This is a genomic window from Burkholderia sp. ABCPW 14, from assembly GCF_001523835.1.
Classification (GTDB): domain Bacteria; phylum Pseudomonadota; class Gammaproteobacteria; order Burkholderiales; family Burkholderiaceae; genus Burkholderia; species Burkholderia mayonis.
On the sequence record NZ_LOVS01000021.1, the window covers coordinates 1 to 115,343 of the forward strand.

Genomic DNA, 115,343 nt, shown 5'->3' on the forward strand with positions numbered 1-115,343 from the left:
TCCGCCAGACAGCCGCGGGGGCGGCAAGCCGGCTTCGGGCTACGCCCTACGCCGGCTTGCCGCCCCCGCCAACATGCGGACATTTCATTTGCTACAAAACCGGACATTTCTATTTGTCCGCGACAGCCCTTTTGTGAAAATTCCTCGGCCGATCGCGACTCGCAACGCCCGCCGTGTGCGCGTGCGCCACACAACCGCATCGCGCCCCGCCGAGCCCGGTGGACCCCACGAAGCCCCTTGTTTTATCGACATCGATTATGGGCCGGTCCAATTTCGGTGGATTTGACCTGCCCGCGGCGCACATCAACACTAGAACGCGCAGCGTGTCGCGCTCAGACGGCACCGCCTTTCCCCCAATTGGAGTCTTCATGCCGTCCATCGAAAACGCTCGCGCGTCCGGCGCCGCGAGTGCGCCGCCGCGCACGAACCCGAGTTTCAGGAAGATCGTCGTCGCATCCGTGACGGGCAACGCGATGGAGTGGTACGACTTCTTCGTCTACGGCACCGCCGCCGCGCTCGTGTTCGGCAAACTGTTCTTCCCCCCGGATGCGCCGCCGCTCGTCGCGACGCTCGCCGCATTCGCGGCGTTCGCGCTCGGCTTCGTCGCGCGGCCGTTCGGCGGCGCCGTGTTCGGACACGTCGGCGACCGCTACGGCCGCAAGACATCGCTCGTCTGGACGCTGATGCTGATGGGTGCGTCGACGTTCGCGATCGGCCTGCTGCCCACCTATGCGCAGGCAGGCTTCTGGTCGCCTGCCGCGCTCGTCGCGCTGCGGCTGCTGCAGGGCATCGCGTCCGGCGGCGAATGGGGCGGCGGTGTGCTGATGATCAGCGAAAGCGCGCCCGCCGATCGCCGAGGCTATTACGCGGCATGGAGCCAACTGGGCGTCGGCGCCGGCTTCGTGCTGTCGTCGGCCGCGTTTCTCGCCGCGCAGGCGCTGCCGCACGATGCGTTCGCGCGCTGGGGCTGGCGCCTGCCGTTCCTCGCGAGCGTCGCGATCTTCGCGTTCGGCCTCTACGTGCGCCGCAGCCTGCCCGAGACGAAGGACTTCGAACGCGCGAGCGAACGGCGCGCGCCGCCGCACATGCCCGTCGTCGAGGTGCTGAAGCGCCATCCGAAGGAAGTGCTGCTCGCGATGGGGCTGCGCGTCGCCGAAAACGGCAGCGCATATGTGTTCCTCGCGTTCTCGCTCGTCTACGGCAAATTCATCGGCATCCCGAACCAGGTGATGCTGACGGGCGTGATGTGCGCAATGGTCGTCGAAATGGCCGCGATGCTCGGCTGGGGCCGTCTGTCCGACCGCATCGGCCGCAAGCCCGTCTATCTGATCGGCGCGGCGGGCCTCGTCGCGGCCGCTTTTCCGTTCTTCTGGCTGATCGACACGCGCGAGCCGCGCTTCGTCTATCTCGCGCTCACGATCGGCGCGGCCGTCAGCCACGGCGCGATGATCGGCACGCTGCCCGCGCTCGTCGGCGAGCTGTTCAGCACCGAAGTCCGCTATTCGGGCGTCGCGCTCGGCCACGAGGTCGCTTCGATCTTCGCGGGCGGGCTGTCGCCCGTCGTCGCGACCGCACTGCTCGCCCGCTATCACGCCGCATGGCCGGTCTCGCTGCTGCTCGTCGTGATGGGCGGCATCACGCTCGTCACGCTCGTTTTCATCCGCGAGACGCGCCATGTGCCGCGACGCGCGGCCGACGCGAAGCCGGAAACCGCATGACGGCCACCCGGCGCGCGCGCAGCATGCCGCGTCCGGCCGATGCGTGGTCGGACAACCGGCGCGCGCATCCGCGCGGGCGGTGCGGGTGTGCGTCGCTCGCGCCTTCGATGTTCGTGCCTTCGATGTTCGCGCCTTCGATGTTCGCGCCTTCGATGTTCGCGCCTTCGATGTTCGCGCCTTCGATGTTCGCGCCTTCGATGTTCGCGCCTTCGATGTTCGCGCCTTCGATGTTCGTGCCTTCGATGTTCGTGCCTTCGATGTTCGTGCCTTCGTTACTCGTGCCTTCGTCGTTCGAGCCTTCGTCATGCGCGCGTTCGTCACTCGCGCTTCACACCGAGCGCGCCGTCGAACACCGGCGCGAGCCCGAGATGCACGAGCAGCGCACCGAACTCGCTCAAGCGCCGCCGGACATAAGCGGGCACGTCGACCGCCGCGTAATCGTAGAAGCCCGCGCCCGAGCGGATGCCGTCGCGCCCGGTCTCCATGTGGCGGCTCACGACGCCGGCCGGCTCGAAGCGCGGACCGATCTCGCGCGCGAGGTAATGCAACGCGTAATAGAGAATGTCGCAGCCGCCCCAGTCGATGAACTCGAGCAGCCCCAGCACCGCGAACCGCAGGCCGAAGCCGGTCCGGATCGCCTGATCGATCGCGTCCGCACTCGCCACGCCCTCTTCGACCATCCGCGCCGCCTCGTTCATCGCGAGCGCCTGGATGCGCGGCACGATGTAGCCGGCCGACGGCCCGCAGACGACCGGCCGCTTGCCGATCCGTTCGAGCAGCGCGCTCAGCAACGCGACGGCCGCGGGGTCGGTCGCGTCGCTGCGGCTAATCTCGACGAGCGGCATCAAATGCGCCGGATTCAGCCAGTGCGCGTTCAAGAGGCGCGCCGGATGCGCAACGCATTGCTGCAAGTCGGTGACGAGAAACGTCGACGTCGTGGATGCGATCGCCGCGTCCGCGCGCAGATGCGCCTCGGCCCATTCCAATGCGGCGGACTTCGCGTCGAGCATTTCGGGCACCGCTTCGAACAGCACATTGCAGGTCGAGAGTCCCGCGCTCGCGCCGACGCGATCGGCGACGTCGATGCGCGCGAGCACCTGCGCCGTCTGTTGCGACGTGAGCCCGCACAGCGCGGTCAACGCATCCAGTTGGCGGCCGATGGCGGCGCGCGCGGCAGCGGCGAACGCCGCCCGCGCCGCCGCATCCCGCGTCTTGAAGTCGATCAGCGTCACATGCAGGCCGGCGAACGCGAACGCAAGCGCGATGCCCTGCCCCATGCGCCCGGCGCCCAGCACGTGCACGCGCGACACGTCGGCGGCGTTCATGCCGACCACCCGTCGCGCAGCCGCGCGACTAGCGCGTCGCGCGTCGCATCCGCGAGCCCGAGTCGCTCGAACGTGCGGCCCTCGCGATACAGGTCGCGTTCCGCCACCACGCTCGCGATGCTCAGAAGGCCCTGCGCGACAGGCGTCGGCACGCCGGCCCAGCGCCCGCACGACACGATCAGCGACAAGCCGAGCCGCGTGTCTTCGAGCATATAGCGATGCGTCCTCAGATCGATCGCCTCCCGCCAGTCGCCGCTGTCCGTCAGCTTGCCGTGCGCGCCACGCCCGTACATCCATTCGTCGCCGTCGGCCGCGTAGTGGTCCGCGAGCGGGAAATGCGGCGCGCGATAGCCGAGCGCCTCGCGCACGGCGATACGCTCGGCGTCGAGCGCGTTCGTCACGCGCCGGATCGACGGCTGCGTGCCTTCGTTATGGATGTCCCACGCGTCGAAGTGTTCGAGCGGCCCCGCGTTCATCATGATGAGCGGCGGATGAATCACCGGCCCCGCGTTCATCAGCGCGGCCGACAGCGCGTCCTCGACGGGCTCGATCGACGGATAGCCGGCCTTCAGCACGTCGAACGCCCAGTCGGCCGCGCGCGCCGGGAACACGCCCGTCGGCAGGCGCGTCGCGTAGGCGCTGATCACGACGTCGCGCTCGCCGTGCTTGCGCACGAGGTAAGGAAGCGTGCCCGTCTCCGCGAACGCGACGCGGCTGCGATTGCCCGCCGACGCGAGCGCCCGCGCGAACACGTAGCTGCCGAACGTGCCGGGCGGCAGATAGACGACCTGACCGTCGGCGAGCAGCGGCGCGATCTGCGCGGACAGCGCATCGTGCGTCGTCGCGGGCAGCGGAATCACGATCAGGCGCGCATCGCGCAGCGCATCGGCAAGCGCGTCGACGACGCGGATCGCGCCGCGCGCGTCGCCGAGCGCGATCGTGCGCTCGCCGCGCCAGTCGCGCACATTCAGCCCACCGAGCGCGCGCAGCCTCGCGGCCGCCTCGGCGTCGCGGCGCCACCACGTCACGTCGTGTCCCTTTTCGAGCAGATCGATCGCCGCTGCATGGCAGCCGTGACCGCCGCCCAGTACGGATACCTTCATGTCCACCTCCGGATGTGCAATGCAGCCGAAGTTACGCGCAACGCCGCACGCCGTCGCTTCGAGGCGCGCAACGGCAATACGATTCCGGCAAGCGCGTGCCGCGCGCGGCGTCGCGCCGGTTGCCACGGCGAATTGGCTCGCCGATCATCGTTTCCTGCTTGACGTCCTTCATCACGAGGCCCGCCATGGATATCGCGATCCCCCGCAGCAACGGCAACCGGCTCCGCGCATTGCGTGCGCGCGAGGACGTCGAGCGCGAAGTGTCGCGGCTGCTCGGGCCGCATCGGATGCAAGTGGCCGCGCGCGATCTGTCGCGCGCGGAGCTGTTCGACATCGCGCTCGATCGCGGCGGCCTGCTCGAGCTCTGCTACGGCGATGCAGCGCGCATCGACATCGACGGCGACGCCGCCCAGTTCCTGTTCCGGCTGACGCTCGCGGGGCACTGCGAGCTGCGGGCAGGCCGCGAACGCATGGCCGTCACGCGCGGCGGGTTGAGCGTCTCGTCGCCCGCGCGGGCGAGCCGCATCGAGACGAGCCGCGATTGCCGCAGCCTGCTGCTGCGGCTCGATCGCGCGGCGCTGGAACTCAAGCTCGCCGACCTGCTTCAGGCGACGCCGCGCGCGCCGCTGTTGTTCGAGCTGTCGGTCGACGCCGCGCACCGCGGCGCGGGCGTCGTGCGCGACATGCTCGGCCAATTGTGCCGATGGTGCGCGGAGCCCGATGCGGCCGCCGCGCAACCGATGCTCGGGCCCGATCTCACGCAATGGCTGATGACGATGCTGCTGACCCGGCTGCCGCATTCGTATAGCGACGCGCTCGCGCGCGGCGTCCGCCGTCCGCTGCCCGTGCACGTGCGCCGCGCGCGCGACCATGTCGATGCGCATCTCGGCGAGCCGCTGCCGCTCGCGGCGCTCGCGCGTGCGGCCGGCGTGTCGCCGCGCACGCTGCAAAACGGCTTCGCGCAGTTCCTGCAGACATCGCCCGCCGCCTATGTGCGCGAGCAGCGATTGTCGGCGGTCCGCGACGCGTTGCTGCGCGCGCCCGGACGCTCCGTCGCGGACGTGCTGATCGAGCACGGCGTGCATAGCTTCGGGCACTTCGCGAAGGCGTATGCGCGTCGCTTCGGGCATCCGCCGTCGGAGACCGGTGTGGGCGCGGATGGCGCGCCCATGGCCCACGCCGCCGCAACCGGCCCGTCAAAGGCCGCGACCGCCGAGCCCGGCCGCCACGCATCCCGCAGGCGGCAGCCATGAACCGCCCCACCGCCAACGCGGCGCTCGAACCGATCCCGTCCGCCGCGCCCGCCGCCGACGCCACCGATTCGCTGCGCGTACAGGACCTCGATCTCAATCTGCTGAAGACGTTCCGCGCGGTGTACGTCGAGCGGCATGTCGGCCGCGCGGCGCTGCGGCTCGGCGTCACGCAGCCGTCGGTCAGCTACGGGCTCGGCCGGTTGCGCCTGATGTTCCGCGACGCGCTGTTCGTGCGCACCGGCACCGGCGTCGAGCCGACGCCGCGCGCGCGCCGCCTCGCCGCATCGGTCGACAAGGCGCTTGCGATCCTGCAGGACGTGCTCGACGAAGGCGCGCGCTTCTTGCCCGACACCACCCAGCGCGTATTCCGGCTGCACATGAGCGACTTCGCCGTAAGCGCGTTCCTGCCGACGCTCCTGCAGGTGCTCGATGCGCGCGCGCCGGGCGCGGTCGTCGAGACGCTGCACGTCGACGAATCGCAGCTCAACGTCGCGCTCGAATCGGGCCGGATCGATTTTGCGCTCGGCCACTACAGCGACGCGTCGAGCCACTTCCAGCGCACCGCGCTGCTACAGGAACGCTGCGTGCTGCTGATGTCGAGCCGCGCGGCCGCGCGCCTCGCGCTCGGCGACGATTTCGTGCTCGATGCCGATGCGCCGCCGCCGCTGCGGCTCGTCGCCGTCACGTCGCATCCGCAATCGATGCAGCTCCTCGACCGGCACGGGCTGATGCCGCGCGTACGCGCCGCGCTGCCCGACTTCATGGTGATTCCCGCGATCCTGCACGACTGCGACTACGCGGTGATCGTGCCGCGCACGATCGCGCGCACGTTCGCGGCGCGCGACGCGTGCGCGATCTATCCGATCGCCGGCGCGCAGGCATGGACCGTCAACGCGTACTGGCATCGTCGCTTCGACGCCGACCCCGGCCATCGGTGGCTGCGCGCGCTGCTGTCCGAGCTGTTCGACATCGGCGCGCGCGAGCCTTTTGACGCGTGGCTCGCGCCCGTTGCGTCGTCCGCATCGCGCGCGCCGCACGCCGATTGCGATTAGAACGACGTCATCACACCCGCGACGATCGAGCTCGCGGTCGCGCCCGGCTTCGCAACGGGCACACTGCCGCCCCCCACGCCGTTGACGGCGAACGCCGCGTGCGCGCCGTTGCGCACCATCGCCGCGCCCGTATAGAGCACGGTCCGCTTCGACAACGGATAGTCGAGTCGGACTCCGTACGAATCGGCGTTGCCCCCACTGTCGGCGACCTTCCGGTAATGGCCGTAGCTGACGAGCAGCGACGCGCGGCCGAGCGGGATCGTCGCGTCGAGCTCGTAAAGGTCGTGGTGCGGATACGCGCTCGCGCTGTCGACGACGGCGGCCACGTTCGGCCCGCCGCGATGCCGCATGTAGAGGAACGCGAGCTTCATGAACGCGAAGTCGTACGAGAACGCGCCGAGCGCATAGTTGCCCGCCGCGACGGGACTCGTCGCGGACAGCGACGCCGCGCTCGCCGGGCTGAAGCGCTGCACCATGTAGTCGACGTCGATCGACAACGGTCCTCGCGCGTAATTGAGCCCGGCGCCGTACGTATCGCCGAGCGACGACGGTTGGCCCGACGCGCCGTTCGCTCCGCGCGATGCGGTCGCGCGCAGCAGGAAGTCGCCGATGCGCGGCGACGTGTAGCGCAGTCCGTTGTGCGTGCGCAGGAACGCCGGCCCGACGAAATTGTTCGACGCATTGCCCCACGCGAGCCCCGCCGCATATCCGGGCAGGCTGTACGTGACGAACGTCGTGTGCAGGACCGTGTAGAGCTCGCCCGCCTGCAGCCCGCCGAACGGACCGATGATGCCGACCCACGCTTCGCGGCCGAACAGCGCGCCGCCGTTGCCGAGCGTGCCGTTCGCCGAGTTGAAGCCGTTCTCGAGCTTGAAGATCGCCGAGTAGCCGCCGCCGAGATCCTCGACGCCCTTGAGGCCCCATTGCGACGCGAACAGATTGCCGCTGCCCATGCGCGTCACGTGTTGCGGCCCCATGTTCGCGAATTCGATCGCGGTATCGATGCGGCCGTACAGCACCACGCTCGATTGCGCGAATGCGGGCATCGCGGCTGCCGCGCCCAACAGCGACGCAAACCATTTCCAGTTGTTCATTCGTGCCGTCCCGTAGAGGTTGTCCGAAGCGCGCGCCGCGCGCCGAGCGTTCGCCGCGAGTGCGTGCGAACGGGGAATGCCAAACCGGGGGCGAGTCTAGGAAGGCCAATATCCGGCGTCGACCGAACGGGCTTTATAAGCTTTATAGAGGCGGCTCATGACGCGGCGCCCGGCCCGCCGCGCGGGGCGCGGACGTGCGACCGGCGGGGCGTGGCCTGGGATTTTCTTTAGGCGGATCGGTAAATGTCCGTGTCGCGCGGCTGTCACTGCGGCTATGTGCGCGGAATTTGGTTGACTACGCTGCCCTCCGATCGCGCGAAGCAACGCGCGGAATTCCGTCTATCGTCTCAGGAGAAACCGCATGACCGCTCCCCCCGCCGCCCCTTCGATCGCGCGACGCTACACGTACGAGTGGTACGTCGTCGTGATCTGCATGCTCGCGTACGTGTTCTCGTTCGTCGACCGCCAGGTGCTCGTGCTGATGATCGAACCGATCAAGCGCGACCTGCAGCTCACCGACACGCAGTTCAGCCTGCTGAACGGCTTCGCGTTTTCGCTGTTCTACGCGTTCATGGGGATGCCGATCGCGTACCTCGCGGATCGCTACGCGCGACCGCGCATCATCGCGGTCGGCATCGCGCTATGGAGCCTGGCGACCGCCGCGTGTGGCCTCAGCCGGCACTTCCTGCACATGTTCGTCGCGCGGATGGGCGTCGGTGTCGGCGAGGCGGCGCTGTCGCCCGGCACGTACTCGATGCTTGCCGACTATTTCCCGAAAGAGAAGCTCGGCCGCGCGGTGGCCGTCTACTCGCTCGGCTCGTTCATCGGCGGCGGCGTCGCGTTTCTCGTCGGCGGTTACGTGATCGCGCTCCTCAAGCATGCGTCGGCGTTCACGCTGCCGCTCGTCGGCGACGTGCACGCGTGGCAGGTCACGTTCCTGATCGTCGGCCTGCCCGGGCTCGCCGTCGCGCTCTTGTTCGCGCTCACCGTCCGCGACCCGCAGCGCAAGGAGCTTGCGCGCGATCGCTCGGGCGGCGTGATGCGGCTGTCGACCGCGGATGCGCTGCGCTTCGTCGGCAAGCACCGCGCGACCTTCTTCTGCCATTACGCCGGGTTTTCGTTCTATGCGATGACGCTCTACTGCCTGTTGAGCTGGACGCCCGCGTTCTACATTCGCCATTTCGGCCTCACGCCGGTCGAGGCGGGCTACACGCTCGGCACGGTGCTGCTCGTCGCGAACACGACGGGCGTGTTCTGCGGCGGCTGGCTGAACGACTGGCTGCTGCGGCGCGGCTATGCCGATGCGCCGATGCGGGCGGGCTGCATCGGCGCGCTGTGCATGCTGGCGCCCGCCGCCGCGTTCACGCAGGTCAGCCATCTCGGCGCGTCGCTCACGCTGCTCGTCATCGCGATGTTCTTCGCGTCGTTTCCAATGCCGACGTCGACGGCCGCGATGCAGACGCTCGCGCCGAATCAGCTTCGCGCGCAGATCTCCGCGCTGTTCCTGCTCGTGTCGAATCTGATCGCGCTCGGGATCGGCACGACGATCGTCGCGCTGATCACCGACAGGGTGTATCGCACGCCGCTCGCGGTCGGCGATTCGATGGCGATCGTCAATCTCGCGGCCGCGACGCTCGCGGCGGGCCTGCTCGGGATCGGCTGCCGGCGCTATCGCGCGAGTCTCGAGCGCGAGCACGCGACGCGGCTCGCGGCGATGCACGAGGCGCCGAGCAAAGCCGCCGCGATGACGACGATGCCGGGCTCGTCGGCGGGTTGACGCGTTCGTGCCGCATTAGGCGGATCGGCAGATCAACAGGATGCGGCGTTAAATCAATTTCATTTATCCATCGATACGATTTTTATCAATTTGTCTGATCGACGTGCGCCTCGTATCCTGTTTTTGCTGCTCGCGCGACATGCCCATGTGCGCAATGCGAGTCTCATTCGATCAACGGATTCCCCATGCAAGCGAGTACCTACCAAGCCCGGGTCGATGCGCTCCAGGACGAGGCGCAGGACATCCGCTCCTTTCGTATCTCGCGCGTCGACGGCCAGCCGTTCGACGCCTACGAGCCCGGCGCGCACATCGACGTGACGAGCCCGTCCGGCGTCACCCGCCAGTACTCGCTGTGCGGCGACCCCGCGCATCTTGGCGCGTATCAGTTCGCGGTGAAGAAGGAAGTGCGCTCGCGCGGCGGCTCGCGCTCGCTGCACGACGACGTTCGCGTCGGCACCGAGCTCGCGGTCGGCGCGCCGCGCAATCTGTTTCGGATCGCCGACGATGCGCGCGCGCACCTCCTGATCGCCGCCGGCATCGGCGTGACGCCGCTGTTGTCGATGGCGTATCGGCTCGTCGAGCGGCGCGCGCCGTTCCGGCTGCATTACTTCGTGCGCAGCCGTGCGCATGCGGCGTTTTTCGAGCGGCTGGCGAGCGAGCCGTTCGCGCCGCACGTCGCGTTGCACGTCGGCATCGAGCCGCCCGATCTCGCCGCGGCGCTCGACGCATGCGTCGCCGACGCCGCCCCCGGCACGCATGTCTACACGTGCGGCCCCGCGCCGTTCATGGATCAGGTCGTCGCGCGCGCGGCCATGCGCATCGACGAAGCCGCGATTCACCTCGAACGCTTCGCGGCCGATCCGCCGCCGCCAATCGTTGAAGGCGACGCATTCGAAGTGCGTCTGCAACGCAGCGGACGATCGATTCGTGTCGACGACAGGACGTCGATCGTCGATGCGCTCGCGTCGATCGGCGTCGAGGTCGACACGTCGTGCGGCGAAGGCGTGTGCGGCACCTGCATGGTGCCCGTCGTGAGCGGCGAGCCCGATCATCGCGATCACTGTCTGAGCAACGCGGAGCGCGCGAGCAACAAGGTGATTTGCTGCTGCGTGTCGCGCTCGCGCTCGCCGGTGCTCGTGCTCGATCTTTGACGCCGACCACCCGGGGGGGGTTTTCGTGTTTCGCCCCGTTCGCCCCGTTCGCCCCGTTCGCGTCATTCGCATCATTCGCATCATTCGCACCGTTCGCGTCGCATCGGCCGCCCGGATCGCGCGCCGCCGCGTGCCATCACACGACATCGAGCAACATCGGACTGCCGGCCTGCGCACGCCCGACATCCCGAGCGCGCGCGCCTGCGCCGCACGTCCCGTCGACGCTCACGCACCCGCCATCGCGCATTGGCGATCGAATACGAACGGTTCGGTCTGCTGAATCGAGACGCGCCGCCGGTCAAGCACCGCTCGACAAGCGCCACGCACGCCGATCGCTCGGCCGCGCCCAGCCGGCGCGCGATCGCATGCGGCCGGGACCGGCCAGCCGCTCGAGCGCGCACCCGCCCGGCACCGCCGCCGCCCGTCAAGCCTCGTCGAAATGCTCGACGATCCCTGCCATCAGATCGCGCATCCACGCGATGCCGGCGTCATCGTCGAAATGCTCGTGCCAGTGCATCGTCACCGGTACGGCGGGCAGCGGCACCGGCAACGCATAGATCCGGAACGCGTCATCGCGACCGAGGATCTGCGCGAGTCGCTTCGGCAGCGTCGCGTACAGATCGGTGACGCTCAGGATGCCCGGCAGCGCGACGAAGTGCGGCACTTCGAGCGCGATGTTGCGGCCGACGCCTTGCGCGCGCAGCGCGTCGTCGAGCGCGTGATGGCTGTGCTCGACCGACATCACCTGCACGTGCGACGCCTGCAGGAACTGATCGAGGCTGAGCACAGCGGCCTTCGGCAGGCCGCGCCGCCGCCCCGTCATGCACACGTAGGTTTCTTCGAACAGCAGCCGGTGCCGGGTGCGCGGCATCAGCGCCGGCAGATTGCCGATCGCGAAGTCGAGCCGGCTCGACCGCAGCGCGTCCTCGATCTCGTCGACGGGCATCGGCCGCACGGCGAGCTTCACGCGCGGCGCGCGCTCGCGCAGCGCGCGGCAGATCGCGGGCAGATACGCCATCTCGCCCGCGTCGGACAGCGACACCCGGAACGTGCGCGTGCTGACGGCGGGATCGAAGGTCTCCGCATAGCGCAGCGCCTCGCGCACCGTGTCGAGCGCACGCCCGACGATGGTCGCGAGCTCGAGCGCGATCGGCGTCGGCTGCATGCCCGCGCGCGTGCGGATGAAGAGCGGATCGTCGAACAGCGTGCGCAGGCGGCCGAGCGAATAGCTGACGGCCGGCTGCGACAGCGCGAGCCGCTCGCCCGCCTTCGTCAGGCTGCGCTCCTCGACGATCGCCTGAAACACGCGCAGCAGGTTCAGATCGAGATGATCGATGGACGTCACGGCCGCCTCCTGAAAATTCATCGCATTTATGAATAGATAGATTTTAGATCAATTTGACGGATATCAAGCGCGCCACGACACTGGCCGGACGACATGGCAGACATGCCAGGCCCCGCAACCTCGCGACGATGTCGCGAATTTCCTTCCGACCATGATGAGCGAATCTCCTTATCAGACCATCGACACGCGCGCGCTCGCCCGGCGCGCCGAGTCCGATCGCATCGCCCCGTCGATGTACTACGACCCCGAGCTGTTCGAGGCCGAGCTCGAGCGCATCTTCCATCGCACCTGGATCTGGGTCGCGCACGACAGCGAGCTGCCGAATCCCGGCGACTTCGTGACGACGACAATCGGCCGCCAGCCGGTCATCGTCGTGCGCGACAGGAACGGCGACGTGAACGTGCTGCAGAACCGCTGCCGCCATCGCGGCGCGACCGTCTGCGAAGCGCACCGCGGAAACGCGAAAGGCTTCACGTGCCCATACCACAGCTGGTCGTATGCGCTCGACGGCACGCTGCGCGCACTGCCGTACGGCGACGGCTACGAAGGCGTATGCGACAAGACCGAGCTGCCGCTCGTGAAGCTGCGCGCCGGCATCTACCAGGGCCTCGTGTTCGCGAGCTTCAATCAGGATATCGAACCGCTCGACGACTTCCTCGGCGGGGCGAAGCCGTGGATCGACCTGTTCATGAAGCAAGGCGCGGGCTATCCGATCAAGGCGAACGGCGAGCACAAGTTCAAGTTCAAGGGCAACTGGAAGATCCAGCTCGAGAACACGACCGACCTTTACCACTTCCCGGTCGTCCACAAGTCGTGGATGAAATCGATCGACGACGAGACAGCCGCCGCGATCACGCGCTTCATGACGAGCGACGCCGCGTTCTGCCGTGCGCTCGGCAACGGCCACAGCCTCGCCGTGCTGATGCCCGAGCTGATCGATCTCGACCAAGACGACGGCGCGCCGCTGCCGCAGCGCTTCGGCGCGCTCGCGGCCCAGCTCGCCGAGCGGCATGCGCCCGACGAAGTGCGGCGCATCGTGCGCTCGCTGATGGGCGTCGGCTTCAACCTCAATCTGTTTCCGAACCTCGCGCTGTCGATGGCGTTCTTCCGCGTGCTGCGGCCGATTTCGGCGGAGGAAACCGAGATCCGCCACGTCGCGCTCGCGATGGACGGCGGCCCGGACGAGGCCAATCAGGTCCGGCTGCGGATTCACGAGCATTTCCAGGGGCCGTTCGGCTTCGGCAGCCCGGACGACGCGGAAGCCTGGGAGCGCGTGCAGCGCGGCGCGCACGCGGGGCCCGACGTGCCGATTCTCGTGAACCGCGGGCTGAACCGCGAAACGACCGCGCCGAACGGCGAGAAGACCGCGCACGCGACCGACGAGACCGGCATGCGCGAAGCGTACCGGCAATGGCGCAAGCTGATGGAGCAAGCATGATGGACGACCGCAACGCCCTTTTTTCCACGCGCACGTTCGCGCGCGCCGTCGAGTTCATCTGGCGCGAGGCCGAATTGCTCGATCGCCGCGACTATCGCGGCTGGCTCGATCTGTGGCATCCGGCCGGTCGTTACGTCGTCCCGATCGATCCCGCCGCAACCGACTTCGAAGCCACGCTCAACTACGTGTACGACGATCACGAGATGCGCGAGAAACGCACGCAGCGCATGCTGTCCGGCCATTCGGCGTCGGCGTCCGACGCGGCGCGCACGGTGCGCACCGTGTCGCGCTTCACGCTCGAGCGCGAAAGCGCGGACACGATCGAAGTGAAGTCCGCGCAGGTCGTCGTCGCTTACAAGCGCGGCGTCGCGACGCTGTTCGCGGCGGACGTGACGCACAAGCTCGACATGCGCGACAGCGACGTGCGTCTGGCCGGGAAGGTGATCCGCCTGATCGACTCGACCGAGGCGCTGAGCGCGATCGGCTTCCTGCTGTGATGCCGCGGCGCGCTCGTCGCGACGCGCATGCAGGCGCGTGCGCGTACGCGGCGAGCGCGCCTTTTCGTCGATGTCTTCTCTTTCATTTCATCATGCCGACACTCGAAGTGTATTTGCCGGCCGGCCATCCGGACGCACGGAAGGCCGAGCTGATCGACCGGTTGACTGCGGCGACCGTCGCCGCGATCGGCGCGCCCGTCGAGTCGGTGCGAATCCTGTTGAACGCGCTGCCCGCGGCGCACATCGGGCTCGGCGGCCGCAGCGCGGCCGACGGCGCGCCGCCCGCGCTGCCCGTGATCGTCGCGATCCTGATCGCCGGGCGCACCGATGAGCAGAAGCGCGCGCTGATCGCCGCGCTGTCCGACGCGAGCGCGGCCGTGCTCGATGCGCCGTTGCAGGCGATTCGCGTGATCGTCAAGGACATCCCGACGACCGATTTCGGGATCGGCGGCAACACGGCGCGCGCGCTCGGCCGCTGACGATGCACGCGCTCGGCCCGCGCGTCGGACGCCGTCCCGCCGCGCTATGCGAGCGGCAGCGAGAAGCGGCATTCGAGCCCGCCGCCCGGCGCGGGCTGCGCCCAGATCCGGCCGCCGTGCCGCGTGACGATGTTCTTGCACAGCGACAGCCCGATCCCGTTGCCGCTGACTTTCGACGACGAGAAGCCGTCGAACAGTTGCGCGTGCACGCCGTCGGGCACGCCGGGCCCGTTGTCGACGACGCGCAGCACCGCGCGCCCCGCGTGCTCGCCGACGCCGAGCATCAGCGCGCGCGCCGGCCGGTCGACATCGGCCAGCGCCTCGACCGCGTTGAACGCGAGATTCAGGATCACTTGCCCGATCAGCACGCGCTCGCAGCGCACCGGCAGCGGCGCGTCCGACTGCGTGATCGTCACCGCGACGCCGGCTTCCTTCGCGCGCAGATCGATGAAATACGACACGTCCGCCAGAATGTCGCGCAGATCGACGACCGCCTCGAAGGACTCGCGCCGCACGACGTATTCGCGCACGCTCTTGATGATGAGCGCCGCGTGCTCCGCCTGCCGGTCGGCGCTGCGCAGCCCCCAGACGACGTCGTCCGTCGAGCCCGGCTGGCCGAGCCGCTGGATCGCGCCTTCGATGAAGTTGCGCACCGCCGCGAGCGGCTGGCTCAGCTCGTGCGCGATCGCGGCCGCCATCTCGCCCATCGCGTTGTAGCGCCCCGCGTGTTCGAGCATCCGCGCCTCGATGCGCCGCGTCTCCTCGATCGCCACCTCGTCGGTCACGTCGCGGAAGTGGATCAGCAAGCCGCTCAGGTCGCCTTCGATGTCGACGTGCCGGCACGTGATCCGCACCCAGCGCGGCGTGCCGTCGCGGCGCGCGATCCGGTAGCGCTGCGGCTCGGACGGACGGCACGCGGGCGCGTCGCGCAATTGCGCGATCAGCCGGTCCCGATCCGCGACCGTGCAATAGTCGAGCACGTCGCCGAGCGGCTCGCCCGCCGCGATGCCGAGCACGCGCCGCCCCGATTCGCTGATGAACTGCACGCCGCCGTGCGGCGTCAGCACCGCGACGCCTTCGTCGAGGTCCTGCATGAACTCGCGCAGCCTCGCCTCGTAGCGCCGCAGCGCCTGGCGCGTCGCCTCCTCCGCGCTGATGTCGCGAAACTGCACCATCACGACGTCGCGCTCGCGCAGCCGCACGTGCGTCGCGGTGGCCTCCGACAGCATGTCCACGCCCGTGCGCGACCGGTAGCACCATTCGTACACCTGCGGGCCGTCGGTGATCGAGCGGTCCATCGCGCCGACGCCGATCTCGCGCTGGTACTTCGGCTCGGGCCGCGTCATGTCCGGCGCTTTCAGCGGCAGCAGCTCTTCGACGGTAAAGCCGAGCACGTCGCACGCCGCGCGGTTCGCCCAGACGATCGCCTTCGTCTTCGCGTCGTGCAGCAGCACGCACAGCGACAGCGCATCGAGCAAGCGGCGGAAATCGTCTTCGGCGGGAAAGGTCATGGCTCGGTTCTGCGGGGGCGACACGGCGCAGCGCGCGTGGACGTTCACATTAACACCCGCACCGACACGCCGCATCTGAAGAATTCTTTACGGCGACACGGCTCGTCCCCGGGTCGCGCGTCCATCGTCCCAATTGAAGCGGCCTTATTGCATTCCTAGACTGGATTCCAGCGATGTTCGTCCGCGCCGATGCGCCTACGCGCCCTTTTTCTTCTTCAGCCGATTCCGTATTCAGGAGACCCGTCATGTCAGAAACTGCCGCCGCCATCGGCGCCGCCCGCCCCGCTCAGCCGCGCGTCACGCCGGCATGCGAGCCCGATGCGATGCCGCTCGACGACGTGATCGCCGTGGTGGCCGCGCGCCGCGACGAATTCGACCGGCTGTCGCACGTGCCGCGCGACGTCGTCGAGCTGTTCAAGCGCGCCGGCATCTACCGCGCCGGCACGCCGACCCGCTTCGGCGGCGACGCGCGCCCGCCCGCCGAGTTTCTCGCGATGATCGAGCGCATCGCAATCGCCGACGGCTCGGCCGCGTGGATCGCGAGCTTCGGCTCCGCGAACGTCTATCTCGCCGCGCTGCCGCTCGCGACGCAGGAAGCCCTCTACGCGACGGGTCCCGATCAGGTGTTCGCGGGCGGCCTCTTCCCCGTGCAGCCCGCGCGGCAAGCGCCGGGCGGCTGGCGCGTCGACGGCACGTGGAAGTTCGCGAGCGGCTGCAAGGGCGCGGACTGGCTCGGCGTCGGCATCGCGATTCCGGGCGCCGAAGGCGAAGCGCCCGGCAAGCCGCGCACCGCGGTGTTCCGGCCCGAGCAGGTCGAGATCGTCGACAACTGGGACGTGGTCGGCATGCAGGGCACCGGCAGCCACGATCTGCGCGTCGTCGACCAGTTCGTCGCCGAGCCGTGGACGTTCGTGCGCGGCGGCGCGCCGACCGTCGACGAGCCGCTCTATCGCTATCCGACCGTCGCGTACGCGGCGCAGGTGCTTGCGGTCGTCAATCTCGGCCTCGCGCGCGCGGCGCTCGACACGGTGAACCGGATGTCGGGCGGCCGCAAGACGACGACGGGCGCGCCGCGCCTCGCCGACCGCGCGTACTTCCGGATCGAGCTCGCGAAGGCCGAGGTGCAGTTGCGCGCGGCGCGCGCGTTCTTCTACGAAGCGACCGACGAAGTGTGGCAAGCGATCGTCGCCGGCCGCGACGTGACGCCCGAGCACGTGAGCCTGCTGCGGCTCGCGGCGACGCACACCGCGCGCGAAGGCGCGAGCGTCGTCGAGCGCGCGTATCGCCTCGGCGGCACGCCGGCGATCTATCGCGCGCATCCGCTACAGCGGCTGCTGCGCGATGCGATGGTCGTCACGCAGCACGCGTTTCTCGGCGAAGGCAATCTCGACGGCGCCGGAGCGGTATTCACCGGCGTCGCGCCGTTTCCCGGCTATTTGTGATCTGACGCGTTCGCGCGACGGCGCCCGATGCGCCGCCGCGCGAATCTCATGCGCCGAGCGCCCGCCGCGCGCGGCGCGATCAACCATCTTGCACTCAACCCGAACCGACAGGAGTCCCTACATGTCCGACCAACGCCCATTGCCGCTGCGCGTGCTGTTCTGCTGCGGCGTCACGCAGAATTTCTTCGACCTCCCGCGCGCGCGCATCGGCGAAGTCTGGCAGGCGTACGGCACGATGCTCGCCGCCGTCGAAGCGATGGACGGCGTGCGCGTGCTCGGCGTGATGGACGACGACCGGCTCGTCGTCGGACAGGCCGACGGCGCGCCGTGGACGTTCTACATCATGGCCGACGTCGTCGATTTCGACACCGTCACCGCCGTCTGCAATCTGTATCGCACGACGCCCGTCGGCGATTACAACCTGTGGCGGTACGGCAAGATCGAAGCACGCGTCGGCCGGCCGCTCGCCGTGCCGCCGGCCGCTGCGCAGGCCGCCGCGTCGTGAGCGCCGCGACGAGCCGGCGAGGCCGGCGCGCGAACGGCGACGCGGGCGAGCCGCGCACGCCGGATGCGGCGAGCGCAACGCGCGCGACGAGGCAGCGCCGCGAGGCCGGCATCGACGCCGATGCCGACGCGGCGCGAACGGATCGCGCAAGCGCCTTGCGCGGCGCAACCCTCGCGCGCGACATGTACGATGCGCATGCTGAGCGCGACGCATCCGCGCCGGCGACGCTCGCCGCGCTCGCGCGCCGCGTCGCGATGCTCGAAGCCGAGCGCGCGATCCGCGCGACGATGACGCGCTACATGTCGCTCTGCGACGTGCCGGCGAAGGCCGCGGATCGCGCGTCGCTCGCGGCGCTCTTCACCGCCGACGCGATCTGGGAAGGCATCGGCCCGCAGTACGCGCACCAGTTCGGCCGCCTGCGCGGCCCCGACGAGATCGTCGCGATGCTGCTTCGCTATCTGCCGCCGACACCGCATTTCGCGACGAACGTCCACTTCCTGACGTCGGAGGCGATCGCCGTCGATGGCGCGGCCGGCCGAGGCGGCTGGATCATGCTGCAAGCGTCCGACTACGTCGACGCGCCGGCCGAGCTGATCGCCGCGCGCCTGACGGTGGACTTCGCGCCGAACGCGGCCGGCGACGCGTGGCTGATCCGCCATTTCCGCACCGAACGGCTGTTCGACGCGCCATGGCGCGTCAATCGCCGTCCTCCGACCTGAACGATCCCGCAACGAACGCACCATGACCGGATTCATCGAAACGTTTTCTCTGGGCGGCCCCGGGCCGACGATCGCGATCAAAGACACGATCGACATCGCGGGCCACCGCACGACGGGCGCGAGCCGCGCGCTCGCCGACGCGCCGCCCGCCAAGCGCCACGCGGAAGTCGTCGAGCGCGTGCTCGACGCGGGTTGGCGGATCGCCGGCAAGGCGAACATGCACGAGCTCGCATTCGGCATGACGGGCATCAACGACTACACGGGCACGCCCGTCAACCCGCAGGACCCGACGCGGATACCGGGCGGCTCGTCGAGCGGCTCGGCGTCGCTGGTCGGTCTCGGATGCGTCGACGCCGCGCTCGGCACCGACACCGGCGGCTCGATCCGCGGCCCCGCCGCGTGCTGCGGCGTGATCGGCATCAAGCCCACTTTCGGCCGCGTGTCGCGACGCGGCGTCGCGCCCGTCGACACGACGCTCGATTGCGTCGGTCCGTTCGCACGCGAAGTCGCGACGCTCATCGCGGTGATGGCCGCGATCGCGCCGGACTTCGACGCGTCCGCCGCATCGCGGCCGCTCGCCGCGTGTCGCGTCGCGATCGTCGAAACCGAGGCGGACGCGGCGATTCGCGCGGCCGTCGAGCGCGCGGCCACGCAAGCCGATTGCGCGGCCGCGCCGTTGCGCATCGACGATCTCGCGGCGGCGTTCGATGCGGGCCTCGCCGTGATCAACGCGGAAACGTCGCGCGCGTTCGGCCGCTTCGTCGGCGGCGGCAAGCTCGGCGCGGACCTCGAGGCGCGGCTGCGCGCCGCCGCGACGACGACGGCCGACCAGCTCGACGCCGCGGAACGCGTGCGCGCGCGCTTCACCGCGCAGGTCGACCGCGCGCTCGACACCGCCGACGTGATCGTGCTGCCGACGCTGCCCGCGCTGCCGATCGCGCTCGACGAAGCGCGCGGCGGCGCGTCGGTGATCGCGGTGTCGTCGCTGATCCGGCCATTCAATCTGAGCGGCCATCCGGCGCTCAGCCTGCCGCTGCCGCTCGCCGGCTCGCCGCTGAAGGCGGGCTTGCAGATTGTCGGACGCAAAGGCGCCGATGAGCAGGTCTGCGCGGTCGCCGCGCGTTTCGAGGCCGCGCTCGCCGCACGCTGACGCAGCGGCCGCGACGCGACGATCGCGCACGCATCACGCGCACCGATTCATTTACGCATTCAAGGAAAAAATTTCATGTCGAATCGAGTGGTTCTGATTACCGGCGCGGCGCGCGGCCTCGGCGCCGTCGTCGCGAAGACGTTTCATGCGGCGGGCTACCGCGTCGCGCTCGCCGACGTCGCGATCGATGCGGCGACGGCGCTCGCGCGCGAGCTCGGCGCCGATGCGGACACCGCATGCGCGCTGAAGCTCGACGTGACCGTCAAGGCGGATTTCGAGGCCGCGCGCGATGCGCTGGTCGCGCGCTGGGGACACGTCGACGCGCTCGTCAACAACGCGGGCGCGTCGAAGGTCGTGCCGGCGATGGAAATCACCGCCGAGCAATTCGATCAGGTGATCGAAGTGAATCTGCGCAGCGTGCTGTTCGGCTGCCAGATCTTCGGCCAATACTTCGCGACGCGCGGCGCGGGCCGGATCGTCAACATCGCATCGCTCGCGGGCCAGAACGGCGGCTCCGCGACGGGCGCGCATTACGCGGCCGCGAAGGGCGGCGCGATCACGCTGACGAAGGTGTTCGCGCGCGATCTCGCCGCGCACGGCGTGACGGTCAACGCGATCTCGCCGGGGCCGCTCGATCTGCCGATCGTCCATGAGAGCGTCGCGCCGGACAAGCTCGCGCAGATCCTGTCGACGCTGCCGGGCGGCAAGCTCGGCTCCGCCGCGTTCGTCGCGGACGCGGCCGTGCTGCTCGCGTCGGGCGATGCGTATTTCGCGAACGGCGCGTGCTGGGATATCAACGGCGGGCTGTATATGCGCTGACGGCGGGCGGGGGGGTCGAAGATCGGGCACGCGCGTGCTTGGGGCGCGCTTTCATGCGTCGCGCTTTCATGCGTCGCGCTTTCATGCGTCGCGCTTTCATGCGTCGCGCTTTCGCCGCCGGCCGCTCGGCCGGCGGCGTATCGCGGCCCGTTCGCGTTCGGGATCGGCAGTCGTCGCCGGACGAAAAACCGCCTGAGCCCCCGCTCGCAAACGCTGAAACAAATCGCGCGACACGCACGGCGCGCGGCGATCTTCTTCGCCCGCGCCGGCGCGGACGTCAACACGCACGCCGGCCGTCGACGAATCCGGAAAGCCGTCACCGGACAGCCATTTCACCGACGCATATCGACGCCTTCGTCCCACACGCCGATCACATCGCGCACGAGCGCCGCGATCGACGTCGCGCCGAGCTTTTCCTTGATGCTCGCGCGATGCACGTCGACCGTCTTCACGCTGATCGACAGATCGGACGCGATCTGCTTGCTGCCCTTGCCGTCGATGACGCCGCGCAGCACCTCCTTCTCGCGCGCAGTCAGCGCATCGATGCGCCGGCGCAGCTCGCGCCGCCTGCGGTCCGCCGCATGACGCTGCATCGCGAGCTTCATCGCGCGCTGCACGCGCTCGAGCATCTGCTGCGAGTTGTACGGCTTCTCGACGAAATCGATCGCGCCGTTCTGCAGCGCACGCACCGACATCGGAATGTCGCCGTGCCCGCTGACGAAAATGATCGGCAGCGTCGCGCCACGCGCGTTGAGCTCGGCCTGCACGTCGAAGCCGCTGCTTTCGGGCATGCGCACGTCGAGCACGAGGCACGCGGGAACGTCGGGATCGAAGTGCGCGAGGAAATCGGCTGCGTTCGCGAAGCCCTCCGACTTCGCGCCCACCGATTCGAGCAGCCACGACAACGACGTGCGCATCCCGCTGTCGTCATCGACGATATATACGATCGGAGCGGGTGACGTCATGACTGCCTCCGTGCGCGGAAAGGGGACGGGTATCGACTGCGCGCGGTGCAGCGTCTTCCGTGTGTTTCGTGTGTTTCGTGACGACCGTCGACGATCTCGACGGAACACATCATAACCAGCGCAATTCTTGATGGAAACCCCTTGTTTCACCGATGTGAACGTGCTTGCCGACAATGCCCGCGCAACTAGGTGAAAACTTTAGCGCACGTGGCGGCAACGCCAGCGCGCGTGTCAATCGCGCGAATTTTCTTCCGATGCGGCGTGCCGTACGCTTCGTTCATCGGGCCGGCGAACGATCGCAACGATATCCGCGCTTCGACGTTTTCCGCTTCGCCCATCCATCGCAGGAGACATCATGTCAGGCCTTTCAAACGCATCGGCAGCAAGCGCCGACGCCGCGCGCCGGCAATTCCGTCAGGCGATGGCGCATCTCGGCGCGGCGGTGAACGTCGTGACCAGCGCGGGGCCGCACGGCCGTTGCGGCATCACCGCGAGCGCCGTGTGCTCGGTGACGGACGCGCCGCCGACGGTTCTCGTCTGCGTCAACCGGTCGAGTGCGATGCACGCGGCGTTCGCGCGCAACCGCAACGTGTGCATCAACGTGCTGCCGAGCGAGCACGAACTGCTCGCGCGCCATTTCGCGGGTTTCACCGGCCTGCCGATGGACGCGCGCTTCAGCCTGCCTTTATGGGACGAAGGCGCGCACGGCGTGCCGGTGCTGCGCGACGCGCTCGCGAGCCTGCAAGGCGTGATCGTCGAATCGAAGGAGGTCGGCTCGCATGCGGTGATGTTCGTCGAAGCAACCGCTATGCGCGTGCGCGACGACGGCGACGGCCTCATCTACTTCGGCCGCTCGTTTCATCGCGTCGCGCGGCCGGCGGGCTGACGCCGCGCCGCCGGCGAGCGCGCGCGGCTCAGCCCCGGTCCGCTGCGGCCAGCACCTGCGCGACGAGCGGATGCTGCTGCCCGCGATGCGACCGGATCGCATGAATCTCCTCGGTCACGCCTTCCGCGCGCCCGAGCCGCCGCAGCCCGCGCAGCAGCGCGACGTCGCCCGCGCCCGGCTCGCTCAGCGGAAACACGCCGAGGCCGCGCGCGGCGAACACGGCCATCAGCGCGCTGTCCTCGAACTCGCCGACGATCCGCGGCCGAATGCCGTGCGCGTCGAACCAGCGGTCGAGCCGCGAGCGCAGCGCCGCGTGCGCGGTCGGCAGCAGCACCGGCAAGTCGGCCAGGCACCGCGGAAAGCGGCCGCGCGCCGACGACGACACGATCGCCGTCGGCCCGTACCAGTCGACGGGCGATGCAACGATCCGCTCGCTCGTCAGCCGCAGGTTCGCGCGGCGCGGCGCCGGCTCGCCCGCGAGCACGAGATCGAGGCGATGCAGCGCGAGCTCGGCGAGCAGTGCCTCGTATTCGCCGTCGTGACAGAGCAGCCGCAGTGACGGCGCCGCGAGCGCGGGCTCGAGCACAGCGTGCGCGGTGAGCTTCGAGATGCCGTCGGTGAGCCCGACCGCGAGCCGCGCGCTCTCGCCGCGCGCCGCTTCGCGCACCTCGTCCTCGATGCGCTGCCCGATCCGGAAGATCTCCTCGGCGCGCGCGAACGCGGCCTGCCCCGCGTCCGTCATCGTCACGCCGCGCCCCGCCGGCTTCAGCAACGGGTGCCCGATCGATTTTTCCAGCTCGCGCACCTGCGCGCTGATCGTCTGCACCGCCATGTCGAGCCGCTCGGCCGCGCGGGCGAAGCCGCCTTCCTTCACGACGACCCAGAAGTAATACAGATGGCGAAAGTTCAGCATCGCGCCCTCTTGCGTTGTCATCGAAGTTTCGTAAAAACCGAACTATAAATCAGATTTCTACTGGTTTTTTCGAAACACGAAAGCGCCGATCATCACGGCTTCGACATTCGATTGGCGACCCGATCCGTTCCCCTCATGGACTACCTGCTGACCCTCGCCGCCGATCCCGCCGTCTGGGCCGCGCTCGTGACGCTCGTCGCGATGGAAATCGTGCTCGGCATCGACAACCTGATCTTCATCTCGATCCTGAGCAACAAGCTGCCGGAAGCGCAGCGCGCACGCGCGCAGCGTCTCGGCATCGGCCTCGCGCTGATTCTCCGTCTCGCGCTGCTCGGCACGCTCGCGTGGATCGCGCGGCTCACCGAACCGATGTTCACGCTGCTCGACCATGCGTTCTCGTGGCGCGATCTGATCCTGATTTCGGGCGGCCTGTTCCTCGTCTGGAAGGCGACGAAGGAGATGCACCACCACGTGTCGAATGACGGCGCGGACGAAGCCGGCTCGACGAACGCCGCCGGCCTGACGATGTGGGCCGCCGTCAGCCAGATCCTCGTGCTCGACATCGTGTTCTCGATCGACAGCATCGTCACCGCGGTCGGCATGACGACGCACATCCCGATCATGTTCGTCGCGGTGATCGCGGCCGTCACGGCGATGCTGTTCGCGGCCGGCCCGCTGTCGCGCTTCATCGACCGCAATCCGACGATCGTGATGCTCGCGCTGAGCTTCCTGATGGTGATCGGCATGACGCTGATCGCGGAAGGCTTCGGCTCGCACGTGCCGAAGGGCTACATCTACGCGGCGATGGCGTTCTCCGCGTTCGTCGAAGGGATGAACATGCTGGCGCGGCGCGCGAAGGCGAAGCGTGCGAAACGAATCGCCGCGAAGTGACGCGGCGCGGCGCGATGCGAAACGTTGCGCGGTCCGGCTCGTTCGCGCCGCGCGATGCGAAACGTTGCGCGGTCCGGCTCGTTCGCGCCGCGCGATGCGAAACGTCGCGCGGTCCGGTTCGGCCGGGCCGCGCAACGGGAAACGAAGCGCGGCTCGTCCGCGCGCCCTCGAAAGGAGCGGGACGATGAAATGCCCTGTTTGCGTGACGCCCGATCTGCTGACGACCGAACGGCAACCGATCGAGATCGACGACTGCCCGACGTGCCGCGGCGCATGGCTCGATCGCGGCGAACTCGACAAGCTGATCGCCCGGGCCGACGACGATGCGACCGAGCGTCGGCGCGCCGCGCTGCCCGCGCGCGACGAGCCGCCGAAATATCTCGACGGCCGGGACGGGCCGACCGACGACGCGTGACGCGCGGCGCGACCTGATCTAGAACGGGCAATCGGTAAACAGATCGAGCACCTGCGTGAAGAACGCCCTTGCCTGAGCGTCGTCGCGCAAATCGAGCCCGGCCGAATCGCCGCCATACACGCCGCTCGACTTCGGACGCGCATTCGCGTGGCGTCTCGCATATTCAACCGCTTCGCCGAGATCCGCCCGAAACCGCTCGACGACGCCCGGCTGCGTCTGCGGCCCGGTCACGCACATGTGCAGCGCGTCCGGATGCTGGAGCCCGTTGAAGCGCCAGCCGTGCTGCCGCATGCAGTCGTTCACGTGATAGATATCGAACGCATCCGACGTGAATGCGAAGCAGAACGTCGGCCTGCCGAGCACGCGCAGCTCCGGAATCGCATGAACGGCGGCCTGCATGTCGAACGCCGTGTCGAAAATCGGCAGCGCGCGGGCCAGATACCCTTCGCGCCCGAGGCTGCGCAACGCCGCCCACGTCGCGGCGATCAGGCCGCCCGAGCGGCTGCCGGCCAAACCGGGCGAGCCGTACACGCCGCCCACCCAGTCGGTCATCAGGTAGTACTGGTAGCGCCGAAAGCTCGCGTCGCGCCACGCGAGCACCGAGCCGCCCTTCGGTCCGTAGCCGTATTTGTGCGTGTCGGCCGAGATCGACGTGACGCCCGGCAAGCGGAAATCGAAAGCCGGAATGTCAGGATAACCAAGCGCCTCGCCCCAAGGCAGGATCCAGCCGCCGAGGCAGCCGTCGACGTGCAGCCACACGCGCTTGTCGACCGCGATGTCCGACAGCGCGGCGATCGGATCGATCGTTCCGTACGGGTAATTGCACGCCGAGCCGATGATCATCACAGTGTCGGCGTCGATCGCATCGCGTACGAAATCCACGTCGACCCGCATCGTCTGCGGATCGATCGGCGCAACGACCACGTCGAAGCCGAACAGATGCGCGGCCTTGCGAAACGCCGGATGCGCGGACGCCGGCCAGATCATCCGCGGCCGCACGATCCCGCGCTCGGCGCGCGCTTTCTCGCGATAGGCGAGCGTCGCATTCAAAATGCTCTCCGTGCCGCCGAGGCTCAGCACGCCGCATGCGCGACGCGCGCCGTCGTGCGCGGTCACCGCCTCGCCGTGCAACAGCGAGAGCGTCATCACGACGATCTCGCTTTCCATCCGGTTCATGCTCGGACACAGGTCGCGCTGCAGCGCGTTGACGTGACTGAATAGTCCGTACGCTTCGTTCAGGAACGCATAATGCTCGTGATCGCCGCAATACATCGTGCCCGAGCAGCGGCCGTGCTCCCATTTGCGGTCTTCGCGCGCGGCCATCGATCGAAGTTGCTCGAGCAGCCGCTCGCGCGGCATCCCGTGCTCCGGAAATCCATGCATTTCGCCGAATTCGGCAGCGTACGGATAAAGCTGCTTGATGCCTTCTTCGAGATCCATGACGTCCTCCTGTGCGATGCCGTTATCGACACGTGAAAACTCGCCGATGTCGATCGCATTTTCCATACTCGCGCATTGCCGTTCGAATTAAGGCTGCCTAATTAATCGCTTAAAAATTCTCTGGACGCGCCATTCAATCACGCTATGCTTCGATCTACATCCTAATAACAATCGGAACATGTCATGAAAAAATACGCATTGGCTTTCTTGTTGATGCTGTTTTCATCGATATCGGCAATGGCGGGCGCAATCATTCCGCCGGGCGGCACATTGGTCGCCGGGCAATACGTGATGTCGAACAACGGCAATTTCGCATTCGGCATCGACGCGGCCACCGGCAAACTCTATTTCCACTACAAGTTCCCGACGCGGGCGTGGGGCGCGAGCTCGGCGTCGCAACTCTTCGGCACGCAGCCGGAAGGCGCGCTCTACGTGGGCAAAGGCGATCGGCTCGTCATGCAGACCGACGGCAGGCTCGTGTTCTATTCCGGGAACGACGTCGTCTGGAGCAACTGGTATTTCGGTCCCGCGCCGACCCCGGGCTCCTATGCGGTCGTCGAGGATTTCGGCGTCGTCGCGATCTATCCGCCGCAAGGCGGCTACCCGTCGTTCGTCTGGCCGTTCGCACACATCACGCCGAACGACGGCGCGGTCAACACGGTCGTCGGCTATCCGTTCGGGATGAATTTCCCGGTGCTCAACGGGCGTCAGTCGCTGCAGATCTTCAACAACGTCACCTATTACCTGTGGAACAAGAGCTTCACGTCGGACAGCGTCGCGATGCAGCCCGACGGCAATCTCGTCGTCTACAACAAGGGGCAGGCCGTCTGGTCGACGGGAACGTCGGGCAATCCGGGCACCTACATGCTGTTGACGCCGGTCGGATTCGTGCTCGGCAAGCAATACAGCGGCATGCTCGCGAACGTGCCGTATCCGGTGTCCGTCGATCAATCGAGCCGCGCCAGCGGCCCGAACGATCCGAAGCCGAAGCCGGGCACGCCGCCGCCTCCATCGCTCAATCTGCCGATCAACGCGAGCTGGAAGTGCTATTACGTCAAGGACTGGCTCGTGTGCTTCGCACCCGGCTGAAGCACGTCCGATTGCGCATCGGCGGCCGCGCGCCGCCGGCGGAGCGGACATGCGCGCCGCAAGCGACGGGCGACGCCGGCCGCCGATCCGTTCGTTCGCCTAAGCGCGCTGCAATGCGCGGAAAATCGGCCGGTTGCGCTTGAACGCCTCGACGAATTGCGCCGACATCTCCGCGTAGACCGCCGCGTTCGCGCGATTCGGCTCATGGATGCTGCGAATCCGCACGCGCGCGCCGAACGCGTCGAAATCGAGCAAGCCGAGCCGCTGGAACGCGAGCAGCGCGGTTCCGACACACGTCGTGTATTGCGGCTGCTCGACCCGATGAACCGGCGCGTTCAACACGTCCGCGACGATCTGCGACCACGCGTCCGATTCCGCACCGCCGCCGTAGAACACGAAGTGCGAGAAGCGCCGTTTCGCGAACGCCTCGACGGGGCTGCGCAGCCAGCGCAGATTCATCGCGACGCCTTCGAGCACCGCGCGCGCGAGATGGCTGCGTGTCGCGTCGAGCCCGAGGTTGACGAAGCCGCCGCGCATCGATGCATCCGCGCACGGCGCGAGCGATCCGGCGAGCCACGGCATGAACATCACCCCGCCGCTGCCGGGCGGCGTCGCGTCGATCGCCATTTGCAGGCGTGCGAAGCAATCTTCGCGCGGCAGCGCGCCGAACGGATCGTCCGCATAGACCTGCTGCTCGATGAAGTGCTTCAATGCCGCGCCGCCGACGCCGTTTTCCGCCATCACGAAATACGTGTCCGGCACCGGGCTCGGCATGCTGAGAATCGCGTGACGGATATCGGTTCGCTTGAAGCGTACGTGCGCGATCATCACGCTCGAACTGCCGATCGACAGCGCCGCGTGCTCGCCCGCGAACGCGCGCGTGCCCATGCCGCCCGCTTGCGTGTCGTTCAGCCCCGCGACCACCAGCGTATCGCGCGACAAGCCGAGCTCGTCCGCCACGTCGGGCAGCACGCGGCCGACGATCGCGTCGACCGGCAGCAGTTCGGGGAGCTTGCCGGCGTCGATGCGCGAGTAATGGACGAGCCGCGGATCGTAGCGCGTCGCGTTCAGGCTGCGGTTGTCGATCGCGAGCGACATGAACGCCGTGCACTGATTCGCGCACGCGCGCCCCGTGAAGCGCAGATTCAGATAGTCCATCGGCTCGAGAAACGTCGCGGTGCGCGCATAGACGTCGGGCTTCGCGTACTTCAGATAACGCATGTGCGTAAGCGAAATCCCGCCTTCGACAGGCGGCAGCCCATGCACGCGCAGCCAGCGCCACTGCCGAAGCAGCGAATCGGCCCGCTTCGGATAATTCGCCAGGTCGCGCATCGCGCGCGGCGCGCCGCGCCGGTCGAGCCAGAGCATCATGTTCGCGACGGGCGCGCCGTCGGCGCCGATCGGCACGATCGACGAATACTGGCTGCTGCATGCGATCGCGAGCACGTCGCGCGGCGCCACGCCCGACGCATGCAGCGCGAGGCTGCACGCATGCTTGACCGCGCGCCAGACTTCGAGCGGGTCCTGTTCCGCGCCGCCGCCCGGCGCGGGCAGCGTCGCGACGGCCGCGCGCGCCGCCGCGACGACTCGCCCGTCGAGCGACACGACGGCGGCCTTGGGGCCGCTCGTCCCGAGATCGATTGCCAGCACGCAAGGCACGGTTTCCGTCATCGCACCTCCTTTCGTCGAGACGTCACGCCTCACGTCTGAAGAATAGTCGGCGATTCGCGTCGCGGCATGCAAGAGCGCCGCAGACAGTCCGCAAGCGCCGTTTGCGCATTCGAACTGAGCGGGACGACGGGCAGTCGCCCGTCGCGGCCGTGCGCGGCGCGCCCGAACGGCTGGTGCCGATCCTGATGACCGCGCTCGCGCTGCTGCCGCTCGCGGTCACGAGCGGCGCGGCCGGCAACGAGATCGAAGGGCCGATGGCAATCGTGATCCTCGGCGGGCTCGTCACGTCGACCGCGCTGAACCTGATCGTGCCGCCGACGCTCGCGCTGCGCCACGGGCGCTTCGACCGCGACGCGCGCGACGCGGCGCGGCGAGCCCGACGCGCCGCGCGAATGAGCGACGACGCGGATGATCCGATCCGCCTTCTGGCTTACGATGAATGCGTCGCCGGCCGCAGCGGCCGTTTTTGTTGTTTGTCATCGATGGACACGCACATGCACGCATGGCTTGCATCGATCAGCGCGCATCCGCACGTCGTTCTCGCCGTGGTATTCGCCGCCGCGTGCGCGGAGTCGGTCGCCGTCGTGGGCACGATCGTGCCCGCCGGCGCGATCATGTTCGTCGCGGGCGCGCTGATCGGCGCGGGCGCGCTCGACGGCTGGGTCACGCTCGGCATCGCCGCGCTCGGTGCGATCGCGGGCGACGGCCTCAGCTACGAGCTCGGACGGCGCTATCGCGCCGAAGTGCGCGCGTGGTCGCACGCGAAGGGACACCAAGCCGCGTGGACGCGCGGCGAACAGTTCGTGCAGCGGCACGGCGGCAAGAGCATCGCGCTCGCCCGCTTCTTCGCGCCGGTTCGCGCGATCGTGCCGCTCGTCGCCGGCGCCGCACGCATGGAGCGACGCCGGTTCTATCCGATCAACGTCGCGTCGGCGCTCGCGTGGGCGCCCGCGCACATCGCGCCCGGCATCGTGTTCGGCGCGTCCGCCGCGTTGGCCGAAGCGGTCAGCGCGCGCGCCGCCGTCATGCTGATCGTCGTCGCGGCGCTCGCCTGGGCGGTCGTCGCGCTCGTCCGGCTGACGATCCGGCGCGGCCTGCCGCTCGCCGGGAAGTTCGCCGAACGCCTCGCGCAACGCGTCGCCGCCCGCGCGACGCGCCGGTTTCCGCGCGCGGCGCAACGCATGCGGCGCGCGATCGGTTCAAGCGATCGCGAACTGCCGATGCTCGCCGCACTCGCGCTGCTTTTCGTCGGCAGCATATGGCTGTTCGCCGGCGTGCTGCAAGACATCGTCGCCAACGATCCGTTGATGCGCGCCGATACCGCGCTCTTCGCGTTCCTGCAGTCGCTGCGCACGGCGCCCGTCGATACGGTCATGGCCGCCGTCGCCGCGCTGAACGGCCGCGCCGCCGGCATCGCGGTCGCCGCCACAGTGCTGGCCTGGCTCGTCGCGCGACGCTGCTGGCGCACGGCCGTGTGGTGGGTCATCGTGATCGGCGTCGCGGTGGTGCTGACGCCCGCGCCCGGCACGATGTCGGGCGCCGCCGCGCCGCTCGCCTGGCGGCCGGGCCTTCCGCACGCGCCGCTGCCGGACGGGCAGGCGGCATTCGCCGCGCTGGCTTACTGCGGCCTCGGCTGGATGCTGGCGCGGCGGCAATCGTCCGCGTGGAGCAGCGGCGTCGCGGCGACGATCGCGTTGTGGATCGCGCTCGGCGGATTTGCCGATCTGTACCTCGGCCGGGCATGGCTCAGCGGGCTGCTCGGCGGCTGGAGCCTCGGGCTCGCCTGGTTCGCGGTGCTGGCCGGCACACATGCGTACCGGCGCATCGACGACGCCGTCTGGCCGACGACGCTCGCACCGCTCGTCGCCGGCGCGCTAGCGGTTGCCGGATGGTGGGCCGTTCCGGCGAACCTGCCGCCGCCCGACGCCGGCTGGGCCGATGCCCGTCCCGTCGCTTCGTTTACGCCGCAGCAATGGCTCGACGCCGGCTGGCGGCGGCTACCGGCGCGGCGCGCGGACCTTGGCGGCGAGCGCAACGAGCCGCTGCCGCTGCAATGGCCGGCGCAAGGGGCGCAGATCGCGCGCGATCTCGAGGAGGCGGGCTGGCGGGCGGCGCCCGCATGGTCGATGGACTCGGCGATGCGCCCGCTGCTGCCGCAGGTGCGGGCCGATCAGTTGCCGGTCCTGCCGAAATTCTCGGAAGGGGAAAGTTCGCGGCTCGCGTTCGTGCGCGTCGACCCGCAACACACGGCAAACCGGCTGGTGCTGCGCCTATGGCGCTCGCACTACGCCGTGCGCGACGCGGGGATCGACACGCCGCTCTGGTTCGGCGCGCTGTACGGCGAGACGCTGTACCGGCCGGTGCATCTGATGACGCTCGCCGCATCGCGCAATGTCGACGACACCGCGGACATCGCCGCGGCGCTGTCCGCCGCCGCGCGGACCGTGACGCATTCGGCGCGCGGCGATGACGGCAGCGTCCGGCGTGCGGTGCTGATTCTTCCCGCCGGGCTTGCCGCGCCGCTCGATGCGACGCCGGGCAGCGCTTCCGGCACGGCTTCCGGTGCGTCCGGCCCGCCATCGCACCGCGAATGAACCGCGCTTCGTCCCGCGCCGGATCGATCCGGATGACGAATAAACCGGCGCAGCGGCGTCAGCCTGCTTTCTTGACGGGCTTCTTGCTTGCCGCGGGCGCATGCGCGGGCTCCGCACGCAACAGGAACTGCACCGCATGATCGGCGAGCGCGTCGAAGCCGAGCGGCCCGTCCGGCTTGTACCATTGCGCGACCCAGTTCAGCGCGCCGAACATCAGCAGCCGATCGATCGGCGTCGGCGCGAGCCACTCGCCGGCGGCCCGCAAGCGCTCGATCACGCCATCCCACACCGCCTCGTAGCGGTCCTTCAGCTTCAGCACCTTCGCCTGCATCGATTCGTCGAGCGACTTCCACTCGTAGAGCAGCACCGGAATGAAATCGTGATCCGGCGACACCAGCGTCTTCAGGTGCGTGTGCACGAGCGCGCGGAACGCGTCGCGCGCGGGTAGGTTCTCGACGTCGAGCGCCTCGATCCGCGCAAGCGCGTTCGACATCCCCTGCTCCATCACCGCGACGAGAATGTCCTGTTTCGTCTTGAAATAGTAGAACCAGCTTCCCGCCTGCACGCCCGCCGCCGCGGCGATGTCGCGGACCGTCGTTCGCTCGTATCCCTGCGTGCGGAACAGCTTCGCGGACTTGATGATCAATTCGTCGCGCAGCGTCGCGCTCTCGCCCTTCACGGGACGCCCGCGTTTGCGCGTGGCCTGAGGTATGGCGCTCATAGAATCACAATGCGATGTTTCGAACCGGCATTCGCCGCCGCGAAACCGCGACGAAGCCGGAAATTCGAACGATTATCGGCGAGTTTCAAACGCTTGGAAAGTCGATCCGCCCGCATGCGCCGCCCGTTCGCCGAGCGCCCCGCCCTAATATTCGAGCTGCCGCGCCGCGAGATCCTTCATGATTTCCTCCGCGCCGCCGCCGATCATGTTGACCTTCACTTCGCGATAAATGCGCTCGGGCCGCGTGCCGCGCATGTAGCCCATGCCGCCCAGGATCTGCACGGCGGCGTCCGCGCAGAACTGCATCGTCTGCGTCGCGAAGTTCTTCAGCATGCAGATCGTCGCGACGAGCGTCGGCGCGCGCTTGTCGAGATGATCGATCTGCCACGCGCATTGTTCGAGCCACGCGCGCGTCGCGTCGATGCGCATCGCCATATCGACGAGCTTGTGCCGGATCACCTGGTGATCGACGACGCGCTGCCCGAAGGTCCGGCGCTGCCGCGCCCAGTCGAGCGCGTCTTCGTAGCAGACTTCCGCGAAGCCGAGCGCCGACGCGGCAAGGCTGAAGCGCTCCAGATTGAAGTTCTGCATGACGAGCGGAAAACCGCCGCCTTCCGGGCCGATCAGGTTCGCGGCCGGCACGCGGCAATCGTCGAAACGCAGATGCGCGGTGTCGGACGCCCACCAGCCCATCTTGTCGAGCGGCGTCTTCGACAAGCCCGGCGTATCGCCTTCAACGAGCAGCAGCGACAGGCCCTTCGCGCCCTGCGCGTGCGGATCGGTGCGCACCGCGACCGTGTAGTAGTCGGCGCGGATGCCCGATGTGATGAACACCTTCTCGCCGTTCACGACGTAATGGCCGCCGTCGCGCACCGCGCTCGTGCGCAGCGCGGCGACGTCCGAGCCGCCGCCCGGCTCGGTGATCGCGAGCGCCGAAATCTTGCGGCCCGCGAGAATGCCGGGCAGCACGCGCGCCTTCAGTTCGTCGCTGCCCGCGCGCACGATCGGCGGCGCGCCGATCGTGTGCGACATCAGCGAGCTGACGACGCCGCCCGCGCCGCAGTGCGCAAGCTCGATCGAGCAGATCAGCCGATGAAACATGTCGACATCCTCGACGCCGCCGTAAGCATCCGGAAAGCCGATGCCGATGAGGCCGATGCGCGCCGCCTTCTCGTACAGTTCGCGCGGAAACTCGCCCGCCTCGTCCCATTCGTTCACATACGGCGCGATCTCCTTCGCGACGAACCGGCGCAGCGTATCCTGCAATTCGATATGTTCCGGCCGGTAGTACGCCGGGTTCGGGATGGCACGTTGCATCGAGGTCTCCTGTCGGTATGCCGGGGTCGGTTGCATTCGTGCCGATTCTAGGAATGCGGAAAAAATAAATCAACCGATTGATTTATTAGATTCTCGGCGCTACGATGTGCGCACATTGCAACGACGACATTCGGGACACCCGATGAACACACTGCAAGGAAAGACCGTTTTCATCACCGGCGCTTCGCGCGGCATCGGGCTTGCAATCGGCAAGAAAGCGGCGAGTCTCGGCGCGAACGTCGTCATCGCCGCGAAGACCGCGGAAGCAAATCCGAAGCTGCCCGGCACGATCTACAGCGCGGCGGCCGAGATCGAAGCGGCGGGCGGCGCATGCCTGCCGCTTCAGGTCGACATCCGCGACGAGGCGCAGATCGCCGATGCGCTCGCGCGCGCGGCCGAGCGTTTCGGCGGCATCGACGCACTCGTCAACAACGCGAGCGCGATCAGCCTGACCGACACGCCGAACACGCCGATGAAGCGCTTCGACCTGATGTTCGACGTCAACGTCCGCGGCACGTTCGCATGCACGCAAGCGGCGCTGCCTTATCTGAAGCAGTCCGCGCAACGCGGCGGCAACCCGCACGTGCTGACGCTGTCGCCGCCGCCGAATCTCGATCCGAAATGGTTCGCGCCGCACGTCGCCTACACGATCGCGAAATACGGGATGAGCCTGTGCGTGCTCGGCCACGCGGAGGAATTCCGCACGCACGGCATCGCGGTCAACGCGCTGTGGCCGCGCACGGTGATCCATACGGCGGCGCTCCGGATGATTCCCGGCATTGCGCCCGCGATCTGCCGCACGCCCGAGATCGTCGCCGATGCGGCCGCGCACGTGCTGTCGCTCGACGCGCGCACGCATACGGGGCGCTTCTTCATCGACGAGCAGGCGCTCGCGGACGCAGGCGTCACCGACCTGTCGCGCTACGCGGTCGTGCCGGGCACCACGACGTTTCCGAACGATCTGTTTCTCGACTGACGGAAAACACCACATGGGATATCGCTCACAGCTTCGCGCGGGCAGCTTCGACGGCAAGATCGCGCTCGTCACCGGCGGCGGCAGCGGCATCGGCCGCTGCTGCGCGCATGAGCTCGCGTCGCTCGGCGCGCACGTCGTGCTGCTCGGACGCAACGCCGACAAGCTCGCGAACGTGTCGGCCGAAATTCACGAAGATGGCGGGCGCACGGACGCGATCGCATGCGACATCCGCGACGAAGATGGGGTGCGGCAAGCAATCGCGCAGATCGTCGAGCGGCACGGCCGCGTCGATCTGCTCGTCAACAACGCAGGCGGCCAGTTCCCCGCGCCGCTCGAACAGATCAGCGCGAAAGGCTGGCAGGCGGTGCTCAACACGAACCTGCTCGGCGGCTTTCTGGTCGCGCGCGAGTGCTACGTGCAATCGATGAAGCCGCGCAAGGCGGGCGCGATCGTCAACATCATCGCCGACATGTGGCACGGGATGACCGGCATGGGCCACAGCGGCGCCGCGCGCGCCGGCATGCTGAACTTCACCGAGACGGCCGCCGCCGAATGGGCGCCCGTTCGCGTGAACGCGGTCGCGCCCGGCTGGATCGCGTCGAGCGGCATGGACACCTATCCGGACGCAGTCAAGCCGATGTTGCGCGCGCTGCCGAAGATGGTGCCGCTCGGCCGTATCGGCAACGAAGCCGAAGTGTCGGCGGCGATCGCGTTCCTGTTGTCGGACGCCGCGTCGTTCGTCAGCGGCGCGTGCCTGCGCGTCGACGGCGGCGCACCGAACGCGCGCCGCCATTTCCCGATGCAGCCCGTCGATGCGAACGCGCCGTTCGACGGCTTCCATCGCGCGATCGCGCCCGAACTCTTCAAGCGCTGACATGCCGATCTTCGATTCCCGTCTCGACACCGCGAGCGCCGCGTTCCGCGACAACGCGGACCACATGCGCGCGCAGATCGCGCAGTTGCAGGCGCTGCACGCGCGCGCCGCGAGCGAATCGGCGAAGGCCGGTCCGCGTTTCGAGAAACGCGGGCAGTTGCTGCCGCGCGAGCGGCTCGCGCTGCTCGTCGACGCCGGCGCGCCGTTCCTCGAGCTCGCGTCGCTCGCCGGCTATCTCGTCGGCGAAAGCGATCCGGACAAGTCGGTGCCGGGCGCGGGTCTCATCGGCGGCATCGGCTACGTGAGCGGCACGCGCTGCATGATCGTCGCCGCCGATTCGGGCATCGACGCGGGCGCGCTGCAACCGATGGGCCTCGAAAAATTCCAGCGGCTGCAACGGATCGCGCTCGACAACCGGCTGCCGTTCGTGCATCTCGTCGAATCGGCGGGCGCGAACCTGATGCAATACCGCGTCGAGGAATTCATCCACGGCGGCCGCCATTTCTTCCAGCTCGCGAAGCTCTCCGCCGCTGGCATCCCGGTGCTCACGCTCGTGCACGGCTCGTCGACCGCGGGCGGCGCCTACATGCCTGGGCTGTCCGATTACGTCGTGATGGTTCGCGACCGCGCGAAGGCGTTCCTCGCCGGCCCGCCGCTCCTGAAAGCCGCAACGGGCGAGATCGCGACCGACGAGGAACTCGGCGGCGCGACGATGCACGCGACCGTGTCGGGGCTCGCCGAATACGTCGCGGACGACGACGCCGACGGCATCCGGATCCTGCGCGAGCTCGTCGACAAGCTCGGCTGGCGCGAACGCGAAACGGCGCTGCCCGTCGGCGCGGACCCCGCGCTCGATCCGGAAGGACTGCTCGGCATTCTGCCGCGCGACGGCAAGAAGCCCGTCGACATGCACGAGGTGATCGCGCGGCTCGTCGACGGATCGGATTTTCTGGCGTTCCAACCATCGTACGGGCCGGCCACCGTCTGCGTGCACGCGCGCATCCACGGCATGCCCGTCGGCATCGTGACGAACAACGGCCCGCTCGATCCGGCCGGCGCGACCAAGGCGACGCACTTCATCCAGGCGTGCTGCCAGAGCGACGTGGCGCTCGTCTATCTGCAGAACACGACGGGCTTCATCGTCGGCAAGGCGTCCGAACGCGCGGGGATGATCAAGCACGGCGCGAAGATGATCCAGGCGGTATCGAACGCGACCGTCCCGCAGATCACGATCCTGTGCGGCGCCTCGTTCGGCGCCGGCAATTACGGGATGTGCGGACGCGGCTTCGATCCGGCGTTCGTGTTCTCGTGGCCGAACGCGCGCACCGCCGTGATGGGCGCGGAGCAGGCCGCGCTCACGATGGCGATCGTGATGGAAGGCGCGGCGCGCGCGAAAGGCGTCGATCCGGACCGTGCGCGCATCGACGCGCTGCGCGAGAAGATCGTCGCGAACTTCGAGCGCCAGACCCACGCGTTCTATACGTCGGGCCGCATGCTCGACGACGGCGTCATCGATCCGCGCGACACGCGCCGCGTGGTCGCGATGACGCTCGCCGTCTGCCGCGACGGCCACAACAAGACCGTCCAGCCGCTCACGTTCGGCGTCGCCCGCCCCTGATCTGGAGACATCATGCACTTCACCGAAGAACACGCCGCCATCGCGCGCACCGTCAAGCGCTTCATCGAGCAGGAGGTCAATCCGTACGTCGACGAATGGGAAGAAGCCGGCATCTTTCCCGCGCACGACGTGTTCAGGAAGCTCGGCGCGCTCGGCATGCTCGGCCTGAGCAAGCCCGCCGCGTTCGGCGGCGGCGAGCTCGACTACAGCTACGAACTCGTAATGGCCGAGGCGCTCGGCGTATGCGCGGCGGGCGGCGTGCCGCTCGCGATCGGCGTGCAGACGAACATGGCGACGCCCGCGCTCGCGCGCTTCGGCTCCGATGCATTGCGCGCCGAGTTCCTCGCGCCCGCGATCGCGGGCGAGCAGGTGTCGTGCATCGGCGTATCCGAACCGGGCGCGGGCTCCGACGTCGCGTCGATCCGCACGACCGCGCGCAAGGACGGCGACGACTACGTGATCAGCGGGACGAAGCTCTGGATCACGAACGGTACGCAGGCGGACTGGATGTGCTGCCTCGCGAATACGTCGGACGGCCCGGCGCATCGGAACAAGTCGCTGATCGTCGTGCCGCTGAAATCGAAAGGCGTGCACATCGAGAAGAAGATCCGCAAGATCGGCATGCATTCGTCGGACACCGCGCAGATCTTCTTCGACGACGTCCGCGTGCCGCGCCGCAATCTGATCGGAGAGGAAGGCCAGGGCTTCACGTACCAGATGCTGCAATTTCAGGAAGAGCGGCTCTACGGCGCCGCGGCCGCGCTCGTCGTGCTCGATCGTTCGATCGACGAAACGATCGACTACACGCGGCAGCGCAAGATCTTCGGGCGGCCGGTGCTCGATCACCAGGTCGTTCACTATCGGCTCGCCGAGTTGAAGACCGAAGTCGAGGCGCTGCGCGCGCTCACCTATCGCGCGACCGAGCTTTACGTGCAAGGCGGCGACGTGACGACGCTCGCGTCGATGGCGAAGCTGAAGGCGGGACGCCTCGCGCGCGAAGTGACCGACAGTTGTTTGCAGTTCTGGGGCGGCATGGGCTTCGCGTGGGAATCGAGCATCTCGCGGACTTATCGCGACACGCGGTTGTTCTCGATCGGCGGCGGCGCGGACGAAGTAATGCTCGGCATCATCTGCAAGAAGCTCGGCACGCTGCCGCGGGAGTGACGCGCGATGACCGAGACGACTTCCCCGACGCTCGCGCCGCTGCACATCACGCGAGCGGACGGCATCGTGTTCGCGACGCTGAATCGGCCGGCCAAGCGCAACGCGCTGACCGACGATCTCGTCGCGGCGCTCGACGCCGAATGCGAACGCACCGCCGCCGATGACGGCGTGCGCGCGTTCGTGCTGCGCGGCGCGGGCGGCGTGTTCTGCGCAGGCGGCGACTTCGGCGGCTTCAAGACGATGATGCGCGAGCCGGCGTCCGCCGATGAGATCGATCCGATCGCGGCGTCGAACCGCCGGTTCGGCGCGCTGCTCGACAAGCTCGCGGCGCTGCCGATGCCGACGCTCGCCGTGATCGAAGGCGCGGCGATGGGCGGCGGCTGCGGACTCGCCGCCGCGTGCGACCGCGTGCTGATGGCGGACGATGCATATCTGTCGATGCCGGAGACGTCGCTCGGGCTGCCGCCCGCGCAGATCGCGCCGTTCATCGTCGCGCGCGCGGGCGCGGTGCGCGGCCGCTGGCTGATGCTGACGGGCCGCAGGCTCTCGGCCGCCGACGCGCTGCATGCGGGCCTCGTCGACGAAACCGCGAGCGCCGACGGCATCGACTTGCTGCTGCGCGGCGAGCTCGCGCGCGTGCTCGCATGCGAACCGGCCGCGCAGCGCGCGACGAAGCGGATCGTCGCCGATGCGCTGCGCCGCGAGCGCGGCGCCGTCCTCGACGCGGCCGCGAGCGAATTCGCCGCCGCGCTGCGCTCGGGCGCCGTCGCTGAAGGGCTCGCCGCGTTGACCGACAGGCGCGCGCCTCGCTGGGCGAGCGACGCGCCGGCGCTGCCGGAGATGCCATGAGCGAACGCCGCTTCACCCGACTCCTGATTGCGAATCGCGGCGAGATCGCGGTGCGCATCGCGCGCACCGCGCGGCGGCTCGGCATCGCGACCGTCGCGGTCTACTCCGGCGCGGACGCGCGCAGCCCGCATGCCGGTGCATGCGACGCGGCGGTGTCGATCGGCGGCGCGACGCCCGCCGAATCGTACCTGTCGATCGACAAGCTGATCGACGCCGCATTGAAGAGCGGCGCGCAGGCGATCCATCCGGGCTACGGCTTCCTGTCCGAGAACGCGGCGTTCGCCCGGCGCATCACCGATGCCGGCCTCGTGTTCGTCGGCCCGCGCGCCGACGCGATCGACGCGATGGGCGACAAGGCGCGCGCGCGCCGCCGGATGGCCGCGGCCGGCATCCCCGTCGTGCCAGGCTACGACGGCAACGACCCGAGCGAAGCGCGCATTCTTGCGGAGGCCGAACGAATCGGCTTTCCGGTGATGCTGAAGGCGGCGGCGGGCGGCGGCGGACGCGGCATGCGCCGCGTCGATACGCGCGACGCGCTGCCCGCCGCGCTGAAGCTCGCGGTGTCCGAAGCGCAGAAAGCGTTCGGCGACGGCCGGATGATCGTCGAGCGCGTGGTGATCGAGCCGCGTCACGTCGAAGTGCAGGTGTTCGCCGACGCGCACGGCCACGTCGTTCATCTCGGCGAGCGCGACTGCTCGGTGCAGCGCCGGCATCAGAAGATCGTCGAGGAAGCGCCGTCGCCCGCGGTCGACGCCGCATTGCGCGCGCGGCTCGGCGCGACGGCCGTGGCCGTCGCGCGCGAGATCGGCTACGTCGGCGCGGGCACCGTCGAGTTCCTGCTCGATCGCGACGGTCAGTTCTACTTCATGGAGATGAACACGCGGCTGCAGGTCGAGCATCCAGTGACCGAGCTGATCACCGGACAGGATCTCGTCGAATGGCAACTGCGCGTCGCGCGCGGCGAAGCGTTGCCGCTCGCTCAGCAGGAGGTTCGTCTCGACGGCCACGCGATCGAAGTGCGTCTCTGCGCGGAAGATCCCGCCGACGATTTCCTGCCGCGCACGGGCGACGTGCTGCTGTGGCGGCCGGGCCGTCACGCACGCTGCGACCACGCGCTCGCCGACGGCATCGCGATCAGTTCGTTCTACGACTCGATGCTCGGCAAGCTGATCGCGCATGGCGGCACGCGCGCGGAAGCGATCGACCGGCTCGCGAACGCGCTCGACGACACGGTGCTGCTCGGCGTGCCGAGCAATCGCGCGTTTCTTGCGCGCGTGCTCAGGCATCCGTCGTTCGTCGACGGTCGCACCGTGTCGACCGCGTTCATTGCGCAGCATTTTCCCGGCAACGACAGCCGCCGCTTCGCGCCGACGGACGCTGCGTGGGCCGTCGCCGCATGGCTGTCGGTCGCCGCCGTCGACCGCGCCGACGCGACGCCGCTCGCGTGGCGCGGCTGGCGCAGCGGCGCGCCGCTGCCGGTGCCGTACCGGCTGTCGTGGGTGGGCTCCGGCGGCGAGCGTCCCGATGCGCGGCGCGGCAGCGTGACGATCGATCGGCGCAGCATCGTCGTGCATGCGCACGATCGCTCGCCGCTCGCGCTCGAATGCGCGCCGCCTGCGCATCCGGGCGCATCGTCGTCGGTCGCGCTCGACGGCCGCATGCTCGATTACTGCTTCGCGATCGCGCACGGCCGCCTGTGGCTGCAACTCGACGGCATCGATTACGCGTTCGCGATCCACAACCGCGAAGGCAAGGCAGGCGCCGACGCCGCCGACAGCGACGGCGTGCTGCGCGCGCCGATGAACGGCCGCGTGATCGCGGTCGACATCGGCGAAGGCGCGACGGTCGCGGCCGGGCAAACCGTCATGGTGCTCGAAGCAATGAAGATGGAGCACGCGATCGTCGCGCCGTTCGCGGGGCGGGTCGCGTCGCTCGGCACGCGCGCGGGCGAGCAGGTCGCGCCCGGCCAGGTGCTCGCGCAACTCGAGCCGCAAGCCGGCTGAACGCGGCCGGCATCCGAAACAAGGAGATTATTCGATGAGCAATCCGGTCGTCATCACGTGCGCGCTGAACGGCATCTTCACGGACCCGAAGCAGTTCAACGTGCCCGTCACGCCCGAGCAGATGGCGCGCGAAGCGAAAGGCGCATACGACGCCGGCGCGTCGTGCATGCACGTGCACTTCCGCCGGCAGGAGGCGGACAAGGGGCACCTGCCGTCGTGGGACCCGCGGCTCGCGGCCGAGATCGCGCAGGCGATCCGCGAGGCGTGCCCCGGCGTGATCTTCAATCAGTCGACGGGCATCGTCGGGCCGAACGTCGACGGCCCGCTCGCGTGCATCCGGTCGATCCGCCCGGAGATCGCCGCATGCAACGCAGGCTCGCTCAACTATCTGAAGGTGAAGGCCGACGGCGCATGGGCGTGGCCGCCGATGCTGTTCGACAATCCGGTCGACAAGGTCGCGTCGTTCCTGAAGACGATGGCCGAGACGGGCGCGGTGCCCGAATTCGAATGCTTCGACACCGGCATCGTCCGCTGCATCGACGTGTACGCGCGCGCCGGATTGTTCGCGGGACGATCCAACTACAACTTCGTGATGGGCGTCGAGTCGGGGATGCCCGCCGATCCCGAGCTGCTGCCGATCCTGATCCGGCTGCTGCGTCCGGACTCGACGTGGCAAGTCACCGCGATCGGCCGCGCGAACATCTGGGCGCTGCATCGGCGCACGGCCGAGCTCGGCGGGCAATTGCGGACCGGTCTCGAAGACACATTCTATCTGCCGGACGGCGCGCGCGCGACGTCGAACGCACAGCTCGTCGATGCGATCGCGACGGTCGCGCGCGAAGCCGGGCGGGAGATCGCGTCGCCGCAAGAAGCGCGGCGGATGCTCGGCACGCGCGCCGAGGCGGCATCGCATGCGTGATCGGATGAAAGCGCGATCGGATGGATGCTCGATTGCAGTGGCCGCGCCGGCCGCTTGCGCGGCCGGCGTACCGCGGACACTGCGGAGGTTGTAGCGAAGCGCCGACGAGCGCGAGACTTGCATCCGCCGTAACGCAAGCCGATGCATTCGCGCTTGGTCTGCGCCTGGAAACGCGACGCGTGTGCGTGCATCACGCATCACGCACTGCGCGTCGAACGTGAAAGGTGAGAATTTTCGGGAGGCCAGCGACGCCGTCCCGAACCGACGAAAACCGGCGCACGTCGGCGCTGTTCGAATGCACCGGGCCGCCACATCACAACGAACCGAGACCGCGGCCGCCGCACGCGCCCGGCGCTCGCCAGGAGACGACATTGACCCCGATCGCCCCGGACAACCTGCCGCTCGAACGCCTTCAGCATTGGGAACGCGCGCGCGCCGACGACATCTGGCTCGTCCAGCCGACAGGCGGCGGCGAAGCCCGCCGCTTCACGTGGCGCGAGGCGGTCAACGAAGCGCGCCGCGTCGCCGCGTATCTGCGCGCGCTCGACCTGCCGCGCGGCTCGAACATCGCGATCCTGTCGAAGAACTGCGCGCACTGGATCCTCGCCGATTTCGCGATCTGGCTGAGCGGCCACGTGTCGGTGCCGCTCTATCCGACGCTCGGCGCCGAATCGATCCGGCAAGTCCTCACGCACAGCGAAGCGGCGGCGCTGTTCGTCGGCAAGCTCGATGCGTGGGAGCACATGCGCGCGGGCGTGCCGTCGCACGTGCGATGCATCGGCCTGCCTTATCCATCCGACGCGCAGTTCGACGGCGCGAGATGGGACGACATCGTCCGCGACACCGCGCCGCTCGCGGACCATGTGACGCGCGCCGCCGACGAGCTCGCGACGATCGTCTACACGTCGGGCACGACGGGCGATCCGAAGGGCGTGATGCTGACGTTCGGCGCGCTCGGGTGGTGCGTCGAGCCGGTCTTCGATCTGATCGCGCTCGGGCCCGACGACCGGATGATCTCGTACCTGCCGCTGTCGCACGTCGCCGAGCGCGGCTATGTCGAGATGCTGTCTGTGCGCACCGGATTCACCGTCCATTTCAGCGAATCGCTCGACACGTTCTTAGCCGATCTGCAACGCGCGCGGCCGACATTCTTCATCTCGGTGCCGCGGCTCTGGGCGAAGTTCCGGCACGCGGTCGCGAGCCGCCTGCCGCCCGGCCCGATTCCCGATGCGATGAAGCCGATGATCCTGCAGCAGCTCGGCCTCGATCAGGTTCGCCTCGCCGCGAGCGCGGCCGCGGCGATCGAGCCCGCGCTGCTGACCTGGTATCGCGATCTCGGGCTCGAATTGCTCGAAGGCTACGGGATGAGCGAAGTGTGCGGCGTGTCGCATTCGTGCCGGCAGCACGACATGCGGCCCGGCTACGTCGGCACGCCGGTGCGCGGCGTCGAGAGCCGCCTCGCCGACACCGGCGAGATCGAGATCCGCTCGCCGGGCAACACGATCGGCTATTACAAGCGCCCGGACCTGACAGCCGCGCTCTTCACGCCGGACGGCTTCGTGCGCAGCGGCGACAAGGGCGAGCTCGACGACGCGGGCCGCCTCAAGATCACCGGGCGCGTGAAGGAGATCTTCAAGACGAGCAAGGGCAAGTACGTCGCGCCGTCGCCGATCGAGAGCCGGCTGACGATGCATCCGTTCGTCGACGCGTGCTGTGTCGTCGGCGCGGGGCTGTCGCAGCCGTGCGCGCTCGTGTCGCTGTCCGACGAGGGCCGCCGGCTCGACGGCAACGGCCGGCGCGCGGCGCTCGTGACGTCGCTCGGCGAGCATCTCGAACGCGTCAACGCGAGCCTCGACGATCACGAGAAGCTGCGCTTCGTCGTGGTGGTCGATTCGATCTGGAACGAGACGAGCGGCTTCGTGACGCCGACGTTCAAGGTGCGCAGGAATCGCGTCGAAGAGCGATATGCGCCGTTTCTCGACGCGTGGGACGCGCGAGGGACGGCGGTCGTGTGGGAGTCCGAAGCGGCGTGATCGACGCCGCTTCGTCACGGCATCGCTCGATGACAAAAGGCGCGCCGCTCGGCGCGCCTTCTTCTTTCCGATCTGACGGTGTGTCGCGGTCGTGAGCCGCGCTCAATGCGATCGTCTTCGTTTCCGCTTCCGTCAACCCGCATCGGCCGCCATCCGCATCGACGCCGCGCGCCGTCGCGCGACTATCAGTGCTTCGAATAAGGACAGCGAATCAGCTTGCCGATCGCATTCGACAGCAGATCCTCGGTTCCCTTCAGCGAATCCGCGAGCACCGAATCGATCGGGAACACCATTTCGGCCGCGATGTTGCCCTGCACGATTCGCACGAGTTTGTCGAGCGCGACCGCGACCGGATCGGCGGGCGGCTCGGCCGTCGCGATGTCGATCAGGTGCGTGTCGACGTTCTTCTGATTCATCAGACGCCGCAGGAGGATCGTGTTCTGGTTGCGCACCGACGTCGTCCAGATCGACAGCACGACCGTGTACACGTTCTTCCATTCGTCGTCGCCGAGTTCCTGCTTCCAGCGCTTGATCAGCGCTTCGACGCCGGCCACCTGCGCTTCGGCTGCGCACTGCATGTTGATCTTGACTGCATCGGCGACGCCGGCGGAAAACCGCTCGTAGCTTTCGACGCTGAAGCGCGTTTCGACGACCGACTGCGCGATGAAAGGAATCCCGGCTTCGAGAATGCGTGCGCTCGCCGCTCGCGCATGGGCCGGAAACTCGGCGGCGTTGAGATACCGCAACGCGTTCTTCAGCGTCTCGCCGAATGCTTCGAGCGGCTTCACCCATTCGATCGATTCGGGCTGCTTCAGATACGGCGCGATGACCACGTAGATGCCGAGCGGCGTGTGGCTGATCGACTTCACCAGTTCGCATCAGCCCGTTCCATTTGTCAGTGCCGTGCATCGTGTTCGGCGACGACCTCGCGCGGCTCGGCGTGCCGCGCTACCGCCGGCTGATCGGCGGCGAGAAAACGGGGCTCGTACCGACGGGTTTCAGCATTGGGCTGGCCCCCGCGAAAAACCGGACACGGGGTAGCGCTTAAATTATGAGGTAGTCTTCTGCCTATGTTTAAGCCCAGTCAAAACGTAAAACCTGTCGAAGTTCTGACCCAGCCGGAGCAGCGCCGCCGGCGTTCTGTCGAAGAGAAGCTCGCGATAGTGCGCGAGACTTTCGAGCCCGGCGCCACGGTTTCGGGGGTTGCCCGTCGCCATCAGGTGAACGCCAATCAGGTCTTCGCCTGGCGCAAGCTCTATCAGGATGGAAGCCTGACGGCGGTCAGTGCCGGCGAACAGGTGGTCCCGGCATCGGACCTGGCCGAAGCGATGAAGCAGATTTGCGAACTTCAGCGGCTGCTGGGCAAAAACGATGGAAGTAGAAATTCTCCGTGAAGCAGTGGAGTACGGTCGAGCAAAAAAGTTGATTGCGCGCTCACCATTGCTGCCGGGGGACGACCGTTGAAGTCGGTCTGTGAAGTCCTGGGTGTGTCGCGCTCGAATCTCACGGTCAAATCGAAGCGCCCCGCTGAATGGGTCGACCGGCGCAAGACGCCCGTTCTGGATGACATTCCGCTCGTCATCGAACTGCGCGAATTGGTCGCCGACCTGCCCACGTATGGCTACCGGCGCGCATGGGCGCTATTGAGGCGAAGCCGGGACGCGCTGGGCCAACCGCGTGTCAATGCAAAGCGGGTGTATCGCGTCATGCGTCGCCACGGCCTGCTGCTCGAACGCCGACCTCGCCATGCCCCGTCTACGCGCCGGCACGACGGCAAGGTCGCGGTGGACAGAAGCAACGTCCGCTGGTGCTCAGACGGTTTCGAATTCCGCTGCGACGATGGCGCCCCCTTGCGCGTCGTCTTTGCACTGGACTGCTGCGACCGGGAAGCCATGAGTTGGGCCGCGACCACTGGCGGTTACACCGGCGACATGGTGCGCGACGTGATGCTTCAGGCGGTCGAAAACCGTTTCGCCGGTGCGTTGAAGGCTGACAGCGAAATCGAGTGGCTGAGCGACAACGGTTCCTGCTACATTGCCGACGAGACGCTGACGTTCTCGCGGAAAATCGGCCTGAGGCCGGTCACGACACCCGTCAGAAGTCCGCAGAGCAACGGGAATGGCCGAGAGCTTCGTCAAAACGATGAAGCGTGATTACGTTTCGTGGATGCCCAAGCCCGACGCCAGAACGGCGCTGCAGAATCTGGCCATTGCGTTCGGCCACTACAACGAGTCGCATCCGCACAGTGCCCTGAAATACCGCTCGCCACGCGAGTTTCGCCAGCAAGCAAATTCTCCAACCTAAGCGTGACCGCGTGTCCCGTCATGCAGGGGCAAGTCCATCAGATCGCCACCCGGAAAATACAGGCTGAGCATCCCGCGCTTTTTCAGAGCCACGTTTTACTCGCCGGCATTCGTCACCCGGTAGTCGGGCTTCTTGCGCTTGCCACGCTCGCCCGACTTCAGTCTGGCCTTGTAGGGTATGGCAACGGATCCGCCTTCTTTATGATCCGGCGGTCCTATCTCAGGCCGCCCCTTCTTGCAATACCCCTTCCGAACAAAGCCTCACCGATCAACGTCAGGGTTGCAAAAACGGGGGCAACCATAGATTTACATCACGCGTTCAGGTAAGTAACGGCGCTTCGTGCTTAGCCTAAAGAAGCCATTACAACTTAGTCGCGGCGTGCCCGGCCAGAGCATATCTCAATTTGACACAAGTCCAAATATTTGGACTGGCCCTTATATAGACGGGCTATTACGCTCCCAATTCGCTCGAAAGCGAACGGTGTGGCTCCAGTTCTTGAGGAAGTTCGGAAAACCTCGGTCAGCGATGAAATCGATCGCACGAGTGCAAAATAACGAGACAATCAAGTCTGGACGTGCAATAGCCATCGCTTTCGACCATCTGTCAATCAGGGGAACGAACATGCGCACCAGACCTACATCCGGCAATTCCATGATCATGAATCATTATGCCCACGGCTACGTGCTTATGCCGATCCTGAATTGTCTAGTTAGGAGAGGTGTATTCGCAGCGATTCGGGATCGAGGATGTATCTCTCTGCCCGAACTGATCGAGTCGTTCGGCGCGGTGCCCGGGTATTTCAGCATCGCGCTGCGCATCGGCGAAGCGGTCGGCCTCGTTAAATGCGATGACGAAGTCGTCGAATGGGTGTCGGACGTACCGTTCAATGACGAACTCCACAAACTCGATCCGGCGCTGTTCGCACTCTATTCGATCGATCCCGTCGACTACCTGACCCGGACGACGGTTGCACGCTGTTCATTCGCGATCGACCAGGTCGAATGCCGATGGACCGGGATTGGCAGCGATTGGTTGCGAGAATTCGCCGACGGTATTGTGGTGATTCCAATTCTGGTCGGGCTTAATCAACTCGATCGCACAACCAGTCCAAACTTGAGCGAAGTTGACCTTCGTACGCTTAGCAACGTCGCCGCGAACGAGGTACAACGCCTGTTCGAATTGCTCGGCTGGGCCAATGGCGTGCAAAGTGGGATGATGCGACTCACCGATATTGGCCGATGGGTGTACAGAAACGCTCTGAATTATTCGTTGGGTCTGTCGTATCGGAAACTCCTGAATCGTATCGATGATCTGGTGTTCGGAGATCCAAAATCGATTTTCGAAAGGCTCGACGAATTCGAAGGACATGTGGATCGCACACTTAACGTGCTCGCCAGTGGTTCAATGCACAAGACCTATTTCAGGGCCGTTTCGGATACAGTGGTGCGTCTGTTTCAACATGAACGGTATGACGAGCAGCCCGCTTACATCGTCGACACGGGTTGCGGCGATGGCTCGCTTCTGGCCGAGCTCTATCAACGAATTTGCCAAGACTCACCGCGCGGTCGGGTGCTCTCATCCTATCCGCTCACGATGATCGGCGTGGACTATAACGATGCGGCGCTCGTCGCTACCCGACAACGGCTCTCCGAGCATGCAATCCCACATCTGACACTGCACGGTGACGTCGGGGATCCAGCAAACATTCGCACTGCCCTGCGAGACAATGGTATAGACCTCACGCAACCGCTCCTCCACGTACGCTCTTTTCTCGATCACGACCGGCCCTACCATGCACCAGTCGTGTCACCAAACAACCCCACGTTTGTCCCTTCTAGCCTGCACACAACACGCGCTGGTGCGATCTTGTCCGCTCGCGACGTGCAAAACAGCCTAATCGAACATCTGACCAAATGGCGGCATGCGCTTGGTGAACGTGACGAACTTATCGTGCTAGAGGTACATGCCCTCAACGCTCGCCGTGCGTTCGAATCGAAACACAACAGTATCAGTCTCCACTTCGACCCACTTCAAGCGCTGACGGGCCAGTTACTGGTGTCCGCAAAGGCATTCTTTTACGCAACTGCTGCAGCAGGGCTGCGCACCTCGGAGCTCAACAGGTTCCCCGAGCGCGAAGCACTCACACGCATTTCGTTCCAACGGATGCAACCCGTCGCGTACCGGATCCGGTTCGCGACTGCAGACGATGGCCCCGCACTCGCGGATCTCGCAGCAGTGCAACTGAAGCTGTCACTCGTCAATGCAACTATGCTAGTTGAGCGACGGCTCCATGAATTCCCGGAAGGACAATTCGTCGTCGAAACCGACGATCATAGTGCAACGATATGTGCGGTGGCATATGTAAACCGTATCAATGCCGCTCCGTCCGTGCCAGTGCTCAACGACGCCATTGACCTCGCGCTCGGTCACGCGCTGTGCCTCGTGGATCTGCATGCGGCGTCCGACGCTCTCGATTATTGGAATAGCGTCCTAATTAAATTCCTCGGTCAACTGATGCTCGTTGATGAATCTTACGACCGCTTGATCTTTTCAACCGATCCGCAATCAGCCTCGATGATGCCCAGACAGCATCAACCGCTTGAGCGCATCACGGCGAGCAATCCCGCGATCCTATGTTTTGGCAACGCGGCCGCGCTAGTTGGAACGGTCGATGCCGGTGAGGGCAAAACACGTTTGCTATGGTCACTCGAACGCCATCCACCGTGCGTCGGCACGCCCACGTCCATTAACCAGTTAACCGCGACACAAGCACGAGAGCTGCTAAATCAAGCGATCGCGTCGGTCGTGCCAAAGTCGCACGCGCACACCGCGCAAGTCGCATCGCTCCTCGATTTTGGTCTCGATTCACTTGAGATTACCCGAATCGTCAGACATCTAAACCAATACCTAAAAACAAAGATCAGCGTGTCCGACGTATTCCGCAACAGCCATATCGATAATTTCATCGAATTGCTGGTCGAACATGCCCGCGACAAGCTCCCTGCCGGGCGCGCCCACCCAACACCCAAGTCTGCCTGCTATCCGCTGTCGCTATCGCAAGAACCGATGTGGATCTGGTTCGAATTGATCGGCGATACAAGTGCATATAACGTGCCGCGCATTGAGCATTTCACTGGCGCGCTCAACGTCGATGCGTTATCGAGCGCGCTGCGGCACGTAATGTCCCGCCATCAAATCCTTCGCACACACTACACTGTCATCGACGGTCGCCCCCGGCAAACCGTCATGCCACTTGACGCTTGCCCCGTACCGCTGAGAATCGTTCGAGCCGAACAGCACGGCGACGAAGCGTTGCGCACTCTGGTCGATCTCGAAATCAATCGTCCGCTCAACCTCACCATCGGCGAGACGTTCCGCGTGCTCGCAGTAGAACTTGAAGAGCTTACATGGGTGCTAGCGATCACCATGCATCACATGGTGACCGATGGCTCGTCGATCCCAATTTTTTGGCATGAACTAACCGAATCGTACAAAGCCGCGCTGTGCGATCGTCTTCCACAATTGCCTTCGCTCGCCAAAGGGCAATATCACGATTGGGGGCAATGGCAACGCATGCGGTTAGAGTGCGGTGACATGAATGGTGCGCTTGCATATTGGCGCAAGACGCTGGAGCAGCCCCTACCGCCGCTCGACCTACCAGTCGATCGACCACGTCCGCGACAACAGACCTTCAATGGGCATCGAATTCGATTCGAGCTACCGGTCGCCGTTACCGCCGCACTCAAGATGGTCGCACGCGCATCCGGCGCCACCCCGTTTGCTGCAATCACGGCATCGTGGGCAGTGTTCCTTACACGCATGTCGGGACAGAGCGAGATCATCGTGGGGACACCGTGGGCCAATCGTGAGCACGAAATGACCGAGCCGCTGATTGGCTGCTTCGTCAACACGTTGCCGTTGCGCATCCCCGTCGATGCCGATAGGTCGTTCCAAGCACTGACCTCTCGGGTGCGGGACATCACGCTCGAGGCCATCGAACATGCGGAAATTCCATTCCATAAGATTGTCGAGACGCTTCAGCTCGGCGCACCGGCCGGTCAGCTTCCTGTATACCAGACCATGGTCGCCCTGGAAGAAGAACAAGGATGGATCAGGGGCGACAGCCTTGCGGGCACCGAGCGAGTCGAAACAGGGCAAGCGTTGTACGGCATCCGTGATACCAGCAAGTTCGAACTGTCGCTGTCGATCCGCGAACATCGCGCCCCGGACGGTCAATCGGTTTTGCAAGGCGAACTCGCTTACAACACCGACCTGTTCGAACTTCAGACCATCGTCAGGATGCGGGACCGCTTCATGTATCTGGTTGAGGCACTAACCACTGATCCCGACGCAGCGTTGGACGCAATCGAAACAATCCCGGCCGCTGAACGGAACCACCTGCTTGTCATCGGAAGCGGAGCCGCGCACGCGTGGCCAGTGCACGAGGGCCTGCTTGAACTGATAGACGCACATGCAGATACACAGCCAGACGCCATCGCACTAGAATGGGAAAATACAACACTGAGTTATGCCGAGCTCAGAATACGCAGACTGGCAATGGCCAGTCATTTCGCCGCATCGGGCGTGACTCGAGGCATGCGAGTCGGGGTGGAACTCGATCGCTCGCCGGATTTGCTGCTTTCGATCCTCGCTTTGATGCATGTCGGAGCGACGTACGTGCCGATCGATCCCGATCTTCCTGCTGAACGTCGATCGTACATGATTGACGATGCGGAGGTGCATGCGCTGATCACTCACACAACCGACCTCGTCGGAAAGCAAGGCATGGTCCGTATCGCGCCCCACCTTGGTGTTCCGACGCACCTACCACCAGCATGTCGAGCCGATGATGATGCATATATCCTCTATACCTCCGGCACATCCGGCAAGCCAAAAGGTGTGCGCATTACACATCGAAGCCTACTCAACGACATCCGCCACATAATCGAGCGACAAGTCTCGAAGGATGTACTCGTGCGGACTCTCTGGTCGACCAGAGTTGCCTTCGACCAATCGGTCGAAGAGATGTTTCCGGCGCTGTGCGCTGGACAAACCGTCGTCTTGGTTGATCACCTGCTCGATCCCAGTTGGTTTGAGCGGTGCGTCACTTTCGCCGTGACTACACCATCGTTGTTTGAGCATTTGCTATCACACGGCGTCCCCACTTCGCTACGCACGCTCGTACTCGGCGGCGAACCTGTCACCATGCAACTCGTCGATCGGATCTATGCCGAGACGCAAGTTGAAACGATCTATAACTCCTATGGGCCGACGGAATGCACGGACCAAGCGGCGGTTTGTGAAATCACGCGAACACAGCGCGCCGTCAGCATCGGCAAGCCGATTTCCAATACACAGCTCTATGTGCTTGATGCGCGACAGCAACTAGTTCCGCACGGCGCTTACGGAGAACTATGTGTCGGCGGAGCAGGCGTCTCGCCGGGCTATCTGAACCGTGAAGAATTGAATCATGATCGCTTTGTCCCGAACCCATTTGGCCCCGGCATGCTCTACCGGACAGGTGACAAGGCACGCTGGAATACAGCCGACAATCTAGAATGCGCAGGCCGTCTCGATGCACAGTTGAAGATTAATGGTGTACGGATCGAGCCTGCCGAGCTGGAGATAACGCTCCGCGATGCGCCCGGCGTGACAGCCGTGCATGTGACGGCCAGGCGCAACCCGCATGGAGAAACCTGTCTCGTCGCTTATGTTGTCGGTGTGGCGCTCGACATCGCCGCCCTGCATACGCACTGCCGGAATGCGCTGCCAAGCTGGCTTGTGCCAGCCGCGATTGCTGAAGTCGAAGTGCTGCCCGTCACAACAAGCGGCAAGATCGACACCAACGGACTGCCATCACCGTGGGCCACGATAGAGCCGAGCACAGCATCGCCCGAGGCACACGGCGACAAACCGACCACCCCCGCCTTTCTCGCCGCACTGTTTGGCGAAGTGCTCCGCCGAGATGATGTAACACATGACACATCGTTCTTTCTTGCGGGAGGACATTCGCTGTCCGCTGTCGAATTACTTGGCAAGCTACGTGAACGACATGGCATCAAGTTGCGGATGCGCGATTTCTTCTCGCACGACACGCCACGCAAACTGCTTGCTCTTACGCGCGAGCTCTCCGGATTACAGGCCCCCGAAATGACTAGTGAACCCACACGCGTGGAAGTCGAAGCGTTGGCTTATAACGCGATTCCACCGGGCGGCACTCGGGTCGTCATCATTGGTGCGGGGGTGGCCGGCATCATGGCTTCACTCGAATGCGCGAGACGGAACATCCCGTTCGTCGTCGTGGAAAAATCGCCCCGCACCGGCGGCGTATGGTACGACGGCTGCAATCAGGAGTCGCGCCTGCAAACTACTTCGTCGGTCTACCGGCTCGATCACGAGCTCAGTCATTCAAGCGTTTATCCGGATCGCCAAGACATCCTTGCTCACTTTGACACGCTGATCAATCAGCACGGCTTGCACGCCCGCATGCGCTTCAATACTGAAGTGCTTGACATTGAAAGGGATGGTACACATGGATTCCAACTCACGTTGAGCTGCGGTTCCGATGGCCAGATCGACCGGCTTGCATGCGACGGAGTGCTGGTCTGCACCGGAAAGCATCGTCAACCATTCGTGCCAATGTGGGCGACACAGGATGGGCAACCGCGTACGATCCACGCGTCACGCCTTGACGATGTCGACATGAACGGCTCGAACGTCGTAATCGTCGGCGGTGGATCGTATGCAATCGAGGCACTGCGGATTGCCCATCAGCGCGGTGCTCGCCATGTCACCCTGCTGGCACGCCGTAGTCACTGGGTGTTGCCGACATTCGCAGACACAATACTTTATTCTGGCATCGCCGAACATTCCTTAGAATTCTCCATAGACTATGCAGCCCGCATCGCGTCACTGGAACTCTGGCTAATCGAATATTACCGTCAGCAGGGTATTGCCCACTTCATTCCAGCCCCCGAGAATCGCGCCTTCGACGCGACGATCTCGACGAGCGACGAGTTCTTCAAACTTGCGCAACTCGATCACATAGATTTGTGCGTCGGCGAAATCGCTTCGACGCAACGTGGTGGCGTGGAATTGTGCGACGGCACACACCTCGATGCCGACCTTATTATTGCCGCCACCGGTTATCGGAATCCGTGTTTTCACTTTCTCGAACGGCTGGCACCGTCGGGCGTCAAGATCTATCAGGGATGGATGTTCGCTGCAGACCCTCGTATCGCCTTCGTTGGCTTCCTCGACATGGTCAAGTCGGCGACCGCAGTGATTCCACTCAACCTCGAATTGGCATTGCGCTCAATGCGTGAGCCGTGCTATCGGCCGCACCCAGAGCGTGTATCGAGTTGGCTGAACAACTTGCCGACTGACCTCCTCGACAATGTGAAGGCGCATTTCAGGTGGCTTCAACAAGAACAGAGCACGCTTGATGCACTCGCCACGAAGCACGTGCAACAGGACTCGAGTTGCTTTGTCGCTGCGATCGACGGTCTCATTTGTGCGCAGCCGGACGTCGCGGCGCTCGTGCAGGACGGCACATCGCTGTCGTATCGCGCGCTTGGTGATGCTGTCGACGCATTGAACGTGTATCTCGTCGCTCATGGCGCGAAGACAGTGGCCGCCTGTTTGCCACCCGACAAGGATTCCCTGATTGTCTCGCTTGCGGCACTCAAAACCGGTATGCAAACGTTGTTGTTCGACACAGATGCTTCGGGCGTATTTCTGAACGCACTCGAACAAGAATCGTTCGATATAGTGATTGCTCCCTCGACACTGTTAACGGCGTATGGCGTACCGCAGTCGCCCGCGCAACCCGGACGACTCGCGACCCTCGCGCTTGGTGAACCTTCGGACGACCCGTCGCTCGCGGCTCTAGCATGGCTGAACGCCGTGCTCGATGGCTCCGAACCCGCTCGAACGGTGCCGACCCTCACCCCAAATCCGGATGACACCCGCGTGACGTTCTTTACGTCTGGCAGCACCGGCACACCAAAAGGCGTCGAGCACACACTACGGTCGCTACGTGCAGCGGTCGCGGGTTTCGGCATCACGCTTAATGGTGACCATGCGCCCCCTTCCCGCACGATTCTGCTCAATCACATCCCGCACCTCGGCGGCTTCATGACGGCCTATGCCACGCTCGCGAACGGCGGCACCCTGTTCGTCGAACCGCGCTTTGAACCGGACATGCTAATCGATGCGATCCGTGCGCATCGCCCAACCCACCTCGTGCTATTTACGTCGTGGCTGTCGACGCTTTGCTCACATAGGAATTTCGCGCCCGGATTGCTTGACTCTATGCGTGTCATTATCGGCGGTGAGCCCGTGCCCGCTGGCCTATGCCGCACCTTGTGTCGCGACAGCTCGGTCGACCTGATCGGGACGTTCGGTATCACTGAATGCGGCCCGCTGTTCGTCAAGCATTATCGCACCGACGATCAGCCTGATCTCGGCAAACCTTTGCCCGGCGTCACTATCAAGGTCATTCCTGAAGATCAGGCGGCCACTACCAGTGTGATCGGCGAGCTGTGGGTCCGGAGCCCATCGATGTTCGTCGGCTATCGGAGCGATCCGAAGCGTACCGCCGACTGCTTTGCAGAGTCGGGCTGGTTTCGTACTCGAGATCTGGTGACCCCAATTGCCGAAAATCGCGTCGTGCAGCGCGGCCGCGCTAGCGAGCGAATCATGGGCGGGTTCTTCGCGCAGGATATTGAGGCCGCACTACTCGCTCATCCGTCAGTGCACGAAGCATACATCGGCTGGTACGCTGAGCCAGGGCGACCGACTCATTTGCGTGCGCTTGTCGTCCCGGCTCGTGAGATCACCGCGCCGTCCATCGACGCATTGGAGGAACAGTTACGCAACCTCTGCCCGTTCGAACTTGCCAGCGTCCGCGTGGAAACTGTGGACCACCTGCCGCGACACGCGACCGGCAAACTGGCAAGGCCGGAGGCGGTCCCGCGCAACTCTGCCCTGACAATACAGGGCAGGTCAGGAAGATTGCGCCCTCGAGCAATCATGTTCCCTGGTCAAGGCGTCCAAGCGATTGGCATGTTGAATACGTATATGGGCATCCGCAATTGCGCGACTCTGTTGGAATTCGCGGAGGACTTAACCGGCATGCCATTACGGGCGATTTACGCGAATGGTCCATCTACCTTGCTTGCGCGTACCGACGTCTGCCAAATCGGCATTTTCATCGCTTCGCTGTTCGAATGGCGCGTCGCGTTGCAACGCGACAGCGGCCTGCTCGATGCGTGCGAGGCGATGTTGGGATTGAGTCTCGGCGAATACACCGCGTTGGCGGCTGCTGGCGCGCTGACCGATGCGGATGCTATCCGGCTGCTGCACGTGCGAGGACGCGCGATGCAATATGCGTCCCATCAAAGTGAACAATGCATGGTCAGCGTTCGCGAATTGTCGCGCGAGACCGTCATGGAGTTAATGTGCACGGTATCCGCCGACACTCCAGTTTATCTCGCAAACGATCTTTCGGATCGGCATGCAATCGTAGCGGGCAGCAAAGCCGGATGTGTGGCACTGACAAAGCGTGCATCGCAGGAAGGTGCGATTTGTACGCCGCTCACAGTTGCTGGGGCATTCCACTCGCCTTACATGGAAAGCGCCGCGGCCGAACTCGACCAGGTATTGCGCACCCTCCCACTCAGCACACCCAAAGTGCCGATCCTGTGCAACGTCGACGCGCAGTTCACCACCACGCCCAATCAATTGCTCGCCAATCTCGTTAAGCAGATCGCACATCCAGTGTTGCTGAGGCAAAGTCTGCTGCGGCTCAAACAATCGGGTTTCAGTAGTCACGACATCTATACATGTGGCCCAGGACGTACGCTGATGGGCATCATCGACGAATCTTGGGATGAGCACGTGCGACTGCCATCATGCTAATAGCGTACCCCAAAGTTCTCGTGCGACGTCGGACCATGCAGGTGGATCGCTGCATTCATGTGTCTGCCGTATCCGTCGACGCAGAAATCAAGCCAATGCTAGCGAGTAATCTGCGAAGCACAGTGCGCTCATCGAAGCACTGTCGCGAGAATGCGATGCCGCAATGTTGGTTCGAGTCGCCGCGCATGTAGAATGTGACCGGCCCCGTATTTGCGATCCTCAGTCACCCATTAGACGCAGTGACATTTATCCATGGGATCGCGAATGACTGGGACGCGCGAATCATGTCGGACCCTCCTTGCCAACGGCGTACGGATAGTAACGGGTCTGATAGTCGTGGTACTACATGCCATTGCATGCACGCATGAAGTATCAAAATCGAAAACCACAAAAGAGTACTGAACGAGGAATGCATGAACACTGGTATGCACGGTCTACCGCATCCACTAGGATTGCGGCGCGTTGTCGTGACTGGTCTCGGGCTCGTGACTCCGCTCGGCATAGGTGTCGCGCACAGTTGGCGGAATCTACTGATGGGTGCGAGCGGCATCCGCCAGATAGACCGGTTCGATACAACTCATTTGGCGAGCAAGATCGCCGGTCAGTTGCCTGCGGGGTCGAAGAAGCAAGGCGGATTTGACGCAACAGAATGGATTGAGACGAAAGAATTAAAGAAGATGGATTTGTTCATCGTCTATGCGTTGGCCGCCGCCGCCGAAGCGATTCGCAACGCGGACTGGATGCCGACCAGCCGCGATGAGCTTGAACGCACCGGCGTAATGGTCGGCGCGGGCATCGGCGGACTACCGGGCATTGAGGCGGCTGCGCGCTCGCTCGAGCGCACACCGGGACGCAAGCTATCGCCATTCTTCATTCCGTCGAACCTGATCAATCTCGCCTCTGGCCATATTGCGATCCAAAACGGATATCTTGGACCAACACATGCGGCCGTTACCGCATGCGCGTCAGGCGCACATGCGATCGGCGATGCGGCAAGGCTCATCGCGCTTGACGATGCAGATGTGATGATCGCAGGCGGCACGGAGGCTGCGATCTGCGAACTGGGCATAGCGGGATTCGCGGCCGCGCGTGCGTTGTCGACGGGATTCAACGAGCAACCACCGCAGGCGTCGCGTCCTTGGGATGCCGATCGCGACGGGTTCGTGATGAGCGAAGGCAGCGGGATCGTCGTCCTGGAAGAATATGAGCATGCACGTCGGCGCGGTGCGACCATCTATGCTGAAGTGATCGGTTACGGCATGTCAGGGGATGCGCATCATATCGTGGCGACACCAGTGGACGGCGACGGCGCGGCGCGCGCAATGGCGGCTGCGCTTAAGCGGGCACGGATCAATCCCGATGCGATCGATTACGTGAATGCGCACGCGACATCGACGCCGACAGGGGATCTCACCGAAATCGCCGCGCTCAAGCGCGTGTTTGGGCAGCATGCATTCGGCGGGATGTCGATTTCGGCGACTAAGTCTGCCACCGGCCATATGCTTGGCGCGGCGGGAAGCGTTGAGGCAATCCTGACGATTCTGGCAATGCGTGATCAAATTGCGCCGCCAACCTTGAATCTCGTGACGCCATCTCCGGAATGCGAAGGCATGGATCTCGTGCCGCAGTATGCGAAACCGAGATCCATCCGCTACGCACTCTCCAATTCGTTCGGCTTCGGTGGAACAAACGCAGCACTGGTTTTTGGGCCGCCGCCTATTCTGTTGTGAGGAATGGTGAATATAGTTGATTGGCGCTCTGAGCTGGAACGAAGCAGGTATGACAGCATCGCAGGGATCAGGATCGCTAAATTGGCGGGCGATGCGCGATTCAGTACCTATTTGACAATGATTGATCCGGGTAAAGCAGTCAGTGCCCACTATCACAAGAATGGGGACGAACATTACCATGTCATTCGAGGCCATGGCGAAATGACGTTGACTGACGTGGTGAGCCATCGCACGAAGACAACTGCCGTCAGCGCGGAGAACTCATTTGTTGTACCGGAAAATACCGTTCATGTTCTAAAAAACACAGGTACGGAGCCGTTGGTCTTGATGTTTAGTTGCCCAGAGAACCATCTCGGCCAAGATCGATTTGTGTTATAGCAGCCTCGAACCGATCACGCGTTGAAAGAACGAAGTGGGCATCTTTTGATGGATGCCCATTCCAACAAGCATCTCCCGAAGATGAACTGGATGACAGGCAAGCTTCTCGCATATCCGGTTCCGGCATTTATAGATTGCGTCCGAGCTTCTTGTCCTCGATATCGGACGATGCTTGTTCATGAAATCGGCAATCTGCTTGAAGTCCCAGTTCATGGCAAGAAGAAAACAAACTTCATGTTCATAATTCGTGAGTGTCGTGCCTCCAACGGCTATCGTCCGGCTGGCGTTTTCGATACTACACCCCACGCCGAACTCATGAACATAATTCGGAATCAAAGCCATGAATGCGGATATTTCCACTCTATGCGCCGAATAAATGATGCCAAGAACGGATTCGGATGCGACATGCTTCACGAGGTATTTTTCGAATATTAACGCATCGATTCCATGAGTATATTCGTGAATATTAAGAATAGATTTCTTTTGTCTGATGTCCTGTTCGCGAAGTAGCTCTTGGTCCTCTTGCACATAGCAGTCCGCGAATTGTGCCGTGCCTTCGCATGGCATATCATGATCAAGGTGATCGGCAACATCAATGCCACACGCAAGCCCGACGAGTTTGGCGTATGCATCAGTAGCGACGAGATGTCGTGAGTGGACGTCCTTGATACCAAAGACTATATCAGTCTGCGACGAAATTACACTCACTGATTCTTTGAGTGCCTCGATGAGCTCTTTATGTCCGATATCGAAATTCTCTGGCGATACCAATTTCATGCTCTCTCCTTTTCATGATGTGCATATGCCAGTTTTATCGACCTGATAGCATTAGTTAACCAACGTCGAGAGCCTATCATCCGTTGGCTTTGTTCGAAAGGGTCCGAGTTTCCGTGTGGCAGACACGACTATGCATTTTTGACACAAACCGGCCTGCCAAACGAACTCCACGGATTGATGATGTTGGCCATGATCACGCCCTCGCGTTCCTGCGACTCGATCTTCTGCGTCAGCAGGGTGGCGCCAATGCATCGTTTGATCCGCGAAATCTGCGCTTCGCCCCGCGAGCGCAGGCCATAACCGTATTTTTCGTGAAACGCATAGCGGCCTTTGTCCTGGATAAACTGGACGACCTGGTCATGCCAGCGCGTCTGTTCGTCGCCATGCACGACGGCATGAACCGGTGGCGGAATCACGTGCGTCACACCCGCGTGTAGCAGTGCTTCGTTATGCTCGATGCTGTAGTACGCGCCGTCGGCTATCACCCGGTCAACCGGTATATCCGCGGGCAGCACGGCGTCCGTTCCTTCGAGGTCCGACACTTCGTGCGGTAGTGTCGATCGCGAGAACGTTCATCTGCGCGTCAATCGCCAGATGCATCTTGCGCCACGGCGTGCGCGCAGCCGTCTGGCCGTATTTTTCCTCGTATCACTGGCTCGCCTGCCCGAAGCTCAGACCCTTGCTGTCAATGATCGCGCTCACAGCTTCGCCGCTGGCCAGCCGTTTCGCCAGTTCCCTGCAGCGCTACGTGACGCTCACTTCCAGCGCGGCGAACCGGTCGCACAGATGGCCGAAGCTGGGTACCGGAATGTCCAGCCCACGGTGGCCCAGTAATCCTCCATGTAGCCGGCGATCTGTCGCATGCCCCAGCTGAACAGCCGGCAGAACGTGTAAATCAGCTCGATATAACCGGCCGTGTACGTCGGCTCACGCCCCGAGACTCCGGCGGTATGCGGCCTCGCGTTGATGAACTGCGCTTTCAGATCGCCACCCGGAAAATACAGGCTGAGCATCCCGCGCTTTTTCAGAGCCACGTTTTACTCGCCGGCATTCGTCACCCGGTAGTCGGGCTTCTTGTGCTTGCGAGGCTCGCCTGACTTCAGGCTAGCCTTGCAGGGCATGGCCGACCGCATCGCACGGCCATCCATCGCCGCCGCGCGCCATTTCTTCAAAGCAAAAAAGCGCGCGCGATAATCCGGCAACCGGTGGCTCGCGCGCCGCCCCATCGCACGTCACGCGAATAGATAAAGCACGTCATTGAATCGAAACAACGTTCTCTTATAGCGCGCGCACCAATTCGATCTTTCTTATCGCTATTTATTTCAATTGCGCCCGGTTCCGCCATGCGCGGCCGAATCCGATTCCAATCAGCAAATCGATTCGACTATCGAGTGTTTCTTCGGTTTCCGGAACCGGCCCCAGAATCGGGCCGGTCCGTGATTGATCGATGTCGGCATCAAACTCATCCGCACCGATCGTTCACCGCAACGAAACGAAAGATCGCCGACTAGGAAACGCGAAATGCCCTGGAAGCGGTTTCCAGCGATCTTTATCCGGTTCCGCATTCAAATCCCAATTCCACACCGACAAGCTGTTTCGGTATACCAAATACATCAGCGTTGACGATAGGAAAATTCACATTGAGTTTCAGATGTCATCAATGAAATATGTACCAAACAATTTACTGAGAGATATCCGATGAGTCTCGGCCAGCCTCCGTCTTCAAGCGAGGCGAGCCAGCCCGAGGGTGCGATCGGAAGCGCGGTTCCCGCGTCTTTTTCTTCCGGTTCGCATGGCTTGGCTCGCCCGACAAGAATCTTGCCCCGTTCAGCCGTTCGTCTCGATCGCCGTATCGCCGCCGTCGTCACGCTGCTTCCCGCGCTGGGCACGGGCGCGGCGATCGCTTTATGGCTCGGCGGCCATGGGCCGGGCGCCGTCGAGCTGATCGTGTTCGCGGTCTTCTATTTCGCGACCGCATTGGGGCTCGAAGTCGGCTTTCATCGCCACGTGACGCACAAGGCGTTCAAGGCGAAGCCGTGGGTGCGGACCGCGCTGATCGCGCTCGGCTCGATGGGCGCGCACGGCCCCGTCAACTGGTGGGCGTCGACGCACCGGCGTCATCATTCGACGAGCGACGGCGACGGCGATCCCCATTCGCCGCACCTGTCGGGCGAAGGCGTCGGCGGGCGGCTCAAGGGCCTGTATCACAGCCACATGGGGTGGCTCTTCGTCGGCGAATCGACGCGGCCGGCGGGTTGGGAGAAATACGTGCCCGACCTTTACCAGGACCCGCTCGTCTTCAGGCAGCACATGGCGTATTACCGTTGGGTCTGGATCGGCCTCGCGCTGCCGCCGCTGATTTGCGGGCTCGCATCGCGATCGTGGATGGGCGTGCTGCTCGGCTTCCTGTGGGGCGACATGGTGCGGATCTTCGCGGTCAGTCATTGCATCTGGGCGCTGAACTCGCTGTGCCACGTGATCGGCCGGCGCGATTTCCACACCACCGCGCACGACCGCAGCCGCAACAGCCTGCTGCTCGCGCTCCCGACGTTCGGCCAGGGCTGGCACAACAACCATCACGCGTTTCCCGCATCCGCTTTCACCGGGCTGCATTGGTGGCAGATCGATCCGGGCGGGCTGTTCGTCCGCGTGCTGGAACGCCTGCACCTTGTCTACGACGTGCATCGTCCGAACGCAGCAGTCATCGAAAAGAAGCGCATCGCACCATGAACGACTCTCCACGGGAACCACGAATATGAAGAGCGCCACCTTGAAGGCAGTGGAAATCGACGCAAGAAGCCACGAAGACATCGTCGACTGGATGACCGGCTATCTGGCGGCCAGACTGCGCACCGACAGCGGCTCGATCGACGTGAACAAGCAGTTCATCGAATACGGCCTCGATTCGGCCGACGCGATGAGGATGGTCGGCGATCTCGAGGATTATCTCGGCGTCGAGCTGTCCCCGAGCCTGCCCTATCAATATCCGACGATCGACGCGCTCGCGCAGGCGCTCGCCGATCTGTCGGTCGAACGATAGGCAGACCGAACGATGACCGTCCAGCTCGAGAACCGGGAAGCCGGCGCGCCGAACCGCGGCGCGCCGTACGGCGCGTCCGCCGACGCGATCCAGTATCACTACGACATCGGCAATGCGTTCCTCGCGCTCGCGCAGGAAAGCGGCCGCAATTACTCGTGCGCGATGTACGAGGAAGGCGATACGCACGAACAGGCGCAGATCCGCAAGCTCGATTACCACATCGCGCAGATCCGGGCGCGCGGCGCGCAACGCGTGCTCGACATCGGCTGCGGCTGGGGCGCGCTGCTCGATCGGCTCGCCACGGTCGCCGGCGTGAAGGAGGTCGTGGGGCTCACGCTGTCGAACGAGCAACTCAAATATATCGGCGAGCGATACCCGCATCCGAACATCGACGTGCTGCTGCGCAACTGGCAGGACTACGAACCCGAGCAGCCGTTCGACGGCATCATCTCGCTCGGCGCGTTCGAGCACTTCGCGAAGATCGACGAGGACAAGGTCGAAGCGTATCGGCATTTCTTCAGGAAGTGCCACGATTTCCTGAAGCCCGGCGGCCGGCTGTCGCTGCAGACGATGGGCTACGGCGACGTGCCGCGCGACCGGCAGCACTCGGATCTCTTCATCGCGCGCGAAGTCTTTCCGGAATCGGATCTGCCGTATCTCGCGGATATCGTTCTGGCATCCGAAATGCTGTTCGAAGTGGAACTCGTCCGCAACGATCGCCACGACTATGTGAAGACGATGCGCGCGTGGTTCGAGAACCTGCGCGCGCATCGCGGCGAGGCGCTCACGCTCGCGCCGCTCGACGTGGTCGAGCGCTACGAGCGGTTGTACCGGACGATGAGCTATTCGTTCGATCTCGGCGCGTTCGTGCTGTACCGGATCACGTTCCGGCGCATCGAGCCGAACCGGATTCACGCCGGACCGCAACATCGGGCGGCCGTCGCATGAAGGACGCGCCCGCCGACAGCGCCGGCAGCAGACAAGCGCCTGACCTCGCGGCATCGCCGACCGGTCCGGCGATCTCGTCCACGCCCGGCGATCGCACGTCCGGAGATCTATCGCGCGCGTCGTCGGCGCGCCATCTGGGCGTCGCGTCGATACCGGCGGTCGGCACCGTCGCCGCGATCGCGCTTTGGGCCGGATTCGGGCTGGCGCCGCGCGCGCAGGACATTGCGATGCTCGCGATCTTCTACGTGCTCAACATCCTCGGCATGGAGCTCGCGCTGCATCGCTACTTCGCGCATCGCACGTTCAAGGCCGCGCCGTCGGTGAAGATCGCGCTCGCGATCCTCGGCTCGCTCGCGTACATGGGGCCGCTGATGTGGTGGGTCGCGATTCATCGGCTGCACCACGCGAACGCGGACCGGCCGGGCGATCCGCACACGCCGCAGTTGGGCGGACGCGGCTTCGCCGGCCGCGCGAAGGGCATCCTGCACGGCCACGTCGGCTGGCTGTTCGATCCGTCATCCGCGCGCCCGAAGGGCTGGAACCAGTACGCGAACGACATGTACCGCGACCCGACGCTGTTGCGCATCCATCTCGCGTACGACTTCTGGCTGCTGCTCGGCCTGCTGCTGCCGGCCGCGATCGGCGGGCTGCTCGATCTGTCGTGGAAGAGCGCGCTGCTCGGCCTGCTGTGGGGCGGCACCGTGCGGATCTTTCTCGCGACGAACGCGATCTGGGCGGTCAACTCCGTCGGCCATGCGCTCGGCGGCCGCCGGCCGTTTCCCGGCCGCGACCAGAGCCGCAACGCGTGGTGGCTCGCGATCCTGACGCTCGGAGCCGGCTGGCACAACAACCATCATGCATTTCCGCAGTACGCGAGCACGCGCTTCGATCGTTGGCAGATCGACTTGACCGGATCGCTGATCGCGCTGCTCGAACGGCTAGGACTCGTCTGGGACGTGCAGCATCCCGATCGGGACGCGATCCGCGAACGGCTCGCGAACGCGCATCGCGGCGATGCGTGACCCGCATTCTCCTTCCATCGAAATCGACCGAACCTCGCGATGACGACACTCAAGATCTTCGATGCGCGCGTGCATATGCTGCCCGACGTCGTCACGAAGCTCGTCTGGAAGAACTACGCGCGCGACGCATGGAAGATCCGCCACGAACTGCTCGCCGAGCAATCGATCGCCTTCCTGAAGGCGCGCGGCGTCGCGCGCGCGGCCGGCATCTGCTATGCGGGGCAGCCGGGCATCGCGCCGTTCCTCAATGACTTCGTCGCGCAACTGGCGTCGCGGCATCCGGCGTTCGTCGTGCCGTTCGGCGCCGTGCACCCGCACGACCGCGATTGCGCGCGCGAGACCGTCCGCGTGCTCGACGAACTCGGTTTCGCCGGCCTCAAGATCCACTGCCATCTGTTGAGGATCGCGCCGGACGACGACGCGCTCGCGCCGGTTTGCGAAGCGCTCGCCGAACGCGGCAAGGTGCTGAACCTGCATTCCGGCGCGTTCGCAAAAAACAACGCGCAAATGGACGAAGTGCGCCGCTTCTGCAACGTCGAGCGCTTCCGGCGCGCGATGCGGCGCACGCCGCATCTGAAAGTCATCGTCCCGCACATCGGCTATGACGAAGTTCAGGCGTACGTCGATCTGCTCGACGAATTTCCCAACCTGCACTTCGATACCGCGATGGCGTTCGGCGGCCACCGCGTCGCGACGGGCGAGATCGTGCCCGACGTCAGGCCGCTTCGGGCGACGCGCTATCCGCGCGGCGCGCATCCGCGTCTGCCGACGCCGTGGAAGCCCGCGCTCGAACAGCTCGTGCCGCAGATCTGCGATCGTCCGGACCGGTTTCTGTACGGCAGCGACTTCCCGCTGATCCCGTACGAATGGGATTTCGAAATCGAGCAACTGAAGCGCTACCTGCCGGCGGACGTGCTACATAAAATCCTGTGGGACAACGCCAATGCGCTGTTCGGCGGCAATGCGGGTGACGCAAGCGCACGCGCGGACGCGCCGGCCAACCTGCTCGCAGCCGCGCCGACCGTGGAGCCGACGCGATGAAGCATCCGGAACCTTCGACAAGCACCGGCGCGCCCGCCGCCGACGCATTTGCCGATTTCGTCGAACTGACGCAATATCGCGCCGCGCATCAGCCCGATCTTCACGTCTACACGTTCGTCACGGGCGGCGATCGCGACGAGCGGCATCTTACGTGCGCGGAGCTGGACAGGCGCGCGGGCATCGTCGCGGCGGCGCTGGAACAGGTCGCCCGCCCCGGGGATCGCGTGCTGCTGCTGTTTCCGCCGGGAATCGACTACATCGTCGCGCTGTTCGGCTGCATGTATGCGGGCGTCATCGCGGTGCCCGTGTATCCGGTCGAGCCCGCGCAGGCGGCGCGCACGTTGCGGCGGCTGACCGGCATCGTCGAGAATTGCGCGCCGGCCGCGATCCTGTCGACGACGCCCGCGCGCGACGACGCGACTCGCATCGAAGCCGGTTCGCCCGCGCTCGGCGGCCTGCGCTGGATCACGGTCGATACGCTCGCCGACAGCGTCGAGCGCTACGTCCCGCCGCCCGTGAATCATCGAACGCCCGTCTATCTGCAATACACGTCCGGCTCGACCGGCGCGCCGAAGGGCGTGATGATCAGCCACCGGAACCTGCTGCACAACTCCGCGCTGATCGCGAGCCGCTTCGAGCACGACGCGAACAGCCGCGGCGTGATCTGGCTGCCGCCGTATCACGACATGGGCCTGATCGGCGGCATCCTGCAGCCGCTCTACGTCGGCTTTCCGGTGACGCTGATGTCGCACGTCGATTTCCTCAAGCACCCGCTGCGCTGGCTGCGCACGATCGGCGAGCGCCGTGCGACGACGAGCGGCGGGCCGAACTTCGCATATCAAATGCTCGCGACGATGCGCATCGCCGACGCCGATTTCGACAAGCTCGATCTCAGTTCATGGGACCTCGCGTTCGTCGGGGCCGAACCGATCCGGCACGGCACGCTGGAAGCGTTCTCGCAGCGCTTCGCGCGCTGCGGCTTCGATGCGCGCGCGTTCTATCCGTGCTACGGGCTCGCCGAGCACACGCTGTTCATGACGGGCGGGCTGAAATCGCAGCCGCCCGTCGTCGCAGTCGCGCCGCGCGATGCGGAACCGGCGCGCGAACCGGAAACGCAACGCACGATCGCGGCGATCGGATGCGGCGACGCGGCCGGCGACAGTCTGGTGCTGATCGTCGATCCCGATGCCCGCGTTCCGTGCGATGATGGCCAAGTCGGCGAAATCTGGGCGCAAGGGCCGAGCGTCGCGCTCGGTTACTGGAATAATCGTGAGCTGAGCGCACAGACTTTCGAAGCCGAGCTGCACGGCCATGATGCGCGATTCCTGCGCACCGGCGATTACGGTTATCGGTCGGGGTCCGACGTTTTCGTCACGGGCCGTCTGAAGGACATGATGCTGATTCGCGGCGCGAATCATTACCCGCACGACGTCGAGGAGACGATCGAGGCGCTCGACGCCGAACTGTTTCGCCCCGGCGGATGCGCGGTGTTCGCGCTCGACACCGATGCGTCGCCGCAGGTGATCGTCGTGCGCGAGCTGCGGGCGCGCTATCTGAAGGCGTTCAGCGACGGCGATCATGCAAGCGGTCACACGCCCGACGCGCTGTTCGGCAAGCTGCGTCATGCAATCAATCTGCACCACGGCATCGCGGTGCACAACATCGTCTTCACGTCGCCGTCGGCGATACCGAAGACGACGAGCGGAAAGGTCCAGCGGCACGCTTGTCGCGAACTGTTTCTCAACGACACGCTGCCGGTGATCACTCAATGGCGCGCGCAACGCGGCGCGCCGAACGAAACCCGGAAGAACTGACGAGGAACGCAGCATGCAAGAAAAACTGGACGCGGACTACTTCAACCGATTCGGCGCCGACTACCTGCCGGGCCTGCTTGGCATCGTCGTCAACCAAGTCGAGAAAAACCACGTGCTCGCCGAGCTGACCATTCGCAAGGCCGTGCTCGCGCACGGCATCCTCCATGCGGGCACGATCGTCAGCATCGCCGATACCGCGTGCGGCTACGGGTGCCTCGCGAGCTTGCCGGAGGGCGCGTCCAGCTTCAGCACGCTCGAACTGAAGAGCAACTTCATGGGCGCGGCGCGCGACGGCACGATCGTCTGCGAGGCGCGCGCCATTCATAGCGGCCGGACGACGCAAGTGTGGGACGCGACCGTCCGGCATCGCGAAACGGACAAGCTGCTCGCGACGTTCCGTTGCACGCAGATGATCCTCTGGCCGACGAAGTAAATCGCGATGAGCACCCCGCGCCTGAAGGACACGCCGCGTGCGGCCGTTCGCGAACGGCGTGACGGCATCGACATGACGTGGCTCGATCCGCTGCGGCTCGGTTTCCGCGCGTCGCGAATCAGAGGAGGCTGGGCCGCGCAGTCGCGGCCGGACGTGCGCTTCATCGACGTGCCGACCGCGACGATCCGTGTGCGCGCCGCCGGCCCGCGCGCAAGCGGACAGCCGACAATCGTGCTCGTCTGCGATCCGCCGAGCGTCATCGAGCACTTCGACCGGTTGTTTTCGCTCGTCGCGCCGCACGCGCGCATCGTCTGCTTCGAGCCGCCCGGCTTCGGCTTCTCCGTGCCGAACCGGCAATTCACGTTTTCGTTCGACGACTACCGCGCCGCGATCGAAGCAATGCTCGCGAGCCTGAACGAAGGACCTTACCTGCTCGCGTTCTCGTGCGTATGGGCGCATATCGCGTTGCAGATCGCGGCCGCGCAGCCGGCGCTCGTTGACAGGCTGCTGCTCTGGCAAAGCCCCGCGTGGGACGAACAGGTCGCGTGGGCGCGGCACGTCGATGCGCGCAACCTGCTCGCGACGCCTGTCGTCGGGCAGTGCGCGTGCGCGTTCGGCGCGCGCAAGATCGGCACCGGCTGGTTCCGGCAGGCGATGGCGAAAGACCGTTACCGCGAATTCGCGCCGATGCTCGACACGTCGTTCGACCACGGCGCGTTCTGCTGCCTCGGCTCGCTGTGGCAGCGCTTCTACAACGCAGCGCCGCGCGCCGTGCAAGTCCGGCAGCCGACGCTGCTCACGTGGGGCGCGGCGGACCGCACGCATCGGCATAGCGACAAATGGTCGATCGCGCGGCACGTGCCGCACGCGGTTCGGCATCCGGGCTTCGAGCATGCGGGGCATTCGCCGGAACTCGAAGACAGCGATGCGTTCGCGGCGCTCCTGCTCGACTGGATGGCGGCGAAGCGGGAAGGCTGAGCGCGTTCGGCCGCACGCGTGGCGCGACGCCGAAGATCGGCGCGCGCCCTTCGTCCGGACACCATGCTTCGCGAACGCGTTCGATTCCGCAATCGCCGCGCAATGCGCGCCGCCGCTTCGAGCAGCGCGCGCCCATCATGCCGCCGCCACGCGCCGCCGAGCGCCGCCCCTCCGCCGCCCCTCCGCGGATACGGAGCTTCACCGCAGCGAACCGATCGTGCCCACTCTCTGCGCGACCCGTTCGCAATCCGACAACCACCGACCGACTTTTTCGAGGACAGCCTATGCCCGCACCGCACCGCCGTCGCGCCGGCCTGACGCGAGACGGACAACAACGCCGCAATTTCATCGACAAGACGCTGAAGACGATCGCCGCCGCGCCATTGATCGGCACGGCGTCCGCCGCGTCGGCGGCATCGCCCGCGGGCGTCTACGACTACGTCGTGATCGGCGCGGGCTCGTCGGGCTCGGTGCTCGTCCGACGCCTGATCGACGCGGGCCACAAGGTGCTCGTGCTCGAAGCCGGGCCGACCGACAGCCTGCCCGCGATTCACGAGCCGCCGAGCGTGATGCAGTTCTATCACAGCGAAGTCGACTGGGCGTTCACGACGCAGCCGCAGCATCACGCGGCCGATCAACGCATGGACTGGCCGCGCGGCAAGACGCTCGGCGGCAGCAGCGCGATCAACGGAATGGTGTACGTGCGCGGGCTGCCGCAGGATTTCGACGGCTGGGCGGAACGCGGCGCGGCGGGCTGGGCGTGGCGCGACGTCGAGCCGTATTTCCGCAAGCTCGAACGCTTCCGGCTCGACGATCCGCTGCACGCGCACGGCCACGACGGCCTGCTCGACATCGGCCGCCCGACGATGACGCCGCTCGCGCACGACTTCGTCGCGGCCGCGACCGAACTCGGCCTGCCCGATCGCGGCGACTACAACGACGGCCGCGACAGCACCGGGGCGGCGCTGTCGCAATTCACGATCCTGCCGGACGGCCGGCGCGCGAGCGCATGGACGTGCTACGTCGAGCCGATCAAAACGCACCCGCGCCTGACGATCGTCACGCAGGCGCGCGTGCTGAATCTGCTGTTGAACGGCCATCACGCGTTCGGCGTACGCTTCCTGCTGCGCGGCGAAACGATCGCGGTGCGCGCAGCGCGCGAAGTGCTGCTGTGCGCGGGCTCGATCATGTCGCCGGCGATTCTGATGCACTCGGGCATCGGCCCTGCGGCGGACCTCGAACGCGTCGGCATTCGGCCCGTCGTCGATCTGCCGGGCGTCGGCGCGAACCTTCACGATCACGCGGCGTGCTCGATGGTGTGGGAGACGACGCGGGAGAACGCCAAGTCGTTCACGACCGGCATGGAAGCGACCGTGTTCATGAGGACGGACGCGTCGCTCGCGACGCCCGACGCGCAGATCCTGCTGTCGACAAACCCGTTCCTGCCGACCGTCAAGCGCGGCTTCACGCTGGTGCCGATGGCGATCGCGCCGCGAAGCCGAGGGCGCGTGCGGCTCACGAGCGCCGATCCGCTCGTTTATCCGAGCATGGACCCGCGCGTGTTCGCCGATCCGCACGATCTCGAAGTGGTCGCGAAGCAGGCGCTCTTCATCCGCGATGTCGCGACGCGCCCGTCGCTCTCCCCGTGGGGCGCGCGCGAAGTCACGCCCGGACCGTCGGTTTCGACGCTTTCCGCGATGATCGGCTATGCGAAGCAGTCGGCCGCGACCGGCTATCACCAGGTCGGCACCGCGCGAATGGGCGTCGATGCGATGGCTGTCGTCGATCCGCAATTAAAGGTTCGCGGCGTGTCGGGACTGCGCGTGATCGATGCGTCGGTGATGCCGGCCGTGACGTCCGGCAACACGAACGGACCGGCAATGATGATCGCGGAGAAGGCGGCGGATTTGTTGCTTGGGATCGGGCGGTTGCGCGGGCAGTGACGAATTCGCTGCGGCGCGCGCGATCCGATCGGTCGCGCGTCGCGCGCCAGCATCGTCATCGTCGGCCGGACGACGCGATCCGGCCGACATCGATTTAGGGTCGTTTTCCGAATCGCATGCAACCGGTTAATTAATTTAAAATATTCTCATTGAAATTTACCACATGCATCACGTTCAAATACAAAAATTTCCACTTAACTGGATCACGATTAAAAGAATTCGCCCCCATTTAAAATACGAAAAGAATTTCATTCACGGTTCCGTCACGCAATTTCCGTCGTCAATTCACCATCTTTCACCTTGATAACCGGATGCCAGCGACTAACATGGAAGAGTTGCACTTCTTTATAAAACCGCCTCATCAATAAAAACCGCCACCTTCCATTTCACCGATTCAACCGTCCATTCAAACCGAAACTTAGAAACCGAACCGATTGATCGGCCGGGTTCCGCGATATTGCGGCAAACGATCCGACTCAATGGACACACGTACGTTACGAGGAGACAGCGACATGGCTCAACGCATTCGTCTCGCAGTCGCCGGCGTGGGCAACAACATATCGGCGCTGTTCCAAGGCGTCGAATACTATCGGGCGCTCCACGACCAGGGCATCGACGAGCGTGAGTTCGTCGGCGTCAAGCGGCCGCGCATCGGCGGCATCGGCGTGAGCGACGTCGAGTTCGTCGCCGCATTCGACGTCCATCCGAACAAGGTCGGCCGCCCGTTCGACGCGGCCGTGCTCGCGTCGCCGAACAACTATCCGATGCTCGGCGTGCCGCTGCCCGCGATCGCGTTTCCGGTGGATCAGGGGCTGACGGCCGAAACCGCCGGCGACGGCGACGGCGACGCCGCGTTCAAGCACGTCGTGCGCCGGCTGCGCGAAAGCGAAGCGGAAGTGCTGCTCTATTCGCTGCCGACCGGCCTGCAATGGGCGGCCGAAGCCTATGCGCGCGCGGCGCTCGCCGTCGGCGTCGCGTTCGTCAACTGCACGCCGGAGCGCGTCGCGCGCACGCCCGCGCTGCTCGACGCGTATCAGGCAGCCGGCGTGCCGCTCGTCGGCGACGATCTGGCGAGCCACTTCGGCACGTCCGTCGTCCATCGCGCGCTGCTCGGGCTGCTGAGCGACCGCGGCATCACGCTGCAAAGCTCGTATCAGCTGAACTTCGGCGGCAATGAGGACTTCCGCAACCTGCGCGAGCGCGGCGCAAGCAAGCAGCAGTCGAAGCTGAACGCGCTTGCGCAGGACGGCGTCGATACGTCGCGCGTCGAAGTCATTCCGTCGGCCGGCTACATCGGCCAGTTGAAGGACAACAAGGTCGCGATCGTGAACATCGAGGGCCTCGGCTGGGGCGGCACGCCGGTGCAGCTCGATCTGAAGCTCAAGGTGCAGGATTCGAGCAACGCCGCAGGCGTCATCATCGACCTGATCCGGATCGCCGCCGCGTCGCGCCGCGCGAAGCTCGCCGGTTTTCCGGCGGCGGCCGCGAAGCTGCTGAAGTCGCCCGTCGGCGGACACGACAAGATCACGCCGCAAAGCATCGACGCGAGCTTTCGCACGCTCGACGCGTCCGCCGTTCGAGCATGACGATCGCGCAATCGGAACGCGGCGCCGCGCGCTCCGGCGGCCGCGCTGAGGCGACAGACGCGATCGAAGCCGTTCTGCTCGCGTACGACGGCGTCGATGCGCTCGATCTGTTCGGCGTGCACGCCGTGCTCGCGAAGGCGTCGGCCGTGCCCGCGCCGGATGGCGGCGCGCGGCTGTGCGTCGTGATCGCGGCGGCGTCGCGCGTCGTCACGACATCGTGCGGCGTCGAGCTGGCATGCGGCGCGACGCTCGACGCGCTCGAACGCGCGCATGCGATCGTCGTGCCGGGCGGACGCGGCGCGGCGGACGCGGCCCGGCAGCCGTCGCTCGCGGCGCCGCTCGCCCGCGCGCACGCGCGCGGCGCGGCGATCTACGCCGTGTGCTCGGGGGCGCTCATCGTCGCGGCGTCCGGCGTCGCGAACGGACGACGCCTCGCGATTCATCGCGACAAGCGGCAATCCCTGCGCGACGTCGCGCCGTCCGTCGAACCCGCCGTGGGACTCGTCGCGGACGGCCGCCTATGCTCGGTCGGCGGCGATGCGTCGCCTTCGGCGAAGGCGACCGATCTCGCGTTTCAACTGCTCGCCGATGTCGCACCGTACGCGGTCGCGCCGGTGGCCGCCCGAATGGAGCTGCGCCCGGGCCGCGGCGCGGCGGCCGCGCGGCTGCTGGAGACGGCCGCATGAGCATGCGGCGCGGCACGGTCCTCGTGACGGGCGCGAGCCGCGGCGTCGGCCTCGCGATCGCCGAGGCGCTCGCGCGGCGCGGCTACGATCTCGCGCTGTGGGCGCGGTCCGCGCCCGACCTCGACGCGATCGCGCGACGCCTCGGCGCAACCGGATGCCGGGTCCGTGCGACGGCCGTCGACGTCGGCGACGCCGGCGCGGTCGACGCGGCGGGCCGCGCACTGCGCGCGCAGGATGCGGTGCTCGCGGGCGTCGTCGTCAACGCGGGATGCGGCCGGTGGGCGCGCATCGCCGACACGACGCCCGACGAATGGCGCCGCACGCTGCGCACCAACCTCGACGGCGCGTTCCACACGCTGAAGGCGTGCATTCCGCTGCTCACGGCCGCTCATCCGCTGATCGTCGGCATGATGTCCGACGCAAGCGTGTGGCCGTTCGCCGAGCGCGGCGCGTATTGCGCGTCGAAGGCCGGCCTCTATCAGTTCTTCGACGTCGCGCGGCAGGAGCTGCGCGAGCGCGGCATCCGGATGACCGCCGTGCTGCCGAGCCGCATCGACACGCATTTCCAGGGCGGCCACGCATCGGCCGCGCCGGGCAGCCGTCCCGGCGCGCTCGATGCGGCCGACGTCGCGACGATCGTCGCGGATCTGTTCGACGGCCCGCCTCATATCGAAATCCGCGAGCTGCGCGTGACCGCGTTCGCGTCCAGCTTCGGTCCGTTCCCGGGAGGAAACCCAACGTGACGATCTTCACAGCCGTTCATCCGGCCGGCCATTCGCGGCCGATCGGCAAGTATTCGCCCGCCGTGTCCGTGCCGATCGGCGCGGGACAGCGCCTGCTCTTCATCAGCGGCCAGGTCGCGACCGACGCCGACGGCGCCGTGCTCGCGCCCGGCGATGCCGGCGCGCAGACCGAGGCCGTGTTCGAGCGCCTCGCGCGCATCCTCGACACGGCGGGCGGCGATCTGTCGGCGCTCGTCAACGTCGTGATCTATTTGCGCGACATCGCCGATTTTCCCGCGGTGTCCGCGGTTCGCAACCGCGTGCTCGGCACGCCGCCGCCCGCGAGCACGCTCGTGCAGGTCGCGTCGCTCGCCGAGGCGGGCTGCGTCGTCGAAATCAGCGGAATCGCCGTGATCGGCGAGGACGGCGAACGTGGCTAGCCACGCCGACGCGCCCGCATCGCGCGACGCCGCCACCGCCGACGCAGCCGGCGCAGCCGATCCGCGCGGCCTGCGGGCGACGCTGCCGCGCGTCGCGCGGCAGGCGAGCGTGCTCGTCGTCGGCTCGCTGAACGTCGATCTGCTGCTGTACAGCGACGTGTCGCCGAGCGAAGGCGACTCGCTGCCCGTGCGCGCGATCACGCTGCCGGGCGGCCATGCGGGCAACTGCGCGTCCGCGCTGGCGGCGCTCGGCCTGGCGGTTTCGATCGTCGCGGCCGTCGGCGACGACGCCGACGGCGAGCGGCTGCTCGTCGACCTCGACCAGCGCGGAATCGACACGCGCTTCGTGCGGCGCGTCGCGCACGCGCACACCGGCCGCGCGATCATCCCCGTGCTCGGCCCCGAGCGCCGCAACTACATGCTGCTCGATCGTGGCGCAAACGAATCGCTCACCGCCGACGACGTGCGCGCCGCGCTGTCGGGCGTCGCGCACTGCGACGCGGTCATGCTGTTCGATCCGAGCATCGACGCGCTCGCGCGGACGATCGCGCTCGCGCGCGCGCGCCATCCGGCCGCCGCGCTGTGCTGGACGCCGTCCGGGATGTACTCGCGCGATCCGCTCGCGCTGCCGCTGTTGCCGCGATGCGACGTCGTGTTCGCCAACGCGCGCGAGTTCGCGCATCTGTGCGGGCAGGACGGTCGCGTGCTCGACGCGCTGAATGCGGTCGACGTCGTCGTCACGCTCGGCGAGCGCGGCGCGCTGTCCCGCCATCGCGGCGTCGAGACGCGCGCGCCGGCGCACTCGTGCAAAGTCGTCGATCCGACCGGCGCGGGCGACGCGTTCGCATCGGCGTATCTGCTCGCGCGGCTCGCCGGCCTCGATGCGGCCGGCCGCCTGCGGCTCGGCAACGCGGGCGGCGCATGCGCGGTCGGCACGCGCGGCGCACGCGACGGCCTGCCGACGCTCGACGCGCTGCTCGACGCGACGCTCGGTGGCCCGGGCGGCACATCCGCGCCGCCGCGCGTCGCGATGCCGCCGCGAGCCAAGGAGCCCGCCCATGCGCATGCGGCGAAGCGCTGACGGCTGGCGCGGCCTCATCGGCCGCACGTTCACGCCCGAGCGCGCGGCGAGGCTCGCCGCGGCGATCGTGACCATCGCGCGCGCACAGGACGGCGACGGCCCGCGCGTCGTCGTCGGCTACGACTGTCGCCGTCTCGGACGCCGCACCGCGCAGCTCGTCGCGCGCGCGGCGGGCGACGCGGGCGCGCGCGCCGTGCGCATCGTCGCGCATCTGCCGACGCCGACGGCGTCGTACCTCGTCGGCGCGGGCGACGCCGAGCTCGCGCTGCTCGTCACCGCGAGCCACAACCCGCCCGAATGGAACGGCGTGAAGGCGAAAGGCCGCCCCGGCTGCTCGCTTGATGCCGAGCTCGAACGGCGCGCGGATGAGCTGTTCGACGACTCGGAGCGCGCCGCCGGCGACGCGCGGTTCGGCGAACCGCCCGGCAAGCCTTCCGGCAAAGCCGACGAAGCGCGCGCGGACGATGCCCGCGGTCCCGGCGACGCGATCTTCGAAGAATGCGATGCGTCGCCGTGGATCGACCGACACGTCGCGCATGTGCTGTCGCGCCTGCCCGCGACGCCGGAGCGGCCGCTGCGCGTCGTCGTCGACGGGCTCGGCGGCATCGCGGGCGGCGCGATGCTGCGCCTTTGCGGCGCGCTGCGCTGGTCGGCGACGCCGCTCGGCTGCACGCCGTCCGCGAACTTCGGCGGCGTCGCGCCCGATCCGTCGCTGCCCGCGAGCCGCGGCCGCGCGGCCGACGCGGTGCGCACCGGGCGCGCAGATCTCGGCCTCGTCGTGGACGGCGACGGCGACCGCGTCTATGCGATCGACGGCGACGGGCGCACGGTCGAGCCGCACGAACTGTTCGCGCTGCTGCTCGCGCATCGGCATCGGCGGCGATACGGCCATCCGGAGCGCGGCATCGCGATCACGGCGGCAACGGGCGCGCTGGTGCGCCGGATGTGCGCGCGATGGCACCGCCCCGTCGTCGAGCTGCCGGTCGGCTTCAAGCACCTGTCGCCGCTGCTCGTCGAGGGCCGCATCGACGCGGGCGCCGGCGGCGTCGGCGATCTTGCGTTCGCCGAATTCGGCGTCGACCGCGATCCGTTCGGCGCCGTCGCACTCCTCGCCGACCTGCTCGCGACGAGCGGCCGGCCGCTCGCGTCGCTCGTCTCGGACTTGCGGCATCGCTACGGCCGCTTCGACTGGCACGAGTCGCACGTCGACGGCGACGCCACCGACACGCAGCTGCGCGCCGCCGGCCGGCGCGCGCTCGAACGATGCGGCTTCGACGCACGTACGGCGCGCATCACGACCGTCGACGGCGTCAAGTTTTCGCTCGACAGCGGCGAATGGCTGCTGTTGCGGCCGTCCACGACGGAAGGCGGCATCCGCGTATACGGCGAGCTGCTGAGCGCGCGAGCGGCCGGCGCGGCCACGGCGCTCGCCGCGCACGTCGCCCGCGCGCTCGCCGCCGAGCGAAGCCCGTAGCCGCGCGCCGTCGGAGGAACACCCCGTGCACGATCGCTATCGCCTGATTCTGATCCGCCACGGCCCGACGCCGGACACCGTCGACGGGCGCTTCTGCGGCGCGCGCGACCCGGCGCTCACGGCGCTCGGGCACCGGATGGCGATCGAGACGTCGCGGCATCCGGCGCTGCGCGGCATCGCCGTCGTCGTGACGTCGCCGTCGCTGCGCGCGCGACAGACCGCGCGCCACATCGCCGACGCGAACCGCGTGCCGATCCTCGTCGACGAACGGCTGCGCGAGCTGTCGTTCGGCGCATGGGAAGGACGCGTGCCCGACGACGTGCGCGACGAGCCCGCGTACCGGCGCTGGATCGACGACCCGGCGACCCGCGCGCCGCCCGGCGGAGAAACCGGGCTCGCGGTGCTCGCGCGCGTGACGTCGGCGGTGCGCGACGCGGTCGATGCGTTCGACGACATCGCGCTCGTCACGCACAAATCGCCGATCCGGCTGCTCGCAGCGTTCTACGGCGCGACGCCGCTGTCGCGCTTCAGGCAGATCGCCGGCATCCATGCGTGCTCGGTTTCGCTGATCGTGCGCGACGGAAGCAACATTGCGCTCGGACCGCTCGGCGACACGTCGCATCTGTCGCCCGCGTGGCGAGCCGATCCCGATCATGCATACGCGCCGCCCGACGACGCGCGCGCCCTCGACGCCGCCGCGACGCGCGACGCGTCGCCGCTCACCGGAAGGCGCGACGGATAGCGCCTTCCATCACTCGACAGGAGTTACGCATGCCACGCTCGAAGCGCATCGCCATCATCGCGGGCACCGGGCTCGCCCGCGGCCTCGACGCATTCCTCGGCAACCGCGAGACGATCGAGAACGTGCGGGTCACGTTCGGCCGACGCAGCGGCGCCGTGCTGCATTACACGACGGGCCGAATCGGCGGCGTCGAAGCGATCATCCTGCCGCGGCACGGCCCGACGCTCGAGATTCCCGACCGCAGCCCGGCCGAGCTCGTCGCCGGGCTCGGACACGAAGCGCACATCTGGCACCTGCACGAGCTCGGCGTGCAAGGCGTCTACGCGTTCAACTCGGTGGGTTCGCTCGACCTCGATCTGCCGCTCGCCGCCGACAACGTGTTCCTCGCGCCCGACGACTATGCGCGCGGCCTGTCGAGCGTGTCGCACAGCTTCGGCAAGCTGGCGAAGCACGTGCATCCGTCGATGCGCGAACCGTTCGACGCACGGCTGCGCGCGAACCTCGCGCTCGCGGCCGAGAAAGCGGGCGCGAAGCTGCTGATGGAGGGGCTGTACATCCAGTCGGTCGGCGACGCGTTCGAAAGCGTCGCCGAGGTCGATATGTACCGCCGCGTCTACCAGGGCCGGCGCAACCGGGTGCTCGGCATGACGGCGGGCGCGGAGCTCGTGCTGTGCCGGCAAATGGAGATTCCGTATGCGCTCATCTGCGCGAACTGCAACTGGGCGGAAGGACTCGATCCGCACAACGCGGTGACGCATCCGTTCGTGCTCGCCGGCATGCAGCCCGCGGCGGCGACGCTCGCGAAGATCGCCGAAACCGTGCTGCAGATCGAGGCGGCAGCTTGAGCGGGTTCCGGGCCTTGCGCGCGCGATCGGACGCCGCGTGCGGCGCGTCGCCGTCGGGCGGCAGCGATGCGGTTCAGAAACGGCGCGCGTCGTTTCCGATCGCGTGCGACTGGGCAGCGCCGCGAACGATTCCATCGATTCGACCGTTGCGATGGCCGGCGGCATCGCGCGCGTTGCCTTCGCCTGGCTTGCTTGGCTTGCTTGGCTTGCTTGGCTTGCTTGGCTTGCTTGGCTTGCTTGGCTTGCTTCGCTCATTCGATTCGCATCGCAGCGGCCGATGGCTAACCGCTCAGCACATCGAAGCGCCGCCGCAGCAACGCCGCGCGTTCGAGATCCTTGCGCCGCCCGAACAGCCGCAACATCCGTTCGAGCGCGAGCGGCGACGGCACCGGCACCTTCACGTTCGCGACGGCGACGTACCGCATCGAATCGACGACGACCTCGCGCCACGCGCGGCCGTCGTTGACTTCGAGACGGCCCATCACCTCGACGTCGAGCGGGGCGAAGCCGAACCGCGCGAAGCGCGACCGAAAACGTGCATCGTCGACGGGACGGAATTCGGCGCGGCGCGACGCGGCCCAATGTGCGATCGCGGCGTCTGCGTCGCGCATGCTCGTCAGCACGTCGACGTCCTTCGGCGCGACGTCGACGCCGTACAGCGCGAGCGCGGCGCTGCCGATCACGCACCACGGATCGCGAAACATCGCCGTCATCGCCGGCACCGCCAGCGACAGTGTCTGTTCGAGCGCCGCTTCGACGGATGGTCGAACCATGGTTCCTCCGTGCGGCTGCGAAGCGCGAGGCCGCGCAGCGTGCGTATCGACGAAACGCGACCGCGTTCGGCGGCCGCGACACATCGAAATCCTTACTTTAACGATTTTTGGAGGCGAGCATGACAAGGATCGTCATCACGGGTTCCGCCGGCAAGGCCGGCGCGTTCGTCGTGCGCGAATTCGCCGCGCATGGCTACGACACGCTCGGCGTCGATGTGAAGGCCACCGTCGTATCGAGCGCGCTCGGGCATCTGCCTTCGATGAAGGCCGATTTGCGCGACCTCGGGCAAGCCGTCGAATCGTTCGAAGGCGCGGAGGCGATCGTCCATCTCGCGAACGTGTCGCTGCCCGGCATGTTCCCGCCGGGCAAGACGTTCAGCGACAACCTGACCGTCAACTACAACGTGTTCAGGGCCGCGCGCCTGCTCGGCATCCATTCGATCGTGTGGCTGTCGAGCGCAGCGGTCGTGAACGACCTGTTCGATCCGTCGGGAGAGATCGACGTGCCCGTGACCGAAGATTCGCCCGTGCGCGCGGGCTCCACATACGCGCTGTCGAAAATCGTCACCGAGCAGATGGCCGGCTTTTTTTGCGGCGAACACACGTCGATCGTCGGCCTGCGCGCGCCCGTGATCGAAGACCCGGCCGATTATCCGCACTACACGCAGTACCACGGCGATCCGCAGGCGCGCCGCTGGCATCTGTGGTCGTACATCGACGCGCGCGACCTCGCCCGCGCATGCCGCCTCGCGGTCGAAGTGCGGCCGATCGGCGTGCACAACGTGTTCGTGTCCGCGCGCGACACCGTGATGGCCCAGCCGATCGACGCGCTCTTCAAGCTGCGTTTTCCCGGCGCGCCGGTGCCGGGGCGGCTGCGCGAAAGCGGCAGCTTCTTCGCGCCGGAACACGCGAAGCGACTGTTCGGCTTCGAGCCGATCCATTCGTGGCGCGACGAACGATGAGATGAACGCGAGGTCATCATGAACGCGACGCATTCGAACGGCATTTATTCACTCGACGGACAGCGCGTGCTGATTGTCGGCGGATCGAGCGGCGTCGGACTCGCGCTTGCGCGCGAGGCGACGCGGCTCGGCGCGCAGACGATCATCGTCGGACGGGATCGCGCGCGGCTCGATCGCGCGGCCGCGATCGTCGGTGCGGGCGTGATCGCCGAGGCGGCCGACGTACGCGAGCCGCGCGACGTTCGGCGGCTTGCCGAGCGCATCGGGCGCATCGATCATCTGTGTTTGAGCGTCGCTCACGACATCGCGCCGCATTCGATCGCCGACGATCTCGATACGCTAAAACGGCACTGGGACAGCTTGTTCTGGTCGTCGCTCGTCGTCGTCAAGGAAACGCTCGCGCATCTCGCCGAGACGGGATCGATCACGTTCGTCACGGGGTCGCTGAGCCGCAGGCCGGTGGCGGGAAAATCGCTGTTCACGTCGTCGCAGTGCGCGATCGAAGGCATCGCGCGGGCGCTGGCGGTCGAGCTTGCGCCGCGACGTGTGAATACCGTGATTCCGGGGTTGCTCGATACGCCGCTTTGGAACGCGCTCGATCCGGCGCGGCGCGCGGCGTTTTTTGCAGGGCACGCGGCGAAGCTGCCGGGGAGGCAGATCGGGCGGGCCGAGCATGTGGCCGGGGTGGTGATTGCTTGTATGGTGAATGGGTTTGTGACGGGGGCGGCGTTGACTGTCGATGGGGGGGAGCAGGTTGTTTAGCTGTGGCGCTTCGTGGGAGAAGCTCATTCGAAGTGGCCAACGGGACCGTGCTATCTAGTCGGCCACGTTGGATCGCGACCGGCTCGAGGGTGCGCTGGGCAATGCGCGGTACTGTGCGGCGTCGGACACAATCCGCGGATGACCCTTCGGAATCTGCGCCGTCTTTACGCCCAGCCTCCTGCCGTGCCACTCGAACGCGGGATGGTTTCGCTAGCGACGGCATAACGCCACGCTGATAAAAGAGAATTGGTCTGATGCCAGCAAGTTACTCAATTTATGATCAAAATAATTCAAAAATTACAACATATCTATACAATTTATCACATCAATTAAATGATAAATACTCACAACCAAACTGATGACGACATCACTAAATGTTTCACATAAATTATATTGAAAATCAAAGCGCAAATTAAATCACACACTTGCAATTTCACGCCCACCTCAATCGATCACACCCAACCCATTGAGTGCTCTATTTCGTCCACCCTTTACTCTCATCAGCATTATCGACGGTCCCCGCCGCAAGAAATCCGTGCTGCTCCCAGTCCCATGCCGTACGCTTCTCTACCGGAACCCCTCCAATAGTTACTGCTTTTTTTTCGAAGATAACTTCATATCTTTCACCGGTTTGGCTGTCGTTCTGATTGACCCACGCATCTTCTAACGCAAGGCGCTCTTTGTCTCCGGCACTCAGATCAAGTGAAAAATTACTCGTTAAGTGGCCCATTTGGACAGTTGGATGCGCCCGTCCGAAAACAGGTACATTACCGCTCAGGTCATCCTCTGCGTCTCCCCAATTCATAAGTTCGTGATGCTTCTTCGCATTCTTCCCTAGCGTTTCAACAAATTTCTTCAACTCTTTCCCACTACCATCTCGAGCAAGAAGGAAACGCAGAGGGTGATCATGATCTTTCCATATTTCATTCAAAGCAAATCGTTTAAATCCACTTCTGCAGTTCAGTCCGAGCGGATCTATCCAAGATAATGGATTCAGCGCAAATTGATACAGGTTCAATCCACCCAACAATCGAATGGCATCTTGGCTTATAAAATTCCCGATATGTGTATCGTAGTATCTATGTCTGTTATAGTGCAACCCTGTCTCTACATCATGGAATTGTCCTTGGAACCGCAGCGGTTGATCCAATTCCGCTCGAACCCTTGTTTCATTAGTGCGCCCCCACGCAGCATACTTGCCCTCCCACACGACCGCGCCCAATGAATCGGTAATTCGGGTCGGTGCTCCATTGGGATCGGTGTGGAAGAAATGCCGTGTTGCAGATTCCGAAGCCGACGGCAACGGAGGCGTCGTCTCCGCATGCATGTACCGCATTTCCACTAGTGGCCGAAACGTCCCGGGGTAATAAACCCACTCACGAACTCCACCGAATCCGTCCGCCGGCGCGGTCTGGTCAACCGCATGGGCGAATGCGCGGAGTTGCGGCGGGCCTGTATCTGGATCCGTATTCGACAATAGCCGGTCAACCATCCGGTTCCCATACGTAATCTCGCTTGCGAGCGCATCTCCGTCCCAAAAGAAACAACCGACACGCGAAAGCGATGTCCAATCGGACGTTGCCTCTGGTCCCGAGCCGGTATCGCGCCAAATCTCAGTGCTCTTCTTTATCCGTCGACGGAATGTGTCGTACGCAAAGCGAGTGCGAATACTCACTGTGCCGCCTGAGATTTCCCCTGCGGCTGGCGGTTGACGCACCGTCAGTGTCTCGATCAACAATCCATCGCCGTCCCACCGCAACATCAAGTCCTGGCGCGCGTCCCTTTTACGTATCAGATTGCCAACACGATCGAACGCGTAGTAGCAGCCGTCATATTCGCCTTCGCGTACCCATGTATCGACGCGCTGGTCTTGTCCGACCGCGTTCGTCCGATCGCCCTGGCGAATCCGGGTTTTTAGCAAGTTACCGGCAGCGTCATACAAGAATCGGTGCAGCGTCCCAGTTGGGTCTAGGTGGCTAATCAGCTTGCCCGTCGGGTCATATTCAAAGCGCTCGGTGCCGAGCCGGGAGTCGCACTTGCCGGTCATCTCGCCGTTGACGTCATACTCGTATTCGCTGGCAAACAGCGCACTGGTACCGCCCAGCAATGCTTGCTTCGCAAGCAGCCCGTCAGACGTGTATGACAATTCGCGCCGCAACTCGGCGCCAAGATGCTCGATGCGAATCTGACCAATCGCGTCGCGTTCGAATGTAACCGGCGCAGCATCGTCAATCTGGATCGACGTGATCGCGTCAAGCTCATCATATTCGTACCGGATGGCATGAGTGATCACTCCACATCGGGTGTCGAGTCGGGTCCAGCGCTCGATACGATTGCCGCCTGCATCGTACACGTTGGCGATCGTGAAATCGTCGCCCTGCCGTTCCTCCATGACACGGCCAGCCGCGTCATACGTAAATTCCACCCGCCTGTCCGGGTTCTTCGCGGCAATCAAGTTCCCGACGCGATCATACGAGAACGTTTCAGTCCGGATTCCGTCGGGTTGACGCCGGTCCATCACGCGCTTTTTCACGATACGTCCAAGCACGTCCGTTTCGTAGTCGATCGTCCGTCCGAGTGGATCGATGCTGCGCAGTAGCTCGCTCATCGAGCCATACTCATAGCGGCGCGCCTCCCCCCAGTAATCGATCTCTTCGACGATACGCCCCAACGCATCGCGCTTGAGTTGATACAGTTCGCCGCACTCATTGACGACACCAATCAATTGTTCCTCGGTGTCGTACCGGTATTCGACCATGCCAGCGTCCGCCATCAATCGTTTTTTGACCCGTCCGAGCGCAGAGTACTCAAATTGCGTGACCCGACCGTTCGCACCGACGTAGCGCGTCAGATTGCCATCGACGTCATAACTGCAAGACGTTTCCCGCCCGCCGGGCTCGATTGCTCGTGTCAGGTTGCCGTTTCGGTCATATTCGTAGCGGCTCACTTGGTTCAGTGCATCGGTTATCCGAATTACGTTTGCGCACGCATCGTATGCATACAGGGTGCGGTGTCCAAGTGCATCGGTAATCGCTTCGAGGTTGCCGTCACGATCGTAGCCAAAGCGCGTCACTGCGCCACGAGCTCCCGTATGGGCCACCAGTTTCCCATGCGGGTCGTACTCGTAGTACCGGGTTGCCCGCGAGGGTGTGGCCTGCGCGAGTAAATTACCGCGCTCATCCCATGAGTACCGCCACTGCCACGCAACAGGCGCCGTCACGCATACGGGCCTTTGGTTCGCATTGTATTCAACCCGAATCGCGCTCCCATCCGGCAACGTCTGCACAATCAAACTGCCATACGCGTCATATTCCCAAGCCGTTGTCCGCCCCGCCGAATCGATCACCGCACTCGTGCGCCCCTGCGCGTCATACCGATACCCGGTCACGCCGCCTAGCGGATCAACCTCCGCCACCGGCATCCCGCGCTCGTTCATCTGCGTAACCGTCGTATGCCCGAGCGAATTGGTGACGCGCGTTTCCATCCGCGCGCGGTCGTAGACGAACCGATAGTCGAACAATCCGTTGTCGCCCCAAGCATGATCAACGCGCCACACGCCATCGTCGCCCAACTGGTAGCTGTAATAGAACGACACGCCGCGCGCGCTCGTGTGGCTCACCATCCGATGGCCGGCCGCGTACTCGAAATGATGCGGATGCGCCATCGCGTCGATCGCCGCCGCCAGATTGCGCTCGCGATCATGTTCGTAGCTCACGAGCGGATGCGCGTTCCCGCCCGCATCGATCAACGTCAGCGATGTCAACAGCCCGGCGTGCAGCCCCCTGCCCGTGCCGCACTCGACCAAACGCTCAGTCTGCCCGTCGCACTTCCATTCGACGAGACGCACGAGCCCGCCATACACGTCACGCTCGAACACCCACGCATTGCCGTTGAGATCGGCCATGCGATCGATCGGCAGCGTGAGCCGCGACTCGCTGTCGAGCGCCGCGACTGCATCTCGCCAACGAGAAGGCAGCACGAACCCGTATTCGATACCCTCACGCGTGCGCAGCACCATCCGCCCATCGTCGCAATACAACGCATGCCCATGCTGCCAGTCATACGTGCGCGCCGGCCAACCGTCGCCCGCCGGCACCACGTCGAAAGCGGTCGCATGATCCGGAAAATACGCAGCCGCGCCGATCCCGTCTTCATTGCGCATCAGTTCGAGCCGGATATCGGCCGGCGTCTGCCAGCCGAAACCGACAGCACCCGCATGACGATCGTGGCTCGCGTAATATCGGTCCCACACGAGCGGCAAACGGCCGGACACGGTGAAGTCGTTCTGCTGCAAAACGACTTCACCAGTCGTCACGTCGACCGGCTCCGCCTTCAGCACCGTGCATCGCAAGAACCCCGACTTCAGATGCAGTTTGTCCGCAAGCTTCTTCGCCCACTTCGATCCCTGAAACGCCTTGAACATCCCCTTGGCGGCCGCCGCCATGTTCATCACCGGCGGCCCGCCGATGAGCACCGGCCGCCCGGCGGGAATCGGCAGCATCACCGAACTCGGCATCGACAGATGCGTGCGCGCCGTATGCGCACCATTGTGCGGCGGCGGCTCGATCCCTTCGGCCCAGCAACTCATCGCGGACAGCGCCATGTACGAAAACGGATCGTTGTTCGCGAGCACGGTGCGGCTGCCCATGTACGATTCGGCGTCGTCGGACGGCAGCGGATCGGGCGGCGCGAACGTTTCGCCCAGCGGGAAGTGCAAGCCCGGCACATGAAACGAATGCGTGCCCGCCGTCGCGCGCATCAGCCCGTTCACGAAGATCGGCCTGCCGGCGGTCGCGCCCGCCCCGACGCCCGCGCCCATCGCGTTCGCCGCGTCCCCTTTGATCGACGATACGTCGCGATTGAGCTTCAGCGCCTCCGCGATCATCGGATTGCTCGTGACCTTCTTCATCTGGTCATCGAGCGAATCGAACGTATCGGTCAATTTCTCGACGTCGTCGGGATGATCCTTCAGATATTCCAGCACCGCGTCTTCGGCGATTGCCATCGCAATGCTGCCGATCACGCCCTTCGCCGCCTCGACGTATTCCCGCAGATCGAGCATGAAGCCGATGTGCGGATGCGGCAAGAACACGGGAGGCAGACCCGGCGTGACGATCACGGAATGCACGTCGACGCCGACGACGGGATCGAGATGCTTGACGGCCGGCAGCGCCATGTTTTCCGCTCCTTGCTCGCGCTCAGCGTCCGCCGCGCAGCGCCGCGACCTTGTCGCTCAGCTCGCTGCGGCGTCGGTCGAATGCGCCGACCTGCTTGACCATCCATTCGACGACGAGCCGCAAGTTGCTGTTCAAGCGCATCGATTCGTCGATCAGAAGTCCCGCGTCGAGCGCGTTGAAGCCCGCCTCCAATGCGTGCTCGCGCTCGCCCGCCTTCTCCCAGCACACCGCGCTCATGCGCCATGCCTCGACGGTCATCAGCGCGTCCTGCGCAGCCGTCGTCGACGCCGCCGCGCGCTCGTAGCAATACGCGGCCGGCGCGAAATCCTTGTGCGTCAGATGCACGCTCGCTTCGCCGAACAGTCCGTTCGCGACGAGCTTGTGCCCCGCCGGATGCGCTGCGCCGACCGCGCGCTCGCCGCTTTCGGTCGCTTGCCGATAAGCGTCGAGCGCGCGTTCGTGGTCACGCCACTTCAGATACGCCGCGCCCGCGATCAAATGCACGACCACGCACTGATCGAACCACTGCTCGCGCGCCGCGATCTGCAACGCCGCCGCGCGCAATCGTTCGAGCCGCGCCGGATTGCCGTCGCCGATCGTCTCGCTCAGCTCAACGAACAGTCGCCTGAATTCGCCGTTCGGTCCGCGCTCGCCGGATTCCGCGAGCAATTCGCGCGGTACGCTCGCCATCATGTAACGTCCCTTTACGATGCGGGCGGTGCTCGAATGTTGCTGTTGCAATGGCTTGAACGGTTCGGCATCGATGCGCGGCAACACGAATCGCACGCGCGCGCCGAGTCTCGACGAGGATTCGATGACGTCGAGCAGTGCGCCGAGCCAGCGCGCAAGCGCCGCATCGTCTCGAACCTGTGCAGGCTGCAACGCGAAAACCATCGCCGGAAAGATCTCCGGATGGTGATGCATCAAGCTGTCGGCCACGGTCAGAAAGCGTAGAATCGGATGTCCGCCGTCATCGCGAGGCGGTTGCCAATCCGCACGCAGTCCTTGTGCGTTCGATGCCTCGCGCCGGCTGTCGTAAAACCCGACGAGTTCGTCCGTCAGCGCCTGCGCGTAGCGCGCTTCATCGACGAAATCCGAGCGCATGACGATCACCGCGCTCGCCATCTCCTCCTGCGTCTGGAAATAAAGCTGCACGAGCTGCGCGTCGGCTTCGTTCGTTTGCCAGATCATCAGCCTTGCGGCGCGATCCTTCGCAAAGCTCTGCCAATCCGTGTGCGCATCCATGAACCTGCGCTCCACGGGGTTCGTGGGTTGCCAGTTCTGCATGATTCTCGCGCCCCGTCAGGGGTTCAGTTTCAGTATCGTGCCTTCCACCGTGTGCTCGCCCGTCGCCGACGATGTCACCGTCTTGCCGCGCACGCTATGGCTTCCGCTAGCGCTCGATTCCACCGTGACGCCGTTGATCACGATCGTGCCGTCCTTCTTCAGCGTGATGCTGGCATTGCCGCAAACGAGCGCGATCTGATCGCCCGCGCCGACATGCACGTTGTTCTTCACGTTCATCGCGTGACTCGCGCCGACGTTCACCGTCTGCGATTGGCCGACGTTGAGCACGTGCGCGCCCTTGATCGTCGACGTTCGTGCACCGATCTCCTCCGCGTGATGTTCGGCGACGGTCGTCTTCATGCTTTTCGAATGCGTCTGATAGTGCGTAGTGACGTTCAGCGTCTTGCCCTGTCCGATCGATTCGGTCTTGTCTTTCGCGACCGTCTCCACGTGATTGCCGCCGATCGTCGCTTCGCGATTCGCGCCGATCGTCACCGCTTCGTTCTGGCCGACCTGCCTCGTGCGATTGCCTGCGACGCCATGCGTCTCGTTTCCCCCGATTTGCGCGACGCGATGCTGCCCGACGTTGATCGTTTCGTTCTGCCCAACGCTCCGCTGCCGGTTGTTCGCGACGCTCATCGTCTCGTTGTTGCCGACCGAATGCGCATGATCGTGCCCGACCGAAAGCGTGTGATCCTGCTCCGTCTCCGCGTCGAAATTGCGCTCCGCATGCATCCACAATTGCTCCGCGCCCTTCTTGTCCTCGAAGCGAAACGCGTTCGAATGCTCGGTCGTGCCGCCCGGCGACGAGCGCGACAGCAGCCCGCTTTGCGTCGCGCTCGCGGGCAAGCCCCACGGCGGCATCTTTTCGCCGTTGTACACGCGGCCCGTCACGATCGGCTGATCCGGATCGCCGTTCAGAAAGTCGACGACCACTTCGTCGCCGATGCGCGGAATCTGCACGCCGCCGAAGCCGCTGCCCGCCCACGGATTCGACACGCGCACCCAGCACGACGAGTTCTGATCGCTCTGTCCGTAGCGGTCCCAACGAAATTGCAGCTTCACGCGTCCGTACTGGTCCGTCCAGATTTCCTCGCCCTTCGGGCCGACGACGGTCGCCGTCTGCGGGCCGTTCGTGCGCGGCCGCGGCGTCGCGCGCAGCGATCGATACGGCAGGCTCGAAGGCTGCACGAGCACTTGCGATTCGTGCACGACCGCTTCGTTGCCGCTGTCGGTCGCGTACGCGTTCTCCTGAAACCGATACTGGCAGCGCACGATCAGGTACTCGCGATTCTGGTCGGCGCGCGGGCAGTGTTCGAGCGTAAACAGATAGCCGGGCGCGACGCCGCGCACGTCGGTGCGCGCGAGCGCGCGCTCGTGCTCGGCCTGCAGCTCCTCGAGCCGCACGCGGCTGTAGTGCGCGCCCGGCTCGTCGTCGCGATAGCCGCCGGGCCATTCGAACGACGCGAAGCTGTCATGATCGTGGCCGCGCGGATCGATCTTCTGCGCGGACAGATCCGCGCGCGGCTTCGTGTAGTCGTAGTCGCTCGTCTCGTGCTTGCCGATGCTCACTTCCTGCGCGGGCAGCCAGCTGTCGATGTGCTCTTCGTCGGCGATCGCGGTGCGGTCGCGCGCGATGAACGGGATTTTTTCGTAGCCGGGCAGCGCGACGTGCGACGACATCGCATCGCACAGCATCAGCGTATGCGTCTGCGCCGCGTGCTTGAAGTCGTAATAGATGCCTTCGAATTCCATCAGCCGCGACACGAACGCCGCGTCGGTCTCGTTGTACTGCACGCAGTATTCGCGTGACGCATACGTTTCGGTCAGGTGGTTTTCGATCGGGAATCCGTACGATGCAAGTACTTCCTGCACGATCTCCGGCACTGTCTTGTTCTGGAAGATCCGGCAATCGGAGCGCCGCGTCGCGAGCCACAGCCACGGGCGCACGATCAGCTGATAGCCGTAATGCCGCTCCGCGCGCCGCCCGACGAGCGACGCGCGCGCGACGATCCCGTTCAGATAGCGCTCCGATTCGTTCTGCTGCCGGATGCGCACCGTCACCGGCTTGCCGAGCAGCTCCTTCAGCGACAGGCTGTGGTTGTCCGCGAGCGCTTCGATCCGGAATTCGAACAATCGCCCGAGCGCTTCCTCGCCGTAGAGCCGGTGGAACTTCAGGGCGTCTCCGTGCAGGCTGTCGAGTGTGAACACGCGGGTCACGTTGCCTCCTCCTCTTCGAATCGATAAACGAACTGGCCTTCGTCCGCGCTCACTTCGATCCCCGACAGCGCGCGCCCTTCGATCGTCGCGCGCAGGATCTCCTGGCTGATGCGCGGCAGCACCGTGTGCGTGAGGATCGCGTCGACCATCCGGCCGCCGGATTCGATCGTCCGGCAGCGCTCGACGATCAGCGTGGTCGCCGAATCGGCGCAGTGCAGTTCGATCCCGTGATGCGCTTCGATGCGGCGCTCGATGCGTTCGAGTTGCAACGCGACGATCCGCGCGAGCATCTCGTCGGTCAGCGGGTAATACGGCACGACGGTCAGGCGTCCCAACAACGCGGCGGGAAACACTTCGCGCAGCGGCGCGCGCAGCGCGTCGGTCAATGTCTGCGCATCGGGCAAACGCTGCGGATCGCGGCACAGCTGCATCACGCGCTCGGAGCCGACGTTCGACGTGAGGATGATCACCGTGTTGCGAAAATCGATGTAGCGCCCTTCGCCGTCTTCCATCCAGCCCTTGTCGAACACCTGAAAGAAGATTTCGTGCACGTCGCGGTGCGCCTTCTCGATCTCGTCGAGCAGCACGACGCTGTATGGCCGCCGCCGCACCGCTTCGGTCAGCACGCCGCCCTGCCCGTAGCCGACGTAGCCGGGCGGCGCGCCCTTCAGCGTCGACACCGTGTGCGCCTCCTGAAACTCGCTCATGTTGATCGTGATCGCGTTGTGCTCGCCGCCGTACAGCATGTCGGCGAGCGCAAGCGCGGTCTCGGTCTTGCCGACGCCGGACGGCCCGCACAGCAGGAATACGCCGTGCGGCTTCGCCGGATCGTCGAGCCGCGCGCGCGCGGTCTGAATGCGTTGCGCGATCAGCTCGACCGCGTGCCGCTGGCCGACGACGCGCTCGGCGAGCGTATCGGCAAGCTTCAGCACCGATTGCATCTCGTCGCGCACCATCCGGCCGAGCGGGATGCCGGTCCAGTCGGATACGACGGCGGCGACCGCGTGCGTGTCGACTGCGGGCAGCACGAGCGGCGTCTCGCCCTGTAGCTCGGCCAGCTCGCGCAACGCGGCCGAGAGCCTCGCCTGTACGTCGGCGCGCGCCGTTGCATCGAGCGCGCGCGACGGATCGTTGTCGAGCAGCGAAGCACGCCAGTCGATGATCTTGTCGAGCGCGTCGCGCTCCGCCTGCCAGCGCGCATCGAGCGCATCGAGCACGGTCTGTTCGCTCGCAATCGACGCATCGATCGCATCGAGCCGCGATGCATCGCCCGCGCCGAGCGCGCACTCGCGCCCGATCAGTTCGCGCTCGACGCGCAAGCTGTCGATGCGCCGCCGCGCATCCTCGATCGGCGCGGGCACCGCATGCTGGCTCACCGCGACACGCGCGCACGCGGTGTCGAGCAGGCTGATCGCCTTGTCGGGCAACTGCCGCGCCGGAATGTAACGATGCGACAGCGTAACGGCCGCCTGCAGCGCGTCGTCGAGCACGAGCACGCGGTGGTGCGCTTCGAGCTTCGCGGCGAGCCCGCGCAACATCGTCAACGCCGCGGCCTCTTCCGGCTCGCGCACCTGCACGAGCTGGAAGCGCCGCGTCAGCGCCGGGTCTTTCTCGATGTACTGCTTGTATTCGGACCACGTCGTCGCGCCGATCGTGCGCAAGAGCCCGCGCGCGAGCGCCGGCTTCAGCAGGTTCGCCGCGTCGCCCGTGCCCGCCGCGCCGCCCGCGCCGACGAGCGTGTGCACTTCATCGATGAACAGGATCACCGGCCGCTCGCTCGAGCTCGCCTCGTCGATCACGCCGCGCAGGCGGCTCTCGAATTCGCCCTTCACGCTCGCGCCGGCCTGCAGCAAGCCGATGTCGAGCAGATACAGCTCCACGTCGCGCAGCGGCGGCGGCACGTCGCCCGCGACGATGCGCAGCGCGAAGCCTTCGGCGAGCGCGGTCTTGCCGACGCCGGCCTCGCCGACGAGCAGCGGATTGTTCTGCCGGCGCCGCAGCAGGATGTCGACGATCTGGCGAATCTCGCTGTCGCGGCCGACGACCGGATCGATCTCGCCCGCACGCGCACGCGCGGTCAAATCGACCGCGTAGCGCGCGAGCGCCGAGCCTTCGCGCGCCGAAGCCGGCTGCGCGCCGCCGCCCGCCGATGCGCGCGCGGCGGGCGGCGGCGCTTCCGGCGAACCGTTGACGATCTGTTCGAGTTCGTTGGCGAGCACGTCCGGCACGATCCGTTCGAAGTCGCGCGAGACCGCGTACAGCACGTTGCGCAGTTGCGTCGTCTTGACGATCGCGAGCAGCAGCATCGCGCTGCGGATTTGCGTCGCGTCGTACTTGAGCGTCGCGTAGACCCACGCGCGCTCGACCGCATCGTCGATGTGCGCGGACAGATCGGACACCGAACCTGCGCCGCGCGGCAGCCGGTCGAGCGCCGCGACGATCCCGCGATCCACCGACGCCGCATCGATGTCGAAGCGGCGCAGGATCCGGTGCAGGTCGCTGTCCGGGCGCTGGAGCATCTGGTTCAGCCAATGCACGAGCTCGACATAAGGATTGCCGCGCAGCCGGCAGAAGCCGGTCGCCTGTTCCAGCGTCTCGTAGAGAAAAGCATTCAGTTTTCCGAACAAGGTCACTCGGCCGATATCGGACATGGCGGTTTCCGTTCAGGCAGGTTGTCGATGGAACGCGTCGGCGGCGGCCGCCCGATCGGCAGCCGGCGGTCGCGCGCTCGCGATGCCCACGCTCGCAACGTCACGGGCGCGGCGGGCGCGCGCGTCGTAGCCGAGCACGAGATCGCGCGCGGGGCCGGGATCGAGCCGCTTGCCGAGCCACGCGGCGCGGCCGAGCCCGTGGCGGCTGCCGAGCGCGAGCGCCGGCACCTCGTCGCGCACGAGTTCGAGCTGCACGTCCCAGTCGAATTCGATGCCGACATATTCGCGCACCCATTGCGCGAGCTGCCGCGCGTGCACGCCGCCCGGCAGGAACCGCCGATATTCGTCGAGCGTCAGCGGGCCGAGCACGATCCGGAAGCGCGACTGCGCGTCGCGCACCGCGCAGCCGAGCACGGCGCCGCCAAGCGGCAGCGTCGGCCGTGTCGCGCGGATCGCGCAGCGCTGCGCGCGATCGAGCATCACCCATTGCGGCACGTGCTCGACGATCCGCGCGCGCACGCCGAAGTAGCGCCGCAGGATCTGCACGAGCCCTTCCGGATTGCGCGTGTGCCGCACCAGATGGCCGGCCTGGAAATACTTCGCGTGCGGCGCGAGCACGTCCGCGATGCGCGACGCATCGCTTGACGGCGCGTCGCGCGGCCCGATCAGGCTCGCGACGTATGCGTCGAAGCGCGCGCGCGCCGGCCGGTCGAGGCTGACAGTCGGCTGCGCGTCGGCCCACGCGCGGTAGAACAGCAGGATCAATCGATGATGAAAGAGATCGGCGAACGCGGCGAACGTCGGATCGTCATGCTGCTTCGCGCGCTCGTACGCGTATTCGGTCAAATGCGACGGCAGCGGCCCGTTCGGCCCGAACAGCCCGAAGCCGTGAATCGCGATGCGCGGCGTCGGGCAGCCGTCGCGCACGCCGGCCAGCATCGCCGCCGCGAACGTCAGCGACGGCGTCTGGCCGAGCCGCACCGGCTCGTCGCGCGGCCGCGACGCGTAGCCGAGCGGCGCGTGCGCCGGCGACAGCGCGTCGAGCCAGCGCAGCGCCTGGAACAGGTCGTAGCCGTGCGGCGCGGCGCGCAGGCGGCGCCACCATGCGTCGCGGCGCGCGGTGTCGGCGCCCGCGTTTGCGTTTGCGTTTGCGTTTGCGCCCGTGGCCGAAGGCTTGGGATTCGTCGTCATATCGCGGGCCGCCTGCCGACGCGCGCCGGCCATTGCGCGAGCCTGCCGCGCTGCGCGCTGCTCAGCACGCATTCGGCGAACGAGTTGATCGACACGTGTCGCGCGAAGAACTGCTCGAGCACCGCGCCGAGCAGAAACGGGCTGTCGCCGGAGAACGCATGATCGTCGACGGTCACGTCGACCTGCACGCCGCGCCCGAACATCAGCGGCCCGGCGGCGGGCAGCCGGCGAAACACCGGCGTGAACGCGACGCGATGCACGCCGTCGATCTGCCGGCGCATCGCCGCGTCGGCCGTGTCCGCGTGCAGGCCGAGCAGCTCGCGCAGCACGCGCGCGCCGTCTTCGTCGTCGACGTCGGTCAGCGTGTGGCGCGCGAGCCCGAGATGACTGACGAGCCGCCATGCGGTCTGCGCGTCGGCGATCGGCGGGCGCGGCCGCGACGGCCCGCGAATCGGCGCGATCCGCTCGACGGGCGCCGACACGCGCAGCGTGAACGTGTTCGCGTCGCCGGGCGATTGCAGCAGCACGAGGTCGCGGTTCGTGCACAGCGTATCGACGGACAGATAGCGGATCGATTCGTCGTACGGCGCGCAATCGCTGTCGACGAGCGACACGAACGTCTCGCTGCCGACGTAGCCCGTACGCGTGCCGTTCGCGCGCGCCTGCGCGGACACGAGGCGCGGCTCGCGGCGCACCGTGTAATAAGCGCCGTAGTTGCCGTCGTCGCCGGCAAACGATGCGTGGAACGGCCGGAACTCGCGCACCTGCCCGTCGTCGCGCTGCTCGCTCGCGAGCCGCTGCACCGCGTAGACCTCGTAGTCGAGCGGCCGGCTGCGATCGACGACGACGTGATGCTCGCGCGCGCCCGGATGGATCGGAATCCGGTCCGCACGGCGCGCGAACAGGTTCACGGCCGGCGTGCAGTTCAGCGCGAGATGCCGCGCGTCGACGCTGCTCTCGAGCGCCGCGTCGTGCCGGTCGAGCAACAGCGTCAGCTCGAACGCGTCGCCCGTCGCGCGCGCGAGCGCCGGCCGCAAGCCTTCGATGCTGAAGAACAGGAAGCGCGCGGGAAACGCAAAGTACTCGCGCAGCAGCCGATAGCCCTGGAAGCTGCGGCCGTCGTCGGGCAATAGCGCCTGATCGGCGTCGAAGCCCTGGTGGACGAGCGCATCCGCGCCGAGCACGTGCAGCCAGCGCGGCGGCTGGCCCGTATCGTGACAGACGACGCCGATCGTGTGCGCGGCGATCAGTTCCAGCAGATGCAGCGCGTCGCGCTCGGGGCCGGCGAGATGGAACATCAGCCGCTCGATCGGCATCTGCGCGAGACTCGCGCCGCCGCGCGCCTTCAGCCGGATTCGCAGCGCGCCGCGCACGTCACGCCGCGCGGCCGTCGCCGCGCGCGGCAGATACGCGGGCGCGCCCGTCACCGCCGCGGCGCTCAGTTCGAGCGGCCACAGCGTCAGATCGTGCGCGGTGCGGAACTCGCACGCGGTCTGCTCGGACGCGGCCGGCCGCGCGCGCAGCGCGGTGCCGGCCGGCAGCCGGTAGCCTTGCGCGAGACTGCCCTCGTTCATCATCGGCGTGAACCGCACGATCGCCATCGACGGAATCGGCGCGACGTAGCCGGGATACACGGCGTCGAGCAGCGTCTGCGTGAAGCGCGGAAACTCCGCGTCCATCTTGAGCTGCACGCGCGCGGTCAGGAAGCTGAAGCCTTCGAGCAGCCGCTCGACGTACGGATCGGGCGGCCCCGAATCGTGCATCCGCAAGCGCGCGGCGACCTTCGGGAACTGCTGCGCGAACTCGCCGCCGAGCTCGCGCAGATAGGCGAGCTCGCGGTTGTAGTACTCGAGGAGGCGCGTGTCCATCGCGTCAGCCTCCCGCCGCCGATAGCAGCGACATCGCGCCGGTTTCGAGATCGAGATCCGAGCGCAGCACGAACTCGACCGGATGCGGCACCGACCACAGCATGCCCTTGATCTCGAACATCAGCACGTTGTGCCGGCGCTCGCCCGCCGCGCCGTCCGGCGCGTCGAGCACGCTGCGGACCTCGACGCTGTCGGGCGCGATGCGCGGCTCGAAGCGGACGATCGCATCGCGAATCGACGCCTCGACCGACATCCGCTCGACGCCGGACATCGGCTTGCCGACGAGCGGCCGCATCCCGTAGTTGAGCACCGACGCCTGCGCGTGCGCGAACGCCGACCAGTCGACGAAGCCGTCCTCGCCGTTGCGCGTGTTGAGCAGCCACGACAGATCGCGCAGCACCGCCGCGCGCAGCCGCTCGCCGCCGATCGCCTGCGCGTCCGGCGGCTCCGCGCGCCGCTGCGGTTCAGCGTCGGTCAGCCGGTCGAGCAGCGCGGGCTGCAGCCGGTCGCGCGCGGCGCGCATGCCGCCCTCCCGGTCGCGCCGGGATCGCTCGTCGTCGTCCATGATCCGCGTCCCCTGCCGTCACATCTCGGCGTTTTCCTTGATGTTCCAGCCGACCGACACTTCGGCGCCCTTGCCGCCGCTGTCGGACTGCTGCCAGTACTGCTTCTTGACCTTCGCGGCCTGGAAGCCATACTGCATCATCAGCCGGTCGGCCGCGTCGCCCGGATCGACGCCCGCGATCTGCGCCGACGTCACGAGCACTTCCTGCAGCGTCACGCGCAAGAACTCGATCTGCGTGCCGCCCGTCTTGCACGCCGAGATCTCGACCGTCGACAAGTGCTTGCCGCTCGCGCAGTTCTTGATGATCGCCGATGCGCCCTTGTCCATGTAGGCGGCGACGACGAGATCGTTGAAGCTCGCCTTGCCGGCGTTGCCGCCGCTGCCGCTCGCCATCGCGCCCGGCTGGCTTGCGCCCCACGAGAACGACTGGATGTCGGTCCAGCCCTTGTGCTGTGCGTCGGCCGATTCGCCGGTGACGCCGTCCACTTTCATAAACATTGCCACGCCCATCGATCTCTCCGTCCTGGTTGATTGGGGGATGTCAGTCGAATGTCAGTCGGTTGACGCTCATTCGCCCACTGCTTTCGCCGACGGCAGCTTCGAGATGAGCCGCAGCGACACGGTGAGCCCTTCAAGCTGGTAATGCGGCCGCAGGAAGAACTTCGATGCGTAATAGCCGGGGTTGTCCTCGATCTCCTCGACAACGACCTGCGCGGCCGCGAGCGGCTTGCGCGCCTTCGTTTCCTGCGACGAGTTCGCCGGATCGCCGTCGACGTAGTTCATGATCCAGTCGTTGAGCCAGCGCTCCATGTCGTCGCGCTCGCGGAACGAGCCGATCTTGTCGCGCACGATGCACTTCAGGTAATGCGCGAAGCGGCAGCACGCGAACAGGTACGGCAGGCGGCCGGACAGCCGCGCGTTCGCGGTCGCGTCCGGATCGTGATACTCGGCCGGCTGATACAGCGACTGCGCGCCGATGAACGCCGCGAAATCCGAGTTCTTCCGGTGAACGAACGGCATGAAGCCGTTCTTCGCGAGCTCGGCCTCGCGGCGGTCGCTGATCGCGATCTCGGTCGGGCACTTCTGGTCGACGCCGCCGTCGTCGGTCGGGAACGTGTGGCACGGCAGCCCTTCGACCGCGCCGCCCGATTCGACGCCGCGTATCGACGAGCACCAGCCGTACAGCTTGAACGAGCGGTTGATGTTGGCCGCCATCGTGTACGCGGAATTCGCCCACGTGTAGCGCTCGTGGCTCGCGGCGTCGGTGTCTTCCTCGAAGTCGAATGCGTCGACGGGATTCGTGCGCGCGCCGTACGGCAGCCGCGCGAGGAAGCGCGGCATCGCGAGCCCGACGTAGCGCGAATCCTCGGACTGGCGCAGGCTGCGCCACGCCGCGTACTCGGTGTTCTGGAAGATCTTGGTCAGATCGCGCGGATTGGCCAGCTCCTGCCACGAATCCATCTGCATCAGCTCCGGCGACGCGCCCGCGATGAACGGCGCGTGCGCGGCCGCCGCGATCTTCGACAGCTCGCCGAGCATCTCGACGTCGGGCGGGCTGTGATTGAAGTAGAAATCGCCGACGAGGCAGCCGAACGGCTCGCCGCCGAACTGCCCGTATTCCTCTTCGTAGACCTTGCGGAACAGCGGGCTCTGATCCCACGCGACGCCCTTGTAGCGCTTCAGCGTGCGCGCGAGCTCGTTGCGCGACGCGGGCAGCGCCTTGATCTTCAGCAGCTCGTCGGTCTCGGTGTTCGTGACGAGATAGTGGAGCCCGCGCCACGCGCCTTCGAGCGTCTGGAATTCCTGGTGATGCAGGATCAAATTGATCTGCTCGGTCAGCTTGTGGTCGATCTCGGCGATGATCTGCTTGACGCTGCTGTACGCATCGGTCGTCATGCCGACCGTATGCTCGAGCGCCTGCTGCGCGAGCGTGCGCACCGCGCGCTCGACCGATTCGCGCGCCTCCGCGGTCTTCGGCTTGAATTCCTTCTGCAGCAGCGCGGCGAACTCGTCGCGCGCGACGACGGGCTGCGCGGCCTCGCGCGCGTCGGCCTGGGTTTGAGCGCGTTCATTCATGGCGAATCTCCGAATCGTCCGCAACATCCGGCGCCGCCTGTGCGCCGTCGGCGGCAGGCGCGGCGAGCGGCTGACGCACGAGCGACTTCAGCAATTCCGGATCGTTGATCGCGTTTTCGATCAGTTGCTCGGCGCCGTGCTTGCCGTCCATGTACGACAGCAGGTTCGACAGCTCGGTGCGCGCTTCGAGAAGGCGCCTGAGCGCGTCGACGTTGCGCGCGATCGCGGCGGGCGAGAAGTCGTCGATACTCTCGAACGTCATGTCGACGTTGAGCATCCCGTCGCCCGACAGCGTGTTCGGCACGTGGAACGCGACGCGCGGCGCGACCGATTTCATCCGCTCGTCGAAGTTGTCGACGTCGATCTCGAGGAACTTGCGCTCCGGCAGGTCCGGCAACGGCTCGGCCCGCTTGCCCGCGAGATCGGCGATCACGCCCATCACGAACGGCAGCTGGACCTTGCGCTCGGCGCCGTAGGTCTCGACGTCGTACTCGATCTGCACGCGCGGCGCGCGGTTGCGCGCGATGAATTTCTGCCCGCTGGCCGAAGCCTTGTACTTGCTCGTCATCGTTTGCTCCTCTGCATCAGGTTGCGTCGATCATGTCCGCCGCCTTCGCGGCGGCGCCCGCATCATTCGCTCCGCTGGCCGCTCAGCATGTCGAGCTTCGGCAGGCTCTCCGGAGCGAGATCCCGGATGATTTCGTAGAAGTCGAGCGACAGCAGCCGCTGCGCGCGCCGCAACAGAATCGGCGCCGGGTGGCTCGGCTCGTGCAGCTCGAAGTAGCGGCACATCTTGTCGAGGCCGAGCTGCACGTCGTCGCGGCTCGTCACCTCCGCATCGCGCCATGCGCGGCCGTTCGCGCCGCCGCCGTTTGGCGCGGCGGCGGCCGCATCGGTCGCAGCCGCCGCGCCCGGCGTGTCCGCCGCTTGCGGCGCGGCAGGCGGCGGCAGCCCGTCGCGCACGATCCGGCGCAGCGCCTTCTCGAAGTCGCTCGTGTCCGGCGCCCATTCGCCGCCGAGCTTCGACGCGACATGCGCGCGGATCGCGTCGAGCGCGTCGAGCGCGGCGAGCGCCGCCCGCAGCGTCGGCTGGCCGCCGTCGCGCGCTCGCGTCAGATCGGCGATCAGACGCTCGCGGCCGCCCGGATACGGCTCCGCGCCCGCGTCGCGGCCGTCGAACACGCGCTCGGCGTCGCGCACGCTGAGCCCGCCGTCGAGCAGCGCCTGCCGGCGCGCGGCGCGCGCGCAGTCGTGCGCGCCCGCGACTTCGGCCAGCGCGTTCATCCGCAGCGTCGGATCGCGGTCGCCGTCGGCGTCCAGGCGCGGATGCACGTCGTCCCACCACCGGTCGAGCATCCCCGCGACGACCTTCAGCCCGTCCGCATAGCCGGCAATGCCGCGCAGCTCGGTCCAGCTGCGCGCCAGATGCGCGGCGACGCGCAGATCCTTCGTGCGCGCCGACAGCTCGAGCGCGAGACGCTCGACCGCGCCCCAGTCCGGCGCTTCGGCCGGAATCACGGTATCGCCGTACTGCTGCTCGGGATGCGGCGTCGCGCTCTCCTGCAGCCGCAGGAAATCCTGCTCGTATTCGAGATTCGCGCCGCACGGCGCGTCGAGCGCAACGCCGGCGAGCAACGATTCGATCAGGTCTGAACTCTGCATGGGCCTTCCCGTGAATGGACCGGAGCCGGCGGCGCGCGCCGGCATATCAACGTCACTCGAACGCATAGTCGATGTTGATCGGCTTGCTGCCCGAATCGATCTTCACCGTGCGCCGCAGCGGCGGCAGCGTGCCGTTGCGGATCTCGATCTGATAGACGCCCGGCGCGAGCGACAGCGACCGCAGCGGCGGACTCGCGCCGCGCCTCACGCCGCTCACGTAGATGTCGCCCCACGGGCGCACGCGGAAACGCACGGGAATCGTCTCCGGCGTATCCGGCGGACGCGAGTCGGCTACGGCTGCGGCAGCGGCAGCCTCCGCGGCGATGGACGTCGACGCGGGCTGCGCGACGCCGCTCGCCGACGGGTTCGCGACGACCGTCTCCGTTGCATCGAGGCTTCCCTTCGGCGCGATGTTCGTGGCCGGCGCGTGTCGGGAAGGCGCGGCGCCCGTGTCGTTCGCAATCTGCGGCGCGGCCGGCTGTGCGCTTTGCGGTGCCGTCTGCGGCGCGGGCTCGCCGCCGACGGTCGTCGCGACTGTCGGAGCCGGCTCGTGCGTGGTCGTATCGGCGGACGCGGACGCCGGCGCGGACGCGGCGGACGGCGACGGCGCCAGCGCGAGCTGCGGCTCGCGCTGTGCGAGCACGAGCGCGGGCGTGCTGCCGGGCGCGGGCGTCGCCGTGGCGGCCGGCGATGGCGGTGCGCTCGCGTTCGTCGTCGCGTTCGTCGCCGTCGTCTCGACGTCGTGTGCCGGCTTCACCAGATACGCAGTGCCAATGCCGATCGCGATCAGCACGGCAAGCGCGCCGCCCGCGTAGGCGATCGTCCGCCGGTCGCGCAGCAGCCGACGCCTATCGCCGAGCGGTGCGGCGCGCGCGTCGCGGCGCGGTGCGGCAGAGGTGGCCGCGGTAGCCGCGGTGGCTGCAGACGTCGCGGCGGTCGAAGCGGTTGCGGTCGAAGCCCTGGCCGAACTCGAAGCCGCCCCTGCCGCCGACGCCGACGAAGCGCCGCCCCCCGCGATTGCGGCAGTCCCCACGACATCGCGCGCGCGCGGCGAATCGGCGCCATGTCGCGCGTCGGGCTCCTGTGCTTCCGCTTGCCCATGCCGCGCATGCTCGCCGGCCGACTCGGGCGCCGGCATGCCGTCTCGCGGCGAAAACGCGGGCTTGTGCGGCGGCGACTGCCCGCCGGCGCCGGTCTGCGCGGGGAACACATCCCGGTCGCTCGCCGGTTGCTGCTGCGATTGTCGAGACGTTCGTTCGACGCCAGGCTGTGCGGGCGCGGCGTCTGCATTGCTCGTCTGCCGATGCTGCGGCGATTGCATCGCGCGCTCGGCGTCGGATCGCGCGAACGTCGCATCCCGGTCGCCCGCTTGCCGATTCGATTGCGCGTGTTCCATGCCGGATTGCGCGGACGTCGCGTCACGGTCGGCGGCCTGCCGGCGTGGTTGCGATTGCGATGTCTGCTCGACGCCGCTCCGCGCCGCCGCGTCGCTATCCCTCCGCCCATGCTGCTGCGGCTGCGCAGATTGCACGGCATCGGATCCTGCCGCCGCCGCGTCCCGATCATCATCTGGCTGATGCCGCCGGGACTGCGCCGCTTGCTCGACGCCGGCTGGCGCAGCCGGCGCGTCGCGATCGCCGGCCGGCTGACGCGGCTGCATCTGCGCCGGCGGCATCGCCATCGGCGCGACATAAGGCGGCCGATCGAATTCGCGCAGCCCGAGCTCCGCCGCGAACGCCGCGACCGACTCCGGCCGATCGGCGATCCGCAATTGCAACGCATGATCGATCGCCGCGAGAAACGCGGGGCTGTATGGCTCGCGCGCAGCCAACGCGCGCGTCGCGAGCGGCCGATAAGTGTCCTTGATGCTGCGCACGACCGCCGCGGGCGGCAGCTCGCCCGCGACCATCGCATGCATCACCGCGCCGAGCGCGTACAGGTCAGTCCACGGCCCCTGGCTGAATGCCGGATCGTCGGTGTATTGCTCGATCGGCGCGTAGCCCGGCTTGATCATCATCGCGCTGTCGTCGACGAGATCGCCGATCCGTTTGCGCGCCGCGCCGAAGTCGAGCAGGATCGGATTGCCGTCCGGCCGGATCAGGATGTTGTCGAGCGCGATGTCGCGATGGAAGCACTGCGCGCGATGCAGCGTGTCGAGCGCGCCGAGCAGCGCGGCGACGATGTTGCGCAACTGCGTCTCGCCCATCTGCACGCCGCCGTCGAGCAGTTGCTTGAGCGTGCGCCCTTCGAAGAACGGCATCACCATGTACGCGGTGCCGTGGCTCTCCCAGAAGTGCAGGACCTTGACGAGCCCCGGATGATCGAACTGCGCGAGCAGCCGCGCCTCGTTGAGGAACGCGCTGCGGCCCGCGTCGAACGCCTGCGCGAAGCGCTCGGAGCGCAGCGACACCGTGTAGTCGCCGCCGCGCGTCGCGAGCATCGACGGCATGTATTCCTTGATCGCGACCGCGCGCCGCAGCGTGCGGTCGAACGCGCGATAGACGATCCCGAAGCCGCCGACCCCGAGCACCTCGTCCAGTTGCAATTCGCCGAGACGATGGCCAAGCGGCAGCGGCCGCACTGCAAATTCGGCGGCTGCGCTCCGGGTCACGGTCTCTTGCTCGTTGTCTCTCGAATATGGGTCCGTCATGTGCCACCTCTTGATCCCGCGAACCGCGGCCGGATCGCGTCGATGTCGCGAGCCGGTCCGTCGCGTCATGACGCGCGACATCGCGCGCCGCTTCGCTCCATCCGCCGTCGTTACACGCCGTCGCTATGCGCCGTCGCTACACACCGTCGTTACACGCCGTCGCTATGCGCCGGACTGGACGCCGCCGAACAGCCACACGAACAAGCGGCTGTCCGGCGCGCCGGTATGCGCGTGCGTGCGCAGCGGCGATCCGTCGGCGCGATTGGTCCACCAGAAGCTCGTCGCGCCGTGCGGATCGAAATACTGGGAAAGTCCGGGCCACGCGGGCGTGGCGGGCGGGGCCGGCAGCGGCTGCGCGAGCGAATCGTTCGCCGCGTTGCTGCTTTCATCTGCTTCGCCGATTTCGCTGACTTCGCCGCAAGCGCCGCTTGCGCCCCTCCAGCCACGCCAGCCACTTTCGCCACGCTCGCCGCCCGCGCCCCCGTACACCGTCGATTGCGCGACGCCCGGCATGAGCCGCACCTTCGCGAGCGCCTGCTCGAGCTGCACCGGCGCGCGCGCGTGCCGGATCGCATCGAGGAGCGCGCTGCCGACCTGCCAGTAGAACGCATCGGCGACGTCCGGCAGCCCGCTCCAGTAATCGGCGGTGCGCATCGGCAGCGTGACGATCAGCGGGTAGTAGCGGCCGACGCGATCGCAGCTCGGCGCGAGGCAGCCGGGCTGCACGCACTGCGCGCCCGCGCCCGCCGGAATCAGAAAGTTCCAGACCGGCGCGACCGTGTAGTAGCGCTCGATCTCGTCGGCGCCGCGCTGCCGCATCGCCGTCATCCCCTGCTGGAGCCAGCGTTCCCACCAGCCGGCAAGCTCGTGCGACAGCCGATGGTTGACGAAGTCGCCCGCGCCCGGGATCTTCCCGTACCAGGCGGGCGGCTCGCCGTCGCATGCGAGCGTCGTCGGCGTCGTGCTCATTGCTTCGGAGGACATGTAAAGGACTCCATCTGCGGCAACCGGAATGGATTGCGGACGCTGCTCGCCGTCACCCGCAGCACGATCGGCTTGCCGTCGACCGAGAATCTCGCGACCATCTGCTCGGGCCCGCGTCCGCCCGACACGCCCGCGCGATCGAACAGGCGATGCAGCGCCCAAGGCCCTTCCGTCATGAAGCCGCCCGTCGCGCCCGCCTGCCCGGTCACTTGCAGCCGCACCTGATTGCTGCCGCGCGGGCCGGGCCACTGCACCGCGGTCGGCACCTGCGGGCCGTGCGCGTAGCGGACGATCTGGCCGTCGATGTCGAGCACCAGCTCCGAGATCGACGGGTCCATTTCGAGCGGCACGATCTCGACCTTGATCTGCGCGGTCCGCGCGCCGCCTCCGAAATAGACGTCGCGGATCACCGAAGCCTTCTCGAACGAACCGAGCATCGCGGCCGCCGACGGGTCCGCGTCGGCGTTGCGGTTGTTGAAGCGCCACGGGTGCGCGGTCGTGTCGACGAGCGATTGCAGGTTCTTCTGGAAGAAATCGTCCATCAGGCCGCCCGCCGCGAATAGCTGCGCGAAGTCGGACGGCGCGACGTCGCGTGACGAACCGCGCGCGAACGGATAGCGCCCGGCGATCGCCTGCCGGCAGAAATCGCCGACGTTCGCGCCCGCGCGCTGCGCGACGTTGCGCTGCTCGACGCTCGCGACGCTGCCGTTCGCGACGTTCGACAAGTCGTCGAGCACCTCGCGAAACGGCGTCGGCAGCCGGCCCGCCTGCGCGCGCAGCCTCGCGGGCGCGTCGGACGGCGGCGGCGTCGCGCCGCTGCGCAATGCGTCGTCGGTCGCGCTCAGGTACGTGTACAGCGCGTCGATCGCCTTCAGCACCGCGTCGAACAACGCCGCCTGATCGCCGCTGCCCGGCGCGAACGCGCGCAAGCCCGCGAAGTGGCTGTCGACGATCTGCTCGGGGCTCGCGGGCGCAGCGGCCGCGGCGCCCGCGGCGCCCGCGGCACCGCCCGGCTGGCCCGCGAAAATCTGCGCGAGCGAGCTGCGCGCCTCGTCGACCTTGTCCTGCGCGCGCGACGCGAGGTTGCGCGCGCCGCCCGGCGCATCGCCGAGCGGCGTGTCGCGCGCGAGCGCGACCATCAGCCGCGTGAGCGGCGAATCGGCCGCCGACAGCGTCCGCGCGACCTGAATGCTCTGCGTGAGCGTCGACGTGCGCTGCAACCGGATGTCGGCCAGATAGTCGTCCCAGGTCTTGATGTAGTCGTTCAGATAGAGCTGCCGGATGTCGCGCGCCCACGCGGCCGCGTCGTTCAGGTTCGGAATCTCGGACGCGCCGAGATTCAGCACCCACACCTCCTCGCGCCCGTACGACTCGATCGCGCCGGGCAGCCTCGGCGCGAACACGTTCCGATAGCCGCTGCGCGTGTAGAGCCCCGGCACGCCGTCGGCGAGACTCTTGCCGCTCTGCCGCCGGTAGACGAGCGACGCGTCCGGCCCGACCGTCCGCGCGACGCTGAAGTCGTACGACGCGGTGCTCGGGCGCAGCGTGCGCGCGAGCTGCCGGTACAGCCGCTGCGAGAACGGCACCTGCCGCAGGCGCTCGCGGACATCGGCGACGAGCCGCTCGTTCATCGGAAACGGCGACACCGCGACGCGATTGCCGAACAGCGCGCCGAGATGCGAGCGCAGCGCGCTGCGCTGCGCGCTCGAGAAATCGGCGGGCAGCGACCGCTCCATCTCGAGATCGACGACAGCCTGCACGAACGCGGGATCGTAATGTGCGCTGTCATACAGCATCAGATACGCCTTCAGCGCCGCGTACGCGTATTCGACTTCGTCCGGCTGCGCCTCGCGCAGCGCCGCTTCCATCCGGCTCGCGGCGATCGGCAGCAGTACGTCGTCGAGCGCGCGCCGATAGACGACCTCGCTCGCCTCCTCGATCTTCTCGCCCTGGAACAGGCCCCAGCGATACGCGAGCGGCGGATGCCGCAAGTCGACGCCGCCCGCGTCCGGCAGGCCGCTCAGCTCGTCGAGGACGGGCAGCAGCTGGACGATGTCGGCCGCGCCGGTGAACTTCGCGCGGCTGATCTGCGCATCGACCGTGGGCACGCGCGCGGCGACCTGGTCGAGGTAGTCGCGATTGCGCGAGTAGCTGCGCAGCCACGCGAACAGCACCGCGACGCACAGCAGCACGAGCGCCGCATAGCCGACGATCTGCAATACGCGCTGCCGTTGATGCCAGCGCAGGTTGCTGCCGGCAAGCGCCGCCTCGCGGAAAATGTGATCCTGCAACAGCGATTTCAGGAAGAAGCTGCGCCCGGTCGAGCCGGCCTGCGCGACGGGCGGCACGCCTTCGATCTTCAGGAAGCGCTTGATCCCGCTCATCACGCGGTCGAACGCGGTGCCCTCCTGCGTGCCGCTCGTCAGATAGACGCCGCGCAGCATCGGCATTGGCTCGAAGCTCGACACCGAGAACACCTCGGCGACGAACTGGCCGAGCATGTCCTGCAAATCGGCGATCTGCTGAGGCAGCAGGTAGGTCATTTCGCGCTGGTGCGCGTCGGTCTGCGATGCGAGCAGCTCGGGCAGCCCGTCGTTCAGGCGCCTGTGCAGCAACGGGTATTCGCGATCGAACGCCGCGCGCAGATCGAAGCCGGGCGCTTCGCTCTCGGCGAGCGGGAACGTGAAGCCCCACACCTGCGCGCATTCGGCGCGGCCGAAGCCGCTGAAATATTCGGCGAAGCCGGCAAGCAGATCCGCCTTCGTCACGAGCAGGTACACCGGAAAGCGGATGCCGAGCTGCGCGCGCAATTCGAGCAGGCGCTTGCGCAGCACCATCGCGTGCTGCGTGCGCTCCGCCTCCGACGCGCCGAGCAGATCGGCGACGCTGATCGTCAGCATCGCGCCGTTCAGCGGCTGGCGCGCGCGGTACTTCTTCAGCAGATCGACGAAGCCTTTCCATTCGGCCTCGTCGAGCGTGCGATTGCTCTCGTGCGTCGTGTAGCGGCCGGCGGTGTCGATCAGCACCGCGTCGTTCGTGAACCACCAGTCGCAATGCCGCGTGCCGCCGACGCCGCGAATCGCCGCGCGCCCGAACTGCTCGGCGAGCGGGAAGCTCAACCCCGAGTTGACGAGCGCCGTCGTCTTGCCCGAGCCGGGCGCGCCGATGAACACGTACCACGGCAACTGATACAGATATTGGCGCGACATCCGCTCGATCCACTGCGGCAGGCCTTTGCGCGCGGCGGCGTCGGTGTCGAAGCGGACTTTCTTCAGGAGCGTCGCGGCTTCGTCGAAGCGGCTGCGCAGCTCGTCGAGCTGCGCCTGCGCCGGGTCGCCCGTCGCGGCGGTGCGCGGCGCCGCTTCGCGCAACTGGTTCAGCAGCTGCGCGTTCAACTGGCCCGCGCGCCAGTTGCGCCACGCGATCCGCGCGCCCCACGCGATGAACAGCGCGGCGATCGCGAGCCCGCGCACCCAGCCGCTCTCGAACGGCCGGACGTCGGCGAACGCGATCAGCGGCCCGGCGAGCCAGATGAAGAGCGCCAGCACGACGAGGCCGGCGAACGTCCAGATTTCCCGCGACGGCAGCGGGCGAACGATGCGTGCGACAGCGTGGCTCATGCTCAGGGCGTCTCCTTCGTCGCGCGCGCGGCGTCGCCGCCGGGCGCGAGCATCAGCGTGATCTCGACGCGCCGGTTGCGCGCGCGGTTCGCGGGCGAATCGTTCGGCGCGACCGGGTCGAGCGTGCCGCGCCCTTCGGCCGTGATCCGGTCCGGACGGTCGAGCCGCGCGGCGATCAGGCCGCGGACCGCTTCCGCGCGCTCGCGCGAGAGGTCCCAGTTCGACGCGAAGCGCGCGGTGTGCACCGGCGTGTCGTCGGTGTAGCCGCTCACGCGCACGCTGCCCTGCACCTTGTTCAGCGCATCGGCGACGCGGATCAGCACCGGCATGTAGCGATCGATCACCGACGTCGAGCCCGATTCGAACAGGCCGTCGCCGCGCAGCACGATCACGCTGCGATCGGCTTCGTCGCGCACGGTCACGAGGCCCGCGGCGATCTCCGGCTCGAGGAACTTCGCGACGCGCGGCACGGGCGCCGGATGCGGCGCCGGCTGCGCGGGCTGGAGCTTCGGCACGTGCAGCGCGTCGATCGACGCGAACAGCCGATCGGAGTGACCAGCGAGCGCGACGCGCAGGCCCGCGAACACGCCGAAGCCGACGAGCAGCGCGAGCGCGACGCACACCCACAGCGGCACCGTGAAGCGCCGCGTGACGTCGCGCGTGACGACGTCGCGCCAATGCGGCGACAGCGCCGGGTCGAATTCGCCGCGCACCGAGCGGATCGTCTGCGCGAGCTGGCGGCGCACCGCGTCGAGCTGCGCACGGCCGTTGTCGAGCACGCGATAGCGCCCTTCGAAGCCGAGCGCGAGACAGAAGTAGAGCAGCTCGAGCAGGTCGAGATGCTGGCGCGGCTGCTGCGACAGGCGTTCGAGCAGATGGAAGAACTTCTCGCCGCCCCAGGTCTCGTTGTGGAACGACACGAGCAGACTGTGCGACGACCACACGCTGCCGCCCCACGGCGTCAGCGCGGCGGCTTCGTCGAGCGCGGTGCAAAGGCAGTAGCGCGCGCCGATGATCGCCTCGGACGCGATGCCCGCCTGCTGCGCGCGCTCCTCGAACTGCCGGATCTCGACGACGAGATGCTCGCGCAGCCACGCGGGGTTCGGATGATGGACAGTCGAGCGAATCTGCGGCACCAGGTTGAGCAGCGGATTCGCGGCCGCGACGAGCGGATTCGTGCCGCTCGCCGCCCAGCGGCCTGGCCGCGGCTGCAAGGCGGCCGAGCCGGCGGACGCCGATGCCGCGCCCGGATGCGTGCCGCCCGGATTCGGCGGCACGAACCCGCCCGTGCCGGCCGAGAACGAATCGGAAGAAGAGTTCATCGCGACATCCCGCCCTCACCCGCGAATCGCCCAGAACTCCATCGAGAGTCCCGGAAATTCGCCGGCGAAATGAAATGCGAGGCCACCGGAGCGTTCGAGCTGCTTCCACATCTCGCCGCCCTTGTCGATCTCGAAGTACGTGTGGCCCGCGTGATACGGAATCTGCCGGGGCGCGACCGGCAATTGCCGCATCGCGATGCCCGGCAGCTGCAATTGCACGAGGTCGCGAATCCGTTCGACGGGGCCGAGCTTCGCCTGCGCCGGAAAGCGCGCGCGCAGGCTGTCGGCCGGCACGTCGGCGCGCACCGCGAGCACGAAGCCCGCGGTATCGCGCAGCGTCGGATCGGCGATCGTCGCGACCTTCATCCCGTTGCCCGCGTCGCGCAGCTCGATCTGGACCGCGTTCTGCTCGAGCACCGTCGACAGCGAACGCCGCAGTTCGGCCATCAGCTCGCCGAAGCTCGCGCGCAAATCGTCGTGCCGATAAATGGCGAGCGTCTGCGGCCGCCGGCCCGCCGCGGTGAACGTGCTCAGGTCGCATGCGAGCTTCAGCCAGTCGCAGAACAGCGCCTCCGGATGCACGGCGACGTCCTGCTGCGCGTGCCACGTGAGCGCCAGATAGCGATTGACGAGTTGCAGCAGCAGGAAATCGGCCACTTCGGACACGCCGCCGCGCCCCGGCTCGGACAGGCGCTCGGCGAGCGCCTCGCTGCGCTGCGTCAGCAGCCCGTGCAGCTCGCGCGTGTGCCGCAGCAGCACCGGATCGCGCTGCGCGACGAGGCGCGGCGGAATGTAGCCGTCGTCGACGAGCAGCCGCCCGTCGGTGCGCCGCTCGACGATCCGCACGGCGCCGAGCGCTTCCCAATCGCCCGTCAGCTCCGATTCGAGCATCAGCCGCACGTTCAGGCGCCCGGTCTGGAGCAGCGCGGGACCGAGCGCGACCTCGTTCGCGTCGGCGACCTCGTATTCGCGCACGACGTAGCGCGCGAAGCCCGCCTCGGCGTCGCCGCCGAAAGACACCTCTTCCGCGCCGCCGCGCCACAGCGGCAGCGCGAGCACGACGAGCCGGTCTTTCGCGTCGGCGGGCACGTCGAGCGGCTCGGGCAGGTCGTCGGGATGCGACAGATCGAATGGCGTGCCGTCGCGCATCACGCCGGACGCGGCGAGCAGCGCGACCTTGCCGAGCGCGAGCCGCTCGCGGTCGATCTGCAATTCGTCGAAGCCCCAGTAGAAGCCTTGCAGCGGCAGGCAGCGCATGCCGACGTAGCGCTCCCAATGCCGCTCGAGCTGCTGGAAATGCTGCGGCCGCAGGAACATGCCCTCGGTCCAGATCACGCGCTGGCGCAGCGCCGCAGCGGGGGTCGCGGACAACACCGGCTCGTTCATTGGCGTACTCGCGAATCGCCGCCGAGCCCGATGCCGCCGTTCTTGACCGCGATCGACAACTTCATTTCGCTCGGCGAGGTTTGCCAGAATCGGTAGAGGTTCAGCTGCTTCGCGCTCGGCAGCGGCACCGTGAGCCGCCAGCGGTTCTTCTCGAGCACGCGATACTCGGCGACGATGCCGAGCGCGCTCGCGTCGACGTTGCCGCGATAGTGGAGCGTGCGCGCGTCGCCCGGCCGCAGAATGATGCGCTCGATGCCGAGCAGCTCCGGGCCGAGCACGCTCTCCGGCTTGTCCTGCAGCGAGAAGAAATCGGCGCGCTCGAACGCGGACGCCGTCTTCAGCTGAAACACCTTCAGCACGATCGGGGACGGCTTGCGATTGATGTCCGGATTGACGTCGGGCGCGACGTCGAGCGTGATCGCATACGGCACCGCGACCGAACGCTCGGTCGCCCCGCATCCCGGAAGCAGCAGCACGCATCCCAATACAATGAAACCGCTGGAGCGCCGTCGCATTTTATGTCTCTTTCCTTGCATCGCAACAAGATGCCCGCCGGCTTTCCCAGAGCGGAAGTCGGATCAAATAAAAAATAAGGTGACGATCTATTCGGGCCGGTTAATTTTGAGTTTCCCTATCCTTTCATTGCAATTTCACCCGGGAATTTTATTGAATGGAAAGCCGGGTCAAATCACCAATCAATTTCAGCGAATTTTATTTTTTTGGAATTCGAGCAGCTGAATTACTTTCGGAAAATACCTGACACTATCAGCAGGATTGATTCGTTGCGTCCGCCCGATCCGATCGCGCGGACGCCAGCCGGGAAGACGCGACGCGCCCCGTCGCCCGCCTGACGCGAGCGGCGATCCACGAAGCTTATTTCGTGCCAAGCCCTTTATGCCGCCAAAAAAGCGACCGGCTTTTAAGCACAGGGATGAATACTGCAAAAAATCGACGAAAACAAAAACCACACCGAACTATAGGTTCAACTTCTCCGCTTCACAAGGCGAAGCCGGCGCGAGATCCGGACTTTAATTCGACTTATTGTTTCAAGATGAAACAAAAGGTAACAGCCAGTCCCTTTCCAATGATTGGAACTAGAATCCAACGGCACGGCGCATCACCCCTGTCCATTCACTTAAAACCGTCAATTCAAGAATGAAAGGCCGATCGTCACTTTATATTTTCCTTGGCTTTTTCTTGGCGGGAATGGGCGGTTGCAGCACGAATTCCCCGACTCAGTCCGTCGCGCAAGCCACGGTGGACAGCGCCCGCGCCGCATACGACGCGGGCGACTACGGCCGCACGATTTCGATGCTCGGCAGCCATTCGCGCGAGATCGGCAGCGCCGACGTCAACACGCAAGTCGCCGCGCACAAGCTGCTCGCGTTCAGCTATTGCGTGACGAGACGCATCACGCAATGCCGCGCCGAGTTCTCGAGGATTCTCGACCTCAATCCGCGCTTCGATCTGTCCGCTGCCGAAAAGGGGCATCCGATCTGGGGGCCGGCGTTCGAGGCCGCGCGTCGCAAACATGCGTCGTCATCCTGAGCGAATCGGTCTCCATGCGAACGCTTCATCCATCGAACGACGTATCGATATGCAACTGATCGTTATCGAACACGCGGGCGAGCCGGTCGACACCGGCGAGCGCAACGCCGTCGTGTTTCATCCGCCGGGCGGCACCATCGGCCGGGACAGCGACAATCATCTCGTGCTGCGCGACGACACGCGGCAAATCTCGCGTCTGCAGGCGCTGCTGCAAGTGGGCGACGACACGTGCCTGCTGAAGAACCTGAGCAGCGTGTCGACGATCGAGGTGAATCGCGTGCCGATCGGCTATGCGCAGGCGCAGCGTCTCAACATGGGCGACATCATCCGGATCGGGCCTTACCTGCTGCGCGCGGAGCCTGACGACGCGACGATCGACCGGACCGTCGACGCGGCGGCCGCGGCTTCGAGCACGCCGCCCATGTCGTCGATGTCGTCGATGTCGTCCGCGTCGCATGCTAACGCAAGGGGCACGAGCAACAAGCTCTGGGGCCTGCTGCACGATCGATTCGGACTCGGCAGGACACAAGCCGCCGGCGGCCAGTCCGGCGCGCCCCCGACCCCGGCCGCGGAGCGGCTGAATCACAAGGCGCGGCACGATCCGGATGCGTCGACGCCCGCCGCGCCGCGCGGCCTGCACCAACTGTCGACCGATCCGCTCGATCTGTTCGCGCAGCCGCAAGACAGCTTCGATGCGCCGGCCGGCGTCGCGCGGGACGGCGACCGCCACGGGCCGCCGCCCGTCACGCAGTCGGACCACGCGCCCGAATGGACGCATCACGTTCGCGTGCAGCCGGCCAAGTCCGCGCCGCCGCCCGCCGCGCAATCCGGCGCGACGCCCAGCACGCCGTCCGCACGTTCCGCCGACGCGAGCAACGTGCCGTCGCACCCGCGCGCATCGGCGCCGGCCACGCCCGCGACGCTGCTGCAAGCGTTCTTCGAAGGCGCCGGTCTCGACGCCGCAGCCGAGCCGCATCACTGGTCGGCGGAGCAGCTTTTCATCGCGGGACAACTGCTCGCGCTGTTCGCGAACGGCACGGTCGAGCTGCTGTCGTCGCGCAGCATCCTGAAGCGCGAAGTGAAGGCCGACATGACGATGCTGCTCGATCGCGAAAACAATCCGCTGAAGCTGCTGCCGGACGGCAGCGCGGTGCTGCGTCAGATGTTCGGGCTGCCGCTGCCGGGCTTCATGTCGCCGCAAAGCGCGGTTTCCGACGCGTTCCAGGATCTGCACGCGCACCAGATCGGCATGGTGGCCGGCATGCGCGCCGCGCTGATGGACCTGCTGACGCGCTTCTCGCCGCAGCGCCTGCGCGAGCGCGACACCGCGCCGCAGTGGTACGAGAAGCGTCTGCCCGTGCTGTACAAGGCGCGATTGTGGGACCGCTATGCGACGACGCATCGCGACACGCTGTTCGCGATCGAGGACGACTTCGCGTCCGTATTCGGCAAGGCGTTTCTCGCCGCGTACGATGCGGAAGTCGAGAGTTATCGCGGGCGCTGCCGGAACTGATCCGAATTCGCGGAAGCCGATCGCGGCCGCGCATGAACGTCGTCAATCGTGCGCCTTCGCCCGCACGACGATCTGCGCGAGCGCATCGCGCTCGATTCGCCCGAGCGACGCACGCGCCGCATCGAAGTCTTCCGGCGAGCACACCTGATGCGCGAAGCGCGCGCGCAAGCGCCGCGTGATCTGCACGGCACGCGCCACCGCATCGAGCACGTAGTGCGATTCGTAATCGAAGAAACGATCCTGCACGCGCGCATCGCTCGGCACGTCGGTCACGCGCACGTCGTCGGGCAGCGCGATCTGCGCGGTCTCGTCGAAGTCGCCGCCGATGCACAGCCACGGCTGCGTGCGCACCGGCTCCGCGAGCCAGCCCTGCACCTGAGTCGCGATCCCGCCCGACAGGCTCGACAACGCCGGCAGCGCGGTCGTGCCGTCGGTCCACACGAAATGGTCGAGCGATCCCGTCATCGACGTCGAGAACGGCCCGCTCGTCGCGTTGCGCTCGCCCGTGCCCAGCCGGGCCGTGCCGCGCAAGCCGCTCTGACGCAGGCGATCGGTCGCGAGCTGCTGCACGCGCTCGCGCGCCGCCTGGCGAAACACGCTGCGTTCGAGCTCCGCAGTCCAGCCCGCGTCCTCGACGTAATACTGATAGCTCGCCGCTCCGCTCGCATCGACGTCGATCCGCAGGCGCGCATCGCGCGTGCGCGGCTGCGTGGCCGGCGTGCGCGTCAGCACGCCTTCGTCGACGAGCAGCGCCGGCCGATCCATCACGACGGGCGGCAGATAGCCGAACGCGACGCTGCCGACCGTCGTATCGGCGAAGAGCCCGAGATCCGGCAGCCACGTGATCGCGTGGTTGATCGCGCTGCCTCCGTAGCCGGGCACGGCGGGCAACGTATAGACCGGGCCGAGATCGAGCAGCACGGGCTCGCTGCGTATCCCGGCCGCCGCGAGCAGCGCGCCGAAGAGCGCGACGTGATCCTTGCAGTCGCCGTAGCGGTCGCGCAGGATGTCCGTCACTTTGTGCGGCGCGGCCGCGGTCTCGCCGAGAAAGAGCGCGACGTAGCGGACGTTGATCCGAACCCAGTCGTAGATCGCCTGCGCCTTCGCGCGCGGATCGGACGCGTTCGCCGTGATCGACTGCGCGAGCCGCGCGACGGCGGGATCGCGCGCGCTCGCATCGACCGCCGCGACGCGATACCGCTTCGCAAACGACGCGAAATCGCGCAGCGTCGACACCATCAGGCGATCGCCGTACGTCGCATAGCCGACCGAGCCGTTCTCGATGCGCGGATACGGGCCGTGCCGATAGTCGAACGCGTAGCGCGTGCGGCCGTTCTCCGTCACGGGCGCGAGCGCGACGTAGCCGCGCGCGTCGGCGTAGAGCGGCATGTCGGCGGGCAAATCGAAGATCAGCCGCTGCGCGTCGACGGGCATCCGCGACGGCGCGACGAAATAGCCGAAGAACCCCGGATCGCGCGGCTTCGTACGCGACTTGCGAAACACGAGGCGCGTGCGTGCGCCCGCATCGACGCCCGGAAAGATCACCGAGCGCAACACGCCGTCCTCGAAAAACGGCGCGCCGGCGGAGCGCGGCTCCTGCACGTCGCGAATCGCCTCCGGGCCGACCGGATGCGCGACGCCGGCGCGGTCGATCGTCTCGGCGGTCAGCAGCTCCACCCGCTCGATGTCCTTGTTGAACCACACGTAGCGCTGCGCGACGTCGTCGATGCCGCTCGCGGTGTTCGCGCGCAGCGTCGCATCGTCGTGCTCGTCGACGGAGCCGTCGTGCTGGACGACGAACACGTGGACGTCGCTGACGAGGGTGGCGGGCGCGGCGTCGTCGGCGTCGGGTTCCGCCGGCGACGCGTTCGCGCAATGGGCGGCCATGCAGACGCATGCCGCGCAGAATAGTCGGACGAAAGCGGGCATCGCAATCAACCTGCGGCGCGACGCGCGGTCGGATCGCAACCGGGCAGCGGGTTCGTGAACGGATCTTGCCGATCGGCCGGGGCGCATCGCGAAACTTCCGGCGCGACGAATGCGTTCGATGCTTCGCGCGTCGCCGCGCGCCATCTCCGTTTGCTCGGCGCGCGCCGACTCCCGGTTTCGGTCCGGCCAGTTTGGGTCATCGCGGCCAATCGCGTCAAGCGCCGTGCCGGACGCGATCGCACCCCTCGGATGGCGGCGGACGTCGGACTTCGCATCGCGTTCGCTTCGCCGATTGTTGAATCGATTTCAACGCAGCAGAGAATATTCACCCAAGATGGAAATCCGGACCTTGCATACCCTGTGCGCGCTTCTTGTTTGCAGGATCGCAACGTCATGCCCCACCCCGAACCGCTCCCCGCCGAGGACGCCCTTCACGCGGCCCGCCGCCGCGCCGACGGCCTCTCGATCGCGATGCTCGCGATTTCCGCATTCGTCATCGTCACCACCGAATGCCGGATCGTCGGACTGCTGCCCGCCGCCCCGCCTCACACCGCCCGCACGATTCCCCCGTCGACGCGAATGCTCTGCCCCGTGACATACCCCGCACCGTCCGACAGCAGGAACGCGACCGTCTTCGCGATCTCCTGCGTCCTGCCGAAACGGCCTGCGGGAATCCGCGCAACGATCTCGGGCGTCTCGGGCCAGCTGTCGACGAAGCCCGGCAGCACCGCGTTCATCCGGATGTTCTCGGCCGCGTAGCGCTGCGCATACAGCCGCGTCCACGAGCCGAGCGCCGCGCGCAGCACCGACGACACCGGCATCGGCTGCTCCGGCGCGACGGCCGCGAAGCTCGAAATGTTGACGGCCGCGCCGCCGCCCTGCGCCTGGAAGATCGGCGTCACGCGGCGCATCAGGCGAACGACGTTCAGCAGGATCAGATCGAGCGCGTCGTGCCAGCTCGCGTCCGCGATCGACAGCAGGTCGCCCTTCGGCGGATGGCCGGTGTTGTTGACGACCGCGTCGATGCGTCCGTAGCGCGCGACCGTCTCGCGGACGAAGCGGTCGATGTCGGACTCGTCGGTCACGGAGCCCGTGATCCCGAAGCCGCCCAGTTCGTCGGCGAGCGCGACCGCGCTGCCCGACGGCGACATCAGCGCGACGCGATAGCCGGTCGACGCCAGCTCGCGCGCGATCGCGGCGCCCATGCCCTTGCCCGCCGCCGTGATCAATGCGATTTTTTCTACAGTCACGACCATCCCCTTTGCGTACCTGTACAGGCCGTATCGCCCATACGCGCCTTATTGACGTGGTAATTTAGGCCGTGCGATTCGCCGTGTCGAATCATCATTTCTTGCATCTGACGATAATTTTTCTACTGATTCCGCATGCCTGCCCCGATACCCGGCCGACTGCCGCCGCTGAATGCGCTCCGCGCGTTCGAAGTCTCCGCGCGGCACCTGAATTTCCGCGCGGCGGCCGACGAAATCGGCGTCACGCAAGGCGCCGTCGCGCAGCAGGTGCGCCATCTGGAGGACGTGCTCGGCATCAAGCTGTTCGAGCGCCTGCCGCGCGGCCT

At 66.5% G+C, this 115,343-nt stretch carries 89 protein-coding genes and 2 pseudogenes (1 of these 91 running past the window's edge); 54 read left to right on the forward strand and 37 right to left on the reverse strand.

Translation table 11 applies throughout. The annotated features are described in order from the left end of the window. Both WS62_RS37830 and WS62_RS03750 read left to right on the forward strand, forming a co-directional pair. A partial coding sequence (locus tag WS62_RS37830) for a hypothetical protein (protein ID WP_231748180.1) occupies positions 1–286 on the forward strand: 286 nt, incomplete at its 5' end. An 82-nt stretch (positions 287–368) separates the two neighbouring features. Further along, positions 369–1,718, forward strand: a complete 1,350-nt coding sequence (locus WS62_RS03750; protein WP_066567903.1) for an MFS transporter — start codon at positions 369–371, stop codon at positions 1,716–1,718. Here the strand turns inward: WS62_RS03750 and WS62_RS38990 are convergent. From WS62_RS38990 to WS62_RS03760, 3 genes are read right to left on the reverse strand one after another with little or no spacing between them, the layout of a single operon-like run. Beyond that, entirely contained in the window at positions 1,657–1,977 is a 321-nt protein-coding gene (locus tag WS62_RS38990) for a pentapeptide repeat-containing protein (protein WP_082720682.1), read from the reverse strand. The two genes, WS62_RS03750 and WS62_RS38990, sit on opposite strands and share 62 nt — an antisense overlap. Before the next feature lie 58 nt (positions 1,978–2,035). Next, the gene (locus WS62_RS03755; protein WP_066568146.1) at positions 2,036–3,043 is read right to left on the reverse strand and encodes a 3-hydroxybutyryl-CoA dehydrogenase; all 1,008 of its coding nucleotides are present in this window, start codon (positions 3,041–3,043) and stop codon (positions 2,036–2,038) included. After that, positions 3,040–4,146: an NAD/NADP-dependent octopine/nopaline dehydrogenase family protein gene (locus tag WS62_RS03760; RefSeq protein ID WP_066567928.1), complete on the reverse strand. Its 1,107-nt coding sequence runs from the start codon at positions 4,144–4,146 to the stop codon at positions 3,040–3,042. Before WS62_RS03760 ends, WS62_RS03755 begins: the two co-directional genes overlap by 4 nt. A gap of 185 nt (positions 4,147–4,331) precedes the next feature. Between WS62_RS03760 and WS62_RS03765 the strand changes: the two genes are divergently transcribed. Both WS62_RS03765 and WS62_RS03770 read left to right on the forward strand, forming a co-directional pair. Further along, positions 4,332–5,399 carry an AraC family transcriptional regulator gene (locus WS62_RS03765; RefSeq protein ID WP_066567931.1) on the forward strand — a complete coding sequence of 356 codons (1,068 nt, stop codon included), beginning with the start codon at positions 4,332–4,334 and terminating at the stop codon, positions 5,397–5,399. After that, positions 5,396–6,451, forward strand: coding sequence for a LysR family transcriptional regulator (locus WS62_RS03770; RefSeq protein WP_066567933.1), 1,056 nt, complete (start codon positions 5,396–5,398; stop codon positions 6,449–6,451). Before WS62_RS03765 ends, WS62_RS03770 begins: the two co-directional genes overlap by 4 nt. Here the strand turns inward: WS62_RS03770 and WS62_RS03775 are convergent. Further along, complete coding sequence (locus WS62_RS03775) at positions 6,448–7,545, reverse strand: porin (protein ID WP_066567935.1); 1,098 nt, start codon at positions 7,543–7,545, stop codon at positions 6,448–6,450. The two genes, WS62_RS03770 and WS62_RS03775, sit on opposite strands and share 4 nt — an antisense overlap. A gap of 361 nt (positions 7,546–7,906) precedes the next feature. Here WS62_RS03775 and WS62_RS03780 point away from each other — a divergent pair, with 361 nt between their 5' ends. Together WS62_RS03780 and WS62_RS03785 are read left to right on the forward strand one after the other, a co-directional pair. Then, positions 7,907–9,322 carry a spinster family MFS transporter gene (locus tag WS62_RS03780; RefSeq protein WP_066567937.1) on the forward strand — a complete coding sequence of 472 codons (1,416 nt, stop codon included), beginning with the start codon at positions 7,907–7,909 and terminating at the stop codon, positions 9,320–9,322. A 185-nt stretch (positions 9,323–9,507) separates the two neighbouring features. After that, entirely contained in the window at positions 9,508–10,473 is a 966-nt protein-coding gene (locus WS62_RS03785) for a PDR/VanB family oxidoreductase (protein ID WP_066567940.1), read from the forward strand. Between the two features lie 424 nt (positions 10,474–10,897). Here the strand turns inward: WS62_RS03785 and WS62_RS03790 are convergent, their stop codons facing one another. After that, positions 10,898–11,818: a LysR family transcriptional regulator gene (locus WS62_RS03790; protein ID WP_066568147.1), complete on the reverse strand. Its 921-nt coding sequence runs from the start codon at positions 11,816–11,818 to the stop codon at positions 10,898–10,900. Positions 11,819–11,972: 154 nt separating this feature from the next. Between WS62_RS03790 and WS62_RS03795 the strand changes: the two genes are divergently transcribed. The 3 genes from WS62_RS03795 (at position 11,973) to WS62_RS03805 (ending at position 14,232) form a co-directional block, all read left to right on the forward strand. Further along, positions 11,973–13,256 carry an aromatic ring-hydroxylating oxygenase subunit alpha gene (locus tag WS62_RS03795; RefSeq protein ID WP_066568148.1) on the forward strand — a complete coding sequence of 428 codons (1,284 nt, stop codon included), beginning with the start codon at positions 11,973–11,975 and terminating at the stop codon, positions 13,254–13,256. Then, a complete protein-coding gene (locus tag WS62_RS03800) occupies positions 13,253–13,753 on the forward strand; it encodes an aromatic-ring-hydroxylating dioxygenase subunit beta (RefSeq protein WP_066567943.1) in 501 nt (166 codons plus the stop codon). Before WS62_RS03795 ends, WS62_RS03800 begins: the two co-directional genes overlap by 4 nt. A 92-nt stretch (positions 13,754–13,845) precedes the next feature. Beyond that, on the forward strand, positions 13,846–14,232 hold the full coding sequence (locus WS62_RS03805; protein WP_066568150.1) for a tautomerase family protein: 387 nt from the start codon (positions 13,846–13,848) through the stop codon (positions 14,230–14,232). 44 nt (positions 14,233–14,276) lie between these two features. Here WS62_RS03805 and WS62_RS03810 read toward each other — a convergent pair whose 3' ends face one another. After that, a complete protein-coding gene (locus WS62_RS03810) occupies positions 14,277–15,743 on the reverse strand; it encodes a PAS domain-containing sensor histidine kinase (RefSeq protein WP_066567946.1) in 1,467 nt (488 codons plus the stop codon). Positions 15,744–15,988: 245 nt separating this feature from the next. On the opposite strand from WS62_RS03810, the gene WS62_RS03815 reads away from it, so the two are divergent. From WS62_RS03815 to WS62_RS03835, 5 genes are all read left to right on the forward strand, one after another. After that, a complete protein-coding gene (locus WS62_RS03815; RefSeq protein ID WP_066567947.1) occupies positions 15,989–17,185 on the forward strand; it encodes an acyl-CoA dehydrogenase family protein in 1,197 nt (398 codons plus the stop codon). A gap of 121 nt (positions 17,186–17,306) precedes the next feature. Continuing rightward, positions 17,307–17,690 (forward strand): hypothetical protein, encoded by a 384-nt coding sequence (locus tag WS62_RS03820; protein ID WP_066567949.1) that lies wholly within the window; start codon positions 17,307–17,309, stop codon positions 17,688–17,690. Between the two features lie 182 nt (positions 17,691–17,872). Further along, a complete protein-coding gene (locus WS62_RS03825) occupies positions 17,873–18,409 on the forward strand; it encodes a nuclear transport factor 2 family protein (protein ID WP_066568151.1) in 537 nt (178 codons plus the stop codon). 22 nt (positions 18,410–18,431) lie between these two features. Continuing rightward, entirely contained in the window at positions 18,432–19,559 is a 1,128-nt protein-coding gene (locus tag WS62_RS03830; RefSeq protein WP_066567951.1) for an amidase, read from the forward strand. Positions 19,560–19,634: 75 nt separating this feature from the next. Continuing rightward, a complete protein-coding gene (locus tag WS62_RS03835) occupies positions 19,635–20,378 on the forward strand; it encodes an SDR family NAD(P)-dependent oxidoreductase (RefSeq protein ID WP_066567953.1) in 744 nt (247 codons plus the stop codon). Positions 20,379–20,710: 332 nt separating this feature from the next. Here the strand turns inward: WS62_RS03835 and WS62_RS03845 are convergent, their stop codons facing one another. Beyond that, positions 20,711–21,343 (reverse strand): response regulator transcription factor, encoded by a 633-nt coding sequence (locus WS62_RS03845; protein WP_066567959.1) that lies wholly within the window; start codon positions 21,341–21,343, stop codon positions 20,711–20,713. A 355-nt stretch (positions 21,344–21,698) separates the two neighbouring features. Between WS62_RS03845 and hpaC the strand changes: the two genes are divergently transcribed. After that, on the forward strand, positions 21,699–22,229 hold the full coding sequence (gene hpaC, locus WS62_RS03850) for a 4-hydroxyphenylacetate 3-monooxygenase, reductase component (RefSeq protein ID WP_066567963.1): 531 nt from the start codon (positions 21,699–21,701) through the stop codon (positions 22,227–22,229). 28 nt (positions 22,230–22,257) lie between these two features. Here hpaC and WS62_RS03855 read toward each other — a convergent pair whose 3' ends face one another. Beyond that, positions 22,258–23,142 carry a LysR family transcriptional regulator gene (locus WS62_RS03855; protein WP_066567966.1) on the reverse strand — a complete coding sequence of 295 codons (885 nt, stop codon included), beginning with the start codon at positions 23,140–23,142 and terminating at the stop codon, positions 22,258–22,260. Between the two features lie 135 nt (positions 23,143–23,277). Between WS62_RS03855 and WS62_RS03860 the strand changes: the two genes are divergently transcribed. Together WS62_RS03860 and WS62_RS03870 are read left to right on the forward strand one after the other, a co-directional pair. After that, entirely contained in the window at positions 23,278–24,033 is a 756-nt protein-coding gene (locus WS62_RS03860; RefSeq protein WP_066567969.1) for a TerC family protein, read from the forward strand. A gap of 184 nt (positions 24,034–24,217) precedes the next feature. Beyond that, complete coding sequence (locus WS62_RS03870) at positions 24,218–24,448, forward strand: zf-TFIIB domain-containing protein (protein ID WP_082720675.1); 231 nt, start codon at positions 24,218–24,220, stop codon at positions 24,446–24,448. Between the two features lie 18 nt (positions 24,449–24,466). On the opposite strand, the gene WS62_RS03875 is transcribed toward WS62_RS03870, so the two are convergent. Further along, a complete protein-coding gene (locus WS62_RS03875; RefSeq protein ID WP_066568152.1) occupies positions 24,467–25,888 on the reverse strand; it encodes a pyridoxal phosphate-dependent decarboxylase family protein in 1,422 nt (473 codons plus the stop codon). A gap of 183 nt (positions 25,889–26,071) precedes the next feature. Here WS62_RS03875 and WS62_RS03880 point away from each other — a divergent pair, with 183 nt between their 5' ends. Beyond that, positions 26,072–26,977: a hypothetical protein gene (locus WS62_RS03880; protein WP_066567978.1), complete on the forward strand. Its 906-nt coding sequence runs from the start codon at positions 26,072–26,074 to the stop codon at positions 26,975–26,977. 99 nt (positions 26,978–27,076) lie between these two features. On the opposite strand, the gene WS62_RS03885 is transcribed toward WS62_RS03880, so the two are convergent. Beyond that, positions 27,077–28,648: a xylulokinase gene (locus WS62_RS03885; RefSeq protein ID WP_066567980.1), complete on the reverse strand. Its 1,572-nt coding sequence runs from the start codon at positions 28,646–28,648 to the stop codon at positions 27,077–27,079. A gap of 101 nt (positions 28,649–28,749) precedes the next feature. Between WS62_RS03885 and WS62_RS03890 the strand changes: the two genes are divergently transcribed. Beyond that, positions 28,750–31,242, forward strand: coding sequence for an efflux RND transporter permease subunit (locus tag WS62_RS03890; protein WP_231748181.1), 2,493 nt, complete (start codon positions 28,750–28,752; stop codon positions 31,240–31,242). A gap of 58 nt (positions 31,243–31,300) precedes the next feature. Here WS62_RS03890 and WS62_RS03895 read toward each other — a convergent pair whose 3' ends face one another. Both WS62_RS03895 and WS62_RS03900 read right to left on the reverse strand, forming a co-directional pair. After that, positions 31,301–31,963 carry a TetR/AcrR family transcriptional regulator gene (locus WS62_RS03895; protein ID WP_066567982.1) on the reverse strand — a complete coding sequence of 221 codons (663 nt, stop codon included), beginning with the start codon at positions 31,961–31,963 and terminating at the stop codon, positions 31,301–31,303. Positions 31,964–32,107: 144 nt separating this feature from the next. Further along, a complete protein-coding gene (locus tag WS62_RS03900; protein ID WP_066567983.1) occupies positions 32,108–33,280 on the reverse strand; it encodes an acyl-CoA dehydrogenase family protein in 1,173 nt (390 codons plus the stop codon). Positions 33,281–33,422: 142 nt separating this feature from the next. Here WS62_RS03900 and WS62_RS03905 point away from each other — a divergent pair, with 142 nt between their 5' ends. From WS62_RS03905 to WS62_RS03940, 8 genes are all read left to right on the forward strand, one after another. Continuing rightward, positions 33,423–34,256 (forward strand): SDR family oxidoreductase, encoded by an 834-nt coding sequence (locus WS62_RS03905; protein ID WP_066486131.1) that lies wholly within the window; start codon positions 33,423–33,425, stop codon positions 34,254–34,256. 13 nt (positions 34,257–34,269) lie between these two features. Continuing rightward, the gene (locus WS62_RS03910; RefSeq protein ID WP_066567985.1) at positions 34,270–35,130 is read left to right on the forward strand and encodes an SDR family oxidoreductase; all 861 of its coding nucleotides are present in this window, start codon (positions 34,270–34,272) and stop codon (positions 35,128–35,130) included. Between the two features lies 1 nt (position 35,131). Further along, complete coding sequence (locus WS62_RS03915; RefSeq protein WP_066567993.1) at positions 35,132–36,748, forward strand: acyl-CoA carboxylase subunit beta; 1,617 nt, start codon at positions 35,132–35,134, stop codon at positions 36,746–36,748. A gap of 12 nt (positions 36,749–36,760) precedes the next feature. Further along, positions 36,761–37,912 carry an acyl-CoA dehydrogenase family protein gene (locus tag WS62_RS03920; RefSeq protein ID WP_066567996.1) on the forward strand — a complete coding sequence of 384 codons (1,152 nt, stop codon included), beginning with the start codon at positions 36,761–36,763 and terminating at the stop codon, positions 37,910–37,912. A 6-nt stretch (positions 37,913–37,918) separates the two neighbouring features. Continuing rightward, on the forward strand, positions 37,919–38,761 hold the full coding sequence (locus WS62_RS03925; protein ID WP_066568006.1) for an enoyl-CoA hydratase/isomerase family protein: 843 nt from the start codon (positions 37,919–37,921) through the stop codon (positions 38,759–38,761). Then, positions 38,758–40,764 (forward strand): acetyl/propionyl/methylcrotonyl-CoA carboxylase subunit alpha, encoded by a 2,007-nt coding sequence (locus WS62_RS03930; protein WP_066568007.1) that lies wholly within the window; start codon positions 38,758–38,760, stop codon positions 40,762–40,764. The genes WS62_RS03925 and WS62_RS03930 overlap by 4 nt, the downstream gene beginning before the upstream one ends. 34 nt (positions 40,765–40,798) lie before the next feature. After that, positions 40,799–41,683 (forward strand): 3-keto-5-aminohexanoate cleavage protein, encoded by an 885-nt coding sequence (locus WS62_RS03935; RefSeq protein ID WP_066568010.1) that lies wholly within the window; start codon positions 40,799–40,801, stop codon positions 41,681–41,683. 371 nt (positions 41,684–42,054) lie between these two features. Beyond that, positions 42,055–43,716: an AMP-binding protein gene (locus WS62_RS03940; RefSeq protein ID WP_066568012.1), complete on the forward strand. Its 1,662-nt coding sequence runs from the start codon at positions 42,055–42,057 to the stop codon at positions 43,714–43,716. 185 nt (positions 43,717–43,901) lie between these two features. Here WS62_RS03940 and WS62_RS03945 read toward each other — a convergent pair whose 3' ends face one another. Then, positions 43,902–44,585: a hypothetical protein gene (locus WS62_RS03945; protein WP_066568014.1), complete on the reverse strand. Its 684-nt coding sequence runs from the start codon at positions 44,583–44,585 to the stop codon at positions 43,902–43,904. Between the two features lie 8 nt (positions 44,586–44,593). Here WS62_RS03945 and WS62_RS37835 point away from each other — a divergent pair. The 5 genes and pseudogenes from WS62_RS37835 to WS62_RS38995 all read left to right on the forward strand — a co-directional run. Continuing rightward, positions 44,594–44,722: pseudogene (locus WS62_RS37835) on the forward strand (GlxA family transcriptional regulator); the annotation flags it as partial. 64 nt (positions 44,723–44,786) lie between these two features. Then, positions 44,787–46,020: pseudogene (locus WS62_RS03955) on the forward strand (IS3 family transposase). A gap of 525 nt (positions 46,021–46,545) precedes the next feature. Beyond that, entirely contained in the window at positions 46,546–55,941 is a 9,396-nt protein-coding gene (locus WS62_RS03960; protein ID WP_156440851.1) for a non-ribosomal peptide synthetase, read from the forward strand. A gap of 413 nt (positions 55,942–56,354) precedes the next feature. Further along, the gene (gene fabF / locus WS62_RS03965; RefSeq protein WP_231748182.1) at positions 56,355–57,671 is read left to right on the forward strand and encodes a beta-ketoacyl-ACP synthase II; all 1,317 of its coding nucleotides are present in this window, start codon (positions 56,355–56,357) and stop codon (positions 57,669–57,671) included. A 3-nt stretch (positions 57,672–57,674) separates the two neighbouring features. Further along, on the forward strand, positions 57,675–58,049 hold the full coding sequence (locus WS62_RS38995; protein ID WP_082720678.1) for a cupin domain-containing protein: 375 nt from the start codon (positions 57,675–57,677) through the stop codon (positions 58,047–58,049). On the opposite strand, the gene WS62_RS03970 is transcribed toward WS62_RS38995, so the two are convergent. The 4 genes from WS62_RS03970 to WS62_RS37260 form a co-directional block, all read right to left on the reverse strand. After that, positions 58,044–58,826, reverse strand: coding sequence for a hypothetical protein (locus WS62_RS03970; RefSeq protein WP_156440852.1), 783 nt, complete (start codon positions 58,824–58,826; stop codon positions 58,044–58,046). The genes WS62_RS38995 and WS62_RS03970 overlap by 6 nt on opposite strands. Positions 58,827–58,954: 128 nt before the next feature. Next, a complete protein-coding gene (locus tag WS62_RS37840) occupies positions 58,955–59,341 on the reverse strand; it encodes a hypothetical protein (protein WP_231748183.1) in 387 nt (128 codons plus the stop codon). A 240-nt stretch (positions 59,342–59,581) separates the two neighbouring features. After that, positions 59,582–59,860, reverse strand: coding sequence for a hypothetical protein (locus WS62_RS37255; RefSeq protein ID WP_197422756.1), 279 nt, complete (start codon positions 59,858–59,860; stop codon positions 59,582–59,584). Between the two features lie 3 nt (positions 59,861–59,863). Further along, a complete protein-coding gene (locus WS62_RS37260; RefSeq protein WP_197422757.1) occupies positions 59,864–60,028 on the reverse strand; it encodes a hypothetical protein in 165 nt (54 codons plus the stop codon). Between the two features lie 496 nt (positions 60,029–60,524). Here WS62_RS37260 and WS62_RS03990 point away from each other — a divergent pair, with 496 nt between their 5' ends. From WS62_RS03990 to WS62_RS04070, 17 genes are all read left to right on the forward strand, one after another. Next, positions 60,525–61,556 carry an acyl-CoA desaturase gene (locus tag WS62_RS03990; RefSeq protein ID WP_066568030.1) on the forward strand — a complete coding sequence of 344 codons (1,032 nt, stop codon included), beginning with the start codon at positions 60,525–60,527 and terminating at the stop codon, positions 61,554–61,556. 25 nt (positions 61,557–61,581) lie between these two features. Then, complete coding sequence (locus WS62_RS03995; RefSeq protein WP_066486153.1) at positions 61,582–61,866, forward strand: acyl carrier protein; 285 nt, start codon at positions 61,582–61,584, stop codon at positions 61,864–61,866. A 12-nt stretch (positions 61,867–61,878) separates the two neighbouring features. Then, positions 61,879–62,814: a class I SAM-dependent methyltransferase gene (locus WS62_RS04000; protein WP_066568032.1), complete on the forward strand. Its 936-nt coding sequence runs from the start codon at positions 61,879–61,881 to the stop codon at positions 62,812–62,814. Continuing rightward, on the forward strand, positions 62,811–63,836 hold the full coding sequence (locus WS62_RS04005) for an acyl-CoA desaturase (protein ID WP_066568043.1): 1,026 nt from the start codon (positions 62,811–62,813) through the stop codon (positions 63,834–63,836). Before WS62_RS04000 ends, WS62_RS04005 begins: the two co-directional genes overlap by 4 nt. A 39-nt stretch (positions 63,837–63,875) precedes the next feature. After that, positions 63,876–64,877 carry an amidohydrolase family protein gene (locus WS62_RS04010; RefSeq protein WP_066568045.1) on the forward strand — a complete coding sequence of 334 codons (1,002 nt, stop codon included), beginning with the start codon at positions 63,876–63,878 and terminating at the stop codon, positions 64,875–64,877. Then, on the forward strand, positions 64,874–66,691 hold the full coding sequence (locus WS62_RS04015; RefSeq protein ID WP_066568047.1) for a fatty acyl-AMP ligase: 1,818 nt from the start codon (positions 64,874–64,876) through the stop codon (positions 66,689–66,691). Before WS62_RS04010 ends, WS62_RS04015 begins: the two co-directional genes overlap by 4 nt. A gap of 13 nt (positions 66,692–66,704) precedes the next feature. Continuing rightward, positions 66,705–67,124, forward strand: a complete 420-nt coding sequence (locus WS62_RS04020) for a PaaI family thioesterase (RefSeq protein ID WP_066486168.1) — start codon at positions 66,705–66,707, stop codon at positions 67,122–67,124. 6 nt (positions 67,125–67,130) lie between these two features. Continuing rightward, a complete protein-coding gene (locus WS62_RS04025) occupies positions 67,131–68,102 on the forward strand; it encodes an alpha/beta fold hydrolase (RefSeq protein ID WP_066568050.1) in 972 nt (323 codons plus the stop codon). Between the two features lie 284 nt (positions 68,103–68,386). Then, a complete protein-coding gene (locus tag WS62_RS04030) occupies positions 68,387–70,045 on the forward strand; it encodes a GMC family oxidoreductase (RefSeq protein WP_066568052.1) in 1,659 nt (552 codons plus the stop codon). Between the two features lie 512 nt (positions 70,046–70,557). Continuing rightward, on the forward strand, positions 70,558–71,631 hold the full coding sequence (locus tag WS62_RS04035; protein ID WP_066568060.1) for an inositol-3-phosphate synthase: 1,074 nt from the start codon (positions 70,558–70,560) through the stop codon (positions 71,629–71,631). Then, the gene (locus WS62_RS04040; protein ID WP_066568063.1) at positions 71,628–72,317 is read left to right on the forward strand and encodes a DJ-1/PfpI family protein; all 690 of its coding nucleotides are present in this window, start codon (positions 71,628–71,630) and stop codon (positions 72,315–72,317) included. Before WS62_RS04035 ends, WS62_RS04040 begins: the two co-directional genes overlap by 4 nt. After that, the gene (locus WS62_RS04045) at positions 72,314–73,060 is read left to right on the forward strand and encodes an SDR family NAD(P)-dependent oxidoreductase (protein ID WP_066568066.1); all 747 of its coding nucleotides are present in this window, start codon (positions 72,314–72,316) and stop codon (positions 73,058–73,060) included. Before WS62_RS04040 ends, WS62_RS04045 begins: the two co-directional genes overlap by 4 nt. After that, complete coding sequence (locus WS62_RS04050; protein WP_066486195.1) at positions 73,057–73,479, forward strand: RidA family protein; 423 nt, start codon at positions 73,057–73,059, stop codon at positions 73,477–73,479. The genes WS62_RS04045 and WS62_RS04050 overlap by 4 nt, the downstream gene beginning before the upstream one ends. Then, a complete protein-coding gene (locus WS62_RS04055; RefSeq protein ID WP_066568069.1) occupies positions 73,472–74,560 on the forward strand; it encodes a carbohydrate kinase family protein in 1,089 nt (362 codons plus the stop codon). The genes WS62_RS04050 and WS62_RS04055 overlap by 8 nt, the downstream gene beginning before the upstream one ends. Continuing rightward, on the forward strand, positions 74,544–76,034 hold the full coding sequence (locus WS62_RS04060) for a phosphoglucomutase (RefSeq protein ID WP_231748184.1): 1,491 nt from the start codon (positions 74,544–74,546) through the stop codon (positions 76,032–76,034). Before WS62_RS04055 ends, WS62_RS04060 begins: the two co-directional genes overlap by 17 nt. 25 nt (positions 76,035–76,059) lie before the next feature. Further along, positions 76,060–76,776 carry a histidine phosphatase family protein gene (locus tag WS62_RS04065; RefSeq protein WP_066568081.1) on the forward strand — a complete coding sequence of 239 codons (717 nt, stop codon included), beginning with the start codon at positions 76,060–76,062 and terminating at the stop codon, positions 76,774–76,776. Positions 76,777–76,805: 29 nt separating this feature from the next. Beyond that, positions 76,806–77,621 (forward strand): phosphorylase family protein, encoded by an 816-nt coding sequence (locus WS62_RS04070; RefSeq protein WP_066568083.1) that lies wholly within the window; start codon positions 76,806–76,808, stop codon positions 77,619–77,621. Between the two features lie 281 nt (positions 77,622–77,902). Here the strand turns inward: WS62_RS04070 and WS62_RS04075 are convergent, their stop codons facing one another. Continuing rightward, positions 77,903–78,394, reverse strand: coding sequence for a hypothetical protein (locus tag WS62_RS04075; protein WP_066568086.1), 492 nt, complete (start codon positions 78,392–78,394; stop codon positions 77,903–77,905). 119 nt (positions 78,395–78,513) lie between these two features. On the opposite strand from WS62_RS04075, the gene WS62_RS04080 reads away from it, so the two are divergent. Further along, positions 78,514–79,356, forward strand: coding sequence for an NAD-dependent epimerase/dehydratase family protein (locus WS62_RS04080; RefSeq protein WP_066568087.1), 843 nt, complete (start codon positions 78,514–78,516; stop codon positions 79,354–79,356). A gap of 18 nt (positions 79,357–79,374) precedes the next feature. After that, complete coding sequence (locus tag WS62_RS04085) at positions 79,375–80,118, forward strand: SDR family oxidoreductase (RefSeq protein WP_066568089.1); 744 nt, start codon at positions 79,375–79,377, stop codon at positions 80,116–80,118. 475 nt (positions 80,119–80,593) lie between these two features. Here the strand turns inward: WS62_RS04085 and WS62_RS04090 are convergent, their stop codons facing one another. The 17 genes from WS62_RS04090 to tssJ all read right to left on the reverse strand — a co-directional run bounded on the left by WS62_RS04090 (position 80,594) and on the right by tssJ (position 109,292). Beyond that, a complete protein-coding gene (locus WS62_RS04090; protein ID WP_082720680.1) occupies positions 80,594–85,294 on the reverse strand; it encodes an RHS repeat-associated core domain-containing protein in 4,701 nt (1,566 codons plus the stop codon). A gap of 22 nt (positions 85,295–85,316) precedes the next feature. Then, positions 85,317–86,582 carry a hypothetical protein gene (locus WS62_RS04095; protein ID WP_066568092.1) on the reverse strand — a complete coding sequence of 422 codons (1,266 nt, stop codon included), beginning with the start codon at positions 86,580–86,582 and terminating at the stop codon, positions 85,317–85,319. Between the two features lie 15 nt (positions 86,583–86,597). Then, positions 86,598–88,802, reverse strand: a complete 2,205-nt coding sequence (locus WS62_RS04100) for a type VI secretion system Vgr family protein (protein WP_066568095.1) — start codon at positions 88,800–88,802, stop codon at positions 86,598–86,600. Then, entirely contained in the window at positions 88,799–91,453 is a 2,655-nt protein-coding gene (gene tssH, locus WS62_RS04105) for a type VI secretion system ATPase TssH (RefSeq protein ID WP_066568098.1), read from the reverse strand. Before tssH ends, WS62_RS04100 begins: the two co-directional genes overlap by 4 nt. A gap of 12 nt (positions 91,454–91,465) precedes the next feature. Next, positions 91,466–92,677, reverse strand: a complete 1,212-nt coding sequence (gene tssG, locus WS62_RS04110) for a type VI secretion system baseplate subunit TssG (protein ID WP_066568100.1) — start codon at positions 92,675–92,677, stop codon at positions 91,466–91,468. Beyond that, on the reverse strand, positions 92,641–94,512 hold the full coding sequence (tssF, locus tag WS62_RS04115) for a type VI secretion system baseplate subunit TssF (protein WP_066568102.1): 1,872 nt from the start codon (positions 94,510–94,512) through the stop codon (positions 92,641–92,643). Before tssF ends, tssG begins: the two co-directional genes overlap by 37 nt. A gap of 4 nt (positions 94,513–94,516) precedes the next feature. Further along, on the reverse strand, positions 94,517–95,077 hold the full coding sequence (tssE, locus tag WS62_RS04120) for a type VI secretion system baseplate subunit TssE (protein ID WP_066568105.1): 561 nt from the start codon (positions 95,075–95,077) through the stop codon (positions 94,517–94,519). An 18-nt stretch (positions 95,078–95,095) separates the two neighbouring features. Further along, entirely contained in the window at positions 95,096–95,587 is a 492-nt protein-coding gene (locus tag WS62_RS04125) for an Hcp family type VI secretion system effector (RefSeq protein WP_066486225.1), read from the reverse strand. Between the two features lie 57 nt (positions 95,588–95,644). Next, a complete protein-coding gene (gene tssC, locus WS62_RS04130; protein ID WP_066568108.1) occupies positions 95,645–97,153 on the reverse strand; it encodes a type VI secretion system contractile sheath large subunit in 1,509 nt (502 codons plus the stop codon). After that, complete coding sequence (tssB, locus tag WS62_RS04135; RefSeq protein WP_066568111.1) at positions 97,146–97,721, reverse strand: type VI secretion system contractile sheath small subunit; 576 nt, start codon at positions 97,719–97,721, stop codon at positions 97,146–97,148. Before tssB ends, tssC begins: the two co-directional genes overlap by 8 nt. A 62-nt stretch (positions 97,722–97,783) precedes the next feature. Then, positions 97,784–98,815, reverse strand: a complete 1,032-nt coding sequence (gene tssA, locus WS62_RS04140; protein ID WP_066568112.1) for a type VI secretion system protein TssA — start codon at positions 98,813–98,815, stop codon at positions 97,784–97,786. Between the two features lie 52 nt (positions 98,816–98,867). Further along, positions 98,868–101,465: a protein kinase domain-containing protein gene (locus tag WS62_RS04145; protein WP_066568161.1), complete on the reverse strand. Its 2,598-nt coding sequence runs from the start codon at positions 101,463–101,465 to the stop codon at positions 98,868–98,870. A 162-nt stretch (positions 101,466–101,627) separates the two neighbouring features. After that, positions 101,628–102,449 carry a type VI secretion system-associated protein TagF gene (gene tagF / locus WS62_RS04150; protein WP_082720681.1) on the reverse strand — a complete coding sequence of 274 codons (822 nt, stop codon included), beginning with the start codon at positions 102,447–102,449 and terminating at the stop codon, positions 101,628–101,630. Next, positions 102,431–106,069: a type VI secretion system membrane subunit TssM gene (gene tssM / locus WS62_RS04155; protein ID WP_066568114.1), complete on the reverse strand. Its 3,639-nt coding sequence runs from the start codon at positions 106,067–106,069 to the stop codon at positions 102,431–102,433. The genes tagF and tssM overlap by 19 nt, the downstream gene beginning before the upstream one ends. A gap of 2 nt (positions 106,070–106,071) precedes the next feature. Continuing rightward, positions 106,072–107,391 carry a DotU family type VI secretion system protein gene (locus WS62_RS04160; protein WP_066568116.1) on the reverse strand — a complete coding sequence of 440 codons (1,320 nt, stop codon included), beginning with the start codon at positions 107,389–107,391 and terminating at the stop codon, positions 106,072–106,074. Positions 107,392–107,406: 15 nt separating this feature from the next. Then, positions 107,407–108,777 (reverse strand): type VI secretion system baseplate subunit TssK, encoded by a 1,371-nt coding sequence (gene tssK / locus WS62_RS04165; RefSeq protein WP_066568119.1) that lies wholly within the window; start codon positions 108,775–108,777, stop codon positions 107,407–107,409. Next, positions 108,774–109,292 carry a type VI secretion system lipoprotein TssJ gene (tssJ, locus tag WS62_RS04170; protein WP_066568121.1) on the reverse strand — a complete coding sequence of 173 codons (519 nt, stop codon included), beginning with the start codon at positions 109,290–109,292 and terminating at the stop codon, positions 108,774–108,776. The genes tssK and tssJ overlap by 4 nt, the downstream gene beginning before the upstream one ends. 640 nt (positions 109,293–109,932) lie before the next feature. On the opposite strand from tssJ, the gene WS62_RS04175 reads away from it, so the two are divergent. Both WS62_RS04175 and tagH read left to right on the forward strand, forming a co-directional pair. Further along, on the forward strand, positions 109,933–110,325 hold the full coding sequence (locus tag WS62_RS04175; RefSeq protein ID WP_066568122.1) for a TssQ family T6SS-associated lipoprotein: 393 nt from the start codon (positions 109,933–109,935) through the stop codon (positions 110,323–110,325). Between the two features lie 49 nt (positions 110,326–110,374). After that, positions 110,375–111,838, forward strand: coding sequence for a type VI secretion system-associated FHA domain protein TagH (gene tagH / locus WS62_RS04180; RefSeq protein ID WP_066568125.1), 1,464 nt, complete (start codon positions 110,375–110,377; stop codon positions 111,836–111,838). A 42-nt stretch (positions 111,839–111,880) separates the two neighbouring features. Here tagH and WS62_RS04185 read toward each other — a convergent pair whose 3' ends face one another. Further along, positions 111,881–113,725, reverse strand: coding sequence for a DUF3857 domain-containing transglutaminase family protein (locus WS62_RS04185; protein WP_442855058.1), 1,845 nt, complete (start codon positions 113,723–113,725; stop codon positions 111,881–111,883). 587 nt (positions 113,726–114,312) lie between these two features. Further along, positions 114,313–115,017, reverse strand: coding sequence for an SDR family oxidoreductase (locus WS62_RS04200; RefSeq protein WP_066568163.1), 705 nt, complete (start codon positions 115,015–115,017; stop codon positions 114,313–114,315). A 135-nt stretch (positions 115,018–115,152) separates the two neighbouring features. On the opposite strand from WS62_RS04200, the gene gcvA reads away from it, so the two are divergent. Continuing rightward, on the forward strand, positions 115,153–115,343 hold the 5' portion of the coding sequence (gcvA, locus tag WS62_RS04205; RefSeq protein ID WP_066568133.1) for a transcriptional regulator GcvA. 724 nt of this gene lie beyond the right edge of the window; the window shows 191 of its 915 coding nt (coding positions 1–191); its start codon is at positions 115,153–115,155; its stop codon lies beyond the right edge, outside the window.

Bases quoted from the DNA above. Each gene is read 5' to 3' on its own strand.
- WS62_RS04005 (WP_066568043.1), top strand. From the start codon at position 62,811: ATGAAGGACGCGCCCGCCGACAGCGCCGGCAGCAGACAAGCGCCTGAC.
- WS62_RS04095 (WP_066568092.1), bottom strand. From the start codon at position 86,582: ATGCAGAACTGGCAACCCACGAACCCCGTGGAGCGCAGGTTCATGGAT.
- WS62_RS03905 (WP_066486131.1), top strand. From the start codon at position 33,423: ATGAACACACTGCAAGGAAAGACCGTTTTCATCACCGGCGCTTCGCGC.
- WS62_RS03885 (WP_066567980.1), bottom strand. From the start codon at position 28,648: ATGACGGAAACCGTGCCTTGCGTGCTGGCAATCGATCTCGGGACGAGC.
- WS62_RS03935 (WP_066568010.1), top strand. From the start codon at position 40,799: ATGAGCAATCCGGTCGTCATCACGTGCGCGCTGAACGGCATCTTCACG.
- WS62_RS04085 (WP_066568089.1), top strand. From the start codon at position 79,375: ATGAACGCGACGCATTCGAACGGCATTTATTCACTCGACGGACAGCGC.
- WS62_RS03820 (WP_066567949.1), top strand. From the start codon at position 17,307: ATGTCCGACCAACGCCCATTGCCGCTGCGCGTGCTGTTCTGCTGCGGC.
- WS62_RS04175 (WP_066568122.1), top strand. From the start codon at position 109,933: ATGAAAGGCCGATCGTCACTTTATATTTTCCTTGGCTTTTTCTTGGCG.
- WS62_RS03915 (WP_066567993.1), top strand. From the start codon at position 35,132: ATGCCGATCTTCGATTCCCGTCTCGACACCGCGAGCGCCGCGTTCCGC.
- WS62_RS03910 (WP_066567985.1), top strand. From the start codon at position 34,270: ATGGGATATCGCTCACAGCTTCGCGCGGGCAGCTTCGACGGCAAGATC.
- WS62_RS04030 (WP_066568052.1), top strand. From the start codon at position 68,387: ATGCCCGCACCGCACCGCCGTCGCGCCGGCCTGACGCGAGACGGACAA.
- WS62_RS03920 (WP_066567996.1), top strand. From the start codon at position 36,761: ATGCACTTCACCGAAGAACACGCCGCCATCGCGCGCACCGTCAAGCGC.
- tagF (WP_082720681.1), bottom strand. From the start codon at position 102,449: ATGTCCTCCGAAGCAATGAGCACGACGCCGACGACGCTCGCATGCGAC.
- WS62_RS04060 (WP_231748184.1), top strand. From the start codon at position 74,544: ATGCGGCGAAGCGCTGACGGCTGGCGCGGCCTCATCGGCCGCACGTTC.
- WS62_RS04025 (WP_066568050.1), top strand. From the start codon at position 67,131: ATGAGCACCCCGCGCCTGAAGGACACGCCGCGTGCGGCCGTTCGCGAA.
- tagH (WP_066568125.1), top strand. From the start codon at position 110,375: ATGCAACTGATCGTTATCGAACACGCGGGCGAGCCGGTCGACACCGGC.
- WS62_RS04010 (WP_066568045.1), top strand. From the start codon at position 63,876: ATGACGACACTCAAGATCTTCGATGCGCGCGTGCATATGCTGCCCGAC.
- WS62_RS03795 (WP_066568148.1), top strand. From the start codon at position 11,973: ATGAGCGAATCTCCTTATCAGACCATCGACACGCGCGCGCTCGCCCGG.
- WS62_RS04075 (WP_066568086.1), bottom strand. From the start codon at position 78,394: ATGGTTCGACCATCCGTCGAAGCGGCGCTCGAACAGACACTGTCGCTG.
- WS62_RS03900 (WP_066567983.1), bottom strand. From the start codon at position 33,280: ATGCAACGTGCCATCCCGAACCCGGCGTACTACCGGCCGGAACATATC.
- WS62_RS04160 (WP_066568116.1), bottom strand. From the start codon at position 107,391: ATGAACTCTTCTTCCGATTCGTTCTCGGCCGGCACGGGCGGGTTCGTG.
- WS62_RS03880 (WP_066567978.1), top strand. From the start codon at position 26,072: ATGAAAAAATACGCATTGGCTTTCTTGTTGATGCTGTTTTCATCGATA.
- WS62_RS03875 (WP_066568152.1), bottom strand. From the start codon at position 25,888: ATGGATCTCGAAGAAGGCATCAAGCAGCTTTATCCGTACGCTGCCGAA.
- WS62_RS03805 (WP_066568150.1), top strand. From the start codon at position 13,846: ATGCCGACACTCGAAGTGTATTTGCCGGCCGGCCATCCGGACGCACGG.
- WS62_RS03855 (WP_066567966.1), bottom strand. From the start codon at position 23,142: ATGCTGAACTTTCGCCATCTGTATTACTTCTGGGTCGTCGTGAAGGAA.
- WS62_RS03815 (WP_066567947.1), top strand. From the start codon at position 15,989: ATGTCAGAAACTGCCGCCGCCATCGGCGCCGCCCGCCCCGCTCAGCCG.
- tssA (WP_066568112.1), bottom strand. From the start codon at position 98,815: ATGCAGAGTTCAGACCTGATCGAATCGTTGCTCGCCGGCGTTGCGCTC.
- WS62_RS04125 (WP_066486225.1), bottom strand. From the start codon at position 95,587: ATGGGCGTGGCAATGTTTATGAAAGTGGACGGCGTCACCGGCGAATCG.
- WS62_RS03770 (WP_066567933.1), top strand. From the start codon at position 5,396: ATGAACCGCCCCACCGCCAACGCGGCGCTCGAACCGATCCCGTCCGCC.
- WS62_RS03765 (WP_066567931.1), top strand. From the start codon at position 4,332: ATGGATATCGCGATCCCCCGCAGCAACGGCAACCGGCTCCGCGCATTG.
- tssB (WP_066568111.1), bottom strand. From the start codon at position 97,721: ATGACGAGCAAGTACAAGGCTTCGGCCAGCGGGCAGAAATTCATCGCG.
- WS62_RS04080 (WP_066568087.1), top strand. From the start codon at position 78,514: ATGACAAGGATCGTCATCACGGGTTCCGCCGGCAAGGCCGGCGCGTTC.
- tssM (WP_066568114.1), bottom strand. From the start codon at position 106,069: ATGAGCCACGCTGTCGCACGCATCGTTCGCCCGCTGCCGTCGCGGGAA.
- WS62_RS03925 (WP_066568006.1), top strand. From the start codon at position 37,919: ATGACCGAGACGACTTCCCCGACGCTCGCGCCGCTGCACATCACGCGA.
- tssH (WP_066568098.1), bottom strand. From the start codon at position 91,453: ATGTCCGATATCGGCCGAGTGACCTTGTTCGGAAAACTGAATGCTTTT.
- WS62_RS03825 (WP_066568151.1), top strand. From the start codon at position 17,873: ATGTACGATGCGCATGCTGAGCGCGACGCATCCGCGCCGGCGACGCTC.
- WS62_RS03830 (WP_066567951.1), top strand. From the start codon at position 18,432: ATGACCGGATTCATCGAAACGTTTTCTCTGGGCGGCCCCGGGCCGACG.
- WS62_RS04185 (WP_442855058.1), bottom strand. From the start codon at position 113,725: ATGGCCGCCCATTGCGCGAACGCGTCGCCGGCGGAACCCGACGCCGAC.
- WS62_RS03970 (WP_156440852.1), bottom strand. From the start codon at position 58,826: ATGAAATTGGTATCGCCAGAGAATTTCGATATCGGACATAAAGAGCTC.
- WS62_RS38995 (WP_082720678.1), top strand. From the start codon at position 57,675: ATGGTGAATATAGTTGATTGGCGCTCTGAGCTGGAACGAAGCAGGTAT.
- WS62_RS03755 (WP_066568146.1), bottom strand. From the start codon at position 3,043: ATGAACGCCGCCGACGTGTCGCGCGTGCACGTGCTGGGCGCCGGGCGC.
- fabF (WP_231748182.1), top strand. From the start codon at position 56,355: ATGAACACTGGTATGCACGGTCTACCGCATCCACTAGGATTGCGGCGC.
- WS62_RS03895 (WP_066567982.1), bottom strand. From the start codon at position 31,963: ATGAGCGCCATACCTCAGGCCACGCGCAAACGCGGGCGTCCCGTGAAG.
- WS62_RS04000 (WP_066568032.1), top strand. From the start codon at position 61,879: ATGACCGTCCAGCTCGAGAACCGGGAAGCCGGCGCGCCGAACCGCGGC.
- WS62_RS04070 (WP_066568083.1), top strand. From the start codon at position 76,806: ATGCCACGCTCGAAGCGCATCGCCATCATCGCGGGCACCGGGCTCGCC.
- WS62_RS04145 (WP_066568161.1), bottom strand. From the start codon at position 101,465: ATGACGGACCCATATTCGAGAGACAACGAGCAAGAGACCGTGACCCGG.
- tssJ (WP_066568121.1), bottom strand. From the start codon at position 109,292: ATGCGACGGCGCTCCAGCGGTTTCATTGTATTGGGATGCGTGCTGCTG.
- hpaC (WP_066567963.1), top strand. From the start codon at position 21,699: ATGTCAGGCCTTTCAAACGCATCGGCAGCAAGCGCCGACGCCGCGCGC.
- WS62_RS04035 (WP_066568060.1), top strand. From the start codon at position 70,558: ATGGCTCAACGCATTCGTCTCGCAGTCGCCGGCGTGGGCAACAACATA.
- WS62_RS03870 (WP_082720675.1), top strand. From the start codon at position 24,218: ATGAAATGCCCTGTTTGCGTGACGCCCGATCTGCTGACGACCGAACGG.
- WS62_RS03785 (WP_066567940.1), top strand. From the start codon at position 9,508: ATGCAAGCGAGTACCTACCAAGCCCGGGTCGATGCGCTCCAGGACGAG.
- WS62_RS03960 (WP_156440851.1), top strand. From the start codon at position 46,546: ATGAAATCGATCGCACGAGTGCAAAATAACGAGACAATCAAGTCTGGA.
- WS62_RS04090 (WP_082720680.1), bottom strand. From the start codon at position 85,294: ATGGCGCTGCCGGCCGTCAAGCATCTCGATCCCGTCGTCGGCGTCGAC.
- WS62_RS04045 (WP_066568066.1), top strand. From the start codon at position 72,314: ATGAGCATGCGGCGCGGCACGGTCCTCGTGACGGGCGCGAGCCGCGGC.
- WS62_RS03810 (WP_066567946.1), bottom strand. From the start codon at position 15,743: ATGACCTTTCCCGCCGAAGACGATTTCCGCCGCTTGCTCGATGCGCTG.
- WS62_RS03780 (WP_066567937.1), top strand. From the start codon at position 7,907: ATGACCGCTCCCCCCGCCGCCCCTTCGATCGCGCGACGCTACACGTAC.
- WS62_RS04040 (WP_066568063.1), top strand. From the start codon at position 71,628: ATGACGATCGCGCAATCGGAACGCGGCGCCGCGCGCTCCGGCGGCCGC.
- WS62_RS03775 (WP_066567935.1), bottom strand. From the start codon at position 7,545: ATGAACAACTGGAAATGGTTTGCGTCGCTGTTGGGCGCGGCAGCCGCG.
- WS62_RS03845 (WP_066567959.1), bottom strand. From the start codon at position 21,343: ATGACGTCACCCGCTCCGATCGTATATATCGTCGATGACGACAGCGGG.
- WS62_RS03800 (WP_066567943.1), top strand. From the start codon at position 13,253: ATGATGGACGACCGCAACGCCCTTTTTTCCACGCGCACGTTCGCGCGC.
- WS62_RS03760 (WP_066567928.1), bottom strand. From the start codon at position 4,146: ATGAAGGTATCCGTACTGGGCGGCGGTCACGGCTGCCATGCAGCGGCG.
- WS62_RS03835 (WP_066567953.1), top strand. From the start codon at position 19,635: ATGTCGAATCGAGTGGTTCTGATTACCGGCGCGGCGCGCGGCCTCGGC.
- tssF (WP_066568102.1), bottom strand. From the start codon at position 94,512: ATGGACACGCGCCTCCTCGAGTACTACAACCGCGAGCTCGCCTATCTG.
- WS62_RS03990 (WP_066568030.1), top strand. From the start codon at position 60,525: ATGAGTCTCGGCCAGCCTCCGTCTTCAAGCGAGGCGAGCCAGCCCGAG.
- WS62_RS03995 (WP_066486153.1), top strand. From the start codon at position 61,582: ATGAAGAGCGCCACCTTGAAGGCAGTGGAAATCGACGCAAGAAGCCAC.
- WS62_RS03750 (WP_066567903.1), top strand. From the start codon at position 369: ATGCCGTCCATCGAAAACGCTCGCGCGTCCGGCGCCGCGAGTGCGCCG.
- tssG (WP_066568100.1), bottom strand. From the start codon at position 92,677: ATGGCCGGCGCGCGTCGGCAGGCGGCCCGCGATATGACGACGAATCCC.
- WS62_RS03860 (WP_066567969.1), top strand. From the start codon at position 23,278: ATGGACTACCTGCTGACCCTCGCCGCCGATCCCGCCGTCTGGGCCGCG.
- WS62_RS03930 (WP_066568007.1), top strand. From the start codon at position 38,758: ATGAGCGAACGCCGCTTCACCCGACTCCTGATTGCGAATCGCGGCGAG.
- WS62_RS04015 (WP_066568047.1), top strand. From the start codon at position 64,874: ATGAAGCATCCGGAACCTTCGACAAGCACCGGCGCGCCCGCCGCCGAC.
- tssE (WP_066568105.1), bottom strand. From the start codon at position 95,077: ATGGACGACGACGAGCGATCCCGGCGCGACCGGGAGGGCGGCATGCGC.
- WS62_RS04020 (WP_066486168.1), top strand. From the start codon at position 66,705: ATGCAAGAAAAACTGGACGCGGACTACTTCAACCGATTCGGCGCCGAC.
- tssC (WP_066568108.1), bottom strand. From the start codon at position 97,153: ATGAATGAACGCGCTCAAACCCAGGCCGACGCGCGCGAGGCCGCGCAG.
- tssK (WP_066568119.1), bottom strand. From the start codon at position 108,777: ATGAACGAGCCGGTGTTGTCCGCGACCCCCGCTGCGGCGCTGCGCCAG.